The organism is Roseateles puraquae (assembly GCF_002205845.1).
GTDB classification, from domain to species: domain Bacteria; phylum Pseudomonadota; class Gammaproteobacteria; order Burkholderiales; family Burkholderiaceae_C; genus Pelomonas; species Pelomonas puraquae.
This window is the reverse complement of record NZ_NISI01000009.1, coordinates 1-109,425: the sequence shown is the minus strand read 5'-3', so window position 1 is coordinate 109,425 and position 109,425 is coordinate 1. Positions and strand designations below refer to the sequence as shown.

At 68.8% G+C, this 109,425-nt stretch carries 111 protein-coding genes and 2 tRNA genes; 49 read left to right on the top strand and 64 right to left on the bottom strand.

Annotated features, from left to right (window positions below):
• Positions 1 to 50: 50 nt before the first annotated feature.
• The 5 genes from kynB (at position 51) to CDO81_RS19705 (ending at position 5,830) form a co-directional block, all read left to right on the top strand.
• The gene (gene kynB, locus CDO81_RS19725) at positions 51 to 686 is read left to right on the top strand and encodes an arylformamidase (protein ID WP_088485037.1); all 636 of its coding nucleotides are present in this window, start codon (positions 51 to 53) and stop codon (positions 684 to 686) included.
• A complete protein-coding gene (kynU, locus tag CDO81_RS19720) occupies positions 683 to 1,936 on the top strand; it encodes a kynureninase (protein WP_088484940.1) in 1,254 nt (417 codons plus the stop codon). Before kynB ends, kynU begins: the two co-directional genes overlap by 4 nt.
• Before the next feature lie 3 nt (positions 1,937 to 1,939).
• Positions 1,940 to 2,770: a tryptophan 2,3-dioxygenase gene (kynA, locus tag CDO81_RS19715; RefSeq protein ID WP_088484939.1), complete on the top strand. Its 831-nt coding sequence runs from the start codon at positions 1,940 to 1,942 to the stop codon at positions 2,768 to 2,770.
• Positions 2,771 to 2,865: 95 nt separating this feature from the next.
• Complete coding sequence (locus tag CDO81_RS19710; RefSeq protein WP_088484938.1) at positions 2,866 to 4,677, top strand: aminopeptidase P family protein; 1,812 nt, start codon at positions 2,866 to 2,868, stop codon at positions 4,675 to 4,677.
• Positions 4,678 to 4,735: 58 nt separating this feature from the next.
• Positions 4,736 to 5,830 carry an NAD(P)/FAD-dependent oxidoreductase gene (locus CDO81_RS19705; protein ID WP_088484937.1) on the top strand — a complete coding sequence of 365 codons (1,095 nt, stop codon included), beginning with the start codon at positions 4,736 to 4,738 and terminating at the stop codon, positions 5,828 to 5,830.
• A 10-nt stretch (positions 5,831 to 5,840) separates the two neighbouring features.
• Here CDO81_RS19705 and xopAW read toward each other — a convergent pair whose 3' ends face one another.
• On the bottom strand, positions 5,841 to 6,572 hold the full coding sequence (xopAW, locus tag CDO81_RS19700) for an EF-hand domain-containing protein (RefSeq protein ID WP_088484936.1): 732 nt from the start codon (positions 6,570 to 6,572) through the stop codon (positions 5,841 to 5,843).
• A gap of 164 nt (positions 6,573 to 6,736) precedes the next feature.
• On the bottom strand, positions 6,737 to 8,977 hold the full coding sequence (locus CDO81_RS19695; protein WP_088484935.1) for an aminotransferase class V-fold PLP-dependent enzyme: 2,241 nt from the start codon (positions 8,975 to 8,977) through the stop codon (positions 6,737 to 6,739).
• Between the two features lie 120 nt (positions 8,978 to 9,097).
• Here CDO81_RS19695 and CDO81_RS19690 point away from each other — a divergent pair, with 120 nt between their 5' ends.
• Together CDO81_RS19690 and CDO81_RS19685 are read left to right on the top strand one after the other, a co-directional pair.
• Positions 9,098 to 9,565, top strand: a complete 468-nt coding sequence (locus CDO81_RS19690) for an Lrp/AsnC family transcriptional regulator (protein WP_420893082.1) — start codon at positions 9,098 to 9,100, stop codon at positions 9,563 to 9,565.
• 136 nt (positions 9,566 to 9,701) lie between these two features.
• Entirely contained in the window at positions 9,702 to 9,947 is a 246-nt protein-coding gene (locus tag CDO81_RS19685; protein ID WP_088484933.1) for a hypothetical protein, read from the top strand.
• A 314-nt stretch (positions 9,948 to 10,261) separates the two neighbouring features.
• Here CDO81_RS19685 and CDO81_RS28200 read toward each other — a convergent pair whose 3' ends face one another.
• Together CDO81_RS28200 and CDO81_RS28195 are read right to left on the bottom strand one after the other, a co-directional pair.
• A complete protein-coding gene (locus tag CDO81_RS28200) occupies positions 10,262 to 10,603 on the bottom strand; it encodes a helix-turn-helix domain-containing protein (RefSeq protein WP_158218354.1) in 342 nt (113 codons plus the stop codon).
• 2 nt (positions 10,604 to 10,605) lie between these two features.
• The gene (locus CDO81_RS28195; protein ID WP_158218353.1) at positions 10,606 to 10,797 is read right to left on the bottom strand and encodes a hypothetical protein; all 192 of its coding nucleotides are present in this window, start codon (positions 10,795 to 10,797) and stop codon (positions 10,606 to 10,608) included.
• A 340-nt stretch (positions 10,798 to 11,137) separates the two neighbouring features.
• Here CDO81_RS28195 and CDO81_RS19675 point away from each other — a divergent pair, with 340 nt between their 5' ends.
• The gene (locus tag CDO81_RS19675; RefSeq protein ID WP_088484931.1) at positions 11,138 to 11,575 is read left to right on the top strand and encodes a hypothetical protein; all 438 of its coding nucleotides are present in this window, start codon (positions 11,138 to 11,140) and stop codon (positions 11,573 to 11,575) included.
• A gap of 1 nt (position 11,576) precedes the next feature.
• On the opposite strand, the gene CDO81_RS19670 is transcribed toward CDO81_RS19675, so the two are convergent.
• From CDO81_RS19670 to uvrC, 26 genes are all read right to left on the bottom strand, one after another.
• Entirely contained in the window at positions 11,577 to 11,921 is a 345-nt protein-coding gene (locus tag CDO81_RS19670) for a hypothetical protein (RefSeq protein WP_144397316.1), read from the bottom strand.
• Positions 11,899 to 12,183: a hypothetical protein gene (locus tag CDO81_RS19665; protein WP_088484929.1), complete on the bottom strand. Its 285-nt coding sequence runs from the start codon at positions 12,181 to 12,183 to the stop codon at positions 11,899 to 11,901. The genes CDO81_RS19670 and CDO81_RS19665 overlap by 23 nt, the downstream gene beginning before the upstream one ends.
• 5 nt (positions 12,184 to 12,188) lie before the next feature.
• A complete protein-coding gene (locus tag CDO81_RS19660; protein WP_088484928.1) occupies positions 12,189 to 12,491 on the bottom strand; it encodes a DUF2786 domain-containing protein in 303 nt (100 codons plus the stop codon).
• On the bottom strand, positions 12,488 to 14,980 hold the full coding sequence (locus CDO81_RS19655; protein WP_088484927.1) for a hypothetical protein: 2,493 nt from the start codon (positions 14,978 to 14,980) through the stop codon (positions 12,488 to 12,490). The genes CDO81_RS19660 and CDO81_RS19655 overlap by 4 nt, the downstream gene beginning before the upstream one ends.
• 14 nt (positions 14,981 to 14,994) lie before the next feature.
• Positions 14,995 to 16,398 carry a hypothetical protein gene (locus CDO81_RS19650; protein WP_088484926.1) on the bottom strand — a complete coding sequence of 468 codons (1,404 nt, stop codon included), beginning with the start codon at positions 16,396 to 16,398 and terminating at the stop codon, positions 14,995 to 14,997.
• A 1-nt stretch (position 16,399) separates the two neighbouring features.
• Positions 16,400 to 18,445, bottom strand: coding sequence for a hypothetical protein (locus tag CDO81_RS19645; RefSeq protein ID WP_088484925.1), 2,046 nt, complete (start codon positions 18,443 to 18,445; stop codon positions 16,400 to 16,402).
• A 14-nt stretch (positions 18,446 to 18,459) separates the two neighbouring features.
• Positions 18,460 to 18,822 (bottom strand): hypothetical protein, encoded by a 363-nt coding sequence (locus CDO81_RS19640; RefSeq protein ID WP_088484924.1) that lies wholly within the window; start codon positions 18,820 to 18,822, stop codon positions 18,460 to 18,462.
• A gap of 37 nt (positions 18,823 to 18,859) precedes the next feature.
• A complete protein-coding gene (locus CDO81_RS19635) occupies positions 18,860 to 19,180 on the bottom strand; it encodes a hypothetical protein (RefSeq protein WP_088484923.1) in 321 nt (106 codons plus the stop codon).
• Positions 19,181 to 19,189: 9 nt separating this feature from the next.
• Positions 19,190 to 19,414: a hypothetical protein gene (locus tag CDO81_RS27725; protein WP_144397314.1), complete on the bottom strand. Its 225-nt coding sequence runs from the start codon at positions 19,412 to 19,414 to the stop codon at positions 19,190 to 19,192.
• A gap of 181 nt (positions 19,415 to 19,595) precedes the next feature.
• Positions 19,596 to 20,705 (bottom strand): AAA family ATPase, encoded by a 1,110-nt coding sequence (locus tag CDO81_RS19630; RefSeq protein ID WP_088484922.1) that lies wholly within the window; start codon positions 20,703 to 20,705, stop codon positions 19,596 to 19,598.
• Entirely contained in the window at positions 20,702 to 21,145 is a 444-nt protein-coding gene (locus CDO81_RS19625; protein ID WP_088484921.1) for a hypothetical protein, read from the bottom strand. The genes CDO81_RS19630 and CDO81_RS19625 overlap by 4 nt, the downstream gene beginning before the upstream one ends.
• Positions 21,142 to 21,339 carry a hypothetical protein gene (locus tag CDO81_RS19620; RefSeq protein WP_088484920.1) on the bottom strand — a complete coding sequence of 66 codons (198 nt, stop codon included), beginning with the start codon at positions 21,337 to 21,339 and terminating at the stop codon, positions 21,142 to 21,144. Before CDO81_RS19620 ends, CDO81_RS19625 begins: the two co-directional genes overlap by 4 nt.
• Entirely contained in the window at positions 21,336 to 21,500 is a 165-nt protein-coding gene (locus CDO81_RS28190) for a hypothetical protein (protein WP_158218352.1), read from the bottom strand. Before CDO81_RS28190 ends, CDO81_RS19620 begins: the two co-directional genes overlap by 4 nt.
• A complete protein-coding gene (locus tag CDO81_RS19615) occupies positions 21,497 to 21,967 on the bottom strand; it encodes a hypothetical protein (RefSeq protein WP_088484919.1) in 471 nt (156 codons plus the stop codon). The genes CDO81_RS28190 and CDO81_RS19615 overlap by 4 nt, the downstream gene beginning before the upstream one ends.
• Positions 21,964 to 22,245: a hypothetical protein gene (locus CDO81_RS19610; RefSeq protein ID WP_088484918.1), complete on the bottom strand. Its 282-nt coding sequence runs from the start codon at positions 22,243 to 22,245 to the stop codon at positions 21,964 to 21,966. Before CDO81_RS19610 ends, CDO81_RS19615 begins: the two co-directional genes overlap by 4 nt.
• A gap of 159 nt (positions 22,246 to 22,404) precedes the next feature.
• Positions 22,405 to 22,704: a hypothetical protein gene (locus CDO81_RS19605; protein ID WP_088484917.1), complete on the bottom strand. Its 300-nt coding sequence runs from the start codon at positions 22,702 to 22,704 to the stop codon at positions 22,405 to 22,407.
• Positions 22,697 to 23,020, bottom strand: a complete 324-nt coding sequence (locus CDO81_RS19600) for a hypothetical protein (protein ID WP_144397313.1) — start codon at positions 23,018 to 23,020, stop codon at positions 22,697 to 22,699. The genes CDO81_RS19605 and CDO81_RS19600 overlap by 8 nt, the downstream gene beginning before the upstream one ends.
• A 79-nt stretch (positions 23,021 to 23,099) precedes the next feature.
• Positions 23,100 to 23,348, bottom strand: coding sequence for a hypothetical protein (locus CDO81_RS19595; protein ID WP_088484915.1), 249 nt, complete (start codon positions 23,346 to 23,348; stop codon positions 23,100 to 23,102).
• Between the two features lie 2 nt (positions 23,349 to 23,350).
• Positions 23,351 to 24,592, bottom strand: coding sequence for a tyrosine-type recombinase/integrase (locus tag CDO81_RS19590; protein ID WP_088484914.1), 1,242 nt, complete (start codon positions 24,590 to 24,592; stop codon positions 23,351 to 23,353).
• A gap of 173 nt (positions 24,593 to 24,765) precedes the next feature.
• Positions 24,766 to 24,841 (bottom strand) — tRNA-His (locus CDO81_RS19585).
• 28 nt (positions 24,842 to 24,869) lie between these two features.
• On the bottom strand, positions 24,870 to 26,783 hold the full coding sequence (locus CDO81_RS19580; protein WP_088484913.1) for a SurA N-terminal domain-containing protein: 1,914 nt from the start codon (positions 26,781 to 26,783) through the stop codon (positions 24,870 to 24,872).
• Between the two features lie 120 nt (positions 26,784 to 26,903).
• Positions 26,904 to 26,979 (bottom strand) — tRNA-Val (locus CDO81_RS19575).
• 25 nt (positions 26,980 to 27,004) lie between these two features.
• A complete protein-coding gene (locus tag CDO81_RS19570) occupies positions 27,005 to 27,277 on the bottom strand; it encodes an HU family DNA-binding protein (RefSeq protein ID WP_056201680.1) in 273 nt (90 codons plus the stop codon).
• Positions 27,278 to 27,494: 217 nt separating this feature from the next.
• Positions 27,495 to 28,061: a CDP-diacylglycerol--glycerol-3-phosphate 3-phosphatidyltransferase gene (pgsA, locus tag CDO81_RS19565; protein ID WP_088484912.1), complete on the bottom strand. Its 567-nt coding sequence runs from the start codon at positions 28,059 to 28,061 to the stop codon at positions 27,495 to 27,497.
• A gap of 75 nt (positions 28,062 to 28,136) precedes the next feature.
• Positions 28,137 to 28,658 carry a hypothetical protein gene (locus CDO81_RS19560; protein ID WP_088484911.1) on the bottom strand — a complete coding sequence of 174 codons (522 nt, stop codon included), beginning with the start codon at positions 28,656 to 28,658 and terminating at the stop codon, positions 28,137 to 28,139.
• A gap of 17 nt (positions 28,659 to 28,675) precedes the next feature.
• Complete coding sequence (uvrC, locus tag CDO81_RS19555; RefSeq protein WP_420893083.1) at positions 28,676 to 30,640, bottom strand: excinuclease ABC subunit UvrC; 1,965 nt, start codon at positions 30,638 to 30,640, stop codon at positions 28,676 to 28,678.
• 34 nt (positions 30,641 to 30,674) lie between these two features.
• Here uvrC and earP point away from each other — a divergent pair, with 34 nt between their 5' ends.
• Positions 30,675 to 31,694, top strand: coding sequence for an elongation factor P maturation arginine rhamnosyltransferase EarP (gene earP / locus CDO81_RS19550; RefSeq protein WP_088484910.1), 1,020 nt, complete (start codon positions 30,675 to 30,677; stop codon positions 31,692 to 31,694).
• 132 nt (positions 31,695 to 31,826) lie between these two features.
• Complete coding sequence (gene efp, locus CDO81_RS19545) at positions 31,827 to 32,381, top strand: elongation factor P (RefSeq protein ID WP_088484909.1); 555 nt, start codon at positions 31,827 to 31,829, stop codon at positions 32,379 to 32,381.
• A gap of 56 nt (positions 32,382 to 32,437) precedes the next feature.
• On the opposite strand, the gene CDO81_RS19540 is transcribed toward efp, so the two are convergent.
• The 7 genes from CDO81_RS19540 to mltG form a co-directional block, all read right to left on the bottom strand.
• Positions 32,438 to 32,656: a hypothetical protein gene (locus tag CDO81_RS19540; RefSeq protein ID WP_088484908.1), complete on the bottom strand. Its 219-nt coding sequence runs from the start codon at positions 32,654 to 32,656 to the stop codon at positions 32,438 to 32,440.
• Between the two features lie 118 nt (positions 32,657 to 32,774).
• Positions 32,775 to 33,386, bottom strand: a complete 612-nt coding sequence (locus tag CDO81_RS19535; protein ID WP_158218351.1) for an ankyrin repeat domain-containing protein — start codon at positions 33,384 to 33,386, stop codon at positions 32,775 to 32,777.
• 68 nt (positions 33,387 to 33,454) lie between these two features.
• Positions 33,455 to 34,243, bottom strand: a complete 789-nt coding sequence (locus tag CDO81_RS19530) for a TatD family hydrolase (protein WP_088484906.1) — start codon at positions 34,241 to 34,243, stop codon at positions 33,455 to 33,457.
• Positions 34,243 to 34,623, bottom strand: a complete 381-nt coding sequence (locus CDO81_RS19525) for a PilZ domain-containing protein (RefSeq protein ID WP_088485035.1) — start codon at positions 34,621 to 34,623, stop codon at positions 34,243 to 34,245. The genes CDO81_RS19530 and CDO81_RS19525 overlap by 1 nt, the downstream gene beginning before the upstream one ends.
• A gap of 79 nt (positions 34,624 to 34,702) precedes the next feature.
• Positions 34,703 to 35,710 carry a DNA polymerase III subunit delta' gene (locus tag CDO81_RS19520; RefSeq protein ID WP_088484905.1) on the bottom strand — a complete coding sequence of 336 codons (1,008 nt, stop codon included), beginning with the start codon at positions 35,708 to 35,710 and terminating at the stop codon, positions 34,703 to 34,705.
• Complete coding sequence (gene tmk, locus CDO81_RS19515; protein WP_088484904.1) at positions 35,704 to 36,321, bottom strand: dTMP kinase; 618 nt, start codon at positions 36,319 to 36,321, stop codon at positions 35,704 to 35,706. The genes CDO81_RS19520 and tmk overlap by 7 nt, the downstream gene beginning before the upstream one ends.
• Entirely contained in the window at positions 36,318 to 37,313 is a 996-nt protein-coding gene (gene mltG / locus CDO81_RS19510) for an endolytic transglycosylase MltG (protein ID WP_088484903.1), read from the bottom strand. Before mltG ends, tmk begins: the two co-directional genes overlap by 4 nt.
• Before the next feature lie 60 nt (positions 37,314 to 37,373).
• On the opposite strand from mltG, the gene ygfZ reads away from it, so the two are divergent.
• Both ygfZ and CDO81_RS19500 read left to right on the top strand, forming a co-directional pair.
• Entirely contained in the window at positions 37,374 to 38,252 is an 879-nt protein-coding gene (ygfZ, locus tag CDO81_RS19505; RefSeq protein ID WP_088484902.1) for a CAF17-like 4Fe-4S cluster assembly/insertion protein YgfZ, read from the top strand.
• 2 nt (positions 38,253 to 38,254) lie between these two features.
• A complete protein-coding gene (locus CDO81_RS19500) occupies positions 38,255 to 38,503 on the top strand; it encodes a DUF4936 family protein (protein ID WP_088484901.1) in 249 nt (82 codons plus the stop codon).
• Between the two features lie 30 nt (positions 38,504 to 38,533).
• Here CDO81_RS19500 and CDO81_RS19495 read toward each other — a convergent pair whose 3' ends face one another.
• Positions 38,534 to 39,391 carry a YbgC/FadM family acyl-CoA thioesterase gene (locus tag CDO81_RS19495; RefSeq protein WP_088484900.1) on the bottom strand — a complete coding sequence of 286 codons (858 nt, stop codon included), beginning with the start codon at positions 39,389 to 39,391 and terminating at the stop codon, positions 38,534 to 38,536.
• The gene (locus CDO81_RS19490) at positions 39,388 to 40,284 is read right to left on the bottom strand and encodes an alpha/beta hydrolase (RefSeq protein ID WP_088485034.1); all 897 of its coding nucleotides are present in this window, start codon (positions 40,282 to 40,284) and stop codon (positions 39,388 to 39,390) included. Before CDO81_RS19490 ends, CDO81_RS19495 begins: the two co-directional genes overlap by 4 nt.
• A gap of 139 nt (positions 40,285 to 40,423) precedes the next feature.
• On the opposite strand from CDO81_RS19490, the gene CDO81_RS19485 reads away from it, so the two are divergent.
• Both CDO81_RS19485 and CDO81_RS19480 read left to right on the top strand, forming a co-directional pair.
• Positions 40,424 to 41,563: an iron-containing alcohol dehydrogenase gene (locus CDO81_RS19485; protein ID WP_088484899.1), complete on the top strand. Its 1,140-nt coding sequence runs from the start codon at positions 40,424 to 40,426 to the stop codon at positions 41,561 to 41,563.
• A 152-nt stretch (positions 41,564 to 41,715) separates the two neighbouring features.
• Positions 41,716 to 43,266 carry a methyl-accepting chemotaxis protein gene (locus tag CDO81_RS19480; protein WP_088484898.1) on the top strand — a complete coding sequence of 517 codons (1,551 nt, stop codon included), beginning with the start codon at positions 41,716 to 41,718 and terminating at the stop codon, positions 43,264 to 43,266.
• Positions 43,267 to 43,306: 40 nt separating this feature from the next.
• Here the strand turns inward: CDO81_RS19480 and CDO81_RS28185 are convergent, their stop codons facing one another.
• Together CDO81_RS28185 and aceA are read right to left on the bottom strand one after the other, a co-directional pair.
• Positions 43,307 to 44,134, bottom strand: coding sequence for a hypothetical protein (locus CDO81_RS28185; RefSeq protein WP_158218350.1), 828 nt, complete (start codon positions 44,132 to 44,134; stop codon positions 43,307 to 43,309).
• Between the two features lie 116 nt (positions 44,135 to 44,250).
• Positions 44,251 to 45,549, bottom strand: coding sequence for an isocitrate lyase (gene aceA, locus CDO81_RS19470; RefSeq protein WP_088484896.1), 1,299 nt, complete (start codon positions 45,547 to 45,549; stop codon positions 44,251 to 44,253).
• A gap of 279 nt (positions 45,550 to 45,828) precedes the next feature.
• Here aceA and CDO81_RS19465 point away from each other — a divergent pair, with 279 nt between their 5' ends.
• The gene (locus CDO81_RS19465; protein WP_088484895.1) at positions 45,829 to 46,380 is read left to right on the top strand and encodes a GNAT family N-acetyltransferase; all 552 of its coding nucleotides are present in this window, start codon (positions 45,829 to 45,831) and stop codon (positions 46,378 to 46,380) included.
• Between the two features lie 38 nt (positions 46,381 to 46,418).
• Complete coding sequence (locus CDO81_RS28380) at positions 46,419 to 46,565, top strand: hypothetical protein (protein ID WP_168928271.1); 147 nt, start codon at positions 46,419 to 46,421, stop codon at positions 46,563 to 46,565.
• A 40-nt stretch (positions 46,566 to 46,605) separates the two neighbouring features.
• On the opposite strand, the gene CDO81_RS19460 is transcribed toward CDO81_RS28380, so the two are convergent.
• The 6 genes from CDO81_RS19460 to queG all read right to left on the bottom strand — a co-directional run bounded on the left by CDO81_RS19460 (position 46,606) and on the right by queG (position 53,506).
• Entirely contained in the window at positions 46,606 to 47,208 is a 603-nt protein-coding gene (locus CDO81_RS19460; RefSeq protein WP_088484894.1) for a MarC family protein, read from the bottom strand.
• A gap of 24 nt (positions 47,209 to 47,232) precedes the next feature.
• Complete coding sequence (locus CDO81_RS19455; RefSeq protein WP_088484893.1) at positions 47,233 to 49,593, bottom strand: TonB-dependent receptor plug domain-containing protein; 2,361 nt, start codon at positions 49,591 to 49,593, stop codon at positions 47,233 to 47,235.
• Positions 49,594 to 49,728: 135 nt separating this feature from the next.
• A complete protein-coding gene (xerD, locus tag CDO81_RS19450) occupies positions 49,729 to 50,616 on the bottom strand; it encodes a site-specific tyrosine recombinase XerD (protein WP_088484892.1) in 888 nt (295 codons plus the stop codon).
• Between the two features lie 130 nt (positions 50,617 to 50,746).
• A complete protein-coding gene (locus CDO81_RS19445) occupies positions 50,747 to 51,712 on the bottom strand; it encodes a tripartite tricarboxylate transporter substrate binding protein BugE (RefSeq protein WP_088484891.1) in 966 nt (321 codons plus the stop codon).
• A 48-nt stretch (positions 51,713 to 51,760) separates the two neighbouring features.
• Positions 51,761 to 52,372 carry a chalcone isomerase family protein gene (locus tag CDO81_RS19440; protein ID WP_088484890.1) on the bottom strand — a complete coding sequence of 204 codons (612 nt, stop codon included), beginning with the start codon at positions 52,370 to 52,372 and terminating at the stop codon, positions 51,761 to 51,763.
• Positions 52,373 to 53,506: a tRNA epoxyqueuosine(34) reductase QueG gene (queG, locus tag CDO81_RS19435; RefSeq protein ID WP_193466521.1), complete on the bottom strand. Its 1,134-nt coding sequence runs from the start codon at positions 53,504 to 53,506 to the stop codon at positions 52,373 to 52,375.
• Between queG and tsaE the strand changes: the two genes are divergently transcribed.
• The 4 genes from tsaE to CDO81_RS19415 all read left to right on the top strand — a co-directional run bounded on the left by tsaE (position 53,501) and on the right by CDO81_RS19415 (position 56,934).
• Entirely contained in the window at positions 53,501 to 53,974 is a 474-nt protein-coding gene (gene tsaE, locus CDO81_RS19430) for a tRNA (adenosine(37)-N6)-threonylcarbamoyltransferase complex ATPase subunit type 1 TsaE (protein ID WP_241517073.1), read from the top strand. The genes queG and tsaE overlap by 6 nt on opposite strands.
• Complete coding sequence (locus CDO81_RS19425; RefSeq protein WP_088484887.1) at positions 53,971 to 55,359, top strand: N-acetylmuramoyl-L-alanine amidase; 1,389 nt, start codon at positions 53,971 to 53,973, stop codon at positions 55,357 to 55,359. Before tsaE ends, CDO81_RS19425 begins: the two co-directional genes overlap by 4 nt.
• 110 nt (positions 55,360 to 55,469) lie before the next feature.
• Positions 55,470 to 56,408, top strand: coding sequence for a hypothetical protein (locus tag CDO81_RS19420; protein WP_144397311.1), 939 nt, complete (start codon positions 55,470 to 55,472; stop codon positions 56,406 to 56,408).
• 16 nt (positions 56,409 to 56,424) lie between these two features.
• Positions 56,425 to 56,934, top strand: coding sequence for a helix-turn-helix domain-containing protein (locus tag CDO81_RS19415; protein WP_088484885.1), 510 nt, complete (start codon positions 56,425 to 56,427; stop codon positions 56,932 to 56,934).
• Between the two features lie 34 nt (positions 56,935 to 56,968).
• Here CDO81_RS19415 and CDO81_RS19410 read toward each other — a convergent pair whose 3' ends face one another.
• From CDO81_RS19410 to CDO81_RS19400, 3 genes are all read right to left on the bottom strand, one after another.
• On the bottom strand, positions 56,969 to 58,531 hold the full coding sequence (locus CDO81_RS19410; RefSeq protein WP_088484884.1) for a methyl-accepting chemotaxis protein: 1,563 nt from the start codon (positions 58,529 to 58,531) through the stop codon (positions 56,969 to 56,971).
• A 214-nt stretch (positions 58,532 to 58,745) separates the two neighbouring features.
• On the bottom strand, positions 58,746 to 58,958 hold the full coding sequence (locus CDO81_RS19405; RefSeq protein ID WP_088484883.1) for a YbdD/YjiX family protein: 213 nt from the start codon (positions 58,956 to 58,958) through the stop codon (positions 58,746 to 58,748).
• Positions 58,951 to 61,014, bottom strand: coding sequence for a carbon starvation CstA family protein (locus CDO81_RS19400; protein ID WP_144397310.1), 2,064 nt, complete (start codon positions 61,012 to 61,014; stop codon positions 58,951 to 58,953). The genes CDO81_RS19405 and CDO81_RS19400 overlap by 8 nt, the downstream gene beginning before the upstream one ends.
• 233 nt (positions 61,015 to 61,247) lie before the next feature.
• Here CDO81_RS19400 and CDO81_RS19395 point away from each other — a divergent pair, with 233 nt between their 5' ends.
• Positions 61,248 to 61,625 carry a hypothetical protein gene (locus CDO81_RS19395; protein WP_193466520.1) on the top strand — a complete coding sequence of 126 codons (378 nt, stop codon included), beginning with the start codon at positions 61,248 to 61,250 and terminating at the stop codon, positions 61,623 to 61,625.
• Positions 61,626 to 61,646: 21 nt separating this feature from the next.
• Here the strand turns inward: CDO81_RS19395 and CDO81_RS19390 are convergent, their stop codons facing one another.
• The 5 genes from CDO81_RS19390 to CDO81_RS19370 form a co-directional block, all read right to left on the bottom strand.
• The gene (locus CDO81_RS19390; protein WP_241517072.1) at positions 61,647 to 62,039 is read right to left on the bottom strand and encodes a response regulator; all 393 of its coding nucleotides are present in this window, start codon (positions 62,037 to 62,039) and stop codon (positions 61,647 to 61,649) included.
• Between the two features lie 81 nt (positions 62,040 to 62,120).
• A complete protein-coding gene (locus CDO81_RS19385; RefSeq protein WP_088484882.1) occupies positions 62,121 to 62,753 on the bottom strand; it encodes a response regulator transcription factor in 633 nt (210 codons plus the stop codon).
• On the bottom strand, positions 62,750 to 64,123 hold the full coding sequence (locus CDO81_RS19380; protein WP_088484881.1) for a cache domain-containing protein: 1,374 nt from the start codon (positions 64,121 to 64,123) through the stop codon (positions 62,750 to 62,752). Before CDO81_RS19380 ends, CDO81_RS19385 begins: the two co-directional genes overlap by 4 nt.
• Positions 64,123 to 67,461: a S41 family peptidase gene (locus tag CDO81_RS19375; protein WP_206602135.1), complete on the bottom strand. Its 3,339-nt coding sequence runs from the start codon at positions 67,459 to 67,461 to the stop codon at positions 64,123 to 64,125. Before CDO81_RS19375 ends, CDO81_RS19380 begins: the two co-directional genes overlap by 1 nt.
• 63 nt (positions 67,462 to 67,524) lie before the next feature.
• Positions 67,525 to 68,175, bottom strand: coding sequence for a DedA family protein (locus CDO81_RS19370; protein ID WP_088484880.1), 651 nt, complete (start codon positions 68,173 to 68,175; stop codon positions 67,525 to 67,527).
• Positions 68,176 to 68,226: 51 nt separating this feature from the next.
• Here CDO81_RS19370 and mutL point away from each other — a divergent pair, with 51 nt between their 5' ends.
• The 10 genes from mutL (at position 68,227) to CDO81_RS19320 (ending at position 80,198) form a co-directional block, all read left to right on the top strand.
• Entirely contained in the window at positions 68,227 to 70,146 is a 1,920-nt protein-coding gene (mutL, locus tag CDO81_RS19365; protein WP_088484879.1) for a DNA mismatch repair endonuclease MutL, read from the top strand.
• 1 nt (position 70,147) lies between these two features.
• Positions 70,148 to 71,383, top strand: coding sequence for a pseudouridine synthase (locus tag CDO81_RS29310; protein WP_088484878.1), 1,236 nt, complete (start codon positions 70,148 to 70,150; stop codon positions 71,381 to 71,383).
• Positions 71,350 to 72,294: a tRNA (adenosine(37)-N6)-dimethylallyltransferase MiaA gene (gene miaA, locus CDO81_RS19355; protein ID WP_088484877.1), complete on the top strand. Its 945-nt coding sequence runs from the start codon at positions 71,350 to 71,352 to the stop codon at positions 72,292 to 72,294. The genes CDO81_RS29310 and miaA overlap by 34 nt, the downstream gene beginning before the upstream one ends.
• 74 nt (positions 72,295 to 72,368) lie before the next feature.
• The gene (locus CDO81_RS19350; protein WP_088484876.1) at positions 72,369 to 73,256 is read left to right on the top strand and encodes an SPFH domain-containing protein; all 888 of its coding nucleotides are present in this window, start codon (positions 72,369 to 72,371) and stop codon (positions 73,254 to 73,256) included.
• 10 nt (positions 73,257 to 73,266) lie between these two features.
• On the top strand, positions 73,267 to 73,791 hold the full coding sequence (locus tag CDO81_RS19345) for a hypothetical protein (protein ID WP_088484875.1): 525 nt from the start codon (positions 73,267 to 73,269) through the stop codon (positions 73,789 to 73,791).
• Positions 73,791 to 74,000 carry a type II toxin-antitoxin system antitoxin gene (locus CDO81_RS19340; RefSeq protein ID WP_088484874.1) on the top strand — a complete coding sequence of 70 codons (210 nt, stop codon included), beginning with the start codon at positions 73,791 to 73,793 and terminating at the stop codon, positions 73,998 to 74,000. The genes CDO81_RS19345 and CDO81_RS19340 overlap by 1 nt, the downstream gene beginning before the upstream one ends.
• The gene (locus CDO81_RS19335; protein WP_088484873.1) at positions 73,997 to 74,650 is read left to right on the top strand and encodes an ABC transporter ATP-binding protein; all 654 of its coding nucleotides are present in this window, start codon (positions 73,997 to 73,999) and stop codon (positions 74,648 to 74,650) included. Before CDO81_RS19340 ends, CDO81_RS19335 begins: the two co-directional genes overlap by 4 nt.
• Positions 74,640 to 77,246: an FtsX-like permease family protein gene (locus CDO81_RS19330; RefSeq protein WP_088484872.1), complete on the top strand. Its 2,607-nt coding sequence runs from the start codon at positions 74,640 to 74,642 to the stop codon at positions 77,244 to 77,246. The genes CDO81_RS19335 and CDO81_RS19330 overlap by 11 nt, the downstream gene beginning before the upstream one ends.
• Positions 77,246 to 78,295 (top strand): lipocalin-like domain-containing protein, encoded by a 1,050-nt coding sequence (locus CDO81_RS19325; RefSeq protein WP_241517069.1) that lies wholly within the window; start codon positions 77,246 to 77,248, stop codon positions 78,293 to 78,295. Before CDO81_RS19330 ends, CDO81_RS19325 begins: the two co-directional genes overlap by 1 nt.
• Before the next feature lie 76 nt (positions 78,296 to 78,371).
• Positions 78,372 to 80,198: an ABC transporter transmembrane domain-containing protein gene (locus tag CDO81_RS19320; protein WP_088484871.1), complete on the top strand. Its 1,827-nt coding sequence runs from the start codon at positions 78,372 to 78,374 to the stop codon at positions 80,196 to 80,198.
• A gap of 51 nt (positions 80,199 to 80,249) precedes the next feature.
• Here CDO81_RS19320 and CDO81_RS28525 read toward each other — a convergent pair whose 3' ends face one another.
• Complete coding sequence (locus tag CDO81_RS28525) at positions 80,250 to 81,017, bottom strand: PEP-CTERM sorting domain-containing protein (RefSeq protein WP_088484870.1); 768 nt, start codon at positions 81,015 to 81,017, stop codon at positions 80,250 to 80,252.
• Between the two features lie 416 nt (positions 81,018 to 81,433).
• Between CDO81_RS28525 and CDO81_RS19310 the strand changes: the two genes are divergently transcribed.
• The 18 genes from CDO81_RS19310 to CDO81_RS19225 all read left to right on the top strand — a co-directional run bounded on the left by CDO81_RS19310 (position 81,434) and on the right by CDO81_RS19225 (position 99,829).
• The gene (locus tag CDO81_RS19310) at positions 81,434 to 82,633 is read left to right on the top strand and encodes an efflux RND transporter periplasmic adaptor subunit (RefSeq protein ID WP_088484869.1); all 1,200 of its coding nucleotides are present in this window, start codon (positions 81,434 to 81,436) and stop codon (positions 82,631 to 82,633) included.
• An 18-nt stretch (positions 82,634 to 82,651) separates the two neighbouring features.
• Positions 82,652 to 85,813: an efflux RND transporter permease subunit gene (locus tag CDO81_RS19305; protein ID WP_088484868.1), complete on the top strand. Its 3,162-nt coding sequence runs from the start codon at positions 82,652 to 82,654 to the stop codon at positions 85,811 to 85,813.
• 1 nt (position 85,814) lies between these two features.
• Positions 85,815 to 87,275, top strand: coding sequence for an efflux transporter outer membrane subunit (locus CDO81_RS19300; RefSeq protein WP_088484867.1), 1,461 nt, complete (start codon positions 85,815 to 85,817; stop codon positions 87,273 to 87,275).
• A gap of 14 nt (positions 87,276 to 87,289) precedes the next feature.
• Complete coding sequence (locus tag CDO81_RS19295) at positions 87,290 to 87,892, top strand: TetR/AcrR family transcriptional regulator (protein ID WP_144397309.1); 603 nt, start codon at positions 87,290 to 87,292, stop codon at positions 87,890 to 87,892.
• 38 nt (positions 87,893 to 87,930) lie between these two features.
• Entirely contained in the window at positions 87,931 to 88,746 is an 816-nt protein-coding gene (locus CDO81_RS19290; protein ID WP_193466519.1) for a thymidylate synthase, read from the top strand.
• Positions 88,743 to 89,237 carry a dihydrofolate reductase gene (locus tag CDO81_RS19285; protein WP_088484864.1) on the top strand — a complete coding sequence of 165 codons (495 nt, stop codon included), beginning with the start codon at positions 88,743 to 88,745 and terminating at the stop codon, positions 89,235 to 89,237. Before CDO81_RS19290 ends, CDO81_RS19285 begins: the two co-directional genes overlap by 4 nt.
• Positions 89,238 to 89,240: 3 nt before the next feature.
• Entirely contained in the window at positions 89,241 to 89,819 is a 579-nt protein-coding gene (locus tag CDO81_RS19280) for a DUF4337 domain-containing protein (protein WP_088484863.1), read from the top strand.
• A gap of 34 nt (positions 89,820 to 89,853) precedes the next feature.
• Positions 89,854 to 90,780 carry a LysR substrate-binding domain-containing protein gene (locus CDO81_RS19275; protein WP_088484862.1) on the top strand — a complete coding sequence of 309 codons (927 nt, stop codon included), beginning with the start codon at positions 89,854 to 89,856 and terminating at the stop codon, positions 90,778 to 90,780.
• Between the two features lie 117 nt (positions 90,781 to 90,897).
• The gene (gene dctP, locus CDO81_RS19270) at positions 90,898 to 91,914 is read left to right on the top strand and encodes a TRAP transporter substrate-binding protein DctP (protein WP_088484861.1); all 1,017 of its coding nucleotides are present in this window, start codon (positions 90,898 to 90,900) and stop codon (positions 91,912 to 91,914) included.
• 7 nt (positions 91,915 to 91,921) lie between these two features.
• Positions 91,922 to 92,494 carry a TRAP transporter small permease gene (locus CDO81_RS19265; protein ID WP_088484860.1) on the top strand — a complete coding sequence of 191 codons (573 nt, stop codon included), beginning with the start codon at positions 91,922 to 91,924 and terminating at the stop codon, positions 92,492 to 92,494.
• Entirely contained in the window at positions 92,491 to 93,849 is a 1,359-nt protein-coding gene (locus CDO81_RS19260) for a TRAP transporter large permease (protein ID WP_088484859.1), read from the top strand. Before CDO81_RS19265 ends, CDO81_RS19260 begins: the two co-directional genes overlap by 4 nt.
• Before the next feature lie 10 nt (positions 93,850 to 93,859).
• A complete protein-coding gene (gene mdcA, locus CDO81_RS19255; protein ID WP_088484858.1) occupies positions 93,860 to 95,530 on the top strand; it encodes a malonate decarboxylase subunit alpha in 1,671 nt (556 codons plus the stop codon).
• An 8-nt stretch (positions 95,531 to 95,538) separates the two neighbouring features.
• Positions 95,539 to 95,853, top strand: a complete 315-nt coding sequence (gene mdcC / locus CDO81_RS19250; protein WP_088484857.1) for a malonate decarboxylase acyl carrier protein — start codon at positions 95,539 to 95,541, stop codon at positions 95,851 to 95,853.
• Positions 95,850 to 96,710 (top strand): biotin-independent malonate decarboxylase subunit beta, encoded by an 861-nt coding sequence (locus tag CDO81_RS19245; protein ID WP_088484856.1) that lies wholly within the window; start codon positions 95,850 to 95,852, stop codon positions 96,708 to 96,710. The genes mdcC and CDO81_RS19245 overlap by 4 nt, the downstream gene beginning before the upstream one ends.
• Entirely contained in the window at positions 96,710 to 97,411 is a 702-nt protein-coding gene (gene mdcE, locus CDO81_RS19240) for a biotin-independent malonate decarboxylase subunit gamma (RefSeq protein WP_088484855.1), read from the top strand. The genes CDO81_RS19245 and mdcE overlap by 1 nt, the downstream gene beginning before the upstream one ends.
• Before the next feature lie 5 nt (positions 97,412 to 97,416).
• Positions 97,417 to 98,085 (top strand): malonate decarboxylase holo-[acyl-carrier-protein] synthase, encoded by a 669-nt coding sequence (gene mdcG / locus CDO81_RS19235; RefSeq protein ID WP_088485029.1) that lies wholly within the window; start codon positions 97,417 to 97,419, stop codon positions 98,083 to 98,085.
• Entirely contained in the window at positions 98,082 to 98,921 is an 840-nt protein-coding gene (locus tag CDO81_RS19230) for a triphosphoribosyl-dephospho-CoA synthase (RefSeq protein WP_088484854.1), read from the top strand. The genes mdcG and CDO81_RS19230 overlap by 4 nt, the downstream gene beginning before the upstream one ends.
• Positions 98,918 to 99,829: an acyltransferase domain-containing protein gene (locus CDO81_RS19225; protein WP_088484853.1), complete on the top strand. Its 912-nt coding sequence runs from the start codon at positions 98,918 to 98,920 to the stop codon at positions 99,827 to 99,829. Before CDO81_RS19230 ends, CDO81_RS19225 begins: the two co-directional genes overlap by 4 nt.
• Here CDO81_RS19225 and CDO81_RS19220 read toward each other — a convergent pair.
• From CDO81_RS19220 to CDO81_RS19185, 8 genes are all read right to left on the bottom strand, one after another.
• On the bottom strand, positions 99,814 to 101,025 hold the full coding sequence (locus CDO81_RS19220) for a hybrid sensor histidine kinase/response regulator (protein WP_088484852.1): 1,212 nt from the start codon (positions 101,023 to 101,025) through the stop codon (positions 99,814 to 99,816). The genes CDO81_RS19225 and CDO81_RS19220 overlap by 16 nt on opposite strands.
• Positions 101,022 to 101,639, bottom strand: coding sequence for a chemotaxis protein CheB (locus tag CDO81_RS19215; RefSeq protein WP_088484851.1), 618 nt, complete (start codon positions 101,637 to 101,639; stop codon positions 101,022 to 101,024). The genes CDO81_RS19220 and CDO81_RS19215 overlap by 4 nt, the downstream gene beginning before the upstream one ends.
• Positions 101,640 to 101,641: 2 nt before the next feature.
• On the bottom strand, positions 101,642 to 102,484 hold the full coding sequence (locus tag CDO81_RS19210; protein ID WP_277596072.1) for a CheR family methyltransferase: 843 nt from the start codon (positions 102,482 to 102,484) through the stop codon (positions 101,642 to 101,644).
• Positions 102,485 to 102,499: 15 nt separating this feature from the next.
• Positions 102,500 to 105,964 (bottom strand): response regulator, encoded by a 3,465-nt coding sequence (locus tag CDO81_RS19205; protein WP_088484849.1) that lies wholly within the window; start codon positions 105,962 to 105,964, stop codon positions 102,500 to 102,502.
• An 82-nt stretch (positions 105,965 to 106,046) separates the two neighbouring features.
• A complete protein-coding gene (locus CDO81_RS19200) occupies positions 106,047 to 106,418 on the bottom strand; it encodes a response regulator (RefSeq protein WP_088484848.1) in 372 nt (123 codons plus the stop codon).
• A 90-nt stretch (positions 106,419 to 106,508) separates the two neighbouring features.
• Positions 106,509 to 107,624: an FAD-binding domain-containing protein gene (locus CDO81_RS19195; RefSeq protein WP_088484847.1), complete on the bottom strand. Its 1,116-nt coding sequence runs from the start codon at positions 107,622 to 107,624 to the stop codon at positions 106,509 to 106,511.
• Positions 107,621 to 109,165, bottom strand: coding sequence for a cryptochrome/photolyase family protein (locus CDO81_RS19190; RefSeq protein WP_088484846.1), 1,545 nt, complete (start codon positions 109,163 to 109,165; stop codon positions 107,621 to 107,623). Before CDO81_RS19190 ends, CDO81_RS19195 begins: the two co-directional genes overlap by 4 nt.
• Positions 109,158 to 109,337 (bottom strand): DUF2256 domain-containing protein, encoded by a 180-nt coding sequence (locus tag CDO81_RS19185; RefSeq protein WP_088484845.1) that lies wholly within the window; start codon positions 109,335 to 109,337, stop codon positions 109,158 to 109,160. The genes CDO81_RS19190 and CDO81_RS19185 overlap by 8 nt, the downstream gene beginning before the upstream one ends.
• Positions 109,338 to 109,425: the final 88 nt, after the last annotated feature.

Genomic DNA, 109,425 nt, shown 5'->3' with positions numbered 1-109,425 from the left:
GAATAAACCGACACCACGACCCCGCCGGCAACGCTATGGTGCCGCCCGCCATGCCTCGCTCACTCCGCCTCTGGGACATCTCGCCCACCGTTTCGCCCGACGCCCCGATCTTTCCGGGTGACGAGCCCTACCAACTGCGCTGGACCGCGCAGCTGTCACCGGGCTGCCCGGTCAACCTCAGCGCCATCACGATGTCGCCCCATGTGGGCGCCCATGCCGATGCGCCGCTGCATTACGCCAACGACGCGCCGGCCATCGCCGATGTGCCGCTGGACACTTACCTGGGCCGTTGCCGCGTCATCCACGCCGTCGGCGCCGCCCCCCTGATCACGGTCGACCACCTTCGCCACGCGGAGCATGACCTGCCGCCGCGGGTGCTGGTGCGGGCCTGTGAGCGTGCCGACACACAGTGGAACCCCCACTTCACCGCCTACGCACCCGACGCCGTGCAATGGCTGGCCGAGCGCGGCGTGCGCCTGATCGGCATCGACACGCCCAGCGTCGACCCGGCCGACTCCAAGGTGCTCGACAGCCACCAGCAACTGCGCCGCCACGACCTGCGCGTGCTGGAGAACCTCGTGCTGGACGACGTGCCGGCCGGTGACTATGAATTGATCGCCCTGCCACTCAAACTCCAAGGCGCCTGTGCCAGCCCGGTGCGCGCCATCCTGAGGGAACTGCCATGAATCTCGAAGACGCCCAGCGGCTCGATGCCGCCGATCCCCTGCGCAGCCTGCGCGAGTTCTTCCAGCTGCCTGATGGCATCACCTACCTCGATGGCAACTCACTTGGCGCGCTGCCCAAGGCCACGCCGGAGCGCATCCAGAGCGCCGTCACCCAGGAGTGGGGCCAGGGCCTCATCAAGAGTTGGAACACCGCCGGCTGGATCGACCTGCCGCGTCGCCTCGGTGACCGGCTCGCCCCCTGGCTCGGCGCCCGGCCGGGCGAAGTGCTCGTGGCCGACTCGACCTCGGTCAACCTCTACAAGGTGCTGCATGCCGCGCTGCAGCTGCAGCAGGGCCAGCGCCGTGTGATCGTCAGCGAGCGCAGCAATTTCCCGACCGACAACTACATCGCCCAAAGCGTGGCCCGCGCCCACGGCGGCGAGCTGGTGCTGGCGGAAACGCCGGAAGAAATCGCCGGCCTGATGGACGAGCGCTGCGCCGTGCTGATGCTGACCCACGTCAACTACCGCACCGGCCGCATGCACGACATGGGGCTGCTGACCCGCTGGGCCCACCAGGCCGGCGCGCTGGCCGTGTGGGACCTGGCCCACAGCGCCGGTGCGGTGCCCATCGACCTGCTCGGCTGCGCGGCCGACTTCGCCATCGGCTGCGGCTACAAATACCTCAACGGCGGCCCGGGCGCACCGGCCTTCGTCTGGATGCACCCGCGCCACGAAGGTCAGGTCTGGCAGCCGCTCACCGGCTGGCTGGGCCATGCCCATCCGTTCGACTTCGACAGCGAATACCTGCCCGCGCCGGGCATCCAGCAGTACCAGTGCGGCACGCCGCCGGTGTTGTCCATGACCGCGCTCGATACGGCACTCGACGTCTTCGACGCGGCCCAGAAGCTCGGCGGCATGAAGGCCCTGCGCGCCAAGTCACTTGCCCTGACCGAAGCCTTCATCGACAGCGTGGAAGCCCGCGTGCCGGGTGCCATCATCGCCACGCCGCGCGAGGCCGCCCTGCGCGGCTCGCAGGCGTCGTTCTCGCTGCCCAAGGGTGTGGACGGCTACGCCGTGATGCAGGCGCTGATCGCACGCGGCGTCATCGGTGACTTCCGTGCCGGCACGCCGGAGCTGCTGCGCTTCGGCTTTGCGCCGCTGTACAACGGCTTTGCCGACGTGGCCCGCGCGGTGGACGTGCTGGCCGACATCGTGGCAAGTGGCTCGTGGAACGCGCCTCAGTTCACCTCCCGCGCCAAGGTGACCTGACCCATGGCGCAGACGATCGAACACCACGGCGCGCAGCTCGATTTCTCGCGCGACATGAGCTACGGGGACTACCTCCAGCTCGACGCCATCCTGAACGCCCAGCACCCGCTCTCGCCCGACCACAACGAGATGCTCTTCATCGTGCAGCACCAGACCTCGGAGCTGTGGATGAAGCTGATGCTGCACGAGTTGCAGGCGGCCGTCGCCAACGTCGCCCAGGACCGTCTGCCCGAGGCCTTCAAGATGCTGGCGCGGGTGTCGCGCATCATGGAGCAGCTCGTGCACGCCTGGGATGTGCTGGCCACCATGACGCCGCCCGAGTACAGCGCCATCCGGCCCTACCTGGCCAAGAGCAGCGGCTTCCAGAGTGCGCAGTACCGGCGCATCGAGTTCATGCTGGGCAACAAGAACCCAGCCATGCTCAAGCCCCACGAGCACCGACCCGAGTTGCTCGCCCAGGTGCAGGCCGCCTTCGAGGCGCCGTCTCTTTACGACGAAGTGCTGCGCCTGATGGCCCGCCACGGCATCGCCGTGCCGGCCGAGAACCTCGCGCGTGACTGGACCCAGCCGCATGTCGCCAGCGACGGCGTGAAGGACGCCTGGCTGACCGTCTACCGCGCCCCGCAGGCGCACTGGGACCTCTACCAGATGGGCGAGGAACTCGTGGACCTCGAAGATGCCTTCCGGCTCTGGCGCTTCCGCCACTTGACGACGGTGGAGCGCGTCATCGGCTTCAAGCGGGGCACGGGCGGCACTGGCGGTGTGAGCTATCTGCGCAAGATGCTGGACGTGGTGCTTTTTCCCGAACTGTGGACGCTGCGCACCGATCTCTAGTTCAAGTTGGGGGTCTTCTGCCCCCGAGGCGGCAAGGCGAAACGGGGTGAAACCTAAAATCGGCAGTCCAACTCAGCCGAGACAAGGTCCGCCCGATGGACACCCGCACCTCCGAAACCCGCCTGCGCATCGACCGCCTGCGCGACGCCATGACCGCGCAGGGCGCGCACGCCGTGTTCGTGCCGTCCAGCGACCCGCACCTCTCTGAATACCTGCCCGACCGCTGGCAAGGCCGCCAGTACCTGTCGGGCTTCACCGGCTCGGTCGGCAGCCTGGTCGTCACCCAAGACCGCGCCGCCCTCTTCGCCGACAGCCGCTACTGGACGCAGGCCGAGGCGCAGATCGCCGGCAGCGGCATCCAGCTTGAGAAGATGGCCAGCGGCGCTTCGACGAACTACATCGACTGGATCGCGCAGCAGCTGCAGCCGGGTCAGGTGCTGGCGGTGGACGGGCAGGTGCTCGGACTGTCGCTGGCCAACACCCTGAGGGCGGCGATGAAGCGGGCGGGCGTTGAATTGCGCACCGACCTGGACCTGCTGCAGACCGCCTGGACCGACCGCCCGGGCCTGCCGACCGAACCGGTCTACGAGCACGCCGCGCCCCATGCCGTGGTGACACGCGCCGACAAGCTGGCCCGCGTGCGCAAGGCCATGGCCAGCGTCGGGGCCACGCATCACCTGGTCTCGACGGTCGACGACATCGCCTGGCTGCTGAACCTGCGCGGCAGCGATGTCGAATGCAACCCGGTCTTCATCGCCCACCTGCTGCTGGACGCCAGCGCCGGCCGCCTGTTCATCGGCGAAGGCAAGGTGCCGCCCGACCTGGCCGCGCGCCTGGCCGCCGACGGCATCACGCTGGTGCCCTATGCCCAGGCCGCCGTGGCGCTGCAGGCGCTGCCCGCAACAGCCAAGCTGCTGATCGACCCGCGCCGCGTGACGCTCGGCCTGCGGGAGGCGGTGCCCGCGGCGGTGACGGTGGTCGAGCAGATCAACCCGAGCACGCTGCTGAAGAGCCGCAAGACGCCCGAAGAAGCCCGCTTCATCCGCGAAGCCATGGCCGAGGACGGTGCGGCCATGTGCGAGTTCTATGCCGAATTCGAGGCCTCCATCGCCCGCGGCGACACCTGGACCGAGCTCGACATCGACACCCGGCTCACCGCCGCCCGGCGCAAGCGGGCCGGCTTCGTGGGGCTGTCGTTCTCGACGATTGCGGGCTGGATGGCCAACGGCGCCCTGCCCCACTACCGGGCCACGCCCGAGTCGTTTGCCCGGATCGAAGGCAACGGCCTGCTGCTGATCGACTCCGGTGGCCAGTACCCGGGCGGCACCACCGACATCACCCGCGTCTGGCCCATCGGCCAGGTGAGCGCCGAACAGAGGCGCGACTACACCCTGGTCCTGAAGGGCACGCTGGCCCTGTCTCGCACCCGCTTCCCGCGCGGCACGCTCAGCCCCATGCTGGACGCCATCGCCCGCGCGCCGCTGTGGGCCCATGGCCTGGACTACGGCCACGGCACGGGCCACGGCGTGGGCTACTTCCTGAACGTTCATGAGGGCCCGCAAAGCATCAGCAAGGCCATCCCGGAGCCGTCCATGGCCATGGAGCCGGGCATGATCACGTCGATCGAACCCGGCCTCTACCGCCCGGGCCTCTGGGGCGTGCGCATCGAGAACCTGGTGCTCAACGTGGCTGTCGAAACGCCTGAGAAGAACGCCTTTGGCGAGATGCTCGAGTTCGAGACCCTCACGCTTTGCCCCATCGACACCCGCTGCATCGACAAGGGTCTGCTGCAGGCCGACGAGGTGGCCTGGCTCAACGACTACCACGCCACGGTGCGCGAACGCCTAGCGCCCAAGGTGTCCGGCGCGGCGCTGGCCTGGCTGAACGAGCGCACCCAGCCGATCTGACCCGCGAAGGTGCCCGGGGGGCGCGGGGCTCAGCGTTCCGCGCAGGCACACTCCGGCCATGGAAGAGATCGAGATCGCCGTCATCGGCGCCGGCGTGGTGGGGCTGGCCATTGCACGCGCCTTGGCCCAGCAGGGCCGTGAAGTCATCCTCATCGAAAGCGCGGGCGCCTTCGGCACCGGGACGTCCTCGCGCAACAGCGAGGTCATCCATGCCGGGCTGTACTACCCGGCGGGCAGCCTCAAGGCGCGGCTGTGCGTGCGGGGCAAGGGCCTGCTCTATGGCTACTGCGCTGCCCGCAACCTTGGGCACCGTCGCTGTGGCAAGTTGGTGGTGGCCACGCGCGAGGCCGATCTGCCCCGCCTGGCTCAGTTGGCAGCCAACGGTGCCGCCAATGGCGTGAACGACCTGCAGCTGCTGACCCGCGAGGAGGTCAGCGCGCTGGAGCCTGAGCTGAGCGCGGTGGGTGCGCTGCTGTCACCGTCCAGCGGCATCGTCGACAGCCATGGGCTGATGACGTCGCTGCTGGGCGACGCCGAGCGCCACGGTGCGACGCTGGCCCTGGCCAGCCCGGTCACCGCGGGCGAGCGCCTGGACCAGGGCTGGCGCCTGCGCATCGCCGATGACTTCGACCTTGTCGCCCGGCATGTCATCAACGCGGCCGGCCTGCACGCCGCGCAGGTCGCCCAGGCCCTGGGTGCGCCCGCGCCCGAACTACGCTACGCCCGCGGGCACTACTTCGCCCTGCCCGGGCGCGCGCCCTTCCAGCATCTGATCTACCCGCTGCCGGTCGACGGCGGCCTGGGCGTGCACCTGACGCTGGACCTTGGCGGCCAGGCGCGTTTCGGGCCTGACGTGCAATGGCTCGACGACACCGATCCCGCCGCGCTGAACTACTCGGTCGACCCGGCTCTCGGGCCGCAGTTCGAGGCCGAGGTGCGCCATTACTGGCCGGGTCTGGCGCCTGGGGCCCTGCAGCCGGCCTACAGTGGCGTACGCCCCAAGCTCAGCGGCCCGGGCGAGCCGGCCGCCGACTTTCTGATCGACAGCAGCCAGCCTGGCCTGATCAACCTGTTCGGCATCGAGTCGCCCGGGCTGACGGCGGCGCTGGCCCTCGCTGAACACGTAGCACTCGAGCTCAGACCGCGCGGTTGAGCGACGCGGATCAGGCCGTGGTGCTCAGGCTCGTCGTGTCTGACGCAGGCTGCAGCCAGTTCTTGCTGATCTGGTCGTAGAGCTTTTGCGCGAGCGCTGCGATCTCGGCGTTGGCGCCCTGGCTGGCCTCGCTGCCCGCGCCGGCCTTGGCCAGTTCTTTCAGTTCGCCCGCCAGGCGCTCGATTTGCGACACCGTGCCATCCTGGTTGACGTCCAACGGGTCATAGCTCGTGGCCGAGGTGGATGACGTGCTGCTGCTTGCCGTGCCTGACGCAGTCGTCGGCGGCGGCCCGCCTGCACCCGGGGGCGGGCCACCCATGCGGCCGGAACCTTGCGCCTGCTCCGGTCGGCCAGCCTCGAACTCGGCCCGGGAGAGTTGACCGTCGCCATCGGTATCGAGCGAGGCGAACACGTCTTCATCATCGTTGGCCGCGCCGCGCTGCTGGGCGAACGCCACCGTCGAAGACGGTGGCGGCATGAGCTCGCGCATGCCCTGGCTGAGCTCGTCGCTCGACAGACTGCCATCGCCGTCACTGTCCATCTTCTTCAGCAGCTCGGCACTGTCGCCGGACTGGCCGGTGTGCTCCAGCATGCTGGCCAGCTCGGTAGCGTCGACGCTGCCGCTGCCGTCGCTGTCCACCTTGGCGAACATGCGCGCTTCGTGCTCAGCCTTGCGGGCGGCACCGCTTTGTGAGGTGTCCCAGGCTCGGTTCACACCGCCCAGGCCGCTGATCGTGCTCATGGCGACTCCTTCATGGATTGAGAGACCCCGGCGCCGGGCTGGCAGCGGGTGACCTCATCTTTGAAGGGAGCCGTCAAGGCTTCTTATCGGCTGTGTGTCGAGGCAGACATAAAGCGGTTTTCAATCGCGGAGACTGGCAGGCCATGCCGGCGCTGTTCGTGCGATCAGATCGCCAGGGCTGCATCGGCCGCTGCCGCACGCGGCAGCAAGGCCAGGCCACCCCGCAGGCTCCAGGCCTGCGCATGCCCCAGCCGGCGCAGCGCCCGCGCGGCCTGCGCACTGCGGTTGCCACTGCGGCAGAAGCAGACCATGGGCGTGTCGGGAGGCAGCGACTGCCACTGCACGAGCGCCTCCGGCAAGCCTGACAAAGCCACCGCCTGCCGGCGCACCTGAGTGCCGAGTTGCGGTGCCTGGCCGAGGCGTTGTTCGTAGGGCTCGCGCACATCGATGAGCAGCAGGTCGGGGTGGCGCGCCACCAGCGCTTGCAGGTCGGCCAGGCCGATCTCGCTGGCGGCCAGCGAGCAGCTGCTGTCGACCCGGGCACCACAAGCCACTGTCTGGTAGGCGGTCATCGCCAAGTCTTGCTCCAGCGCCGCCTTGGCCGCGGCAAAGCCGGCGGCGTCGATGCGTCCGGCCAGCACGTCAGCCAGCAGCGGCTGCGCCTCGCGCTCCACGGCCAGCGTGCTCGCAAAGCGATCGTCGTAGTCGTGCCCGGGCAGCAGCAGCGTCTGCTCGCCCACCACCTCGCGCAAGCGCAGCAGCGAGTCGGCATAGGCCAGCGGTGCGCTCTGCTCGAAGTCGCTGCGCCCGAGCGCGCCGGGCATGACGGTGTCTCCAACGAACGCCCAGCGCAGTCCGCGGGCGTCGTGCAGCAGGTAGGCGGTCGAATCCTGCGTGTGGCCGGGCAGGGCCAACCGCGTGAGCCAGCGGTCGCCCAGATCCAGGCGCTTGATATCACGCGGCCAACCGAGTGCATCCACCGAACCCGCCTCGTGTTGGATGGCCTGCCACAGGTCACCGGCCGAGGAGGCGTGGTCGCCGTGGCTATGCGTGTCAAGCACCGCGGCCAGCGCATAGCCCTGGCAGCGCAGCCACTGGGCCAGCCGCTCGGTCAACTCGGGCAGCGGGTCGACCACCACCGCACGGCGGCTGCTGGCATCTGCCAGCAGGTAGCAGCAGGCACCATCCACCACGAAGCGTGTGAGGCCGTCGGCAGGCAAGGCCTGGCCCGGCGCACTCGGGTCCAGGCAACTCTCGCGCAGGGACTCTCCGCAGACGCGGATGCGGGCGCAGGCCTCGTCGATGAAGCTGCGGTCCACCACAGGCCCGAACGACAGGCGCACGCTGGCCGCCGTCTGCCACGCCGGCAGACCCATCGCCTCCAGCACATAGCTCGGTTGCGCCTTGGCCGCGCTGCAGGCCGAGCCCCCGCTCACGCGCAGCTCGGCGGCATCGAACAGATCCAGCAAGAGCTTGGAGCTCAAGCCCGGCACGGCAAAGTTGAGGGTCGTGGGCAGGCAGAGCTCGGTAGGAGCATTGAAGAGCAGCCCGGGAAACGCCTCCTGCAGCGCCGCCGCCAGGCGATCACGGTGCGCCTGCAGCGTGGCCGCGTCGCAAAACGTGCCGCCCGCCTCCAGCGCTGCCAGTACCGCGCCCAGCGCCGCGATGCCTGACATGTTCTCAGTCCCCGAGCGCCAGGCGCCTTCCTGCCCACCTCCCGCCAGCAAGGGCGTGAACGGCGCCCCCTCGCGCACGTAGAGCAACCCAATGCCCTTGGGCGCGTAGAGCTTGTGGCCCGAGAACGGCGCGTAGTCAATGCGCCGTTCTTCCAGCTTCAGCGGCAGCTTGCCCAGGGCCTGCACGCCGTCGACCATCCAGCGCGCCGGGCTGCCCGCCAGCGCGGCGGCAATGCCGTCCAGGTCGCTGATGACGCCGGTCTCGTTGTTGGCGGCCATGGTGCACACCAGGCCCGCCCGCGCGGCATGCGCGCGCAGCCAGGCGAGGTCGTGCCGGCCGTCACGGCCGACCGGAATGGGCAGGACGGTCAGGTTCAGGCCCAGCAGCGCATTCCAGTGCTTGAGGGCCTCAGGCACGGCCTTGTGCTCGGTCGCGCCGTAGAGCAGGAGTTCGGGCCGATGATCCGCATCGCGCAGCGCGCTCAGGGCGGACAGCACGGCGGTCTGGATGCCCTCGGTGGCGCCGCTCAGAAACAGCAGCCGCCCCTGCCCGGCACCCAGCACGCGGCGGGCGCGCGCCCGCACGCCATCCATCAACGCGCGAGCCTTCAGCCCGGTGCTGTGCACACTGCTGGGGTTGCCGAAGTCTTCCGCCATGGCTGCCATCGCCGCCTCGCGGGCCTGCGGCAGGACGGGGGTGGTGGCGTTGGCATCGAGATAGATTTCCATGGGGGCGCCTCTGCGCAAAAGGATTGGGGCGATTGTTCCTACGCCGCCGAGGTACGCGATTTCACCGGCGCATGATTTTTCAGCCATTTCTGGCAATGCATGCCACGTATGATCGGCGCCATGAAATTGGATTCCATCGACCTGCGCATCCTCGACATCCTGCAGCAAGACGCCACCCAGCAGGTGGCTGACATCGCCGCGCAGGTGGGCCTGTCCACCACGCCCTGCTGGCGCCGCATCCAGCGGCTGAAGGAGGCTGGCGTGATCACCCGTCAGGTGGCCCTGCTGGATGCACAGAAGGTGAACGTGGGGGTGACCGTCTTCGTGTCGGTGCGCACCAACCAGCACAGCCAGGCCTGGTTCGACACGTTCAAGGCGACGGTGCAGGCCATCCCCGAGGTCGTCGAGTTCTACCGGATGAGCGGCGATGTTGACTATCTGCTGCGGGTCGTGGTGCCCGACATCGCCGCCTACGACCGTGTCTACAAGCGGCTGATCGCGGGCACGCAATTGCACGATGTCAGTTCCAGCTTCGCTATGGAAGAACTCAAGCTGACCACCGCCCTGCCCTTGAGCTACGTTCGCTGACGGCGCCGTCACAGGCACTCATCCTCGCCAGCCGCAGTTCGTCCGGCCGCGCCGGCATTCCGTCGCCGGGCCCTCGCCGCGACCCAGCCGCGCGGCGACATTCATGCTCACGCCTAGCTCGATGCCACGCCCGACCATGAACACCGCCGCCCAAACCTTCGCACTCGCCTTCGGCTCCGTGCTGGCCGCCGCCGGGATCGGCATGGCCCTGGCCAATCACATGGCGGACGATGGCGCTACCGCCACGCGCTCGAGCCTGGCAAGCCAGGCCGGGCCTGCCGCCGCCTCGCAGGTGGCCCGCTTGCCGCGCGTCGTCATCGAGAAACGCCAAAGTGCTGAAGGCATGCGGCTCGCCCAGGCGCCGGGCCGGCAGGCGATGTGAGACAGCCTGCACCCGGCGTGTGCGGTCTTGTCCCCGCCCCTCGTGGGCAACTCTGTTGATAACCGCTGCACCCCACGCCTAAGCCCTTGTCGGCCAAGGCCGCCAGGTCCACTGCTTCAAAAAAAGGCACATCGGACCTTCGGATGCGCTGGCCCGTCGAGGGCGTGCCGCGCTCATCAAAGCGCTTCGATTCCCAAAAGCAAAACGGCCCAGCGGTTTGAATCGCTGGGCCGTTGATTGGCTTAATGTTTTTTGGGGCTGATGGAGATTGAACAAATCGATGTAGGCCGCGCCAGTGCTCGCGCTGCGACGTTTCAGCGGCCAGCGTTCCCCTTCTTGTTCCCCTTCGCCGCCGTTACCGGTGCAGCCCGAACCCTCACCCCCCGACTCTCGAAGAAGCGCATCAGATCAGTGTGCGGATCAGCAAGCAGGCCGCTCAGGTTGACACCCGCGCGGCTTGACCGCGGCGGCGTCGGGTGTCGGGCGTCAACGCGGCACGACTGCTTGAAAGCCTCCACGTCCACCGGGTCAAAGCGCACAGCGCCTCCGATGCGGTAGCAGGTCAGGCGGCCTGAATAGGCGAGGTCATAGACCGTGCGAGCTTTGATACCCAGCAGCCGCGCGACCTCGGCAGCAGTGATGAGAGCTGCTCCCATAGCTACTGCAGCAGCTTGAAGATCCAGTAAACCGGCCAGATGGTCGCGAGGAAGATGTCGATGGGGATGATGATCATCCAGTTCCACCAGTTGTAGCGCGTGCCATCGAAGAACACGAGATACACCAGCGTGGCAGCATCGATTGCAAACCAGGCGTAGATGCCAAGCGCCTTGAGCCCGTCGATTGGCCTCATACCGCCTCCCTTTCGGCGTTCGTAGTGGTCGCATGGTACTGACGGCGGGGAGCTCACGCCATGAGCCACGCGCGGCTGAGACTCGCCGGCATGAAGGCGACAGAATTCTGGTTCTGGAAGATGCGCGACGACTGGGGCCGGGTGCGGCGCAGCGTCTGCAGGTTCACCGAAGCCGAGGCGCTGAAGCGCGACCCGCATGCGGAGCGCGTCGAAGGCACGTGCGAGGTGCGAATGTGTCCCGAGACGGTCGAGGAGCTAGCACGGGCAGCGCCGAAGACGCCCCCGAGTGGAATGCCGAGGCACCAACAGAACCCAACGTCTGCCGCCTATGCTTGGCCCTATGAACGTGACCAAACGGCAGGTGGCCGATCACCTCTTGGACGCGGCGGCGGTCGCCCTACTTGACCAGTCCGACCCCATCACGGCCATCGTGCTGGGCGGATCCGCGGAGGATATCTATTGGGGGCTCTTGGAGCGCGAGCGGCCAGGCGCTGAGCCTGCACGCGAAGAGATCGCGCGACACGTCATCGAAGTTACAGCGGCCCTCTTTCCAAACGATCAACGGATGACGCTGAAGGCAGCCCGCAACGCTATTCGCTCAACGTTCAACTGGCTCCGACACAACGATGACCCAGACGAGGCCCAGTCTCGCGAGTGGGATGCCCAGCAGGAAGCAGCGGCCATCGTTGAACGCGCGATGGAGAACCTGTTCCGCCTGACCGGCAGTGATCACCCGCGGTATCAGGAACTGCTGACCCATTCGCTCGGCCGCGGCTGACTTATGCCGCCCGCACCGCCTCAATCAGCGCCTCCAGCGCTGCCAGGCGCCGCGGCGTGTCGCGCTCTGACGACGTTCGCCGGATCCCCGCCCGGGCCTCATCGAACAGCACCGGCCACTCGGCGCGCGGGAATGAGTGCAGCTTCGTGAAGCCGGCTGCTGTATCCGACACATCGAAACCGCATGCGCTCACGAGACAGGCCGAGGCGCCTAACTCACCCGCTGCGATTTCGCGTTCGACAGCCCGCGCGCTCTCGCTGTCTTCCGCAGCCGCCACAGGCCTGCCGACGTTCAGCAGGTGATCTTTGATCTTCCGCAGGCGGTTACGCCTTGTGTTCCAGCCCATTGGGGGCTCCTTTCCTGAGTGCATCCTCCATCTCGCACATCTCGGCTTCGACGGTCGCCTGATCTGTCACGCGCGCCAGGTGAACGAGGATGTAAGTGAGCTTCGTGGCATCCTCCATCGGCAGCCGGCGCGCACGCGCATCGCGGTAGACCCGGGCAAGCTCGGCCCGAATCTCGTGCAGGCTGCCGAGCCGAATGCGCTGAGTCGCCTTCGGGGGGATGGGGGCGCCCAAATCTTCAACGTCGACAAGAGCTTGCGTCATTCTTGTCAGCCACCTACGAACCAGCCGTCGCGGCACAGGACCGGCGTGTGCATCCCTGCGGCCATCGCCTCTGCCGTCGTGCGCGTGGCCCAATACGGCGCCCACTCCGCCGAGTGCAGATGCGGCGGCCCGGCTGGCTCAGCAGGCGCCGCAGCCTCGAACCGTTCCAGCTGCAGCCCGTGCTTCGCGATGAGGCTCTGCGCCTGCCTCCATGCCGTCTCGCGCTCGGTGCGGTTGCCGCGGACGTCGGCCGCGAAGTCCAGGCATCGGCGAACCTTGGCCAGCGCGCGGGTCTGCTCGGGCGTCATGGCTGGCCCCCTGCGACGCTGGCGAAGCTCGGGGCACGCTCTGGGCCGGCCATGTCACCGGTGAGCAGCCCGCGGTCTTCTGGCGCCCACCACCAGGTGCTGCCGTAGTTGCGTTGCATGCGGGCCTGCGTCTTCGCCAAGTAGCCGGGCGACAAAAACTCTTGCACCTGGTTGGCGAAGCTCTGGTCAATGGCCAACTTCAGATACCAGAGGTTCACGCCTGGCGTGTGCCCGCGCACCCAGCGGAAGGCCTCGGCGGCTGCGTGCGAGTCCTTGCCCTGGGCGGCCTCCATGGCGTTGTTCAGGCCGACGTCATAGACGAGTTCAAAGGCCGAGCCCACCAGCGGGCCAGCGATGCCGCCGACGGCTGCCGAGGCGCCAGACTGGCCATGCGAGCCCATACCGGTCAGCAGCATGTCGCCGAGGAAGCCCAAGCCGCCGCCCTTGGTGAGCGCAGCGCCCCAGAAGCGCGCCAGCTTCTCCGGGCTGTCGCCCTGATCGCCGGTCATGTCGCGCGGGTCGCGGCCCGCGGCCAGGTCGGCAAGTTGCAGGGAAATGCCGCCCAGCAGCGTGGCAGCCAGCAGGTTGGACGTCGCATAGGTCATGCGCTGCGCCGGCGTCAGGTCGGCGTTCAGCACGCGGTCCCAGTGGCGCAGCAGAATCGACAGGCTGAAGCCCTTGAAGAGCATCACCGAGCGGTGAAGCTCGCCCAGGCCCGTGCCTTTCTCGTGACCGCCGCTCTGCAGCACGCGCACCTTCAGATTCGGGTCAGGGCTGGCGAACTTCGATTCGTCATCGATGGTGCCCAGCAGCCGCGAGATCAATCGGTCACGCATGGCCGGCTCGATGCCCTCGGCCTTCATGACGGCGGCCGGCGTCAGCATGTCGGTCTGGCGCCAGCGCTCCAGCGGCACCCGCTGCAAGGCTGCCCACTCGTCACGGGTCCAGCCCAGGCCCTCCAGCCGCGAGCGGTCGGCGCTGTGCAGTGCGTCCCAGGCCGTGCGCGAGATCTTCGCCATGCCGCCCATCATCGAGATGGAGAACGCGCGGCGCACGCCGTCGGTCCAGGCCGTGAGCAGCGATGCCTTCATGGTGGCGTTCGCGGCCATGTCGGGCCAGTCGCGGCCGAGGTTGTTCTCGCCCCAACGCCCCATGTCCGAGATCATGCTGTCAGCCATGAGGCCGGCGCGGTCGGCATAGGCGCGCGTCTCCGACCCGAAGGCCTGCACCACCCGCATGGGGCCTTGCCACCACGGCAGCTTGTGAAAGGCCATGGTCTGCATCAACCAGTGCATGTCGCTGATCGAACCCAGCACCGCGGCGCCGAGCTTGCCGGCCACCTGCAGCGAGCGCAGGGCCTGGCCGATGCGGGCCGCCGATGGGTTGTGCACGGCGTCGAACTTGCCCAGCAGCGTGTCCCACAGCTGCTGAGTCGTGGCCAGCAGCGCCACGCGGTCTTTCCCGCCGCCCAGCTGCGCCGCGTCGTGCAGGGTGCGGAAGGTCGCGCCCGGGTTCGGGCCGAACTCCTCCACCAGCGCGATATTGCGGGACATCGAGCGAACGTGCCCCTGCATCGCGTCGTACACGGTGCCTGCGCCGTAGGCCTGCATGTAGCTCAGATACCCGTCCCCGTCCTTGAAGTGCAGCACCCGGGCTTGGCTGTTCGCGTTCGCCAGCATGCCCGGCGCGCGGTACTCGCCCAACGGCCGATTCGCCAGGCCATCGGTCGTGATGTCGCGCCATGCCTGCTCCAGCACGGCGGCGAGCTCGGTGTCGTTGAGCGTCCGGCCGGCCTCGTCGGTGTAGCGGCTGCGGTCGACCACCTGGCGCACATCGTTGACCCAGCGGTCAATGCCAGCCTTCACCAGGGCCTGCACGTCGTGCGGCTGCGGCAAGTAGCCGTAGGCCAGCTTTCGGACGTCGCCGCCGGCACGGTTGAAGCGCTCTCGCATGGCGTCAACCATCTTCACCCACGCGCCGGCTGCGGCCTTCGCGCCAGCATCGCCCGACGTCGTGCCGAACACCTCACGCACGAACGCGGCCACGTTGCCGGCATCCTCCAGCCCAGCGATCCAGCGCACGCCGCGAGCAGCCAGCGAGCCGGTCGTCTGGCGGGTGGCGTGGTCGAGCACGTCCAGGGCCTGCGTCCAGTACTGGCGCGCCACGCCGCGCACGTAGCTGTCGGCCTTCAGCAGCTTGCGCTGCAGCACGTCGAAGCCCTGGGCGCCCGCTTTCTCGATGTCGGGCAGGTGGCGGGCGTGGGCCTCGATCTGCAGGGCCGCGCGCAGCTCGCGAACCTCGGCTGCGTGCTTCAGGTCGTCGGCGATGACGCGGCTGGCCTCGGCCATTCGCTCGGCCAGCGGCATGGTGCGCCAGCGCTCGGGCTCACGCGATGCCAGGCGGCGCATCGTGCTGCGCACCCGTTCCTCGATCCCTGCGGCCTCAGCCTGGTTGATTCGTCGGCCGATAGCCGTCTCTACGGCGTTCATGCACTCGACTCGCATCAGTTCACTCCCAGTTTCAGGAAACACTCGATGGCGGCCTGCGTTGCTGTGATGGCTTCGCGGGCCTCCTGACTGGCTCGCTGGGCCTCGGTGCGCACCAGGTCGCTGGCGGGCGTGGCCGGGCTGCCGTCGTCTTCCAGCCGCACCGGCAGGTCGGGCCGCTCGCGGGCGACGTCGAGCGCCCGCTGCATCGGTGCCCGGGCTTGGGCGGTGGCGTCCGCGACCATCGCAGGCGCGGCCATGCGTTCAGCCTCGGTGATGGGCGTGGGCTCTGCACCGAGCAGCGGCTCGTCGGCGCGGGCTTCGTCAGCCAGGCGCGGCACGTTGGCTGCGCGCAGCTGCTCGTCCATGTGGGCCATGACCGGCGCGGCGCGGGCGTCATCCGCAACGCGCATGGGAAGCTCGACGCTTCGGCCTTCGTCCAGCGCGGCGCGGGCTTCGTCCAGGGCTTGCAGGTGCACCACGCCCGCGGCGGGATCGTCCACGCGGCCTAGATTGCCGGCGTCCACTAGGTCGCGCTGCAGCTGCACAAGCGCGGCCTCGACCATCTCGGGCGGGACCGGTGGGCGCGCGGCTGGCGGCTCCACGCGAGCCGCTGCCCGGGCGCGGGCTGCGTGTACGCCCGTGGCCACTGCGGCGCCCGGCACCAGGGACAGGGCCAGGCCCAGGGAGTCGAAGGGGTCGAAGGTCGCGGCCAGCTGCGGGTAGTCGGCGCTCTGCAGGATCTCACGCGACAGCGCAGACTCGGCCATGAATGCGCCGGGGCCGCTCACGCCCACCAGGATGGCCGAGCGCAGCGGCGTCGCAGCGACCGGCGCAATGCCAGCGGTCAGAGCCGTGACCCCACCATGCACGGCACCAACCTTGGTGGCCGTGGCGACGTCGACACCCTGATCCCGCAGCTTGAGGTACGACGTGGCGCCCTCATCGAGGCCAGTGCCAATCACGGCGGCGGGCGCGCCACCGAGCAGCGAGTAGCCACTGAACTTCGTCACCACGCGGCCGGCGTCGTGCAGGAAGTTTGTCACCCAGCCGGCCGTCATCGGGTCCGGGCGCCAGTACTCGGCACCGCGGCGCAGAGCTGCGTCGGATTCCAGGAACGCGGCAGCACCGCCAGGGCGTGAGGCCTCGCGAGCCCGGGTCAGGGCCTCGGGCGCATCCATGCCGGGCAGCAGGCCCGCGCGGGGCGCGGTGGCGGCCTGGGTGGCCCGAGCGTTGCCCAGGCGGCCCAGCACCCGCAGGGACTCGTTCAAGCCCTGGGCGCTGCCGGTGAAAGGCGCGGCCAGCACGTCGCCCAGTTCGGCCCAGCTGCTGCGCTTCGGGGCGGGCGGTGCCACCGGGTTGGCGGCACGGTCCGCAAGGGCGGCGGCGGTCTCGCCCGGGAACATCTCGGCGAAGCTCATGTCAGTCCCCCAGGGTGAAGGCGAAGGGCTGGCGGCCGGTGCCCAGCACGATGCCGCCCAGGTCGAGCGCATAGCGTGACGGGCCGAGCGGCACCAGGCGGGCCGAGGGCAGCGCCTTGACCAGCGCGTCAGGCGTCAGTGCCTGGCCGTTCAGCGTCAGGCCGCCTGGGGCTTGCCGGGCGATGTCCTCGGCCGTGACCTTGCGCATGGCGGCGTGGAACCGGTGTTCGGTCCAGCCGGGCGGGGCAACGGTCTTGCCGTCGCCGTGATCGACGATCTCGCCGCCCAGCGCCAGCAGCATGGCCTTCTTGCGGTCACTGCTCGATGCGGTGCCGTTCGAGCGCTGATCGCGCAGGCCGTCCATGATGATGCTTGCGGCGTCGATGGCGGCATCCCGCGCCTTCGGCGTCGCCCAGGGCACCGCGTCCAGTTCGCGCGACAGCTTCATGCGCTCGCCGCGCGTCAGCTCGTCATCCTTCTTGATGCGGCCACTGGCCACGGCGTCGTGCCCCCGCAGGATCAAGTCCATGGGGTCGCCGTTCGCGGTCTTGGGCAGGCTGCCGGCGTGCATGGCCAGCGCCAATGCGCCGTCTTGATCCTTCAGCTGGCCGGCCAGGGCACGCTGCTGGTCGGGCGGCAGCACGCCGGCCAGCCCGCGCAGCCACGTCTTCTTCTGGTCGGCGGGCAGGCGGCCGAGCGATTCGCCCAGCAGTTGCGCCTCGGATGCCAGCAGGGGCGAGACGGGCCGCTGCAGCTGTGCGCTGACGGTCGCGGCCTGGCTCGTGCGCTGGGTGAGCCCCTGCACCAGGTCGGGCAAGCTGGTCATGGGCAGCGGGGCCACCTCGGGCAGCAGGCGCGACTGCACACCCCACGCCAGCGGGTCTCGGTCGACCTGTTCGCGCGTGCGGGTGCGGATGCTCTCCAGCTGCTGCAGCTGCTTCATCTGGTGCGGGTTCGCGCCGGTCTGGTTGAGCTTGGCCCGCAGCTGCAGCAGCGCCCGGTCTTGCTGCATGGGGCTCAGCGAACCGAACGCCGACCGGCTGGCAGCCTGCTGCACCGTCGACTTGAGCACGTCGGCCCAGGGCGTGCCCATGGCGGCTGTCTGGGCCTTGGCGAGCGTGGCGTCGTCAGCGATGCCGCCCCCGTCGACGATGGACTCGACAGCGCGCACGGCGTGCTCGGCCTCGGTCAGCCGACGGGCGCGGGCTGCTTCGAGCCGGCGCTGCGCGACTTCGGCCGCATGCTGCAGGGCCGCGCGCTTGTTCTCGATGCGGACCTCGAAGCGCTCACGGATGTGCGGGCTCAGGTCGTTGAAGTCCTCGCCGCGCAGCTGCTGTTCGAAGGCGTCGAGCTTGGCCGGGTCTCGGCTGCTCGCCAGCAGGCGCTGCTCGGCCATGTTCGCGGCGGTGGTCTCCCGGAAGCCCTGCAGCAGCTTCTGCTGATCGTCGGGGCCGTAGCCGGCCGAGGCGCCCAGCGTGGAGATCGCGGCACCGGCCAGCGTCATGGCTTTGCCGCGGTCGGTCAAGGCATCACGCTCGAAGCCCTCCAGCGAGGTGTTCAAGTCGGCGCGCGTGACCTCGCGTTGCCGGGTCTCTACGGCGCGGCCGATGCCGGTGCTGGCCAGCTCGCTGGCGTCCAGCTTGATCTGCGCGCCCACCCGCTCAGCGATGTGGCCGGGTAGTTCCTTGGTCAGGTCGCTGGTGATCTGCGTGCGCGCGTTGTCCCACTCGCCGAGGGCGGCGACACCGTCGACATCGCCCCGCAGGATGCGGTCGGATAGCGAACGCATGGTGTCATGCAGCCTGATCTTCGCTTCGCCGGTCGCGGCCAGGCCGCGGGCCTTGTTGGCGTCCTCGGCCAGCTGTTCGAGTCGGCGCTGCTCGGCGGTCTGCTGCGTGATCGCGTCCAGGGCGGCGCCCTCCACGACTTGACCCATGCGGCCGAAGGCCTCGGCGGTGGCATTGGAGACACCAGGCCCCGTGATGGGCACGGCTTGGCCGGCGGTGGGGCGACGCACGGCGCCGCCATTGGGGAGGAACTGGGGCATGGTGGTGCTCCTGGTCAGAGGCCAATGAGGCGCAGCTCGTAGATCGGCTGTGTCTGGCCGGTGTGGATCAGCCGCAGGCGGGCCATTGCAGGGAGCTGGCCAGCCTCCAGCGGCTCGGCGGGGGTGGGCACTGCGACGTCGACGATGCGCTCGCCGAACTGCGGAACAACCTCCGACGAGGCGACTTCCTCGAAGTCACCGTCACGCGTCGCTCGGACGTCGACGGCAAGCTGCAGCGTGTGGGGCTCACGCGGCATCGGGCCGGCGGGCATGCTGGGCAGCAGGATCAGCCGAGCGGTCACAAGCCGGCCGCCGGGGACGGCGAACGGCATGCTGACGAGTTCCTGCCGAGCGCGGGTGAGTTGGGTCATGTTCATGGGTGAGGCTCCGGTGAGGTGGGCGAACGCGAGGCGCTCAGATGGCGGCGAGCTGCGCCTCGTGCGAGTTCAGCAACACCTGCAGCCAGTTGCCAAAGGCCAGGCGCTCGGTCGGGCCGAGCTTGCGAACGGTCGGGATCTGGTCGCGGATGCGGCGCAGCTCGGCCACAACCTGCGTATGCGCAGACAGGCGTTCGGAACGGGGGGCGCTGGCCGGTGCCAGCCGGGTGAGTTCGGCCAGGACCGGCGCCCAGGTGGTCGCGCTGGTGCCGCTGGCGGCGTCGGCGGGGGTGGTATGGGTCCAAGCGTCGGTGCTTTGGAACACCTGGGCGATTTGTCTTGCAATGATGGTGCTCATGGGGTTCTCCTACTTCGGTCGGTTGTTGCGGGCCAGCTCGGCCAGTTCAGCGGCTGCCGAGGCCAGGTGACGGCGGTATTCCTCGATCTGCGAGGGCGTGAAGTCGTTCGGTACATGCGGCGACCAGTCGATGACCATGTTCATGACTCCGGTCTCGGTAGGCCCTGCAGTGAGCTCAGCCGTGTACCTGCCGACCGTCCACGTACGCATCAGCGTGGGGGTTTCGCCGCTCATCGCCTGTCTCCGGGGTGGGCTGTCACCTTGTCTCCTCCCCTAAAGGGAGAGGAGACAGTTGGTGACACCAGAAGCCGTGTCACCAAATCCATGTTGGTGACAAGTCGGCGACTGTTGGCGACAGCCTCGAAAGCCGCGTCAGTGCTGGCTTTGTGGTGATTGGCAAGTTGGTGACACACGCTCATTTCGCCGCTCCCGGCGCGCCTGGAAGTGCGACGATCCCGGTGGACTCGATCAGTAGGCCGGCATCAAGCATCTTGTTGATCTCGCGGTACACCGACTGGCGTGCATAGGTGTCCTTGAAATGGGCGGCCAGGGCGCCTCGTAGGCATCCAGCACCACGCACCCGCAGGAACTCGGTGATTGCCCCAGCGATCTCGCTCTGACGCTTCCCGCGCATGGTCTTCGCGGGCGCGTCAGCAGCCATGACGACGCAAGAGCTGCGCTCGGTGCCCCAGCGATTGACGCCCAGGCGAACCGGGGCGAGCGTGAAGCCGATGCGGTCACCCTTGCCGGGCAGGTCGCGCTGCTTCGTGATCTCGGCAGTCCGCAGGCCCGAGGCCTCGTCAGACGTCACCTCGATTTCTGTGTCGGTCGCGGCCCGCAAGCCAGACCAGCCGCGCATGCCGCGCGCCGCGTCCTTGCCCGTGTGGTGGATGACGACGAAAGCCGCGCCCGTGGCGTTGCGGATGGCGTCGATGTTCCGCACCACAACGCCCATGTCCTCGCCCGCGTTTTCATTGGCGCCCACCGCGAGACGGGCCAGCGTGTCGCCAATGATCAGCGCAGCCTTCAAGCCGTAGTCGCGCTCAAGCTGATCGATCAGGGCGATGACTGCCGTCGTGTCTGCATTCCCGTCGAACAGGTTGATGGGAGAGCGAACGATTACAAAGCCAGGGACGCGGCACTGATGGTGGCGCTGGTAAGCCTTCAGGCGCATCTCGACCGATGCGGGCGACTCGGTGGCAAGGTAGACCACGAGGCCAGCGTCTGTTGGGCGTCCAAGCCATTCCTCGCCCATGGCCACCGCGGCGCCCATGTCGATGGCGCAGAACGTCTTGCCGCTGTTGCTGTCACCGTACAGCACCCCCATCGCGCCACGGCCGAGCGTGCCCTCGATCAGCTCATCGTCGAACTCGTCGTCGTCATCGCTGAGTGCGTCGGCCATCACGTAGTCGAGACGGCGCACAGTCGGCGCTTCTTCTTCGGCCCAGCGCCGCAAGTCACGCACGACAACAGCGGCAGATCCGCCAGCCGCCTCGATGGCATCGTCAAGAGCCTGCACGGTCATGCGTGGGCCTCGTCTTTCAGCATGGAGACCCGGGCCGCGGCTTGCAGCAGCCGGGCGCGTGTCGATTCATCAAGGGGCCGGCCTGCCGCCATGTCGGAAGCGCAGACAACCGCGAGCGTCATCTCTCCGTCGAGCAGATCCAGCGCCTGGCCAGCAGACAGCAGCCGGCGTCGCGCGGGCTTGCCGCTGGTGTGGAACTGCGGCGGCTTCGCGGGGAACAGGTCCGACAGCTCCAGACCGAGCGCGTGCGCCACCTGCTCGACCTCGCAGCCGTGCCAGCAGCGCAGCAGCACCAGGTCTTCGGCGCCCACGCCGACCGACAGCGCCGACGGGTTGCTGCCGCCATGGGCGGGGCAGCACGCGCGCCAGCGGTCGCGGCCGGCCTGGCGAAGCCGGAAAGGCTCCAGCCGGGCGAGAACCAGGTCGATGGGGCTGCTCACGACTTGCGGCCTCCAAAGCGCTGCAGCCAGGCGTCGACGGCTTCGAGGCTGTCGAAACTGCAGGTCAGTGCGCGCCAGGTGATGACGTACAGCGGCAGGCCGCCGTCACCCTCCAGCGCATGAAGCATGGCGCCCAGCAGGGCGGCCTCGGCTTTGGCCGTCGCGAGCCGCTTTTCGTAGCTGGCTGCGTTCACTGCAGGGCCTCCTGCGACTGCGGCTGCGCCTTCTCGGCCGCGAGCAACTGGTCGAGCTCGACCTGTTCCTCGGGCGTCAACGGGCGGATAAACGCCAGGCGCGAGAGGAAGATCACGCGGGCGTCGACCGGATCGACGTCGATGCCGTCGAGCGCGCTCATACGCCCTCCCCCGCGTCCATCGCGTACAGAGACTTTGCATCGGCCACCATCGCGGCATGGTCGGGATGCGCCTGGTCGCGATACCCGGGCTGGCGCAGCAGCATTTGCCGCAGCGCGATGCGCTCGGAGGCGGTGAAGCTCTCCAGCGGTGCGCGGGCATTCCAGCGCTGCACCAGCTGGGCCGGTGGCGTGGCCGTCGCTGGCTTCAGCTGCGGGTCTCCCAGCCCCGAGATCGCCCGGCCGTTGACGTGTAGGACGTCGCCTGCGGGCTCGTTCGGCACGTGCGTGTCATACAAGGCCTTGATGTCACGCGTCACGATCCCGTGCCGGGCGTCCTTGCGATCAGCGTAGGCAGCGTGCCCCCGCAGCAACTTGGCCAGCGTCATGGCCTCATCTCGGCTCTGCGCGGCCTCGGTGCCGTGCTGCTCGTAGGCGAGCCACAGCTCGTGTTCGTTGCGAGCACTCATGCTGCACCCCTGGCGAAGCGAGCCAGATAGTCGCGGGCGTTCTCGCTGGTGACACGAGTGCAGCGGGCGCCGCGCTTGGTCAGCACCAAGTCGCCGCGCTTGGCGGCCCGATACAGCGTGCAGATGGATTCGCCCGAGAGGCGCGCCAGCGTGTCGAGCTTCAGCAACGCACCGGGGACGTTGATCACGTCCGCGGGTTGATCAACCCGCTGGTACTTGCCGCGCTGGCGGGCGCGTGGCAGGAGTGGAATCGAGGGTGAAGTCGGCAGTGCGTCCATTCGGGCTCCAGTCGAGTCATGAGATGGCATGACTTCACTGTCCCGCTCAAGACCGGTCGGAATCCCGACCACTTTGTCGTCGCTCGGAGGCTTGAGCGACAAACGAAAGCGCTGGCAAGGAAAAGGCGCCCGAAGGCGCCCCGCATGGTGAGTTGAGCTCTACGCCGCGCGCCGCTGTCGCACCAGCGCCTGCCCGGCCTGCGCCATCTCTGCAGTCATACCGGCGATTAGGGTTTGCAGCTCCTGCATGCCCGCGGACTGGTCCTCTGACCAATTCAAGGCATACCGAACATCGGCCGCATTCAGTTGCTCGCGAAAGCGCGGACGGATCTGCGCTTGAATGTCAATGCGGTCCACGAGGTAACGCGCATCTTCGACCCAGGCCAGCAGTGCCAGCATCCACCGGATGCGATTGGCATAGTCCTCGAAGCAGTCGAAGTCAGTGATCGGCTCAGCCATGGGCCACCTCCACGGGCTCGCCCAGCAGCATCTGCAGCTTTTCGCCGTACACAGCCTGGTAGCTCTCAGCGACGTCCTTGCGCGTGATCTCGGAGCGAAGCCCGAAGGTGATCGCCTCAGCGAGCGCCTCGACGCGCAGGACAGCCCCGCGCAGCAGGTGTTCAAGCTCTCCGGCTTCGTCAGTCTTGCCACGCAGCATGTCGGCAATGTCTGCAATTTCCTTTGCAGCATCGCGGCAGATGGTGTCGCTCACCTTCTTGAGCTCGTGGCATTCAGCCGTTCTCCAGGCCGAAGCCTTAACATCGTTGGTAGCCATGGTGCACGTCCTTCCAGGTTGTGTGCGTCTTTGGTCAGGCCGGGCGCAGGGCTCCACCCCTACGCTCGGCCGCTTTGCCTCAGGGCCGCTGAGGCGCCGGGTTCTGTCGTTCAGGTTCCTTCCGGCGGTCTTCCAAATACTGCGCAACGTCGGCCACGTCAGCGCAAAGCTGGCGACCGTCAGACCTGAGCCACAGGAACTCGCCGCGCGTGCGGCGGTTGCGGATCGTGGCCGGCGCCAGGCCGATCTGCTCGGCGACCTCTTCAAGCGTGAGCGTCATCCGGCCATAGTGCTCTGCCAGAAACACGACTCGCCAGAGCGTGCCCATGCTCAAGCCGCCTTGAAGGGCAGCACTTCCCCACCCTGGGCGAGTCGGTGCAGGTACTCGGCCCAGGTGTTCATCATCTGCCGGCGCTGCTCCATGAACTCAGCGCGGTCGTAGGCCATGCCCAGCGGGCCAGACTTGCCATGCGCGAGCTGGGCCTCGATGACGTCGGGGTGCACGTTCAAGCGCTCAACCATCAGCGTGCGCGCCATCGCGCGGAACCCGTGCGGGGTCATGGCGTCGTTGTCGAAACCCATCCGGCGCAGGGCCGTCCGTAGTGTGTTCTCGCTCATGCAGCGCTCACCCGTGAGCAAGCTGGGGAAGACGAACCGCCCGTGGCCTGTGAGGGGGTGCAGGTCGCGCAGCAGCTCGACAGCGCGCGGCGCCAGCGGGACGAAGTGCGGCCGGCCGTTGACCTTGGCCGACTTGACCCGCTTCATGGACTCGGCCGGGATCGTCAGCATGCCGGCGTCAAGGTCGACCCACGCCCACTCCATCGCGCGGACGTTGCCGGGGCGCTGAAAGATCAGCGCCGACAGCTCCAGGGCCGTGCGGGTGGCTGGCTGCCCTTCATAGGCCAGGATGGCGCGCATCAGGTCGCCTGCGGCCTTCGGCTCAAGTACCGCGGCCATGTGCTTGGTGGCCACGGGGCGCAGCGCGCTACTGAGCGTCGCGGCCGGGTTGTGCTCGCAAGCGCCGAGGGTGGCGCCGTGCTTGAAGACCTGACCGCAGGCCTCGCGCAGAGAGTGCGCCAGCTCACGCACGCCCCGGGCTTCCACCCGGCGCAGCGTGGCGAGCAGCAGGGGCGCCTTCACATCGGTGATCGGCAGCTTGCCGATCCAGGGGAACACGTCCTTCTCCAGCCGGGCGAGCCAGCGGGCGGCGTAGTGCTCGCTCCACCCGGGCGCCTTGAGCTGGTGGAAGTCGCGCGCCACCGCTTCGAAAGTGTTCACTGCTGCGGCCTTGCGCTGCAACTTGGCAACGGTGCGAGCCTGCGCCGGGTCTGTGCCGGACTGCTGAAGCAGCCGCGCCTCGTCCCGCTTCAGGCGTGCCGCTTTCGGGGCCGTCTCGGGGTAGGACCCGAGCGCGAGGCGCTTTTCCTTGCCGTTGAAGTAGTACTTCCAGAACCAGCGCTTGGAGCCGTTTGGCGCAACTTCCAGGTAAAGACCCTGCCCGTCTGCCAGGCGGATGCGCTTCTGTTCAGCTGGGCAAGTGGCGTTCTTGCACTCGACGTCGGTGAGGGGCATGGGGGAACAATCCTCGCTGCAGGGGTTCCATCGCCCCGCGTTCCCCGAAATGTGCCCCTTGTTCCCCTGCGCTGCAACGACTCAACGTGAGCCGTCCAGACATGAAAAAAGCCCTAAGCTGTTGTTTTGCTTAGGGCTTTTGCGGCTTCATGACACGTCATGAAATGTTCTGATGGGGTGGCTGATGGGACTCGAACCCACGACAACAGGAATCACAATCCTGGACTCTACCAACTGAGCTACAGCCACCGCAGAGCCAAAAAGTATAACCTAAAAATCAGGGTGCGCTTGCGGCCGACGCGGGGGCTGCAACTTTAATCACCGCCTTGTACTGGCTCTTCAGTGCCGCCAGATAGGCCTGCCCCTCGGCACGCGCCCAGGCTCCGGCGTACTGCTGAGCGGCACGCTTGTCGTCGATCACGGTGGCGTCACGCGGCTGCAACTGGTTGATGCGGACCACGACGTAGCCGCCATCGTCCGAGGCAACGCCAACGACGGCCGGCAGCTTGGTGGCATCAGCGCCGAGAACGGCTTCGAGCTGCGCACGGCTCAGCGCCTGGGGCTTGGCGCGCGAGACCGTCACGGCGGCTTCGAGGCCAGCGGTATCCGTCGGGTTGGCCTTCAGCGCGGCCAGACGTGCCTCACCAGCCTTCTTGGCCTGCTCGGCGGCAAGCTTGCGCACCAGCTGCCCGCGGACCTGATCCTTCACATCAGCCAGCGGCGGCACGCGAGCCGGGTTGTACTGCGTGACGCGCGCCGACACGAGCTGGCTCGGGCCGGTCTCAACGGCTTCGGTGTTGCGCTTGTTGCGCAGCGCGTCGGCGCCGAAGATGGCATCCAGCAGCTTGGTCGAGGCCAGCGGGCCGGCGGCGCCAGGCAGCGGCTGACGGCCGACCGTGGCGGTCTGCACCTGCAGCTTCAGCTTGTCAGCTGCGGGCTGCAGGCTGTCGGACTGCTCGTAGACCAGGTTGCCGAACTGTTCCGCTGCCTCGGAGTAGCGGCGCTGGGCCAGTTGCTTGCGCACTTCGGACTCGACTTCAGCGCGCACGGCCTCGAAAGGCTTCTTGTCGCCACCGCGCGTGCCGGTCAGCTGGATGATGTGATAGCCGAAATCGGTCTCCACCAGGTTGCTGATCTCGCCCGGCTTCATCGCGTACACGGCGGCGTCAAACTCCTTCACCATGGCGCCGCGACCGAAGAAGTCGAGGTCGCCCCCGTTGGCGGCGGAGCCTTCATCCTGAGAGTTCTTCTTGGCCAGCGCAGCAAACTCGCCAGGGTTCTTGCGCACTTGCGCCAGGATCTCTTCGGCCTTGGCCTTGGCCTTGGCCCGCTCTTCCGCCGGCGCGTTGCGATCAGCCTTGATGAGGATGTGGCTGGCGCGACGCTCTTCGGGCACACCGAAACGTGCGGCATTTTCCTTGTAGTAGGTCTGCAGGTCGTCCTCGGTGAACTTGACGTCCTTCTTGAGGGCGTCGATGTCGAGCACGACGTACTGGACCTGGGCCGACTCAGGCAGCTGGAACTTGGCGGCGTTTGCGGGCTCTCTGTAGAAGGCTTCGATCTCAGCCTCGGTCGGCGCGACCTTGGCAGCAAAGTCCTTGATGTCGAACCGCTGCAGTTGCACCTCGCGCTGCTGCAGCAGCGCATCGAATGCCAGCTTCGGCGAAGCCGTGCCAACCGTCGGCGAAGACTCGATCGGACCCGTGACCTGGCGCAGCGCGTAGTCCTGACGCAGACGCTCCAGGAAGATCGACGGCGTCACGCCCTGGGCCGCGAGCAAGGCCTTGTTGACCGTGCCGTCAGCGTTGCGCAGGAAGGCGAACTGCGGGTCCGCCCAGAAACGCGCCGCAACGGACTCGGGACTGGGCGTGAAATGCTGCTGGTCAGCCGCCACCTTGAGCGTGCGCTCGGTCACCAGGCCTTCGAGCGCCTGACGCTTGGCCTCGGGGCTGTCGAGCAGCTTGGCGTCGATGGTGGGGTTCTGGCGGCGCACGCGCTCGGCCTGGTCACGCTGCGCCGCGTCCCATTCCGCCTGGGTGATCTTGCGGCCGTTCACGCTGGCCACGCCGGCGTTGGCGCCGTCCATCATGCTCGTGTAGCCCTGCATGCCGACGAAGGCGAAGGACGGCAGGATCAGCACCAGCAGGATGAACTGGAACAGGCGGGTGTGCTTGCGGACGAAATCGAACATCTCGGGGAGCCTTGGCGGTCAAGCGCGAAGAATCAAACGCGACGAAGGCGAACCAAGGTTCGCCTTCGAGGGGAGCCGCATTCTAGATGCGAGCCGGCGGCGGTTGCCGCGCGGAAGGGATGGTGGGCGCTGACGGGCTCGAACCGCCGACAATCTCCGTGTAAGGGAGGTGCTCTACCAACTGAGCTAAGCGCCCGGCTGTGCCGGGAGGACCGGACCAGTCAGTTGACCGCGTCCTTCAGGGCCTTGCCCGGCTTGAACTTGGGCACTTTGGCCGACTTGATCTTGATGGTGTCGCCAGTCCGGGGGTTGCGGCCGGCACGAGCCGCCCGCTTGGTGATGCTGAATGTGCCGAAGCCCACGAGGGACACGGTGCCGTTCTTCTTCAGCGTCGTCTTCACGCCGCCGATGACGGCTTCGAGCGCACGGCCAGCAGCGGCCTTGGAAATGTCGGCCTGCTTCGCGATGTGCTCGATCAATTCGGACTTGTTCACTCGTGCCCCCTCATGACAATTCAGCGGACTGTGGAGCCCTGCACCCACGCATGGCGTGCAAGGCTGCGATGAGACGTCAGACCCGCGAACTGCATGACCGGATGCCACTGGACGGCGACGGGGTCACACGCGGGGAAGCGGATTCTAGACGCGCGCCTCGGATCGCGCGGGGCGGGAAAAGTCCCGATACAACTCGATGTCCGGCTCGCCGCGGAGCTCAGCGGGCTTTCGCGCGGATCTCGGGCACGGCCTTCTGCAGGTAGTAGACCATCGACCAGATCGTCAGCACCACGGCCGCATAAATGAGCCAGGTGCCCCACAGCCGCGTGGGGATCAGTCCGAACAGGCGGCCGTCGTAGAGCAGGAACGGAATCGCCACCATCTGCACCGTGGTCTTGAGCTTGCCCACCATGTGCACGGCAACGCTGCGCGACGCGCCGATCTGCGCCATCCATTCCCGCAGTGCCGAGATCGCAATCTCACGCCCCACGATGACCAGGGCCACGAATGCATTCACGCGGCCCAGCTCCAGCAGGATCAGCAGCGCAGAGCACACCAGGAACTTGTCGGCCACCGGGTCCAGGAAGGCGCCGAAGGACGAGGTCTGGTTGAGCTTGCGCGCGAGGTAGCCATCGAGCCAGTCGGTCAGCGCGACAACGATGAAGAGCGCCGTGGCAAACAAGTTCTGATGGGCAGGCGCCAGGTCCAGGTAGAACACCCCGACGATCAGCGGGATGGCCACGATGCGGGCCCAGGTCAGCAGAGTCGGCAGGGTCAGGAACATGGCGGCGATTGTGCCCAAGCCGGCGCCCTGCCCCGGAACAGTGCGGCGTGACTGTGGCTAGAAGGTTGCACCCCCTCAGTTCAGTGTCAACGGCTTGAAGCGCATGTCTTCTTCAAAGAGGAAGGTTTCCGTGAACCGCCAGGGCTCGGGCATGCGGCGCACATCACCGAAAGGCGCGGCGCGGTGCACTGCGTCGATGGCCATCTGCAACGTCTCCGGCGCATAGCGCGGCTTGCGTACGACGTTCACGCGCTTGACGCTGCCATCGGCCTTCACCTCAACCTCCAGCACCACCAAGGTCAGCAGATGCGTCGGCGCGGTCGTCATGTAGGTGCGGTCCGGGTTGGCCATCACGAGGCGCTCGGCGGCCTGGCGGCGCAGTTCGTCGTGTGAACGCACCGCCTTGGGCGCTGGCAACGCGGCAGGCTTGGGCGCCGCCGCCGCGGCCGGTGATGCCTGCGGACCGGGTGCAGCCGCGGGCGGTGGCACCGGGACAGCCCGCGGTGCAGGCGCAGGAGGCGGCGTGGTGGCGCAGCCGGCCAGCACGGGCCCGATGAGCCATCGTGCCGTGCGCTTGAGGCCTTGGATGATCTTCATGTCTTCTCCTCGGCGCCTCAGTGAAGGGCGCGGTAGATGTCTTCAGCCAGGTCGCGTGAGATGCCCTTGACGCTGCACAACTCGTCCACGCTGGCGCCCGCCACGCCCCGCACGCCACCGAAGCGCTGCAGCAGCTGTGCCCGCTTCTTGGGGCCGACACCCGGCACGTCTTCAAGCCGAGAGCCGCCGGTACGGGTGGCGGCGCGCTTGGCCCGCATGCCCGTGATGGCAAAGCGGTGCGCCTCGTCGCGGATCTGCGCAATGAGCATCAGCGCCGCCGAGTCTCTGCCGAGGTAGACCTTCTCCCGGCCGTCGGCGAACACCAGTTCCTCCAGGCCGACCTTGCGGCCCTCGCCCTTTTCCACGCCAGCGATCAGGCTCAGGTCCAGCCCCAGTTCCTCGAACACCTCGCGCGCCATCGAGACCTGGCCGCGCCCCCCGTCCACCAGTACGAGATCAGGCAGACGCCCGGTGCCGAGCTGGGCGGCTTCAGCCATCTTGCTGTAGCGCCGCGTCAGCACCTGCCGCATGGCTGCATAGTCGTCGCCGCCGGTGATGCCTTCGATGGTGTAGCGCCGGTACTGGCTGCTCTGCATCTGATGCCCTTCGAACACCACGCAGCTTGCCATCGTCGCCTCGCCAGCGGTGTGGCTGATGTCGAAACACTCCACGCGGAACTTGTCGATCTCCGGCGGCGCCAGGTCCAGCGCATCCACCAGCGCCCGGGTACGCGCCTGCTGCGAGCCTTCTTCTGCCAACAACCGGGCCAGCGCCAATTCGGCCCCCTTCACACACATCTCCAGCCAGATACGCCGCTGCCCCCGCGGCTGGGCCTGCACCGTGACGCGGCTGCCGGCCTGGCCCGCCAGCGCCTCCGCCAAGCCTCCATCCACGGCTTCACTGACGATGATCAGGCCCGGCACCGGCGACGCCAGGTAATGCTGCGCAATGAAGGCCTCCAGCACCTGGCGCTCAGGCGACAGCGCCTCGTCGCCTTCCATCTGCATGGCGGTGGCATCGTCCACATGCTTTGGGAAGAAGGCGCGATCGCCCAGATGACGGCCGCCGCGCACCATCGCCAGGTTCACGCAGGCGCGGCCGCCCTGCACCTTCACGGCCAGGATGTCGACATCACGATCGCGCCCGGTGGCGCTGCTTTCCTCAATCACCTGCTGCTGCAGCACCTTTGACAGCGCCTGGATCTGGTTGCGCACCTCGGCCGCCAGTTCGTAGTGCTGCGCTTCGGCGTAGGCCATCATCTGTGCCTGCAGCATGGCCATGACTTCATCCGTCTCGCCGCGCAGAAACCGCTCGGCGCTCTGCACATTGCGCGCATAGTCACCCGTCTGCCCGGCCGGCACGCAAGGCCCGGAGCAGCGCTTGATCTGGTGCAACAAGCAGGGCCGGCTGCGGTTGTTGAAGACGCTGTCCTCACAGGTGCGCAGCCGGAAGACCTTCTGCATCAGCTGGATGGACTCCTTCACCGCCCAGGCACTTGGAAACGGCCCGAAGTACTGGTGCCTTTTGTCCACCGCGCCGCGGTAGTAGGCCATGCGCGGGTAGGCGTGGGACGTGATCTTCAGGTAGGGGTAGCTCTTGTCGTCCCGGAACAGGATGTTGAACCGCGGGTTCAACGTCTTGATCAGGTTGTTTTCCAGCAGCAGGGCCTCGGCCTCGGTGCGCACCACCGTCGTCTCAAGCCGCGCGATGCGCGCCACCATCATGCCGATGCGCGTGCCACCGTGGTTCTTCTGGAAGTAGCTGCTGACGCGCCGCTTCAGGTCTTTAGCCTTGCCGACGTAAAGCACCTCGCCCTTTGCATCGAAGTAGCGGTAGACCCCGGGCAGCGCCGGCAAGGCATTGACCTCGGTCACCAGCTTCTCGCGGGCCTCGCGGGCCGCGGCTTCCATGTCGGCCACGCTCTTCTTCTCGGCGGCTTCGATGGCGGAGGGGTCGGATTCAGGACGGGGCGCAGACGACATGGCACCGGATTTTGGCCTGGGACAATCCCACCGCATGATCTGGGACCTCTTTTGCCGCGTCATCGACAACCACGGCGACCTCGGCGTGTGCTGGCGCCTGGCGCGCGACCTTGCCGCCAGGGGTCGGCGCGTACGCCTGTGGGTGGACGATGCGTCGGCGCTGCGCTGGATGGCGCCCGAGCGACCGAGTGGCATCGAGGTGCATGACTGGCCGACGGCCGATGTCGACGTCACGCCCGGCGATGTGGTCATCGAAGCCTTTGGCTGCGAGCCGCCTGCGGCCTTCGTCATGCGCATGGCGGCCCGCACGCCCGCACCGCGCTGGGTGAACCTGGAATACCTCAGCGCCGAGGATTACGTCGAACGCAGCCACGGCCTAGCCTCGCCAATCTTCCACGGGCCGGGCGCCGGCTTGACCCGTCACTTCTTCTACCCGGGCTTCACCGAGCGCACCGGCGGGCTGCTGCGCGAGCCGGGCTTGCTCGACGAGGTGCAGGCTTTCGACGCCCAGGCCTGGCTCACCCAACGCGGCTGGGCACCACATCCGGGCGAGCGCGTGGTGAGCCTGTTCGCCTATGACAACCCGGCCCTTCCTCACCTGCTGGCCGCGCTGGCCGAGCAACCCACCCTGCTGCTGGTCTGCCCGGGCCCGCTGCAGTCACGGGTCGCCGAGCAGCCCGGGCTGCGCTGCATCACTCTGCCCTACCTGGCCCAGCCGGATTTCGACCGCCTGCTCTGGGCCAGCGACCTGAACCTCGTGCGCGGCGAGGACTCCTTCGTGCGCGCTCAATGGGCTGGCCGCCCCTTCATCTGGCAGATCTACCCGCAGCATGACGACGCGCACCATGCCAAGCTGGAGGCCTTCATGCACCGCGCGCAACTACCGCCCGCCTGGCAGGCGGTGTGGCGTGGCTGGAACGGCCTGGCCCGGCTGTCCGCACCATTGCCGCCCCTGGCGCCGCTGCAGGCACACGCGCAGGCCTGGCGTGCGCAGTTGGCGGCCCAAGCGGACCTCGTCACGCAATTGGAGGGCTTCTTAGGGGTTTCCAGCTAGAATGACGGGCTTTGCCGCGCCAAGCCGGGAGTTTTCGGAGTCTGGTGGGCAGTACACGACTCGGGTCCCGCGGCTCAATCTCGCCGGGACACGTCCGAGATAACTTCCGAGATAACTTCCGAGATAAGCACCATGAAGCTCGCTCAAGAAATCCGCGCCGGCAATGTGATCATGCAGGGCAAGGACCCGATGGTCGTCCTGAAGACCGAATACAGCCGTGGCGGCCGTGGTGCTGCCACCGTGCGCATGAAGATGAAGAACCTGCTCAACGGCGCCGGCGCCGAGCTGGTCTTCAAGGCCGACGACAAGATGGAGCAGATCATCCTCGACAAGAAGGAGTGCACCTACTCCTACTTCGCCGACCCGATGTATGTCTTCATGGACACCGAGTACAACCAGTACGAAGTCGAAGCCGAAAACATGGGCGACGCCATCTCCTACCTGGAAGACGGCATGGGCGTGGAAGTGACCTTCTACGACGGCAAGGCCATCTCGGTCGAAATGCCCACCAGCGTCGTGCGCGAAATCGAGACCGAGCCGGCCGTCAAGGGCGACACCTCGGGCAAGGTCATGAAGCCTGCTCGCCTGAAGGGCACCGGCTTCGAGATCGCCGTGCCGCTGTTCGTCGAAAACGGCGACAAGATCGAAATCGACACCCGCACGCACGAGTACCGCAAGCGCGTCTAAGACGACCGCGACCTCGTGATGAGAAAACGCCCGCTGTTCAGCGGGCGTTTTGCATTTCAGAGGGTGTCGTCGCCCAGGTCAGGCACATCCAGTTCGGCATCGATCTGGCTGTCGAAATCGGCACTGGCCTTCAGCGGAATCCAGGGCCGGTCCAGCGGCCGGTAGACGCGCCGCTGCAGGCGCTGCAGGCGGTCGGAGCGCTCGATGGCGTGCATCACCTCGTCGGGCGAAATCAGCATCGCAAACGGGTCGGCCAGATTCGGGGTGGTCAGCATGGTGAGCCTCGGGGGTGAGTCGATGGCTTCACTGTAGGGAGACGCGCCCGGCGGCGACAGTCGGCACAGCGCTCTGGGCCCTGTAGGAGTTTTTCCTACACGCGGTCTGTGGCGAGAACTAGTTCGCGCTGGAGGCCGCTTCCGCCGCCCGGGCCGCCTCAGCTGCGCGTTGCTGCCGCTGTTGGCTGATGCGGCGCAGCTCCTTTGCGAGCACGTCACGCCCGCCCCGAGCGGCAAAGTCAGCCGCAGTCAGCTCCTGCTCGTTGGCGGCCCGGGGCTCCGCGCCGGCCTTCAACAGCAGCGGGATGACGTCGGTGTTGCCATACCGGGCGGCCATCATCAGCGGCGTGGTGCCGTTTTCCGAGCGAGCGTTCGGCTCTGCGCCCTGGGCGAGCAGGAAAGCCGCGACGCCGTTGTCCGGGCCGCTGCAGGCGTAATGCAGGGGCGTCCAGCCGGGTCGGTTGACCGCCGCGCCGCGCTTGACCAGCGCCTGCACCGCACCCAGTGAACCGCGAATGGCGGCAATCATCAGCGGCGTCTCGCCTTGCGCATTCGCTTCGTCCAGGCGGAGGTCTGGCGACGCCAGCAGGCTTTCCAGCGCGCGCTGGGACTCTTCCTTCGCCGCGATGAACAGCGCCTTGCGCCCGCGCGCATCGGCCTGGTTGGGGTCCACCCCCTGCTGGAGCAGCCGCTGCACGGTCCGACCGTCGTTCATCTCGGCGGCGATCACCAGATCATCGACCGGCGCCGCCTGGGCCCAGCCCGCCGCTGCCAACGCTGCGACTGCCCACCAGGCCTTCATGCCACGGTCTCCGGCAGACGGAACAGCCGCCGGGTGTTGGCCGTCGTCTGCGCCGCGAGCGCCGCGACGGGCAGGCCCACCGCGTCGGCCACGGCCTGCGCCACGTGGGGCACATAGGCCGGCGTGTTGGTCTTGCCCCGGTAAGGCACGGGCGCCAGGTAGGGGCTGTCGGTCTCGATCAGCACGCGATCGAGCGGCAGCAGCTTGAGCAGGTCGCGCAGATCCTGCGCGTTCTTGAAACTGACAATGCCTGAGAACGAGATGTAGTAGCCCCGTTCGACCGCGGCCAGCGCGACCTCGGCAGTTTCGGTGAAGCAATGGAACACGCCGCCCGCCGCTTCGCCGCCTTCTTCGTCGAGCACCCGCAGCGTGTCGGCTGCGCTGGCACGGGTGTGGATCACGAGCGGCTTGCCGGCTGACTTCGCCGCGCGGATATGCACCCGAAAGCGCTCTCGCTGCCACTCCATTTCGGCGATGCTGCGGCCGTTCAGGCGGTAGTAGTCCAGCCCGGTCTCGCCGATGGCCACGACGCGCGGCAGCGCCGCCAGCCGCACCAGCTCGGCCACGTCGGGCTCGCGCATGTCCTCCGTGTCCGGGTGCACGCCCACCGTGGACCACAGCACGTCGTGCTGCATCGCCAACGCATGCACGGCCTCGAACTCTTCCATCTGGGTGCAGATGCAGATGGCCTGGTCGACCTGGGCCGCCTTCATGTCGGCCAGGATGGCCGGCAGGTTCTCCTTCAGCCCCGGAAAGCTGAGGTGGCAATGGGAATCAATGAACATCAGAGGGTTTGGGTCGGCTTGCTGGACGACACGGCCGTGCCGAGGATCTCCTCGATGCGCGCGCGGATGAGCCGCGTCTTTTCGTCCCCCGGAAACCGCACACCCACACCCTGCGTACGGCCGCCGGACGCATTGGCCGGGGTCAGCCAGGCCACCTTGCCGGCAACGGGATAACGCTGGTTGTCTTCTGGCAGTGCGAGCAGCAGGTAGATGTCTTCACCCAGCTTGTAGTCGCGCGTGGTGGGCACGAAGAGCCCGCCGTCAGTGAAGGCCGGGATGTAGGCGGCATACAGCGCCGACTTCTCTCGGAACACCAGCTGGATCACGCTGGGCCGCGCACCGGAGCTGGCGCCCTGCCCGCCCACCGTGGGCAACGGCATCGCCCCACCGATCTGGCTGGGCTGGAATTGCGTGGAGGGGCCGGACTTGGGATTGGCGTCGCTCATGGCCGGAGTGTATTCAGCGCGCGGCAGCCGTGATGGCCGATCTTGCCTGAGCCACCAGCGCCTCGATCCACAGGCCGGCGTTCAGCGGATGCTCGGCATGCCGGGCCGCCCGACGCAGCTCAGCCTCCCAGCTCAGCAGAGGGCCCGGCCGCTTGGGAGACGGCAGGGAGGCCGCCGCGAAGAACTGCCCCGGCTGGCCATGGGCCCGGCGCACCAGGTCGTGGCACAGCCGCTGCAGCGCGTCGATGACCCGTGCTGGCGCCCAGTCCGACAACGCCGCCACCTCGCCGCGCGCCACGCGCTTGGGCAGGGCCTGCCAGGCGGCGTCCGTCAGGCCGTCGTTGAACCATTGCAGCGCCTGCTGGGGGCGGCCGCCGGTCGCGTCCAGCAAGCCGCCGGCATCGGCCACGCCCTTGGCCGACAACCACGCCAAAGCCGCGCTGCGCTCCGGCAGGGCCAACGGCAGCGGCTGGCAGCGGCTGCGAATGGTGGGCAGCAGGCCGGCGCTGTCATGGCTGGCCAGCACGAAGCGCAACAAACCGGCAGGCTCCTCCAGCGTCTTCAGCAGCGCGTTGGCCGCCACGCCATTGAGCGCCTCGGCCGGGAAGATGACCACCACCTTGGCCTTGCCACGTGCCGAGGTGGCCTGGGCAAACGACAGCAGGTTGCGCACAGCCTCGACCTTGATCTCGCGGCTGGGCTTGGCCTTGCCGGCCTTGGGCGCCTCGGCCTCTTCGAACGGCAGGCCGAGCGATTCACGGGCCGAGGCGTCGAGCGCCTCGGGCAGCAGCAGCTGGAAGTCAGGATGGGTCCCGCTGGCAAACAGCCGGCAGCTCGCGCAGTGCCCGCAAGCGGGCTGGCCCTCGGCCCGGTCTTCGCACAGCCAGCTCTGCGCGAGCTTGACCGCCAACTCCAGCTGCCCCACACCCGCCGGCCCCTGCACCAGCAGCGCATGGGATCGCGCCCGCGCCAGCGCCTGTGCCAGCGGCGCCTGCAGCCAGGGCAGATCAGCGTTCAGCATGCCGGATACCGCTGGGCCAGCACGGCCAGCACCTGCGCCCCCACCGCCTCGACCGTGCCGCTCGCGTCGATGCGCACGATGCGGCCCGGCGCCTTGGCGGCCCGCGCCGCATAGGCGGCGCGCACCCGCTCGAAGAAGTCGAGGTCCTGCTGCTCGATGCGATCAGCCTCGCGCGCACCGGCCCGCCGGGCTGCGGCCTGCTCGCTGGGCAGGTCGAACCAAAGCGTCAGCTCGGGTTCAGTGCCCTGCTGCACCCAGTCGGCCAGCGGCTCCAGCACCGACAGCGGCAGCCCGCGCCCGCCGCCCTGGTAAGCAAAGCTCGCATCGGTGAAGCGGTCGCAGAGCAGCGTCTTGCCCGCAGCCAGCGCGGGCTTGACGACCGTCTCGACGTGGTCGCAGCGGCCGGCAAAGATCATCAACACTTCGGTCATCGGCCCCATGGGCCGGCTGAGCACCAGGTCGCGCAAGGTCTCGGCCAGCGGCGTGCCCCCGGGCTCGCGGCTGAGCTGGACGTCGGCCCCCCGGGCGCGGAACCAGTCGGCCACGGCCTGGATATGGGTGGATTTGCCGGCACCGTCGATGCCTTCGAAGGAAATGAATCGTCCGGTCACTTGCCGCCGCGTTGGTATTTGTTCACCGCGCGATTGTGCGCGGCGAGGTCTTCACTGAATTCGCTGCTCCCGTCTCCGCGCGCGACGAAGTACAGGTCACGCGTGGCCGCCGGGTTGAGCGCCGCCTGCAGCGAGGCCGCACCGGGCATGGCGATCGGCGTGGGCGGCAGGCCGCCGCGGGTGTAGGTGTTGAAGGGGGTGTCGGAGAGCAGATCGCGCTTGCGCAGGTTGCCGTCGAAGGTCTCGCCCAGGCCGTAGATGACGGTCGGGTCGGTCTGCAGCGGCATGCCCACGCGCAGCCGGTTGATGAACACCGCGGCCACCTTCTTGCGGTCGGCCGGGGCACCGGTTTCCTTCTCGACGATGGAGGCCAGGATCAAAGCCTCGTCGGGCGACTTGAGTGGCAGACCCGTGGCTCGCTGGCCCCAGGCGGCGGCCAGGCGCTGCTGCATGGCGGCATGGGCGCGCTTGAGGACCGTCAGGTCGCTCACGCCGCGGCTGTAAGCGTAGGTGTCGGGGAAGAAGCGCCCCTCGGGCGCCACGTCCGGCTGGCCCAGGGCCGCCATGATTTCGGCGTCGCTCATGGTCGCGGTGCGAGACTTCAGCGCCGGCGCTGCCGCCAGGGCCGCCCTCACCTGCCGCCAGTTCCAGCCTTCGATGAGGCGCAACTGCTCCATGACCTGGTCTCCGCGCACCATCTTGTCGAGCAGCTCGCGCGGGGTGATGCCGGCATGCACCTCGTAACTGCCGGCGCGGATCTGCTTGGCCTGGCCCGACCACTTGAACCACTGGTACAGCCAGCGGGCATCTGTCTGAACGCCGGCATTCACCCAGGCGCGCGCCACCTCGGCCGGGTTGGTGCCGGGCTCAATGGAGAGCTCGACCGAGGGAGCGGCCAGCGCCAGCGGGCTGCGCAACCACTGCCACACCCCAGCCGCAGCGATGCCGGCGATCAACAACAACGCGAGCAACGCCCGCAACAACCATTTCATGCCCTGAGCTTTGCCTGGTGAATCAGGCCCGGAGAAAGGGCGCCGATGATAATTCCCACCATGCCCGAGACCACTCAACTGCGACTCTCCGATTGGGGCGTCATCCGCGCACAAGGCGCCGATGCCGCCAGCTTCCTGCATGGACAGCTCACACAAGACTTCGCCCTGCTGGACCGCGACCACGCACGTCTGGCGGGCTTTTGCACCGCCAAGGGCCGGCTGCTGGCCACGATGGTGGGCTGGCGCGGCGGCGACGACGAGATTCTGCTCGCCCTGCCCGCCGACACCCTGGCCGCCACGCTGAAGCGCCTGTCGATGTTCGTGCTGCGTGCCAAATGCAAGCTCAGTGACGCCAGCGCCGAGTTCGCCGTCTATGGCCTGCTAGGCACCGCTCCCGCCGAGCCGTGGACGCTGCAGCGCGACGGCGCCGCGGTCCAGGTCAGCCTGCCTGGCCCTGGTCGCGCACTGCGCATCCAAGCCGCCGCCGAGGTGCCCCCCGCAGCCGCCACGATGTCCGCCGAAGACTGGGCCTGGGCTGAAGCCGACGCTGGCCAGGCGTGGGTGCGCGCTGCCACCGTCGAAGCCTTCGTGCCGCAGATGATCAATTTCGAAGTACTGGGCGGCGTGAACTTCAAGAAGGGCTGCTACCCCGGCCAGGAGATCGTCGCGCGCAGCCAGTACCGCGGCACGCTCAAGCGCCGGTTGCAGGTGTTCGAGACCGACGCCACAGCCAGCATCGGTCAGGAGATCTTCCACGGCGCCGACCCCGAGCAGCCGGCAGGTGTCGTGGCCGGCTCGGGCAGTCGCGGCGGCGTGACACGGCTCACCGCCGAGATCAAGCTCGCTGCGCTCGACGGCGGCAGCCTGCACCTGGGCAGCGCCAGCGGCCCCGCCCTGCGGCTGCGCCCCCTGCCCTACGAGATCCCGCCGCAGGACTGAGCATGCAGCTCTATGTGTACTACCGCGTCGCCGCTGACCAGGCGGAGCCGGCGTTGACCGCTTTCCGCAAGGCCCGTGTCGAGGCCCCGATCGAGTTGTTGCAGCGCCCGGAGCCCGATGCCGAAGGCCGCTGGACCTGGATGGAGATCTACCCTGAGGGCTGGACGCACCGTGAGCCGCAGGTGGCGGCAGCGATGGCAGGCTTCATCGCGACCGAGCGCCGGGTGGAACGCTTCGAGATGCTGGGCTGATCCGCCCGGCGGCGCGCGTGCCGCGGGGGCTCAGAGCGCCCGCACCATCTCCACGTGGCCGATGCCCGCCTCCTCGAAGGGCTCGCCACGACGCTGGAAGCCAGCGCGCAGGTAGAAGTTCTCGGCCGACAACTGCGCGTGCAGCAGCACCTCGCGGTAGCCCTGGCGACGCGCCTCGGCCATCAGCGCATCCAGCACCTGGCGGCCAATGCGGGTGCCGCGCATCGCGCGCGACACCGCCATGCGGCCGATCTTGGCCACGCCCGGCACATGTTCCAGCAGCCGGCCGGTGGCCAACGGCACACCGAAATGGTTGCGCGCCAGCGCGTGCAGGCAGGCGGCGTCGGCGCTGTCCCACTCCAGGTCGGCCGGGATGTGCTGCTCCTCGACGAAGACCTGGCGGCGAATGGCGGTCGCCGCTTCGCCCAAGTCGGCCCAGGAACCGAGCGCCACCTCGACCACCGGTTTGCCGGCTTCGAAGTCGTGGATGACCTGCCGCAGCGCATCCGGCAGACGCAGCGGCGTCTGCGTGGCAGGGTCGGCGAAGACATAGATCATCTCGGCCTTCACCAGCATCTGCTCGCCGTGGAAGACGGCCGCGTCCACCATCATGGAGCTGTTGCCGAACTCGCGCACCCGGATGCCGATGTCCAGCCGGTCGTCATAACGGGCCGAGCCACGGTAGTCGAGCGTGGCGCGGCGCACGTAGAGGTCGCCGCCCAGGCTCTTCATGGTGTCGTGGTATGGCATGGCCAGGGCCCGCCAGTAGCCGCTGATGGCGGTGTCGAGGTAGGTCAGGTAGTGCCCGTTGAAGACGATGCCCTGGGCATCGATCTCGGCCCAGCGCACGCGCAGGGATTCGAGGTGGCGGAAGTCGGTGCGTTTCATGGCAGCAGATGGTTCTTGAGCGCCTCGGCGCAGGCATTGAGCGCGGTCAAGGCTTCGGGCAGCTGACGGCCCATCTTGATGAAGTCGTGCGTTACGCCACGATACAGCTCCAGCTGCACGTTGACACCCGCAGCCCTGAGGGTGTCCGCGTAGGCGAGGCCTTCGTCCACCAGCGGGTCGCACTCGGCCAGCACCACGCAGGCCGGCGCCAGGCCGCTGTGATCATCGGCCTCAAGCGGCGCAAAGCGCCAGTCATGTCGCTGGCCGGCGTCGATGTAGTGATCGAAGAACCAGGCAATGCTGGCGGCATCCAACAAGAAGCCATTGGCAAAGAACCGGTGCGACACCGTGTTGGGCGCACTGGCGGTGCCGGGCGTGATCAGAAGCTGCAGCGCCAACGGCAGGCCCTGGTCCCGCGCATGGAAGGCCGCTGTGGCGGCCAGCGTGCCGCCGGCACTGTCACCGCCAACAGCCAGCCGGCTGCCGTCGAGCCCCAGGCTGGCGGCCCGCTCATGCAGCCAGCCCAGCGCCGCCCACGCATCATCGACCGCAGCCGGGAAGCGATGCTCGGGCGCCAGGCGGTAGTCCAGCGCCAGCACCGCCACGCCGCTGCGCAGCGCCAGCTGGCGGCACAGGCTGTCATGGGTCTCCAGGTCACCGATGGTGAAGCCGCCCCCGTGCAGGTAGAGCATCACTGGCAAGCGCTCCGTACTCGGTGCGTAGAGCCGCGCCGGACGCCCGCCGGCGGTCAGGTCCTCGACACGCGGGAGAGGCGCGCGCGGCAAGTCCAGGATCTCGGCGCCCATGCGGTAGGCGATGCGGGCCTCGCGCGGCGTGAGGCTGTGAAACGGCGGCCGCTTGGCGCGGTGGATGCGTTCAAGCACGCCCGCCATGCGCGGGGTCAGGAGCTGGGTGGGAGGAGTCATCGGGGGCGGATTGTCGGCGCTTGCGCGTCACGTGCACGACGCCTGGCCCGGCCCTCGCGCACTACGATGGCCCGAGACGCTGACCGACCTTGCCGGAGCATTGCCCATGGCCCAGATCCTGTACCTGACCCGCATCGAACTCGACTTCGGCGCCAGCCGGCTGCTGCCGGCGGAATGTGAGCGCATCGGCATCCGCCGCCCGCTCGTCGTCACGGATGCCGGGGTCCGCGCAGCGGGCGTGCTTGACGAAGCGCTGGCCGCATTCACCGAGAAGCCGCCGGTCTTCGACCAGACGCCCGCCAATCCGACGGAAGCCGCGGTGCGGCTGGCGGTGCAGGCTTGCCAGGCGCAGGGCTGCGACGGCCTGATCGCCATCGGCGGAGGATCCAGCATGGACCTGGCCAAGGGCGTCGCGATTGCCGCCACCCATGAGGGCCCGCTCAAGCGCTGGGCCACCATCGAGGGCGGCGCGGTGAACATCACGTCGCGCGTGCTGCCGCTGATCGCGGTGCCCACCACCGCTGGCACTGGCAGCGAAGTGGCGCGCGGCGCCATCATCATCGTGGACGATGGCCGCAAGCTGGGCTTTCACAACTGGGAGCTGCTGCCCAAGGCCGCCATCTGCGACCCGGCATTGACGCTCAAACTGCCGCCGGCCCTGACCGCTGCCACGGGCATGGACGCGATTGCGCATTGCATCGAGACCTTCCTCGCGCCGGCCTTCAACCCGCCCGCCGATGGCATTGCGCTGGAGGGCCTGCGGCGCGGTTGGGGTGCCATCGAGCGCGCCACGCGCGACGGCCAGGACCGCGAGGCCCGCATGGACATGATGTGCGCCAGCGTGCATGGGGCGATGGCCTTCCAGAAAGGCCTGGGCGCCGTGCACTCGCTGAGCCATGCGCTCGGCGGCTTGAACCCCTGGCTTCACCACGGCACCCTGAATGCCGTCTTCCTGCCCGCGGTCATCCGCTTCAACGCCGAGGCCGACAGCGTGCGTCGCGAGCGGCGCATCGAGCGACTCGCCCAGGCAATGGATCTGCCCGGCCGTGATGCCGATGCGGTCGCCGATGCGCTGGCCGCGATGAACGCGCGCCTGGGCCTGCCGGCGGGCCTGGCCGCGATGGGCGTCGGCCCTGAGCTCGATGACGCCATCATCGAACGCGCCCTGCTGGACCACTGCCACAAGACCAATCCACGCCTGGCCAGCGCCGACGACTACCGTGCGCTGCTGGCCGCCGCGCGCTGAAGCGGCCGACCTCCTCCTCATTGCGCATCGTTTGTAACCGGGCAGAGCGTGACCGAAGTCCCGCTCTGAACCCCGCCGCCGCGCGGGCCGCGCACTAGCATCGTGCGTTGACGTGGGCGCCTTGGTGCCGCCCCTGAGAACAGGAGAAGAAGATGATCAAGCTGTCCATCGGGAAACGACTTGCGGCGGGCTTCGCGTTGGTGCTCGTGCTGGCGGGGTTCGTGATTGCGCTGGCGGTCTGGCGGCTCGACGCCACCGCCGCGGCCACCCGGCAGATGATGGCCGAGCCTCTGGCCAAGGAGCGCCTCATTTCAGACTGGAGCCGCAACATCAATGCCGGGGTGCGCCGGACAATGGCGATCGCGAAGAGCTCGGACGCGTCGCTGGTGGAGTTGTTCAAGGAAGACCAGGCCCAGTCCACCAAGAGCTCCGGAGAAATGCAGGAGAAGCTCAAGGGCCTGATCCGCTCCCCCGAGGAACAGGCGCTGTTTGACGCGGTCGGCAAGGCGCGCAAGGTCTACATCGACTCGCGCGACCAGATCGTCAAGCTCAAGAAGGATGGCCAGGCCGAGGAGGCCGACAAGGTCTTCAACGACGTCTTCGCGCCGGGCGCCAAGGTGTACCTGGAGCGCATGCAGGAGTTCCTGGATCACCAACGCAAGGAGATTGACGAGACGGCTGCCGGCATCAATTCCAGCAATAGCAGTGGCCGTACCGTTCTGCTCAGCCTGGGTGTCTTGATCCTCGCACTGGGCGCCGGCGCCGCATGGCACACCACGCGCAGCATCACGGTGCCGCTGGCGGCTGCGAACGAGCTGGCCGAACGCGTGGCCGATGGCAACTTGATGCGGTCGGGCCAGGGCATGGCCGCGCGGGCCGACGAGATCGGCCAGCTGCAGACCACGCTGCGCCGCATGCGCGAGACGCTGGCACAGACGATCGGCAGCATCCGCGACTCTGCCGAATCGATCGGCACGGCCTCCAGTGAAATCGCCAGCGGCAACCACGACCTGAGTGGGCGCACCGAGAAGGCAGCCTCCAGCCTGGAAGAAACCGCCAGCGCGATGGAAGAGCTGACCAGCACCGTGCAGCACTCAGCGGCTGCGGCCGGTCAGGCCAACCAACTCGCCGTGTCGGCCGCCAGCGTGGCCCAGCGCGGGGGTGAGGTGGTGGCCCAGGTGGTGCACACCATGGACGAGATCAACACCAGCTCGCGCAAGATCGCCGACATCATCGGCGTGATCGATGGCATTGCCTTCCAGACCAACATCCTGGCGCTGAACGCCGCCGTGGAAGCCGCCCGTGCCGGCGAACAGGGTCGCGGCTTTGCGGTGGTGGCCGGCGAAGTGCGCTCCCTGGCCGGCCGCTCGGCCGATGCAGCCAAAGAGATCAAGAGCCTGATCGGCAGCAGCGTGGAGCGGGTGGAAGCCGGCGCGCGCCTGGTGGCCGAGGCGGGCAAGACGATGGATGAGCTCGTGGGCGCAGTCCAGCGCGTGAAGGACATCATGGGCGAGATCACGACCGCAACCGCAGAGCAGTCGGACGGCATCGCGCAGGTGAACATCGCGATCGCTCAGCTGGATCAGGTCACGCAGCAGAATGCGGCGCTGGTGGAGCAGTCCACCGCGGCGGCTGAGAGCCTGCGCGAACAGGCCATTGCCCTGAACGGTGTCGTCGGCACCTTCCAGGTGGCGCGCCGGTAGTCAGGCGCTGGCCGGGGCAGTGCTGCGGGCGTGTGGCTCCTCAGTCACCGCCGCAGCCACCACCGCAACTGCTGCCCCCACTGCAATCGCCGGAGCCGCCATCGCTGCACGCATCACCGCTGCTGCCATCGGCCATCCAGCCGCCACAGCTGCTGCCTGAGGCGCCAGCCTGGCGACGCAGGGCCTGCAACTCCGCTTCGGTGAGCAGCCCCAGGCCCACCAAACCAGCGCCTGTGGCAGCCGCGTGCAACACCGGGCTGCCATGGGCGCGCCCCCAGGCATCGATCGGCCGATGCACGAGGCCCTGGCGCCCAAAGCCATAGGCCCAGCCGCTGGGCAAGCCCAGCTGCGCATCGAGCCCGAAGACCACCGGCAGCCGCGGCCCCAGCGGGCTCAGGCCCTCGCTGCGGCAGGCCCCCATCCAGGCTCGCGCGATGCTGTCGTCCAGCGAAGGCCCGAGCGCCGCGGCCTCATGATGAGCCACCGTCTGGCCGAAGTAGCGCGCCTGCCAGGCGGCCAGGCCGGGCGCATCCACCGCCAGCCAGACATGCCAGACCGAGTCGGCCGCCCTGCTGGGCAGCGCGCAGGGGCCGTGCCCGCGCTGCAGCCGGCAGGCCTCGAAGAACTGAGCCAGGGCCACGGCCGATTGCCGCCAGGCGACGGTGTCGACCCGCAGCCCTGGAAACTCTTGTGGCGCCAGTCGCACCCAGGCGGCATGCACTTCGGGCGGAATCTGTGCCGCCGCCAGCGCCGCCGCCGGGCATCGGCGCTGCAGCACGGCCTGTGCGCGGCTGTCTTGCCGCTGTTGCCACCACGCTCCCAGACGCGCAGAGAGCTTGAACTTTGTTGTTGTCGTTCTTGTGTTCATGCGCGCAGTTTGTGACCCGCACGTGACGACTGCATGACAGCGCAGCCGAGAAACAAAAAGACCCGCCGAAGCGGGTCGTAAAAGTCAGGAGTTGACGCTGACTGTGATTGCTCGGATCAGCCGTGCTTGGCGTCGAAGAACTGCTCGTCTTCGGTCGAGCCCTTGAGCGCGGCGGTGGAGGCATTGGCCTCGATGGTGGTGGTGACGGCGTCGAAGTAGCCGGTGCCGACTTCACGCTGGTGCTTGACCGCGGTGAAGCCCTTCTCGGCGGCCGCGAACTCGGCTTCCTGCAGCTCGACGAAGGCGCTCATCTGGTTGCGGGCATAGCCGTGAGCCAGGTTGAACATCGAGTAGTTCAGGCTGTGGAAGCCCGCCAGCGTGATGAACTGGAACTTGTAGCCCATGGCGCCGAGCTCGCGCTGGAACTTGGCGATGGTGGCGTCGTCCAGGTTCTTCTTCCAGTTGAAAGACGGCGAGCAGTTGTAGGCCAGCAGCTTGCCCGGGAACTTGGCGTGGATGGCCTCGGCGAAGGCCTTGGCGTAGGCCAGGTCAGGCTTGCCAGTCTCGCACCAGATCAGGTCGGCGTACGGTGCGTAGGCCAGGCCGCGGCTGACGGCCTGATCCAGGCCGTTGCGGGTGCGATAGAAGCCTTCGACCGTGCGCTCGCCGGTGCAGAACGGCTTGTCGTTGTCGTCGATGTCGCTGGTGACCAGGTCGCCGGCTTCCGCGTCGGTGCGGGCCACCAGCACGGTCGGCACACCCATGGTGTCGGCCGCAAGACGGGCCGCCACGAGCTTGGCCACGGCTTCACGGGTGGGCACAAGCACCTTGCCGCCCATGTGGCCGCACTTCTTGGCGCTGGCCAACTGGTCTTCGAAGTGCACGCCGGCGGCACCCGCCTCGATCATGGCCTTCATCAGCTCGAAGGCGTTCAGCACGCCGCCGAAGCCGGCCTCGGCATCGGCCACGATGGGCGCGAAGAAGTCGATGTCGTCCTTGCCTTCGCTCCACTGGATCTCGTCTGCGCGCTTGAAGGTGGCGTTGATCTTCTTGACGACCTTGGGCACCGAGTCCACCGAGTACAGGGACTGGTCGGGGTACATCTCGCCGTTGGAGTTGGCATCACCCGCCACCTGCCAGCCGGACAGGTAGATGGCCTTCAGGCCGGCCTTGACCTGCTGCATGGCCTGGTTGCCGGTCAGCGCGCCGAGCGCGTTGACGAAGGGTTCGGAGTTGACCAGGCCCCACAGCTTCTCAGCGCCGCGCTTGGCCAGGGTGTGCTCGATGGGCAGGCTGCCGCGCAGGCGGACGACGTCGGCCGCGGTGTAGCCGCGGCTGATGCCCTTCCAGCGCGGGTTCTCGGCCCAGTCCTTCTCGAGGGCGGCGATTTGTTGTTCACGGGTGAGGCGGGTCATGGAGAGCTCCTTGGCAAGAACGTTGAAAACCGATGGCTCAAGACTAGGCCCTCAGCGGCGCCACGGCAAGCGTAAGTCTTATAGAAGACAAAAATCTTTGTCTTTACGATTCAATGACTTAGCGCGTGCATTCCAAATCGCAAAAACGTATTCTTCATAATGAGAAATCTTGCGGCACCGCAGCATGCCGCGGTTTCACCATGTAAAAAGTGACTTTCGAATCGTGAGAATCGCGCCGCCAACAATCCACCCGTCCTTGCTACCCCGATCGACGTCGCCATGACCACCCTCTTGACCCCTCGCCTGCACCTGGAGCCGCTGGATGACAGCCACCTCGACGGCCTGGCCCGTCTCAACAGCGATCCGGTCGTCATGCGCTACATCACCGGCAAGGCTGAAACCCGCGAGGAGACCCAGGCCATGATCGAGCGCGTGAAGGCGCGCTGGGCCGAGTTCGGTTACTCGTGGTGGGCGTTCCGGCAGCGTTCGGATGGGGACGTCATCGGCATGGGCTGCATCCAGCACCTGAACCGCGACCGAGCCCAGCCCCTGGAGACCGGCTGGCGCCTGCGCCCCGACGCCTGGGGTCAGGGCTACGCCAGCGAAGCCGCCCGTCACATGGTGGGCTGGGCGTTCGCCACGCTGCAGCCCGCGCTCATCTGCGCGGTCTGCCAGCCGCCCAACACCGCCTCGGCGGCCGTCATGGAGCGCTTGGGCATGCGCTACTGCGGCACCGGGCGCTGGTACGACATGGATTGCAAGCGCTACGACATCACTGCCGCACAGTGGCAGGAAAGCCCTGCCCGGGCGCGCTACGCTGCTGAGGCATAGTCCCGGGTTCTTCTCTTATCCACTTGCACGGAGGACGTATGGCCAACACCGAACAGCGCGGCAACAAGATGACGAAAAAGCCCAAGAAGGACGCGCCCCAGGGCAAGTCCGCCGGCGCCGACCGGCCCGTGGCGCCGATGACCGCCGTCATCCCCAAGGGCAAGGAAGCCAAGAAGCAGAAGTGAGACGCTGCGCCGCCGGTCGGCGGCCTGGCCGCGCAGGCTCCTAGAGGCCGCCGACGAAGTAGCGCTTCAGGCCCGCCAGGATCATCTCCACGGCGATGGCCGTCAGCACCAGGCCCATCAGCTTCTCGATGGCCGACACCACCGAATCACCCAGCAGCTTGCGGATGCGGTCGGCCAGCACCAGCACCAGGCCCGACACCAGCATCGCCGCGCTCAGCGCACCAATCCATTCATAAATGCGGTCCGGTTGGCGTGAGGCCAGCAGCAGCACCGTCGCCATGGCCGACGGGCCGGCCAGCAGCGGCACGGCCAGCGGGAATATCAGCGGCTCCTTGCCCGGCTCCAGCCCGTAGGCCGATTCGCCCGAGCTGCCGAAGATCATGCGGATGGCGATGATCACGAGGATGACGCCGCCGGCCACCTCCAGCGACCGCTCCGACAGGTGCATCACACGCAGGAAGCTCTCGCCCACGAACATGAAGGCGAAGAGCACGCAAAACGCGATGCCCACCTCGCGGATGGCCACCCGCGTGCGGCGCTCCTTGGGCACCGCGCGCATGATGGGAATGAAGATGGGCAGGCTGCCGAGCGGGTCGAGCACCAGCAGCAGCAGGATCAGGGCGGAGAGAAAACTGTGGTCCATTCGCCCTGATTGTCCTTGAGGGACTCAGAAGCGGTAGTAGGCCCGTGCGTAGTAGGACGCGCCGTTCAGGCCGAACTGCACGCTGTCGTAGTAGAAGCCGTTGTCGGTCTCGTCCGGGTTCTGGCGGGTGGGCTTCACGTTGAACACGTTGTTGCCACCCACGCTGAGCTTCAGCGCCGGCGTGGCCTGCCAGCTCAGGCCCAGGTCCATGGAAGTCTTGGGCTTGTAGTGCAGGTTGGGCACCGGCGGGCCGGAGAACGTGCCCTGGGTCTGGCTGCCGAAGTGGATGACCTTGGCCTCGCCCGTCCAGGCGCCCTCGCTGTACTCGAAGCCCAGGGTCGCCTTGGACCGCGGGCCGCCCTGCTCGATGAACAGGCGCTCGCGCTCGGACAGCAGCACGTCTTCATAGCCCTTGAGCTTGTCGGGTGCGTTGATGTTGGTGACGCGCGTGCTGCTGACGTTCAGCGCCAGGAAAGTGTTGAGCTGCCCACCGCCGAGCTTGGTGCGGGTGGAGGCCGTCAGGTCCAGGCCGCGGGTGCGGGTGTTGATGGAGTTGACGAAGAACTGCGCCTGGCCCACGCCCAGGGACTGCAGGATCGCGCCGAGGGCGGGATAGTTGTCTTCATCGAAGCGACCCGACAGCACGATGCGGTCGCGGATGTTGATCTGGTAGAGGTCGACCGTGAACGCCGTGTCGGTGCTGGGCTTCACCGTGATGCCCAAGGTGTAGTTCTTGGACTTCTCCTGCTTGAGCGCCGGCACGCCGGCGGCCGCCGTGATCTTGCTGCCATTGGGCGCCAACACCACGTCCAGCGGCTTGCCGCTGATGAAGTCGGTGAAGGTCGACGAGAAGTACAGCTGCTGCAGGCTGGGCGCACGGAAGCCCGTGCTGGCGGCGCCGCGCAGCAGCACCTCCTTGCTGGCCTTGAAGCTGCCGGCGAGCTTGGCGGTCGTGGCGGAGCCGAAGTCGCTGTAGTGCTCGGCACGCACGGCGGCGTCCACGGTGAGGGCCGGCGTCAGGTTGGCCTCCCAGTCGACGTACAGCGCCTGGCTGTTGCGGCTCTTGTTGGTGGCGTCCGACGGCTGGAAACCCGGGAAGCCCTGGCTGCCCGCGTTGCCGCCGAAGCCGACGCCGTCAGCGTCGATGTAGGAGCCCGGCTCGCCCGCGACGATGTTGTACTTCTCCTTGCGGTACTCGGCGCCGAAAGCGATGTTGCTGCCACCGAGCAGGTCCGGGAAGAAGCGGCTGATGTCGAAGTTGGTCGTGGCCTGGCTGAAACCGAAACCGCCGGCGTCGAAGTTGGTCGGGCTGATGCCCTTGCCACCGGCCAGCAGGTCTTTGTTCGCGATGGAAGCGTTCAGCGTGTTGCTGATGTCGTAGCGCAGCTTGTTGCTGCCATAGGTCTGCGATAGGTCGGTGTCCCAGCCGGCGAACGCCGACTTCCAGCCCACGATCAGGTAGCGGTCCTCGATCTTGCCGTTGATGTAGGGCACGAAGCCGTCCGGGTACATCGCGGCCGAGTTGCGGCTCGGGATGTCGTCGGAGCCCACACCGCCGCGGGCCCAGGCGGCCGACGAGGCGTCGCGGTCCTGCGCGCCGGCGGTCACGTAGAGCTTGTCGGCACCGGCGACCGGGAACTCGCCGTTCAGGTAGAGGGTCTTGTTCTCGACCTTGGTGTCGCCGATGGTGCGCAGGCTGCCGGGGTCAGCCCGGTTGGAGCGGCCCCGGTCCTGCCACTCGCCGGTGATACCCAGGGTGCCGTCGGCGATCTTCACGCCGCAGTAGGCCGAGGCCAGCCAGTTCTTGCCGTCGCCGGCCGAGTACTGCCCGTAGCCGGCCACCGCCTCGCAGCCGGCCTTCTTTTTGAGCTGCACGTTGATGACGCCGGCAATGGCGTCCGAGCCGTACTGCGCGGCGGCGCCGTCGCGCAGCACCTGCACGTTGTCGATGGCCAGCAGCGGCAGGGAGTTCATGTCGGTGCCGGTGCTGCCGCGGTTGCGGGCGCCGAACAGGTTGACCAGGGCCACCGTATGGCGGCGCTTGCCGTTGACCAGCACGAGCGTCTGGTCAGAACCCAGGCCCCGCAGCGCGGCGGAATCGATCAGGTCGGCGCCGTCCGCACCGGTCTGGCGGGTGGAGTTGAACGACGGTGACAGGTATTGCAGCGACTGGGCCAGGTCGAACTGACCGCCGCCTTCCGCCACCTTGCCCATCGAGTAGATGTCCACGGGCACCAGGGTGTCGGTGCTGGAGGCCGCCGGCAGGGACTTGCGGGAACCGACGACGGTGACGCGCTCCAGGCTGTTGTCCTGGGCCAGCGCGGCGGTGGCGGAGAAGAGGCTCAGCGCGGCAAGCGCAGTGGGCAGCAGGCGAATGGCGTGCATGGGGCGACTCCGGGGCGTGTAGGTGATGGCGGCGGAGTTTGCCCCTGGCCGGGCCGCCTTCAGGCCTGGGTGTTGTGGCCTGCCGACAGGGATCGCCCCACCCCCTGCGACGCGGGAAAACACCGATCGAAGCGCTCAGCCCCTGGGATGGTGCTCGGCGTGCAACGCTTTGAGGCGTTCGCGCGCCACATGGGTGTAGATCTGCGTCGTCGACAGGTCTGCGTGCCCCAGAAGAAGCTGCACCGCGCGCAGGTCTGCACCATGGTTGAGCAGGTGCGTGGCGAAGGCATGGCGCAAGGTGTGAGGCGACAGCGGCGCTGTGATACCCGCGGCCAGCGCATGGCGCTTGATCAGCGTCCAGAACATCTGGCGCGTCATGCCGGCGCCGCGTGCGGTGACGAAGAGGTCGTCACTGCTGCGCCCCGCCAGGATCTGTGCGCGCGCCTCGCGCAGGTAGCGCTGCATCCAGTCGCGTGCGTGCTCCCCGAAAGGCACGAGGCGCGCCTTGCTGCCCTTGCCGGTCACATGCAGCACGGCGTCCTTGAAAGCCACATGCGCACTCTTGAGCGTGACCAACTCGCTGACCCGCAGCCCACTGGCATACATCAACTCCAGCATGGCCCGGTCGCGCAGGCCCAACGGCGTGTCGACGTCGGGCGCGGCCAGCAAGGCGCTCACCTGGGCTTCGCTCAACAGCTTGGGCACCCGCAGCGGCTGCTTGGCGGTGGTGAGCTTGAGGGTGGGGTCTACCTGGATGCGGCCCTCGCGCAGCGCCCACCGGAAATAGCGCTTGAAGACGGACAGCCGCCGGTTGGCACTCGTGGCCTTGCCGGCGGGCCGCGCGGCGGCGTACTCGAAGAGCTGCAGCTCGGTGCAAGCATCCAGCGGCTCCGGCTTCAGCCAGGCCGCCAGCGCGCTCAGGTCGCGCCGGTAGGCCGCCTGCGTGTTGGCGCTCAGGCCGTCTTCCAGCCAGAGCGCCTCGATGAAGGCTTCAATGGCGGCATCCACACCGGGCAAAGGCATTCAAACGTGCCGAGCGCCGGGCCGCTCCCAAGCCGGCACGTCTTGGCGATGTGCTGGCCGGCCAATCCGGCCAGCATCGCCGTCCCCTCGGGAGACCGACCAAGGTAAGCCTTGGGCGAGGGGCTTCATATCAATCAAGCTTGAGCTTTTGCTGAGCGACGACTTTCTTGTAGACCTCGAACTCCGCAGCAATCTGCGCCGCGAACTGCTCGGGCGTGTTGGCCACGATCAGCGAGCCGGTGTCTTCGATGCGCTTCTTCACGTCGGGGAGCTCCAGCGCCTTGCGCACTGCGGCGTTGACCTTGTCGACAATGTCGCGCGGCAGGCCCTTGGGGCCGTGGATGCCGTAATAGGCCATGCGGTTGACCGGCTCCAGGCCGACTTCCTTGAAGGTCGGCACATTGGGCAGGGCCGCCACGCGCTGCGGCGCAGCCACCACGATCGGGATGAGCCGGCCATCCTTGATGAAAGGCAGCGCCGACGGCAGGTTGTCGAAGATCATCGGCACCTGGCCGGCCACCGTGTCGTTCAGGGCCGGGCCAGCACCGCGGTAGGGGATGTGCAGCACATAGACGCCCGCCAGCGTCTTGTAGAGCTCCATCTGCAGATGGCCGATGCCGCCGGTGCCCGAGGTCGCGTAGCTGTGCTTGGCCGGGTTCTTCTTGAGCTCGGCCACGAAGGCCTTGTAGTCGCGCGCCGGGAAGCTCGGATGCACCGCGATGACGTTCGGCGTCGCGGCCATGTTGATGATGGGCGTGAAGTCGGTCAGCGGGTTGTAGGCGATCTTGGGGTTGATCGCCGGATTGGCCGCCGTCGTGGAGACCGTGGCCACACCCAGGGCGTAGCCGTCAGGGGCCACGCGGGCGATCTCCGTCGCGCCGACCGTGCCGCCGCCACCGGCCTTGTTGTCCACCACCATGGTCTGGCCCAGCAGGCCGGCCATGCGCTCCGACACGATGCGGGCAATGATGTCCGTGGTGCCACCCGGCGCAAAGGGCACGATCAGGCGAACCGGCTTGTTCGGGTAGCCCTGGGCCCAGGCAGCGGGGCTGAGCGAGGCGAGCGCGGCGGCTTGGAGGACGGTACGTCGTTGCATGAGGCGGTCTCCTGTGTTGGATGTGGCGAGGCTTGCGACGGCGCGATGCTAGCCCGGCTGGCCCAGCAATCCGGCGCGCAGCCGCGCGTCGCTGTTGTTGTCGCCCAGGAAGACCTTCAGGAAGGCGGTGTAGAAATCCTGCCCCTCGATGGGCTGGCCCCAGACCTTGCCGTTGACGGTCACGATGGTGCCGCCCTGCGCGGGCAGGTAGTCGATATGCAGCAGGTCGCCCTTCTTGACCCGCCCCACCTCGGCAATCGCCGCGTTGAACTGCTTCACCCGCTCAGCCACGGCGGCCTTCTCGGCCTCGGTGGAGTTGCGGTTCACACCCTTGTTGATGGCCTTGACGAACTCCTGGGTCGACACGTCCTTCACGAGCGGAATGACGATGCGCATCTCCAGGCGCTTGGGGCCGGTCTGGCTGTAGATGGCGTCGGGTGCGCCGGCCTTTTGCGGCAAGTACAGCGCCGCCAGATACAGCGGATAGATGGCCACCTGCCGCTTGCCGGTGCCGTTGAGCGTGAGCGTGCTACCCCCCAGCGACAGGGAATCCGGGAAGTCCTGCCCCTCATAGCGAACCGCCTGCGCGGGCAACGCAGCCACGGTGGCCGCAGCGGCCATGGCAAGAGCAACAGTGCGACGACGCAGGAAAGACGACATTCAACTGACTCCAGTGAAAGGCGGGCCGGACGATAACGCGTCAGCAGCCGCCGGGGCAGACAAGGCCCACGCGATGTGTTCCGCCACCAGGGCATCTGCGCCCTGGGCGGCACGATTCAAGGCCGCACGCAGGCCGGCGTCATCGGCCTGCCGCAACGCGTTGCCCGCGGCCACAGCCAGATTGCGACGCCAGCGGACGAAGCCGATGCGGCGAATCGCCGAGCCCTCGGTGCGGCGCAGGAACTCGGCCTCGTCCCAATCGAGCAGCGTGGCAATCGGCGTGCCCGCCATGCCGGGCCGGACATCGAAATCCGCCAGCATCGCCGGCTGGGCGAACTTGTTCCACGGGCAGGTCAGCTGGCAGTCGTCGCAGCCGTACACCCGGTTGCCCATCGCCGCGCGAAGCTCCGGTGGAATGGGGCCGTCGTGCTCGATGGTCAGGTAGGAAATGCAGCGTCGCGCATCCACCCGGTACGGGGCCGTGATGGCTGCCGTCGGGCAGGCCTGCAGGCAGGCCGTGCACTCGCCGCAGTGCGCGGTGACCGGATCGGTGAGCGGCAAGGCCAGGTCGATGAAGATCTCGCCCAGGAAGAACATCGAACCGGCCTCGCGGTGGAGGGTCAACGTGTGCTTGCCCCGCCAGCCCAAGCCGGAGCGCGTGGCCAGCTCCACCTCCAGCACGGGCGCCGAGTCCGTGAACACGCGGTAACCGAGTGGCCCGACCTCGGCCACCAGGCGGTCGGCCAACTTCTGCAGGCGCTGGCGCAGCACCTTGTGATAGTCCCGGCCTCGGGCGTATATCGAGACCTGAGCCTGGGCCGGGCGCGCCAGACCCGCCCATTCCACGGCCTGCCAGCCGGGCTGGGTGTCACGCGGCAGGTAATCCATGCGGGCCGTGATCACGCGCAAGGTGCCCGGCACCAGCTCCGCCGGGCGCGCCCGTTTCAGGCCGTGCGCGGCCATGTAGTGCATGCGTCCGTGATGCCCTGCCTCCAGCCACGCCAGCAGCCCCGGCTCCGCACTGCTGAGGTCCACATCCGCCACCGCGATCTGTGAGAATCCGAGCTCATGCGCCCAGCCGCGCAAACCTTGCAACAGCGCGGCGGCATCGACAGAGGACGGGACTTCTTGCATTTGGCCGCGATTCTAGAAACCGAGCTGCTGTGGCCCGACGAGGCTGCAGCCCAGACCAGCGCCGAGCGACTGGCGCGTGCCCTTCTCCCGCTGCCGGATGCCCTCCTGGAACTGCACGGCCCGCTGGGTGCCGGCAAAACCACCTTCGCGCGGCTGCTGCTGCGGGCGCTGGGCGTGCAGGGCCGCATCAAGAGCCCCAGCTACGCCGTCATGGAAAGCTACGAGCTGCCCGCCGGCGGTGTGGCGAGCCACTTCGACTTCTATCGCTTCGGTGACCCGCGTGAGTGGGAAGACGCGGGCTTTCGCGACGTGTTCGCCGCACCGGGCCTGAAGGTCTGCGAATGGCCCGAGAAGGCCGCCGGCCAATTGCCGCCGGCCGACCTGCAGTTCTTCATTGAGCTGCAATCCGATGACAGCCGCCGCGTGCGGGTCGTCGGCGCCCCTCGCCTGGTGGAGGCCCTGCGATGAAGCGCCGCAGCTCCCTCGGCCTGCTCGCTTTGCTGCTGAAGGCGCCCGAGTCTCTGGCTGCGCCCGCCGCCCCGGGGCAGGCCAGCATCGTGGCGGTACGGGTCTGGCCGGCACAGGAATACACCCGCGTCACGCTGGAGTCCGACAAGCCGCTGTCGACCCGCCACTTCATGGTCGAGGCCCCGCACCGGCTCGTCATCGACATCGACGGCCTGGACCTCAGCCCCGGTCTGCGCGAGCTGATCGGCAAGGTCAAGCCCGACGACCCCTACATCAGCGGTGTGCGCGTCGGGCAGAACACGCCCACCGTGGTGCGCATCGTGCTGGACCTGCGCCAGCCCGTGGCACCGCAGATCTTCACACTCGCGCCCGTGGCGGCCTACAAGCATCGCCTGGTGTTCGACCTTTATCCGCCTGTGGCCGCCGACCCGCTGCTCGCTCTGGCCCAGGAAGGCAGCAAGAAGCCCGCGGCGCCCGCGTCACCGCCCTCCCCCGCGCAGCGCGCCGAGGCAGCGGCCAGCGCCGTCAACGACGCGCTGGGTGAGCTGATCCAGAAGATCGAGCGCCCGCCCACACCGCCCCTGCCGCCCCCCGCCGCGCCGCCTACGGTCGCAGCATCCAAGCCCGCGCCGCCACCGCCGCCCGCGCCCGAACCCAAGATCGACCGTCTCATCATCATTGCGCTGGACCCGGGCCACGGCGGCGAGGACCCCGGCGCCATCGGGCCGACCGGCCTGCGCGAGAAAGACGTCGTGCTGAAGGTGGCCCACAAACTGCGCGAGCGGCTGACTGCCAACCCCAATATCCGCGTGCTGATGACGCGCGACGCCGATTTCTTCGTGCCCCTGCACGAGCGGGTGCGCAAGGCCCGCCGCGTGCAGGCCGATCTCTTCGTGTCCATCCACGCCGATGCCTTCATCACGCCCCAGGCGCGTGGCGCCTCGGTCTTCGTGCTCAGTGACGGCGCTGCCACCAGTGCCGCCGCGCGCTGGATGGCCGACCGTGAAAACGCGGCCGACATGGTCGGCGGCGTCAACGTCGGCACGGCCACCAAGGACGCCAACGTGCTGCGTGCCCTGCTCGACATGAGCACCACGGCCCAGATCAAGGACAGCCTCAAGCTCGGCGGCGAAGTGCTCGGCCAGATCGGCAAGGTCGGCAGATTGCACAAGCCCCGCGTCGAGCAGGCAGGCTTCGCGGTGCTGAAGGCCCCGGACATCCCGAGCATCCTGGTCGAGACCGCCTTCATCTCCAACCCCGAAGAAGAGAAGAAGCTCCGCGACCCCGACTACCAGGACCAACTCGTCGACGCGCTGGCCACCGGCATCGCCCGCTACTTCGCCAAGAGCCCGCCGATGGCGCGCAAGCGCAGCACGACGCTCTAGGCCTCGCCTGTGCACGGCCGCGCCAGCAGGCGGCACACGCGGGCCGTGCGCCAGGCGCGGCACTCCCAAACGACGCAGCACAATCCCAACCAACGAACGGGAGGGAGAGGATGAAGCAGCACGGTCGAGCGAGCGCCGGCGTCGTACGGGTTCCGCGATGGATGTCGACCTTTTCGGTCACCAAGCATCGCCACGTGCCGGCCCGTCTGCGGCCCGCACTCCTTTCGGCCAACGAATGGGTGGGGCGGCGGGTCATTGCCCTGCCTGAAGGCTTCTCGCACAGTGGGTCGGCCTGGTTCAAGCGGCTCAACACCCGTGACCGCGTCATCCAACAGCAACGTCTGGCCGCGCTCGGGGCAGTCCGTGCGCGGCAGCCCGCAACGTGGGAGGCCCTGGGTTACGGCTTCCCGACGCCAGTTGCGGTTCGTGTTCACCTGGGCCCCGCGCAGCGCGGGCGATTCTGGATGATGCTGGCAGACGCCAAAGGTCCCCTGGCCTACCTTTCTCGTGCGGTGGACTTCAAGCGGGGCGTCGTCGAGCATGCGTTCATGACCCGCCATCCGAAGCGGGCCGGCGACGGCGCGGGGCTGAGCGATCAGGCCATGGCGAATGCCTCGGTCGTCTACCCGGCCCTGGGTGTCAAGGCGATCGAGCTGACCGCCGGGCTGACCTTGGGGAGCGTCTTGTGGCCACGCACGGGTTTCTGCCCGGTCGATCTCGATGAGTGGACGACATTGAGAGGCGTGATCCGGCAGAACTTCTTGAAGTTGCACGCCGATGTGGTGACCACATTCGCGCTGGTGCACGGCCGGCCACTGTCTGCCGCCGTCCTCGGCATCCTTGCCAACGACGACCCGGCAGGCGTGTTTGAAGTCGTGGACATCGACCCAGGGGCCAAGGTCAAAAATGCACTCGGCCTGCAGCATGGACTGAGCGCGCTGCTGCTCAAGGGCGGCCATTGGCGTGGACATCTCGAACTGAACGGCCTGGGCGGCCAGCGGCTGCGGGCGTTCATCAAGGCCAAGCGCTTGACCTTGCCGGTTTTGTGAGGAGTAGACTGACGCCATGAAGCGCCTGAGCAGCCATCGCAGCCGCCCCGGGTGGGTGAGCGCCGAAGCCGACTTGGCCCAGTCCATCCATGCTCTGGACCGGGACGCCCCAGGCTGGGACGATGACGTCAGGCTGCTCGGACTGTTGCGCCGCCTGGAGCGAGATGCAACACCGGGCGGGATCCAGGCGGCTGTCGATGTGTATGGCGAGGCATCCCTGCGGGCCGTACTGCCTTGCGCGGGCTTGAGGTTGTCGGGTGATGAGGTTGTCGGGGCTGACGGTGATGTCCGCTTCCAGTTCCGCGAGACGCACCACACCGACCCGGAGACCGTGTCCATAGAGGTGACTGCAGCCGAGGCCTCGCCGATGGCCGCCCAGGTGATTCACGCCCTGATGAGTGGCATGACGATCATGGAAGTCGCGCGTGCGCTGTCGCTCAGCGCAGCGACCGTCAGGCTTGTGCGCGAAGAATGGCTTCGATCCGAACGCGAAGCCGCCCTGCTCAAGCGCGAGGCAGCGGCCTGATCTTTTGTCAGCGTGCCGGCCACCTGCCGTCGCTCTAGACCCTGAACACCGCCACCGCCTGAACCAGCTGCTCCGCCTGGCGCTTCAGGCTTTCCGCGGCGGCGGCGCTTTCCTCGACGAGGGCGGCGTTCTGCTGGGTGACCTGGTCCATCTGCGTCACGGCCTCGCCCACCTGCTGGATGCCACGCCCTTGCTCGGCCGCTGCCGCGCTGATCTCGCCCACCAGCGCACTGACCCGCTGGATGGACGTGACGATGCCCTGCATGGTCTGACCCGCGCGCTCGGCCTGCGCCACGCCGCGCTCGACCTGCGTCAGGTTGTGGGCGATCAGGCTCTTGATCTCACGGGCCGCGTCGGCACTGCGCTGGGCCAGGCCACGGACCTCGCTCGCCACCACCGCGAAGCCACGCCCTTGTTCACCGGCACGCGCTGCCTCGACAGCCGCGTTCAGGGCCAGGATGTTGGTCTGGAATGCGATGCTGTCGATGACGCCGAGGATGTCGCTCACCCGGCGGCTGGAATCGCTGATGCCCTCCATGGTGGTGACCACATCGCCCACGGCACTGCCGCCTTCTTCGGCCACCTGGGCGGCCGTTTGGGCCAACTCGCTGGCCTGGCGTGCGCCTTCGGTCGTGCTGCTGACCGCGCCGCCGAGCTCTTCCATCGTCGCGGCCGTCTGCTCGAGCGCACTGGCCTGTTCTTCGGTGCGGCCCGACAGATCCTGGTTGCCTTGCGCAATTTGGGCCGAGGCGGTGGCGACCGATTCGCTGCCGCGCCGCACACCGTTGACGGTATCAACCAGCGCCCGCTGCATGGCAGACATCGCCGCGATCAGCGAGGTCTCGTCACCGGCGCGCACGGGTACGGCGCCCGTGAGGTCACCGGCGGCAATGCGTCGCGCCGTGGAGCGTGCCAGCGCCGGCTCGCCGCCCAGCTCACCGAGCAGTGACCGGGTGATGGCCCAGGCGAAGGCAAGCGACAGCAGCAGCACCGCCGCGGCCGTGACGAGCGTCCAGGTGACGGTTTGCGCCACCCGCCCCTTGGCCTGAGCCGTGCTGTCGACCATCAGGCCCTGCTGGAACTTGACCATCTTCTCCAGCGCCTCCAGATGGGCGCGCTGGACCGGGCGGAAAGCCCCGAGGGAATGAGCGCCGGCTTCATCAGCCTTGCCTTCACGCAGCAGACGCAGATTGGTCTCGCGGGCCTCGTTGTAGGCCACGCCGGTGCTCTGCATCAGCTGGAAGAGCTCGGCACCGCGCGGCGTGTTGACGAGACGCTCCAGCCGCGCCATGCGTGCCAAATTGTCCTGGGCCGCCGTTTGCACCAGGCCGACGTACTCATCGACTTGCGCGCCCGGCCCGCGACCGGCCGCGATGATGGCGCTGCGCAGGTTGCGCGTCTGCTGATTGACGCCATCGGCCAAGTCCCGCGCCAACGTGATCTTCGGGTAGCGGTCATCCACCACCTCTTCCAGCGCCGCCTCGATGCGCTGCAACTGCACCCAGGCCAGCACCGCGAACAGCGCGATCAGTACCGTCACCAGGCCGAACCCCAGCCCCAGCCGCCGCGCGACCGGCAGCTTGCTCAGCATCCTCATGCTCACTCCCCGACAAGTTAGATTTCTGCCGGAATGGTGACATGACGTAACCCCGCCATTGGTCGCACGGTCTCCCGTGCACCACCGCGGAAGCCTCGGGCGTGACGGGCTGCACAGCCTGCCCCAGGGATGGGACGTCCGCTCGCCCGCGTGCACCAGCTTGGGTGCACCGCGGTGGCCCTCAAGTGGCCCTCAAGTGGGGCTCAGGTGGGGCTCAGCAGCACTTGCCAACGCGGGCGCTGTAGCGCGCCGCCTGGCGCTCGCGGAAGAACGCTTCGTAGCTCATCGGCTCGCGCTCGGGGTGCGTGGCGCGATGGTGGGCAAGATAGCTGCCGTAGTCCGGCACGCCCACCATCAGGCGCAAGCTTTGCGTGAGATACCGCCCGGCGCGGGCGGCATCCCGGGCGAGGTCACCCAACTCACGCATGCTGCCCCGCCGGCAGCGGCACGAAGGCGGTTTCCTGCGCGGTCGGACGGCCGCTGCGGCGCGCGGCCAGGATGGCCTTGATGCTGTAGATCAACACGCTGATCACGACACCCATGAAGAGCGCGCACAGCGCGGCGTCCAGCCGGTCGTTGAAGACCACGCGCTCCATGGCGGCCAAGGTCTTGGCCGGCGCCAGCACCTTGCCTTCGGCGATCGCTGCCGAGTACTTGTCGGCATGGGCCAGGAAGCCGAGCTTGGGGTCGCTCGAGAAGATCTTCAGCCAGCCCGCCGTCATCGTGCAGCACAGCAGCCAGGCGGCCGGCACGGCCGTCACCCAGGCGAAGCGGTCCTTCTTCATCTTGAAGATCACCACCGTGCCCAGCAGCAGCGCCACCGCGGCCAGCATCTGGTTGGCGATGCCGAACAGAGGCCACAAGGTGTTGATGCCGCCCAGCGGATCGACCACACCCTGGTAGAGGAAGTAGCCCCAGGCCGCCACGCAAAGGCCCGTGGCGATCAGGTTGGCCACCCAGCTCTCGGTGCGCTTGAGCGACGGCACGAAGCTCCCGAGCAGGTCCTGCAGCATGAAGCGGCCCGCGCGGGTGCCCGCATCCACGGCCGTCAGAATGAACAGCGCTTCGAACAGGATGGCGAAGTGGTACCAGAACGCCATCATGGCCTTGCCGCCGATCACCTGGTGCAGGATCTCGGCCATGCCCACCGCCAGCGTCGGCGCGCCGCCAGCACGAGCCAGGATGGTCTTCTCACCCACGTCGCTCGCGGCCTGCGTGAGCATCTCCGGCGTGATGACGAAGCCCCACGTCGACAGGGTTTGCGCCACGGTCGCCGCATCCTTGCCGACCACTGCGGCGGGGCTGTTCATCGCGAAGTACACGCCCGGCTCGATGCACGAGGCCGCCACCAGCGCCATCACGGCCACGAAGCTCTCGGCCAGCATGCCGCCGTAGCCGATGTAGCGGGCGTGCGTCTCGTTCTCCAGCAGCTTCGGTGTCGTGCCCGACGAGATCAGCGCATGGAAGCCCGACACCGCGCCGCAGGCGATGGTGATGAACAGGAAGGGGAAGAGATTGCCGGCCCAGACCGGACCGTTGCCGGCCGAGAACTGCGTCAGCGCGGGCATCTTCAGGGGCGGCGCCACGATGATGATGCCGATGGCGAGCGCGACGATGGTGCCGATCTTCAGGAAGGTCGACAGGTAGTCACGCGGCGCCAGCAGCAGCCACACCGGGATGCAGGCCGCCACAAAGCCGTAGCCGATGAGCGCCCACACCAATTGCACGGGCGTGAACGTGAAGGCATGAGCCAGCGTCGGATGCTCGCTGACCCATTGCCCGCCAAAGATGGCGGCCATCAGCAGCACAAAGCCGATGACCGACACCTCACCGATGCGGCCCGGGCGGATGAAGCGCAGGTAGACGCCCATGAAGAGCGCCACAGGAATGGTCGCAGCCACCGTGAAGGTGCCCCAGGGCGAATCAGCGAGCGCCTTCACCACGATCAGGGCCAGCACCGCGAGGATGATGATCATGATCATGAAGGCGCCGAACAGCGCGATCAGGCCGGGCACCGTGCCCATCTCCTGCTTGACGAGGTCACCGAGGGACCGGCCGTCCCGGCGGGTGGAGATGAAGAGGACGATGAAGTCCTGCACCGCCCCAGCAAACACCACGCCGGCCAGGATCCACAGCAGGCCCGGCAGATAACCCATCTGCGCGGCCAGTACCGGGCCGACCAGGGGGCCGGCGCCGGCGATGGCGGCGAAGTGGTGGCCGTAGAGCACGTGCTTGTTGGTGGGCACGTAGTCCAGGCCGTCGTTGTATCTCCAGGCGGGCGTCTGCCGCTTGGCGTCCAGCCCCAGCACCTTGTCGGCAATGAAGAGGCTGTAGTAGCGGTAGGCGATGAGGTAGGTGCACAGGGCGGCGGCCACGACCCACAGTGCGCTGATCGTCTCGCCGCGGCTCAGGGCCACGGTGGCGAGGGATGCAGCACCCAGGATGGCAACGCCCGCCCACGCGAGGTGGCGGCGCAAATTCATGAGGTTTGTCTCCGATGCGGCCGCGCCTCGACGAGGGCACATGGCCGTGACGGCAGTCTCGGCAAACCTCGCCCGCGGCACATCGTCCATGCCACGCAGGACGGCCGCGCGGCATCACCTAAGGGTCAACCCGGAATCACAGGCGCTTACGAATGCAACAGCTGTCCCGTCAACGCGGCTTCGGTCCGGACGTTGTCAGATCATCCCTGACCCGCTTCATGCAGGAGGTTCACATGATCCGCCCCATCCTCGCCGCAGCCCTCGCCACCACCGCCTTGCTCGGCGCAGGCGCCGCCCAGGCCGGTACGCATTGGTCCATCGGCATCAGCCTGCCGCCGGTGGGCGTGGTGGTGGCCGATGCGCCCCGCTACGTGGTGCGTGAGGCCGCGCCGGTGTACTACGCGCCGCCGCCGGTCTACTACGCCCCGCCCCCGCGCTACGTGGAGCGGGAGGTCTACTACGCGCCCCCGCCGCCCCCGCGCATCGTCTATGAGACGACGTACCGTGAACGCCGCTGGGACGATCGATGGGACCGGCGCCATGACCGCTGGCATGAGCGGCACGACCGTTGGGATGGCGACCGGGGCTACGGCCCTTACCGCGGCCGTTGAACGCAGCGCCTGATCGGCTGATCAGGCTCGCAACGAGCAAGAGGCCCTGACCGCTTCCACCAGGGCCTGCAGTTGCTCCAGCTCAAAGGGCTTGAGCAAGGCTCTCACATGCGGCCCGAAGCTGGACAGGTTCTCGCCGAGCGCGTAGCCCGACAGGAACACCACCCAGGCGCCGGGCTGCGCCCGCAAGATGGCCCGTGCCAAGTCGATGCCGGACATCTGCGGCAGGCTCACGTCGGTGATGACCAGGTCAAACCGCTGCGTCGTATAAAGCCGCAGCGCATCCTCCGCGCAATCGCAGTCGACCACGGCCAGCCCCTCTTCAGCCAGCAGTTCCCCGATCTGCTCGCGAAGTTCGGCGTTGTCTTCCACAAAAAGGGTGCGCAGCACGGGGCGCGCGTCGATGTCAGTCATGCAGCCACTCTTGCATGCGCGCGTTGTCGCATCAAGCACTGTTGCGCAGTCATTTCATGGGCGGCGGCACAAGCGTCACCGTCAGGCGGCGCCCGCCTCGCGGGCATGCTCCACGGCGTAACGAATGAGCTCGGCCTGGCCATCGAGTTCGAGCTTGCGCTTGATGCTCTGGCGGTGGGCCTCCACCGTGCGCACCGACAGATCGAGCTCGCGCGCGATCTGCTTGCTGGACGCCCCGCGGCCCAGGGCCGACAGGATCTCGCTCTCACGCGGCGTCAGCACCGGCTTGGGCGCCTGCCCACGGAAGAGCCTTCCCGAGACCGCCGCGCTCAGAAAGGTGCCGCCTGCGGCGACGGCATCGATGGCGGTGACGATCTCCTGCGCGGGCGCATCCTTCAGTACGTAGCCGCGCGCCCCGGCGGTCAGCGCACGCTGCACGTACTCGGGGTTGTCATACATGCTGAACATCAGCAGCTTGATGGCCGGCTGGGCCGCCAGCATCTCCGCGCCCAGGCTGATGCCATTGCCGTCCTTCAGGCCGACGTCCATCAGCACCACATCAGGCGCCGACGTGGACAGCAGCGCGAGCGCCTCGACCCGCCCACCCGCTTCGCCCACCACCTCAAAACGCGGCACGGCCTGCAGGCGCGCGACCAGGCCTTCGCGCACCATGGGGTGGTCGTCAACGAGCAGGATGCGGATCGGGGACGTCATGCAAGCGAGGCGCGGGCGATATCGGCAGCCGAGAGTTTGACCGCAAGCCGGCAACCCACGCCGGCCGAGGTCATCAGCGACAGCCGCGCCCCCAGCGCATCGGCTCGCTCGCGCATGCTGCGCAGCCCCAGCCCCCGGTCGGCCACGGCCTGCGCCGCCTCGGCGTCAAAGCCGCGGCCATCGTCATGAACCTCCAGCATCAAGCCACCCGAAGGCTCGAAGCGCAAGGTCAGCGTCACCACCGTGGCCTGCGCATGCCGCGCGGCATTGTTCAGCGCCTCCTGGGCAATGCGAAACAGCGCCGTGTTGACGGCATCGGGCAGGCCGAATTCCTCGCCCGCTACCACCGCCTTGAAATGCGTGCCGCCCGCCGCATCGAACTCACCGGCCAGATGCTGCAGGGCCGCGGGCAGGCCGAGGGTGTCCAGCAGGGCCGGCCGCAGCGCATGCGACAGATGGCGCACCTCGGACAGCGTGCTGTTCAGCCGTTTCAGCGCCAGGGCCTGCAGCCGCGCGGCCGACGCCGGCTCGGACTGTGCAGACTCGATCAGCAGCTTGGTTGCCACCAAGGCCTGGCTCACGCCGTCGTGCAACTCCCGGGCCAGTCGGGCCCGCTCGTCCTCCTGGCTGTGGACCACCTCGCGCGCCAGCGCACGCAGTTTGGCCTCGGCACTGCGATGCTCGCTGAGATTCAGCGCCAACGCGCCCGCGCTGATGAGCGCAACCCCGAACACGGCGACCGCTCCCACCCAGAGCATGGTGGCCGTGATGTTCTGCCGCGCGCCCTGCTCCAGCTCGGCCATCGTGGCCTCGATGCCGTCCAGGTAGAGGCCGGTGCCGAGCATCCAGTCCCACTCAGGCACGGCCACAACATAGCCAAGCTTGGGGGCGAGCTGACTGCTGGAAGGCTTGCGCCACGAGTACTCAACGTAGCCGCCCCCCGCCTTGGCCTGCCCGATGAGCTGCTGGATGGTGGGTCGCCCCTGCGGGTCGCGCAGTTCCCAGAGGTTCTGCCCGATCAGCTCCGGCTGACGCGAATGCATCAGCACCCGCCCCTGCAGGTCGTAGACGAAGAAGTAACCGTCGCGCCCATAGTCCAGCGATTGCAGGATGGACAGCGCCCGGTCCTGCCCGCCGGCCTGCCCGAGCAGCGGCTTGATGGTGCTGACGGCGAGGTCCACGTAATGCTTCAGCTCGGTCCGCCGCGCTTCCATGTAGCTGGCGCGCACGAGCGCATGCTCGCGGGCGGCCAGCTCGCTCTCCTGCTGGCGCACCGCCAGCGCGATGAGCGCCAGCGACGCCAGCAGCGGCAGGAGGGCCAGCAGGAACAGCCGCCCCCGCAGGGAGAGCCGGGACCACGCTGCGCCCATCAGCGGCCCAGCGTCGCCGGGGCCGGCGCCGTCTTGCGCTGGATCGGCTTCCAGGTCTGCAGCCGCTTCATCACGTCGGCAATCGCCGCGTCGAGCTGGGTGTCCTCGCCGCGGTTGACGGCGGCGGGGTCGAGTTCGACGTCGACATCCGGCGCCACGCCTTCGTTCTCCACGCGCCACTCGCCCTCCGGCGTGTAGAAGCGGAAGTACGGCACGGTCAGGAAGCCGCCGTCGATCAGCGGCGGGTTGGCCGAGATACCGATCAGGCCACCCCAGGTGCGCTTGCCGATCAGCGGGCCCAGGCCCACGCGCTTGAAAGCGTAGGGCATGAAGTCACCACCTGAGCCGGCGTCCTGGTCGATGAGCATCGCCTTGGGGCCGTAGATCGCACCGCCCGGGGTCTCGAACACCAGCCCGTCGCGGTCCTTCCAGCCCGACAGATAGGGGCGCGACAACAGCTCGGTCACATAGTTGGCCGCCTGGCCTCCGCCGTTGCGGCGGTCGTCGACGATCAGGGCCTGCTTGTCGATCTGGGCGAAGAACATGCGGTTGAAGTGTTCATAGCCCTGGTCCGCGGTGTCGGGCATGTAGACGTAGGCGACCTTGCCGCCGGTCTTCTGCTCGACCTTCTTCCGGTTGCCCTCGATCCATGCCCAGCGGCGCAGCAGTGCCTCGTTGGCGATGGGTTCGACCGTGATGTCGCGCCGGCCCTTGCCCGCGGCATCGTCGGCCACGGTGACCACGACCTGCTTGCCAACCGTGTTCTCCAGCAGTGCATAGAGGTTGAGCTTGTCGTCCAGTTCATGGCCGTTGATGGCCAGGATGAAGTCACCCTCCTTCACACCCAGCCCGGCCACGGCCAGCGGCGAGCGCTGCTTGGGGTCATGGCGGTCGCCCGGGTAGAGCCTGGCGATGCGGTAGCGGCCCTTGTCGATGGCGAAGTCCGCCCCCAGAAGCCCCACGGCGACAGGCGCCTCCTGGACCACGTCGCCGGCACCCGCGCGGTTGTGCCCGACCTGCAGCTCGCCAATCATCTCCACGATCAGGTCGTTGAGGTCCTCGCGGCGCTGCACATGCGCCAGGCGAGGCAGGTAGCGCTGGTAGACGGCCTGCCAGTCCAGCCCGTGCAGGGCAGGGTCGTAGAAGAACTCCTTCTCCATCCACCAGGCCTCGTCGAAGATCTGCTTCCACTCCGCCTTGGGGTCGATGCGGGCGCGCAGGCCCGAGAGGTCCAGCGCCTTGGTGTCGGCCTTGTCGTTGGCATCGCCTACTTCGAGCTTGCCACCGGCCAGCGTCAGCAGCAGCTTCTTGCCGTCCTCGCTCAGCGAGAACTCGGCCACGCCGGTACGCAGCATCTTGGGCTTGCGCTCCTCGGCATCGAAGCGCCACAGCTCGGCCGTGGCCCGCCGCTCGGCCTGCGCGGGCTCGCTGCTTGCACCCGGCTGGGGGCGTTGCAGATAGAACAGCGACCCATCGTGCGCGACGGCCAGGTTGTCGTAGTTGCGCTCGGCCAGTGGCAGTGCCACCACGCGATCGGCCAGGCCTGCGAGGTCGATCCGCACCGGCTTCACGGCCTCCTCCTTGGGCGCAGCCACGTCCTTCCTCCCGTCGGCGGGCTTGGGGTCCTTGGCAGCCGCATCCTGCCTGCCTTCCTTGCGGGCCTCTTCGTCACCCGCCTTCGGCGCCAGTGGTGACTTGCCATCGGCCGCCAGCACCAGCGCGTAGAGGCCCGAGCGGTTGGGCCGCTCCTGCGACGACAGGTCCAGCCGCACGCGGCTCGGCCCGGCATTGATGGACGCCGTGAAGTACAGGACATCGCCCTTGGGCGAGAACACCGGGTTGCCGGCATGGGTCAGGCCGTCGGTCACGACGTGGTTCTTGCCGGTGGCCAGCTCATGCAACACGATGCGGCCGAGGTAGTTCTCTCCCGACATCGTGAACGCCAGCCAGCGGCTGTCCCGCGAAAACGACACCGTGAAGCCGTCGGAGCCGAAGCGCCGCACGTCGGTCGCGATCTTGATGAGCTGCCCGCGTTGCGGCCCGGCCCCCAGGGCCAGCCGGTAGAGGTTCAGGTGGTTGTCGCGGATGACGAGTTGCTGGCCGTCAGGCGACCAGTCCATCAGCGTGAAATAACCCTCCTTGGGCAGCAGGAAGCGCTCCTTGGCGCCCAGGCCGGTCTGCGCCTGCAACACGACCTCGTGGCGCATGCCGGGCGCATCCGAGATGCAGGCCACGTGCTGGCCGTCCGGGCTCCACAGGGCATCGGACTCGCGCACGCCCGCGGTCTCGGTCAGGTTGCGCACCGAGCCGTCCTTGACCGGCACGGTGAAGACCTCGCCCCGGGCCGTCACCACCACACGCTTGCCGGTGGCCGACAGGCGCGCCTGCGTCAAGGTCTTGCCCGCATCCTTCCATTGCGGCCGGGCCTGGGGCGCGGTGCCGTCCAGGCGAATGTCCAGCACACGCGGCGTGCCGCCGGCCAGGTCGATCTGCTTGATCACGCCGCCGGCTTCGTACACCAGCGTGCTGCCCCAGGCATCCACGCTGCGCACGTCCCACTGTGTCTCGCGGGTGAGCTGACGCAGCGCCCGGGTCGCCGGGTTGAAGGCAAACAGGTTGGCAGCACCGTCGGCCCGGTCGGAGATGAAGACCACCTCACCCGCCGCCCACACCGGCGCGTGGTCGGTCGCATTGACATGAGGGATCTGCTGCCAGGCCTGGCTGGCCATGTCCATGATCCAGACAGGCGGTGTCGAGCCCCCCCGGCTCTGGCGCCAGCCACTGACGCCGACGTACGCGGCGTTGTAGGGCCGGTAGGCCAGCTGCCGGCCGTCGGCTGACCAGGCGCCTTCGAAGGCAACGGCCTTCATCACCTGGCGTTCGTAGCCGCCCTCGGTGCTGACCTCGTAGAGCTGGTTGCTGCGGTTGTTCAGCACCTCGCGCGGCGAGGCGAAGAGCACGCGCTTGCCGTCGGGGCTCCAGCCGTTGACGACATCCGGGCTCGGGTGCCAGGTGAGGCGGCGCGGGGAGCCGCCTTCCAGGCCGATGACGTAGACGTCGGTGTTGCCGTCATAACTGGCCGAGTAAGCGATCTGCCGGCCGTCTGGCGAGAAGCGCGGCGCGAACTCGCTGGCCGCATGGCTGGTGAGCCGGCGCGCGTGGGCGCCGTCGCGGTCGGCCAGCCAGAGGTCGCCGGCGTAGACGAAGGCCAGGTGGTCTTTGGAGAGCGCGGGCTGACGCAGCATCTGCGTCGGCTCTGCGGCGTGGGCTGCAGGCCCCACGGCAGCCAGGCCGGAGGTCATCCAGGCCAGGGCCAGGGCAAGGCGGGACGGGGTCATCGGGATCTCCGATCGAGTCGCAAAACACGCGACTCTAGGGCCAGCCGCTCCCGGTCGCGAAAGTCAGGCGCTGGGCTGGCCCTTGAAGCGGCTCTTCACCGCACCGCCGATGACGATCAGGCCCGGGATGAGGATCATCGCCCAGATGATCTTGCTCAGGTTGGCCTGCACCCAGGGCAGGTTGCCGAAGAGATAGCCCACCACGGTCAGGCCCACGACCCAGATCACCGCGCCAACCACGTTGAACATCGTGAACTTGGTGCGGCTCATCTCGGCCACGCCCGCCACGAAGGGCGCGAAGGTGCGCACGAACGGCATGAAGCGGGCCAGGATGATGGTGATGCCGCCATGCTTCTCGTAGAAGGCATGGGCGGCGTCGAAGGCGCGCTTGTTGAAGAAGCGTGACTGCTCCCACTGGAACACCCGCGGCCCGATACGCCGGCCGATCAGGTAGTTGGTCTGGTCGCCCAGGATGGCCGCCAGCAGCAGCACCGCGATCGCCAGCGGCAGGCTCATCAAGCCGGCGCCGCACAGGGCGCCCACGACGAAGAGCAGGGAATCGCCCGGCAGGAACGGCATGACCACCACCCCCGTCTCGACGAAGATGATCAGGAAGAGCAGCGCATACACCCAGGCGCCATAGGCTTGCACGAACTCCGCCAGATGGGCGTCCACGTGCAGGATGAAGTCGATCAGGAAGTGCATCAGGTCCATGGCGCGGCATTATCCAGGCGCCCTCATGACAGCCCGCCGATAATCCAGGGGATGGAGTCCCCCCTGCCCGCCGACCCGCGCGACTTGCCAGCGCCCCGTCCCATCCGCGAACTGCCCGACGAGCTGATCAGCCAGATCGCCGCGGGCGAGGTCGTCGAGCGGCCGGCCTCGGTCGTGCGCGAGCTGGTGGACAACGCGCTGGACGCCGGCGCCCGCAACATCCAGGTCAAGCTGATGGCTGGCGGCGTGCGCGCCATCGTGGTGGAAGACGACGGCTGCGGCATTCCGGTGCAACAGCTGCCCATGGCGCTGAAGCGGCATGCCACGAGCAAGATCGGCAGCCTGCATGACCTGGAGTCGGTCGCCACCATGGGCTTTCGGGGTGAAGCGCTGGCCGCCATCGCGTCGGTGTCCGACATGGCCATCGCATCGCGCACCGCAGCCGACGCGCACGCCCACCGGCTGGACGCCCGCAGCGGCGAACTCCAGCCCGCCGCCCGCTCGCGCGGTACGAGCGTGGAAGTGCGCGAGCTGTTCTTCGCCACGCCCGCGCGCCGCAAGTTCCTGAAGACCGACGCCACCGAGCTCGCCCATTGCGTGGAGGCCGTGCGCCGCCACGCGCTGGCTCGGCCGGATGTCGGCTTCGCGATCTGGCACGAAGGCAAGCTCGTGGACCAATGGCGCGCCGCTTCGGTCGAGCAGCGCATTGCCGACGTGCTCGGCGAAGACTTCGTGGCCGACAGCCGGCCGTTCGAGCACAGCGCTGGCCCGCTGGCCCTGACCGGCCGTGCCGGCCTGCCGGAGGCAGCACGTTCGCGAGCCGACCAGCAGTACGTCTGGGTCAACGGCCGCTACGTGCGCGACAAGCTCATCAGCCACGCCATCCGCTCCGCTTACGAAGACGTGCTGCACGGCCAGCGCCAGCCGAGCTATGTGCTGTTCATCGAGATTGCGCCGGAGCTGGTGGACGTGAACGTGCACCCCACCAAGATCGAGGTCCGCTTCCGAGACGGGCGCGCCATTCACCAGAGCGTGCGCCGCGCCTTCATCGACGCACTGGCGCAGTCGCGCAGCGCCGACACGGCGGGCGTCGAGTCGGCCATGGCGCCGCTAGGCTTCGCGCCCACCCTGCCCGCCACGCTCTACGTGGCCGAGCCGCGCCCGGCGTACACCGCGGCCAGCCCGTCGAGCTACTCTCCCGCCGTGCCGCCAACCGCCGAACAGGTGCGGCTGTCGCTGGTCCAGCACGAAGCGCTGTGGCAACCCTCCTCGGCCGGGCTGCCTGGCGCCGGCCTGGCTGCGCCTGACGCCGTGCCCGAGGTGACGCGCGCGGCGGCGCCGTCAGCCCTGGCCCCAGCGGTGCCTCTGCCGCGCCTGCCTGACGACGACTGGCCGCTGGGCCGGGCGGTGGCGCAGATCCAGGGCGTCTACATCCTGGCCGAGAACCGCCAGGGCCTGGTCATCGTGGACATGCACGCTGCGCACGAGCGCGTGGTCTATGAACGGTTGAAGGCGCGCCTGGGTTCGGCTCAGATCGAGAGCCAGCCCCTGCTGATCCCGGTGAGCTTTGCCGCCACCGCGGAAGAAGTGGCTGCGGCGGAGCAGCATGCCGACACGCTCGCCCAGCTCGGCCTGGACGTGGCGCCGCTGTCCACCCGCACCCTGGCGGTGCGCTCGCGCCCGGCCCTGCTTGCTGCCAGCGACCTCGTGGCCCTGACGCGCGAGCTGCTGGCCGAGATGGCGCAGTTCGACGCCAGCTCGGTGCTGGAGCGCGCCCAGCATGAGATCCTGGCCACCATGGCCTGCCACGGCGCAGTGCGCGCCAACCGGCAGCTGACCCTGGACGAGATGAACGCCCTGCTGCGCGACATGGAGGCCACCGAACGCGCTGACCAGTGCAACCACGGCCGCCCCACCTGGCGCCAGCTCGACATGCGCGACCTGGACGCCCTTTTCCTGCGAGGCCGATGAGATGGCTACCCTGACCCTGAAGAACAAGAAGCCCGCCGCCAAGACCCGCACGGCCGACGGTGAGAAGCGCGGCCCCTTGCGTGGCAAGGGTGTCTCCAAGCCCCGCACGACGCTCGCCAAGGCCCAGGCGGAGCGAGCGGAGCGCCAGGCGCAATTCGAGCAACGCAACAGCGAACGCAGCGCCCCCGCGCGCGACAAGCCGCCGCGGCCTGAGCGTGGGGAACGTTTCGACCGTGCCGACCGGCCGGGTCGCCCGGCCAGCCCGAAGGCCAGCGGCTTTCGCCCCGAAAGCCCGGACCGGCCGGCCCGCCCACCGCGGGGTGATCGCCCGGTGGCGCCGTATGGCGACGCCCCGCCGCGCCCTGAGCGCGGCCCGCGGGTGGACCAGCGCCGCGCGTCCAATCGGCCGCTGGACGCGGACGTGCGCCCACCCGCGCCGCGTCGCGCCCCGATGCGCGAGACCGAGAGCAGCGATGGCGAGCGCCTGTCCAAGCGCATGAGCGAGCTCAAGCTCGCCTCCCGCCGCGAGGCCGACGAATGGATTGCCGCCGGCTGGGTGCGGGTGGACGGCCAGGTCGCGGTGCTGGGCCAGCGGGTCGGCCCCGATGCCCGCATCGAGATCGACCCCGCAGCCCGCCAGGCCCAATCTCAGCTGGTGACGGTGCTGCTGCACAAGCCCATCGGCTACGTCTCCGGCCAGGCGGAAGACGGCTATGAGCCCGCCGTGGTGCTCTTCCAGCCAGAGAACCGCTGGAAGGACGACCCCTCGGGCATCAAGCCGCATCCCAACCACCACCGCCACCTCGCCCCGGCGGGCCGGCTGGACATCGACTCCACCGGGCTGCTCGTGCTGACGCAGGACGGCCGCATCGCCAAGGCCCTGATCGGCGATGACTCCGACATCGAGAAGGAATACCTCGTGCGCGTGGAGTTCGTCGGCCATGAGGTACCCGAGGGCACCCTGCCCAATGCGGCCCTCACGCCGGACAAGCTCGCCCTGCTCAACCATGGCCTGTCGCTCGACGGCGAGGCGCTGAAGCCGGCCAAGGTCAGCTGGCAGAACGAGCAGCAGCTGCGATTCGTGTTGCGCGAGGGCAAGAAGCGACAGATCCGCCGCATGTGCGAACTGGTCGGCCTGAAGGTCGTAGGCCTGAAGCGCGTGCGCATCGGCCGCATCCCGCTCGGCCACCTGCCGGCCGGCCAATGGCGCTACCTGGCCCCGTGGGAACGTTTCTGAGCCCGATCTGCCTGGCCGGGCCCACCGGCTGCGGCAAGACAGCCGCGGCCCTGGCGATCGCCGAGGTGCTGCCGGTGGAGATCATCAGCGTCGACTCGGCGCTGGTGTACCGCGGCATGGACATCGGCACCGCCAAGCCCACCGCAGCCGAGCTTGCCGCGGTGCCGCATCACCTGATCGACATCCTGGCACCGACCGACAGCTACTCGGCCGCCGAGTTCGTGCGCGACGCCAGACGCCTGGCCGCCGAAATCAGCGCCCGCGGCCGGCTGCCGCTGCTGGTGGGCGGCACGATGCTGTATTTCAAGGCGCTGTTCGATGGCCTGTCCACGCTGCCCCAGGCCGATGCCGAGCTGCGCGCTGCCCTCGACGCCGAGGCCGCCGAGCGCGGCTGGCCCGCGATGCATGCCGAACTGGCCCGTCTGGACCCGGCCACCGCCGACCGGCTCGCGCCCAACGACAGCCAGCGCATCCAGCGCGCGCTGGAGGTCATCCGCCTGACGGGCCAGCCGCTCAGCGCCCTGCATGCCGCCTCGCGTGACGAGGGGGTCGACTGGCCGCTGTTTTCGCTGGAACCCACCGACCGCGCCTGGCTGCATGAGCGGTTGGCACAACGCTTTGATGCCATGCTGAACCAGGGCCTGGTCGACGAGGTCAAAGCGCTGCGCGCGCGCGGCGACCTGAGCCTGGCGCTGCCCTCGATGCGCTGCGTCGGCTACCGGCAGGTCTGGGAGGCGCTGGACGGGAATGACTTCAGCACCCTGCGCGAGCGCGGCATCGCCGCCACCCGCCAACTGGCCAAGCGCCAGGTGACGTGGCTGCGCAGCATGCCGCGCCGCCGCGTCATCGCCTGCGACGGGCCGCAACCCATCCCCGAACTGCTGGCCGGGCTGCAGCGCCTGATGGCCTGAAAAAACCGCTTGCATCGGTGAGCACGCTCGCCTAAAGTGATATCACTTTGATTCACTTTTGAGACCAGACCGCCATGTCCTCCTCCTCTGAGAAGCGCGCCGTCATGACCGAGCACCCGGCGCGCGCCGCGAATGGCTACGCGATGGCCCTGATCGGGCTGGCGCTGGGTGGCGCCGGCGCGCTGGCCCTGACCCGGGCCCTGCCGCTGTACGGCATTCCGCTGGTCATCGCGGGCGGCCTCATCCTGGCCGGGCTCTACATGCTCAATCCCAACCAGGCCGCGGCGCTCACGCTGTTCGGCGCCTACATCGGCAGCGACCGTGGCGCCGGCCTGCGTTGGGCCAACCCTTTCGCGCTGAAGAAGCGCGTCTCGCTGCGCGACCGCAACCTGAACGCACCCGTGCTCAAGGTCAACGACCAGCGCGGCAACCCGATCGAGATCGCCGCCGTCGTCGTCTGGCGGGTGCGTGACACCGCGCAGGCCCTGTTCCAGGTCGACGACTACGAAGCCTACGTGCGCGTGCAGGCCGAGGCCGCCATCCGCCATCTCGCCGCCTGCTATGCCTACGACCACGCGAACGACGATGGCGAGACCGACACCATCACGCTGCGCGGCGGCCAGGACGCCGTCGCCCAGGCGCTGCGCGCCGAACTGCAGGCACGCTTCGCGGACGCCGGCGTGGACGTGCTGGACGCCAAGATCAGCCACCTCGCCTATGCCCCGGAAATCGCCCAGGTCATGCTGCGCCGCCAGCAGGCCGAGGCCATCATCGGCGCCCGGTCCAAGATCGTGCAGGGCGCGGTGACCATGGTCGAAACGGCGCTCCAGGGCCTGAGCGAGCGCGAGATCGTCGTGCTGGACGATGAGCGCAAGGCGGCCATGGTCAGCAACCTGCTCGTGGTGCTGTGCTCCGACCGTGAGACCCAGCCGGTCGTCAACACCGGCACGCTCTACACCTGAGGCCGCTCCCATGCGCGCAAGCCGCCTGTTCATGCTCGCCTGGGCGTTGACCGCCGGGCTGATCGTCGGCAGCCTGCCCTGGCTGCCGGAGCCCATCGTCAGTGGCAAGCAGACGATGGGGCGCGGCGCCTACCTCGCCTCCATGCTGCTGCCGCTGCTGGCTGCGGCCCTGTGCAGCAAGCCCTTCGTCCTATGGCTGGGGCGCGTGGCTCCGGGGCAGGTGAACCTGCCGCACCGGGACTACTGGATGGCCGAGCCCCGCCGACACACGAGCCTGGAGCGGCTGGGTGAGCATGTCAGCGGCATCGGTGTGATGGTCAGCCTGCTGCTCGCAGGCACGCATCTGCACACCTTGCTCGCCAGCCAGTCCACCTGGGCACAGCCACCGCAGGCCCTGTGGTGGGCCATGGGCGGGCTGCTGCTGGCCGGGCTCTTGCTGTGGTGCTGGCGGGTGAAGGCCCTCTTCCCCGCACCGCCACCGGCGCACGAAGCGCCGCCGCCACGCCGCCCGCGGCGACCTGGTGAGCAGCACTGATGGCCAGCCCGGACAAGAAATCCTTCCCGCTGCGGGTCGACCCGGCGCTCTGGGCCGAAGTGGAGCGACTGGCAGCCAGCGAACTGCGCAGTGCCAACGCGCAGGCCGAGCTGCTGCTGCGCGAGGCGCTGACCCGGCGCGGCGTCAAGCTCGATCCGCCCAAGGGCCGGGCGGGGGCATTGCGCAAGGGGCCAGAATCCGGGGCATGAGTCTTTTGCGTGCGCGCGGCCTGGCCAAGTCCTACGGCGAGGTGGCGGTGTTTTCCGGGGTCGACCTCGACCTCCAGCCCGGTGAGATCGTGGCCCTGCTGGGCGAATCGGGCAGTGGCAAATCCACCCTGTTGAACTGCCTGGCCGGCCTGGACGAAGCCGATGCCGGCGAGATTGCACTGGATGGCGCTGACCTGCGCGCCCTGGACGACGACGCACGCTCCGCGCTGCGGCGCCGGTCGCTGGGCTTCGTCTTCCAGGCGTTTCATCTGCTGCCGCACCTGAGCGTGGCTGACAACGTGGCCCTGCCGCTGCGGCTGCTGGGCCAGCGCGATGAAGGCCACGTCGCGGCCATGCTGGCGGCGGTCAACCTGCAAGACCTGGCCGCCCGCATGCCGCGGCAACTTTCTGGCGGCCAACTGCAACGCGTGGCAATTGCCCGCGCGCTGGTGCACCGGCCGCGCCTGGTGCTGGCTGACGAGCCGACCGGCAACCTCGACCCCCGCCACGCCGGTGAAGTGCTGGAGTTGCTGCGCCGCTGCACCCGTGAGGCAGGCGCCGCCTGCCTGCTGGTGACGCATTCCGAAGCCGCCGCCCAGGCGGCCGACCGCCGGTTGCGGCTCGACGAGACGGGCTTGCATGCCGTCTGAGCGCGCCCCGGCCTTGAGTGCACTGGGCCTGTGGCGCCACATCGCCTGGCCGATGTGGCGCGCCCAGCCCGCGCGCATCCTGCTGGCGTTGCTGGCGGTCATGCTGGGTGTGGCCCTGGCCTTCGGCGTGCATCTGCTCAATGGCGCGGCGCTGACTGAGTTCTCCCGGGCCGCACGCGGCGTGAACGGCCAGGCCGACCTCATCCTGCGCGCACGCGACGGCGCCCTCACCGACTCCGATCTCGCCGAGGTGCTGAATCTGCCAGGCGTGGCCAATGCCAATCCGGTGCTGGAGGCCGAGGCGCTCTGGCTCGGCCAGGGCGGCCCGGCGGGCCGCGGCGTTTCGGTGCACCTCATCGGGCTGGACCCGCTGGCGCTGTATGCGTCGGCGGCAGAGAACCGGCCCCTGGCCCCGGAGCTGACACCCCAGGTGAGCGACGGGCCGCTGGCGGCGGTCGCCGTCGCCACCCTGCACCTGAACGCAGCGGCCCGCAGCCGGCTGCCCCCTGGCGCCACGCGGCTGACACTGCGCCTGCCCCAGCCCGCCGGCGCGCCGCCCCGGGACGTGGCGTTCGCCGTGGGGGGCCGCGTGGCGGCGGGCAACTCGCCGCTCGGGGTGCTGGACATCGCCGACGCCCAGACCTTGTTCGGCCGGCTGGGCAGCCTCGACCGCATCGACCTGCAACTGCAACCGGGCACCGATGCCATCGCCTGGGCGGCGCGCCTGCCGGCGCGCTGGCAGGCCAGCCCACCGGTCGACGAGGGCGCCCGGCTGTCGGACCTGACCCGCGCCTACCGCGTCAACCTCGGCCTGCTGGCGTTGATGGCGCTGTTCACCGGCAGCTTCCTCGTGTACGCGGTGCTGTCACTGGCGACCGCGCAGCGGCTGCCGCAGTGGGCGCTGGTGGGGGTGCTGGGGGTTTCTGCCCGCCTGCGCTGGCAGCTGATCCTGCTGGAAGGCGCGGTCATCGGCGTGGTGGGCGCCCTGCTCGGCCTGGGCCTGGGTGTGGGCCTGGCCGCCGGCGCCCTGACGCTGCTGGGCAGCGACCTGGGCCTGCACGGGGGCGCCAGCTCCTCGACCGACCTGCTGTTCAACCAGCCGCTGGCCGTGCCCGCCGCGGTCTATGGCGCGCTCGGGCTTGTGGCCGCCCTGGTGGCGGCGCTGGCGCCCGCGCTGACCGTGCGCCGCATCGCGCCGGCCCTGGTGCTCAAGGGCCTGGGCCTGCCCGCCAGCCGCGCCCTGCCCGCCGCTGCCGGCGTCGGCCTCATGGCGCTCGGAACCGCCCTCGCCTGGCTGCCGCCGGTATGGGGCGACACGCCGGTGGCCGCCTACCTGTCCATGCTGCTTCTGCTGCTGGGCGGGCTGGCGCTGGTGCCGGCGCTGGTGCGCGCCATCACGGCACTGCTGGCGCGGCTGCCGGCCGGGCCGCTCTTGCTGCTGGCGCGCGAACGCAGCCGCGACCAGGCCACCGAGGCGCGGCGTTCGCTCGCGGGCGTGCTGGTCGCCCTGGCGCTGGCGGTGGCCATGACCGTGATGATCGGCAGCTTCCGGCAGTCGCTGATGCATTGGCTGGACGACGCGCTGCCGGCCGACCTCTACGTTCGCAGCGCCTTGCGCCTGCCCGACGGCACGCCGGCCCCCTTGCCGCCCGAGCTGCTGCAGACCCTGCCCGCCCTGCCGCCCATCGCGCGGGCAACGCCCCAGCGCACCACCCGCCTGCGCCTGGCACCCGGCACCGACGCCGTGGCGCTGACCGCGCGCAGTGTGCAAGCCGGCGGCCTGCCCCTGATCGAGCGCTGGTCGGGTGACCTGGCGGGTGGCGCCATCGCCGTCTGGGTGAACGAAGCCGCGCGGGACCGCGACGGGCTCACCGTCGGGCGCGTCTTCACGGCGGAGCTGCCTGACAGCGCACAGGGCGCACAGGGTGCACAGGGCGGGCGGCGCCTGACCCTGCAGGTGCAGGGCATCTGGCGCGACTATTCCCGCCAGGCCACGGCGGTGTGGATGGACCTGGACGACTACCGCCGCCTCACCGGCGATCGCAGCGCCACGGAGATGGCGCTGTGGCTCAAGCCCGGTCAATCGCTGGACCAGGCGCGGGCGGAGGTGCGGCGCCTGGGCGGCGAGAACATCGAGCTGGCCGCGGCCGGCGAGCTGCGCGAGCTGTCGCTGACGATCTTCGACCGCAGCTTTGCGATCACCGTGTGGCTTCAGGCGGTGGCGCTGGCCGTGGGCCTGTTCGGCGTGGTGGCCAGCCAGTCCGCCCAGGCGCTGGCCAGGCGGCGCGAGTTCGGGCTGCTGCGGCATCTCGGGTTGTCCCGCCGCGAACTGATGCGGCTGCTGTTGCTGGAGGCTGGCCTCACGGGGGGCGCCGGTGCGCTGGCCGGCCTGGGCCTGGGGCTGGCCTTGAGCGCGGTGCTGGTGTTCGTCGTGAACCCGCAGAGCTTTCACTGGAGCATGGACCTGCACCTGCCGCTGCCCCGGCTGGCCGCGCTGGTGGGGCTGGCCTTCCTGGCGGCGGTCGGCGCGTCGGCCTTCGCCGGCCGGCAGGCGCTGGGTGCCGATGCGGTACGCGCCGTGAGAGAGGACAGTTGATGATCCGACGCCGTACCCTGCTGCTCGCAGCTGCGCCCCTGGCCCTGCCTCGCGGCGCCCTGGCCGCGATGAACTTTCCGGCCGACTTCGGCGCCCACCCGGCCCAGGCCATCGAGTGGTGGTACCTGACCGGCCTGCTCGGCGACCGCGACGGCGCCGCGCCGCGCTACGGCTACCAGCTGACCTTCTTCCGCGTGCCCGGGCCTGCGGCTGACGACCACCCGAGCGCCCTGGCCGCCCGCCAACTCATGCTCGGCCACGTGGCCCTGTCCGACCTGTCGGCCCGGCGCCAGCGCCACACACAGCGTCTGAGCCGCGCCCTGCCCGGCGCGGTGCAGGCCGCCCTTGGCGACTGCGACGTGCGCATGCGCGACTGGTGGCTGCGCCGCGAGGGCGACGGCTACCGGGCGCATTTCAACGGGCCCGGCTTCTCGATGGAGCTGGAACTGGCCTCACCCGATGCCCCGCTGCTGCAGGGTGACGCCGGCATCTCCCGCAAGGGGCCATCCCCGGAACAGTTCTCCAACTATTACTCCCGGCCGCAGCTGCTCACGCAGGCGGCGCTGATGCTGGACGGCCGCCGCCACAGCCTGACCGGCCGCGCCTGGCTCGACCACGAATGGAGCGATCGCTACCTCGGCGAGGCCCAGGGCTGGGACTGGCTGGGCGTCAACCTGCACGACGGGCGCGCGCTGACCCTGTTCCAGCTTCGCCGCAAGGATGGCCAGCGGGACTGGGCCGGCGGCAGCCTGCGCACGCCGGGCCAGCCGGACCGCAGCTTCAGCCCCGACGAGGTGCACATGGCGCCGACGCGGCACTGGACCAGCCCCGCCACCGATGCCCGCTGGCCCGTGGCCTGGCAGCTGCTCACCCCAGCGGGCGAGATGCACATCGAGGCCTTCTTCGATGCGCAGGAGGTCGATGCGCGGCGCAGCAGCGGTCTGGTCTACTGGGAGGGCGCCGCCCGGCTGTCCGACCGCCAAAACCGGCCACTCGGCACAGGCTACCTGGAGCTCACCGGCTACATCGGCAAACCGCCCATGGCCTGAACCACAATCCGCCGCCAATGCCTTCACGTGCGATCCGGTCCGGCACCTCCCGTCTGCCGGCCCCCGACAAGAACCCATGAGTTCCACCACCGACCGCCCTGCCTCCAAACAGGCCCGCTCCCTGCGCGGCCTCGTGCCCTTCCTGCGGCCCTACCGTGGCCGCATCGCGCTGGCCGTGCTGACACTGCTGCTGGCCGCACTCGCCACCCTCGCCTTCCCGCTGGCCCTGCGCGGCCTGATCGATGCCGGCTTCGAGGCCGGCAACCCGGGCGAGCGGCTGATGGCCTTGCGCGAGCACTTCCTGGCCATGTTTGCGGTGGGGGCGGCGCTCGGCATCTTCTCGGCCTCGCGGTTCTACATGGTCACCTGGCTCGGCGAGCGGGTTACGGCCGACCTGCGCAACGCCATCTACACCCATGTGCTGAAGCAGAGCCCCGAGTTCTTCGAAACCACGCAGACCGGCGAGGTGCTGTCACGCATCACGACCGACACCACCGTCGTGCAGACCGTGGTGGGCTCCAGCCTATCGATGGGCCTGCGCAACGTGGTGATGGGCATCGGTGCGCTGACCATGTTGGTCGTCACCAACCCCTACGTGATGGGCCAGGTGCTGGGCATCCTGGTGCTGATCGTGGCGCCCGCGCTGTACTTCGGCCGCCGGGTGCGCAAGCTGTCGCGCGCCAGCCAGGACCGTGTGGCCGACACCTCCGCGATCGCAGCCGAGGTGCTGAATGCCGTCACGGTGGTGCAGAGCTACACCCAGGAAGGCGCTGAAGCCCGGCGCTTCTCGGCGGCCAGCGAGGCGGCGTTCGACACCGCCCGCAAGCGCACCAAGGTGCGCAGCTTCCTGGTGGCCTTCATCATCACCGGTGTGTTCGGCGCCATGCTGTGGGGCCTGTACCAGGGCACGCAAGCCGTGATTGCCGGCAAGATCAGCGCCGGCCACCTCGGGCAGACGGTGGTCTACGTGACGCTGCTGGTCAGCAGCGTGGCCGTGCTGGCCGAGGTCTGGGGCGATGTGCTGCGCGCCGCGGGCGCCACCGAACGGCTGATCGAGCTGATGAACGCCCGCTCGCCGGTGGGCGACCCGGCCCAGCCGCAATCTCTGCCCGCCACGCGCGGTGGCACGCGGGTCGAGTTCGACCGCATCGGCTTCCATTACCCGTCGCGCCCGCAAACCGCCGCGCTTGACCAGCTCAGCCTCACCATCGAGCCCGGCGAGACGGTCGCGCTGGTCGGCCCAAGCGGCGCCGGCAAGACAACCGTGTTCCAGCTCCTGCTGCGCTTTTACGACCCGCAAAGCGGCCAGATCCGGCTGAACGGTGTGCCGACGCAGCAGCTCAGCCTGGCTGACCTGCGCGCCAGCGTGGGCCTGGTGCCGCAGGACAGCATCATCTTCTCGACCACCGCGATGGAGAACATCCGCTATGGCCGGCCCGAGGCCACCGATGAAGAAGTGATGGCTGCCGCCCGCGCCGCCTTTGCCGACGATTTCATCCGCGCTCTGCCCGAGGGTTACCAGAGCTTCCTCGGCGAGCGCGGCGTGCGCCTGTCGGGTGGCCAGCGCCAACGCATCAGCATCGCCCGCGCGATGCTGAAGAACCCGCCGCTGCTGCTGCTGGACGAAGCCACCAGCGCACTCGACGCCGAGAGCGAACGCGTCGTTCAAGCGGCACTCGAGGCCGCCATGCTCGACCGCACGACGCTGGTCATCGCCCACCGGCTGGCCACCATCCAGAAGGCCGACCGCATCGTGGTGCTGGAAGCTGGCCGCATCGTGGACATCGGCCGGCACGATGAACTCGTCGCCCGCGGCGGGCTGTACGCCAAGCTGGCCGCGATGCAGTTCGGGCTCGAAGACGAGGCCCTGGGCCGCGCGAGGGCCGAAGCGGTCACCGCCTGACAGACACAACAAAGCCCGCGGCTCGGCGGGCTCTTGAGGCGAAGCAGCCGCTCAGGCCTTGCGCCGGCGCATCACGCCCAGGCCCGCCAGGGCCACGCCCACGAGGGCGAGCGACGCGGGCTCGGGAATGACGTTGCCTTCAAAGTTCACACTGGCCGACAAGCCGCTGACCAGCGTGATGGTCAAGCCGTCGACCTGGCCGGTGAAGCCATTGGCCCAGCCAGAGCCCGTCTGCAGGCTGAAGACGTTCACGAACTCCTCGCGGTAGTCCACCGTGGCGCCAGTCTGGCCGGCACCGTCCCAGGTCACCGCCCCGGCGAGCAGCTCGGACCAGGTCGGGTCGGTGTAGGTGCCGAAGGTGTTCGAGCGCGGCTGGTCGTAGAACTTCAGCGCCTCGCTGCCACCCGTCGTCCACTGATGCCAGGCGCCCGCCGTCGCCGTCGGGCTGGCCACGAAATAGGGCTCGGCATTCAGCCGGGTGTGGTACCAGCTCGAATCGCCCTGCTGCTTGGCCGTGTAGAGGAGCAGCGTCCAGTCCGGCGCGCCGGCGCCCTGGGCCTTGTTCGTCCAAAAGCTCATCGAGGCGATGTCGGAGATCTTGACCGCCTGACCGAACAAGGCCGTGGCGGAGATGTAGAACTCGCCCTTGTTGACGCCGTTGCCCGCGAGCGAGCTGGCGCCGAATCCCGTTGGAGCGCTGCCGCCAAGCGCCCCGTTGACGACCAGGGCACTGGTCGGATCGATCGTTACGTCAGCGCTTGCCGTCTGGGCCAGCCCGACGGCCAGCAGCGCGGCGCACAGCACCTGATTCAGTTGCATGGAAGTCTCCTTGTTGATCGGCGCCGCACGGGAGGTGCTGGCGCGATCGGTTGAAGCAACGAACGCGCCAGCGCCAAGCGTCCATCCCTAACCCGTTGTCCGGGCACACCTTTTGTTAGGGGGGCCACGCAGGTGGCGTCTTGCGTCTTCGCCGGTGTCAAAGAAGTCGACAGGTTTCGGACAGCTTTCAGGCGCCGGCTGAGGCCATCGGGCAGCCCGTGCAGTGCGGTTCGAGATCCGTGACGGATGCCACGCGCGGCGCCTGAAAGACCCCAGGTGAATGAATGGTCATTCACTTTCTCCTTGCCGCTACGGCGCCGATTCATAGAATGAACGCTCATTCACACAACACCCAAGGGTGCTCCCCGCCTGAAATAGCCGAGGCGCCCGCCGGAACACCGTCCCTGGAGCGCTCCATGCCCAAGCTGTCTGCCTCAACTCCCCAGCCCGGGGCCGCCAACCGCTGGCCCCTGATTGCCACCCTGGCCCTGTCCATCACCGCAGCGGCCGTGCTGACGGCCTGCGGCCAGGCTGACGCCCAAGGCGGACCGCCCGCTCAGGGGCCGGCACCGGTGGGCGTGATCACGCTGCAACCGCAGCGCGTGACCCTGAACACTGAGCTCGCCGGCCGTACGGTCGCCACCCAGACCGCCGAGGTGCGCCCCCAGGTCACCGGCCTGATCAAGACCCGCGCCTTCACCGAAGGCAGCGACGTCAAGCCCGGCCAGTTGCTCTACCAGATCGACCCCGCCAGCTACCAGGCCGCGCTGGACAGCGCCAAGGCGAGCCTGGCCAAGGCAGAGGCCAACGCCACCACCGCGCGCCTGAAGGCCAGTCGCTATGACGAGCTGGCCGGCATCGACGCCGTCAGCAAGCAGCTCCGCGACGACGCCCAGGCCGCCCTCAAGCAGGCCCAGGCCGACGTGGAAGCCGCCAAGGCCGCCGTGCGTACCGCCCAGATCGACCTCGACCGCACCCGCGTCACCGCGCCCGTGGCGGGCCGCATCGGCCGCTCGGCCGTCACCGCGGGCGCCCTGGTCACCGCCAACCAGGCCACGGCCCTGGCCACCGTGCAGCAGCTCGACCCCATCTATGTGGACGTGACCCAGACCAGCGCCGAACTGCTGCGCCTGCAGCGCCAGCTGGCCGACGGCACGCTGCAGCGCGACGGCAACGGCCAGGCGCGCGTGAGCCTGCTGCTGGAAGACGGCAGCACCTACCCGCTGGAAGGCAAGCTGCAGTTCTCCGAACTGCAGGTGGACCCAGCCAGCGGCAGCGTCACGCTGCGCGCGCAGTTCCCGAATCCCAAGCGCCAGCTGCTGCCGGGCATGTATGTGCGCGCCCAGGTGCAGACGGGTACGCAGGCGCAGGCGCTGCTCGTGCCGCAGGCGGCCGTCTCGCGCGACGCTCGTGGCAATGCGACCGCCATGGTCATCAAGGACGGCAAGGCCGAAGGCCGCGTGCTGCAGACGGCCGGCGTGGTGCAAGGCCAGTGGCTGGTGACCGGCGGTGTGGCCGCTGGTGAGCAGCTCATCGTGGATGGCCTGCAGCGCCTGCGCCCCGGCGCTCCGGTGCAAGGCGTGCCTGCAGCGGCTGCCTCTGCCGCCAGCCGCTGATCAAGAGGGAGCCCCACCATGTCGCGCTTCTTCATTGACCGCCCCATCTTTGCATGGGTGCTGGCCATCGTCATCATGCTGGCCGGCGCGCTGTCCATCCGCAGCCTGCCGGTCTCGCAGTACCCCAGCATTGCGCCGCCGCAGGTGAGCATCAATGCCCGCTACCCGGGTGCCTCGGCCAAGACGCTGGAAGACACCGTCACCCAGGTCATCGAGCAAAAGCTCAAGGGCCTGGACGGCATGACCTACATGTCCTCCACGTCGGACTCGCAGGGCAACGCCACCATCACCGTCACCTTCAATGCCGGCACCAACCCCGACATTGCCCAGGTGCAGGTGCAGAACAAGCTGCAGGCCGCCACGCCGCTGCTGCCGCAGGAAGTGCAGCGCCAGGGCGTGACCGTCACCAAGTCCACCATCAACTTCCTGATGGTGCTGGGCTTTGTGTCGGAAGACGGCAAGTTGTCCCAGGTCGACCTGGCCGACTATGTGTCGTCCAACGTGCTCGACCCGCTGAGCCGCGTGGACGGCGTGGGCGAGGTGCAGCTCTTCGGCGCGCAGTACGCCATGCGCATCTGGATCAACCCGACCCAACTGGCGCAATACAACCTGACGCCGGATGACGTGTCCGCCGCCATCCAGGCGCAGAACGCCCAGGTCTCGGCCGGCCAGCTCGGCGCGGCCCCGGCCAACGTCGGCCAGCAGCTCAACGCCACCATCACCGCGCAGACCCGGCTGCAGACGCCGGAGCAGTTCCGCAACATCGTGCTGAAGACCCAGGCGAGCGGCGCCACCGTCCACCTGAGCGACGTGGCCCGGGTGGAGCTGGGCGCCGAGAACTACGCCACCGTCTCCCGCTACAACGGCAAGCCGGCGGCCGGCGTGGCCGTGAAGCTGGCCACCGGCGCCAATGCCCTGGCCACGGCCAAGGCCGTCGAGGCCGAGGTCAAGCGCCTGGAGGGCTTCATGCCCGCCGGCATGAAGGCCGTGGTGCCCTACGACAGCACGCCCTTCGTGCAGGTGTCCATCGAGGAAGTGGTCAAGACCCTGGCCGAGGCCGTGGTACTGGTGTTCCTGGTGATGTACCTCTTCCTGCAGAACTTCCGCGCCACGCTGATCCCGACGATTGCTGTGCCGGTCGTGCTGCTCGGCACCTTTGGCGTGATGGCCGTGGCTGGCTTCTCGATCAACACCCTGACCATGTTCGGCCTGGTGCTGGCCATCGGCCTGCTGGTGGACGACGCCATCGTGGTGGTGGAGAACGTCGAGCGCGTGATGACCGAGGAAGGCCTGTCGCCCAAGGAGGCCACGCGCAAGTCCATGGGCCAGATCAGCGGTGCGCTGGTGGGCATCGCCATGGTGCTGTCGGCGGTGTTCGTGCCGATGGCCTTCTTCGGCGGGTCCACGGGCGTCATCTACCGCCAGTTCTCGATCACCATCGTGTCGGCCATGGTGCTGTCGGTGCTGGTGGCCATGGTGCTCACCCCGGCGCTGTGCGCCACGCTGCTCAAGCCCGGCCACGGGCCGGCCACGCGCGGCTTCTTCGGTGCCTTCAACCGCCGCTTCGAGCAGGCCACGGCCGGCTACGAAGGCGTGGTGGCCCGCATGCTGCGCCGCTGGGGCCGCCAGCTGGTGGTCTACGGCCTGATCGTCGCCGGCATGGCGGTGCTCTTCCTGCGCCTGCCCACCGCCTTCCTGCCTGAGGAAGACCAGGGCATCCTGTTCTCCCAGATCCAGCTCCCGGCCGGCGCCACGCAGGGCCGCACGCTGGAGGTGGTGAAGCGCGTGGAAGACCATTTCCTGCAGAACGAGAAGCAGGACGTCGCCTCCGTGTTCGCCGTGACCGGCTTCAGCTTTGCCGGCCAGGGCGAGAACATGGCCATTGCCTTCGTGAAGATGAAGGACTGGTCGGAGCGCAAGGGCCGCGAGCACTCGGTGCAGGCCATCGCCGGCCGCGCCATGGGCCAGTTCATGCAGTTCCGCGATGCCATGGCCTTTGCGTTCGCGCCGCCCGCCGTGCTGGAACTCGGCAATGCCAACGGCTTCGACTTCTACCTGCAAGACCAGGCCGGTGTCGGTCGCGAGACGCTGACCGCCGCGCGCAACCAGCTCCTCGGCATGGCCGCCCAGGACAAGCGCCTGATGGCCGTCCGCCCCAACGGCCTGGAAGACGCGCCCCAGCTGCGCCTGGACATCGACACCGCCAAGGCCGGCGCCCTGGGCCTGTCGGTCAGCGACATCAACAGCCTGCTCTCCACCGCCTGGGGCGGCAGCTACGTCAACGACTTCATCGACCGCGGCCGCGTGAAGAAGGTCTATCTGCAGGCCGATGCGCCCTACCGCATGCAGCCGCAGGACCTGGAGAACTGGCGCGTACGCAATGCCTCCGGGCAGATGGTGCCGTTCTCCGCCTTCGGCACCGCACGCTGGGAGCTCGGCTCGCCGCGCCTGGAGCGCTACAACGGCCTGCCTGCGGTCGAGGTGCTGGGCCAGCCCTCGCCCGGCCTGAGTTCCGGTGTCGCCATGCAGGCCGTGCAGGACATTGCTGCCAAGCTGCCGCAGGGCGTGGGCCTGAGCTGGACGGGACTGTCCTACCAGGAACGCCTGACCGGCGGCCAGGCGCCGATGCTGTACGCACTGTCTCTGCTGGTGGTCTTCCTGTGCCTGGCGGCACTGTATGAGAGCTGGTCGGTGCCGTTCGCCGTGATGCTGGTGGTGCCGCTGGGCGTCATCGGCGCGCTGCTCGCAGCAATGGGCCGCGGGCTGTCCAACGACGTGTACTTCCAGGTCGGCCTGCTGACCACCATCGGCCTGTCGGCCAAGAACGCCATCCTGATCGTGGAGTTCGCCAAGGCCCAGATGGAGGCCGGCAAGGACGCGGTGTCTGCCACGCTGGAAGCCGTGCGCCTGCGGCTGCGCCCCATCCTGATGACGTCGCTGGCCTTTGGCCTGGGCGTGCTGCCGCTGGCCTTGGCCTCGGGCGCTGGCTCGGGCAGCCAGAACGCCATCGGCACCGGCGTGCTCGGCGGCGTGGTCTCGGCCACGGTGCTCGGCCTGTTGTTCGTGCCGGTGTTCTTCGTCGTGGTGCGTCGCTTCTTCCCCAGCCGCAGCGCCACCCCCACCCCTGTTGCCACCCCGTCGCCGGCTGTCCAGCCCGCGGCTTCCCCGGAGGGCCTCTGACATGCGCCCCACACTGAACTTCTTCCTGCCCACGCTGCTGACCGTGAGCCTGGCCCTGGCCGGCTGCGCCTCCCTCGCCCCGGCGCATGAACGCCCGGTGGCGCCCGTGGCCAGCGACTGGCATGCCCCGGACGGCGCTGCCCCGGGCGCCCGTACGGCCGCCGAACTCGGCTGGCGCGAGTTCATCACCGATGCCCGCCTGCGCGAGGTCGTCGAGCTCGCACTGCAGCAGAACCGCGACCTGCGCGTGGCCCTGCTGAACGTGCAGCGCGCCCAGGCCCAGTACGGCGTGCAGCAGGCCGACCGCCTGCCGAGCCTGTCCGCCACCGGCGGCCAGACGGCGCAGCGCACACCGGGCAGCCTGACCGGCACCGGGCAGCCCGTGATCAGCCGGCAATACACCGCCGGTGTGGGCATCAGCGCCTTCGAACTGGACCTGTTCGGTCGCGTCAAGAACCTGACCGACGCGGCCCTGCAGCAGTACCTCGCCACCGACGAGGGCCGCCGCAGCACGCAGATCAGCCTGATCGCCCAGGTCGCCAGCAGCTGGCTGACCCTGGCGGCCGACCAGGAGCGGCTGCAGCTGACCGAGCAGACCTTGAAGGCCCGCGAAGACGGCCTGCGTCTGACGCAGCGCCTGCAGGCGGGCGGCATCTCCTCGACGCTGGACCTGCGCCAAGCCGAGATCGCGGTTGAGCAGGCGCGGTCCGACCTCGCCAGCCTGACCCAGTTGGTCGCCACCGACCGCAATGCGCTGGAGCTGCTGGTGGGTGCGCCGCTGCAGGCAGGCCACTGGCCGGTGGCCGGCAGTGCCGAAGCGGCCACGCTGACCGCCGAGCTGCCCGCCGGCCTGCCCTCCGAGGTGCTGCTGCAGCGGCCGGATGTGCTGCAGGCCGAGCGCAGCCTGCAGGCGGCCGAAGCCCAGATCGGCGCCGCCCGCGCCGCCTTCTTCCCGCGCATCAGCCTGACGGCCAGCGCGGGCACCGCCAGCAATGCCCTCGACGGCCTGTTCAAGGCCGGCAGCGGCAGCTGGAGCTTCATCCCGCAGATCAGCCTGCCCATCTTCGACGCCGGTCGCAACCGTGCACAGCTCAAGACGGCCCAGGTGGACCGCGATATCGCGGTGGCCCAGTACGAGAAGGCCATCCAGACCGCCTTCCGCGAAGTGGCCGACGGGCTGGCCCAGCGCGCCACCCTCGGCCAGCAGGCCCAGGCCCAGCAACGCCTGGTGGCGCAGACCACCGACGCGCTGAAACTGGCCGAGGCCCGCTTCAAGGCCGGCGTGGACGACCGTCTGGCCACCCTGGACGCCCAGCGCAGCCTCTACGCCGCGCAGCAGGCCTTGGTGCAAGTGCAGCTGTCGCAGCAGCTCAACCGGGTGACGCTCTACAAGGCCCTGGGCGGCGGCACGCTCACCGAGACCCAGGCGGCTGCCGCAACACCGCGACAATCGGGCGGGTGAACGCCGCACCGACCATGACCACCGCTCCCACCGAACGCGCCCAGGCCCGCCGACAGCAGGTGCTGGATGCGGCCTCCGACGCCTTCCGGCGCCGGGGCTTTCATGCCGCCAGCATGGCCGAGATTGCCAAGCTGGCCGGCATGAGCCCGGGCCACATCTACAACCTCTTCGAGAACAAGGACGAGATCATCGCGGCCATCGTCGAGCGGGACTGCGAGGAGATCCTGGCGCGCATCTCCGAGATCCAGCAGGAGGGCGACCTGCTGCAGAAGATGCTTGAAGGCACCGAGCAGGCGCTGGACGAGCACAGCGAGGTGGCCAAGGCCGCCCTGCAGCTCGAAGTCTTGGCCGAGGCCAGCCGCAACCCGCGGCTGGCGGCGGTGGTGCGGCGCAGCCAGGCGCTGGTCAACGAACGGGCCCAAGCCTTGATCCGGCAGAGCCTGGGGGAACAGGCGCATGCGGTGTCCGATGAAGAGATCCAGGGCCGCTCGCTGCTGCTGGGCGCGCTCTTCAACGGCCTGACGGCGCTCAGCGTCCGAGACCCCGAGGTCGCCCGGCAGATCCCGGTCATGGCGCCGGTGATGCGCCGCGTGCTGCAGGTGCTGCTCGCGCCCTGACAGCCTGGGGGCAGCCTGCCCCGGCTGGACGACGGAGAATGCGGGCCATGAGCACGCCTCCCCGCCAATACGAAGACTTCATGCGCCATGTGTTCGAGCATGGCGTGCACAAGAGCGACCGCACCGGCACCGGCACGCGCAGCGTGTTCGGCCACCAGATGCGCTTCGATCTGAACCAGGGTTTCCCGCTGGTCACGACGAAGAAGGTCCACCTCAAATCCATCATCCTGGAGCTGCTGTGGTTCCTGCGCGGTGACAGCAACGTCAAGTGGCTGCAGGAGCGCGGCGTGACCATCTGGAACGAATGGGCCCGCGAGGATGGCGACCTCGGCCCGGTCTACGGCGTGCAGTGGCGCAACTGGCCCACGCCGGACGGCGGGCACATCGACCAGATCGCCGACGTCGTCAAGACGCTGAAAGCCAACCCCGACAGCCGCCGCATCATCGTCAGTGCCTGGAACGTGGCCGACCTGCCCAAGATGGCGCTGATGCCCTGCCATGCGTTCTTCCAGTTCTACGTGGCCGACGGCAAGCTCAGCTGCCAGCTCTACCAGCGCAGCGCTGACATCTTCCTGGGCGTGCCCTTCAACATCGCCTCCTACGCGCTGCTCACCATGATGCTGGCCCAGCAGTGCGACCTGGCGCTGGGTGACTTCATCTGGACCGGCGGCGATTGCCACATCTACGACAACCACGTGGAGCAGGTGCAGACCCAGCTCGCCCGCGAGCCACGTCCCTACCCCACCATGACGATCAAGCGCCGCCCCGACTCGATCTTCGATTACGCCTACGAAGACTTCGAGCTCAGCGGCTACGACCCCCATCCCGCCATCAAGGCGCCGGTCGCGGTATGAGCCGCATCACGCTGGTGGCGGCTGTCGCCCGCGATGGCGCGATCGGGCGCGACAACGCGCTGCTGTGGCACCTGCCGGAAGACCTCGCCCGCTTCAAGGCGCTCACGCTGGGCAAGCCGGTCGTCATGGGCCGCAAGACCTGGGACTCGCTGCCGCCGCGCTTTCGCCCCCTGCCCGGCCGGCGCAACCTGGTGGTGAGCCGCAGCACGCGGGAACTGACGGGGGCCGACGTGTTCCCAAGCCTGCAAGCGGCCCTGGCCGCCTGTGCCGGCGAGGCGGAGGTGTGCGTGATCGGAGGCAGCGAAATCTATGCGCTCGCCCTGCCCCACGCCGACCGCCTGGCCCTCACCGAGGTCGACGCGGCTTTCCCCGACGCCGACCGGCACTTCCCGGCCTGGCCGCGCGAACGCTTTGCCGAATCGGGCCGCGAGGCCCACACCAGCGCCGCGGGCCTGCATTACGAGTTTGTCGACTACCTTCGCAAGGATTGATTCATGTCCGGACACGGTTTCCACGTCCACGGCCCTCACGAACACGAGCTGGAACACGCGGCCCAGCACGAGCCCAAGGGCTTCGCTGGCCAGCTCGCCGTCATCACCGCGGTGCTCGCCACCGTGGGCGCCTTCTTCTCCTACATGGGTGGCGCCACGCAGGCCAATGCCGGCATCCTGAAGAACGACGCGGCCATCAAGAAGACCGAGGCCAGCAACCAGTGGAACTACTACCAGTCCAAGAGCAGCAAGCAGAACCTCGCCGAGCTCGCACTGGAGCTGACGCCGAGCGAAGAGCAGAAGGCCAAGTACCGGGACAAGATCGCCCGCTACGAGAAGGAAAAGGCCGACATCAAGGCCAACGCCGAGAAGCTGGAAGAAGAGTCCAGGCACTTCGACGAGAAGAGCGAACAGCAGCTGCACATGCATCACCGCTGGGCGCAGGCCACCACCGCGCTGCAGGTGTCGATCGCGGTGGCCGCCATCGCCCTGCTGACGCGGCGCCGCTGGATGGAATGGGCCACGCTGGTGTTCGGCGGCATCGGCTGCGTGCTCGGCGCGCTGGCGGCGCTGCACCTCTGACGCGCTGTTCTTGCCGGCGCTAGGATGCCGGCCCATGCTCGAGCGCATCGACGAAGAGATCACCTTCCGCAAGCTGGAGATCCTGCTGGCCTTCATGGAGGCCGGCAGCCTGGCGCGTGCGGCCGAGCGGTTGGGCGTGAGTGCCGTCAGCGTGCACCGCGCGCTGCACTCGCTGGAAACCGGCACCCGCTGCAGCCTGTTCCGTCTGGAGGGCCGCAACCTGCAGCCCAACGATGCGGCGCATGCGCTGGCCGACGTGGCCCGGGAGGTGCTCCAGTCCATGGCCCAGGGCATCCGCGCCACGCGCGAGATCGCCGGTTATGCGGCCGACCGCATCCGCATCGGCTCGTTGTACTCGCTGACCAGCGGCACCGTGCCGGCCCTCATCATGGCGCTGCGCCTGCGCAAGCCCGACATCCAGACCGAGCTGGTGCTGGGCTCCAACAGCGAGCTGCTGCGCAAGCTGCGCGAGGGCGAGCTCGACGCCACCGTGATGGGCCAACCCGACGGAGCGGCCGACATTGAATCGCAGCTGCTGTTCGAAGACGAGATCTTCTTCGCCGCACCGGCCAACTCGCCCTACGCGCGGCAGGCGGTTGTCGACCTGGGCGCCTGCGCCGACGAACGTTTCGTGTCACTCAACGAGGGCTACGTCACGCACGATCGCTTCCGTGACGCCTTCCGGGTGGCGGGTTTCGAGCCCCATGTGGTCATGACCACCAACGACATCTTTTCGTTGATGAACCTCGTGGGCGGCGGCATCGGCTGTACCTTGTTACCGGGGCGCATCCGCAGCGTGCTGCCGCGCAATGTGTGCCTGGTACCCCTGCTGCCGCAGTTCCAGATGCGGCAGAAGATCAGCGTCATCTTCCTGCGCACCCGCGAGCGCGACCCCAACCTGCTGTCGCTGCTGGCAGCCTGCCGCGGCTACTCCGCCGAACTCCAGGCAAACCAGGGTTAACCCACGACCCTTGCAGTCAGCGTAACGGTCGCTGACGGAGGTTGATTGATCCCTCCAGGCGGCGCTTTGACACTGCGCCGCATACCGCCACGATCAGGCGGACCCTGGAGACAAGCCATGACCTTCACCCGCCGCCACTGGCTGGCTGCCACCGCTGCCGCCGCCTGCCTGCCTCACGCCCAGGCCCAGGCACAAGCCGGCTCACTCAAGATCTCGCACCAGTTCCCGAGCGGGACGCTCACCGAAGGCGATTTCCGTGACCGCCTGTGCCGCAAGTTCGCCGCCGAGGTGGAAACGCGCAGCAGCGGTGCGCTGAAGGCCTCGGTCTACCCGGGCTCCTCGCTGATGAAGACCAACGCCCAGTTCTCCGCGCTGCGCAAGGGCGCGTTGGACATGAGCCTGGTGCCGCTGTCCTATGCCGGCGGCGAGGTCGCCGAGACGAATGCAGGCCTGATGCCGGCCCTGGTGCCCAGCTATGAACAGGGCGCCGCCTGGAAGACCGCCGAGGTGGGCAAGCTGCTGTCCAAGGTGCTCGACGACAAGGGCGTGATCATCGTCAGCTGGGTCTGGCAGGCCGGTGGCGTGGCCAGCCGCGCGCGGCCCCTCGTCACGCCCGACGACGCCAAGGGCCTGAAGGTGCGCGGCGGCAGCCGCGAGATGGACATGATGCTCAAGACGGCGGGCGCCTCGGTCATCACGCTGCCGTCCAACGAAATCTACGCGGCCATGCAGACCGGCGCCATGGATGCCGCCATGACCTCCTCCACCAGCTTCATCTCCTTCAAGCTGGAGGAGATTGCCAAGCACCTGACCTCCGGCCGCCAGCGCACCTACTGGTTCATGCTGGAGCCGCTGATGATCTCCAAGGAGGTCTTCAACAAGCTGCCCAAGGCCCAGCAGGACCTGGTCATGGCCGTCGGCGCCGAGATGGAAGTGTTCGCCCGCGACGCCGCCAAGGCCGACGACCAGACCGCCGCGGCGCTCTATGCCAAGGCCGGCGCCAAGGTCTACGACATGGACGAGCCCACGCTCAAGAAGTGGCAGGCCATCGCCCGCGACACCGCCTGGAAGGACTTCGGCGACAAGAACGAATCCTGCGCCGCCATCCTCAAGGCCGCGCAGAAGCTGCTCTGAGGCCGCCATGAGCCACGGATTCGAACTGAAGCCCGCGGTCGCGGGCATCGACCCGCACACACCCGCCATGCTGATGCCCCTGGCCCGGCTGCTGGACTTCATCAACCGCGCCATGGTGGCCCTGGGCATGCTCGCCCTGCTGGTGGCGTCCTGCGTGCTGACCTACAGCGTGGTGTCGCGCTATGTGATGAAAGCCTCCACCGACTGGCAGGACGAAGCCGCCGTGTTCTGCCTCGTGGGCGCCACCTTTCTCTGCGGCGCCTTCGTGCAGCAGCTGCGCGGGCACGTTGGCATCGAGGCCGTCGCCGGCCTGTTGCCCCGGGCGCTGAACCAGCTGCGCCTCACGCTGGTGGACCTGCTCTGCACCGCCTTCTGCAGCTTCTTTGCCTGGAAATCGTGGACGCTGTTCCATGAAGCCTGGGCCGAGGGCCAGACCACGTCGTCTTCCTGGGCGCCGCCGCTGTGGATTCCCTACGGCCTGATGGCTGCGGGCATGACGCTGTTGAGCCTGCAACTGCTGGTGCAGCTCACCGCGCGCGCCAACCGCCTCTTCAAGCCCGTCGCGGGAGGTGCGGCATGAGCATGCTCGCCCTCGGGTCCCTGTTCGGGATCGTCACCCTGCTGTTCATGTTCTCGGGCGCGCCCATCGCGTTCGCGCTGGGAAGCGTCGCCACGCTCTTCATGGCCTTCTTCATGCCGGCCTCGGCGCTGGACACGGTCACGCAGAACGTCTACGAGGAGATGGCCAGCATCACGCTGCTCTCCATCCCGCTGTTCATCCTGAAGGGCGCGGCCATCGGCAAGTCACGCGCGGGCCAGGACCTGTACGCCGCCATGCACGTCTGGATGGGCCGCATCCCTGGCGGGCTGGGCATCGCCAACGTGTTCGCCTGCGCGCTGTTCGCAGCCATGGCCGGCTCCAGCCCCGCCACCTGCTCAGCCATCGGCAGCGCGGGCATCCCCGAGATGCGCAAGCGCGGCTACTCACCGGGTTTTGCCGCCGGCATCATCGCCGCGGGTGGCACCCTGGGCATCCTGTTGCCACCGTCGATCACGATGATCCTGTACGCGGTGGCAGCCGAGCAGTCGCTCGGGCGGCTCTTCCTGGCTGGCATCTTCCCCGGCGTGCTGCTGGTGGTGCTCTTCGCCGTGTACGCCGCGCTGCGCTACCGCAAGGAGCATGCGCTGGCCGAGGCCGAGTTCAAGCGCAGCGGCGCCGCCTCGGCCCTGCTGGAACGCGAGACCTTCACCACCCGTCAGAAGTTCGAGATGCTGCCGCGTGTGGTTCCCTTCGTGCTGCTGCTGATCGGCGTCATGGTGGCGTTGTACGGCGGGTTTGCGACACCGTCCGAAACCGCCGGCCTGGGCGCCCTGCTCGCCCTGCTGCTGATCGCCACCATCTACGGCGTCTGGCGGCCGCGCGACGTGGCGCCCATCCTGAGCGCGACGCTGAAGGAGTCGACGATGCTGATGTTCATCATCGGCATGTCGCTGCTGTTCTCCTACGTGATGAGCTATCTGCACATCAGCCAGGCTGCGGCGGAGTGGATCGTCGGCATGCAACTGTCCAAATGGGTGCTGCTGGCGGCGGTGCTGCTGATGGTCATCGGCCTGGGCTTCTTCCTGCCGCCGGTCAGCATCATCCTGATGACCGCGCCCATCATCCTGCCGCCGCTCAAGGCCGCGGGGTTCGATCTGATCTGGTTCGGCGTGCTGATGACCATCGTCATGGAGACCGGCCTCATCCACCCGCCGGTGGGCCTGAACATCTTCGTCATCAAGAACATCGCGCCCGACATCCCGCTGAGCGACATCATCTGGGGCGTGCTGCCTTTCGTCGTGCTGATGCTGCTGGCGGTGCTGCTGATCTGCATCTTCCCGGGCATCGCCACCGGCCTGCCGGACGCGGTGATGGGCGCCCTGGGCAAGCCATGAGGGCCACATCATGAACGCGCCTGTCTGGAACCTCCGCGACCGCCAGCGCCGTGATCGCCTCGCCCGTGCGGCCCAGGCGCTGGGCCCGCGGCTCACCGGCCGCCATGTCGCCACCGACGCCGCCACCGCCCTGCTGGAGGCCGTGCTGCAGCCCCGCGACCGGGTCTGCCTGGAAGGCAACAACCAGAAGCAGGCCGACTTCCTCGCCCAGGCGCTGACCCAGGTCGACGTGCAGCGGGTGCACGACTTGCACATGGTGCAGTCCGTGCTGGCGCTGCCCGAGCATCTGGACGTGTTCGAGAACGGCGTGGCCCGGCGGCTCGACTTCTCCTTCTCGGGCCCGCAGGGCGCACGGCTGGCCAAGCTGGTGAGCAGCGGCGGCCTCGAGATCGGCGCCATCCACACCTACCTTGAGCTGTTCTCGCGCTACTTCGTGGACCTCACGCCGCAGGTCGCGCTGGTGGCCGCACAGGCCGCAGACCGCCAGGGCAACCTCTACACGGGCCCCAACACCGAAGACACACCCGCCATCGTGGAGGCCACGGCCTTCTCCGGCGGCATCGTCATCGCGCAGGTCAACGAGGTGGTCGACACCCTGCCCCGCATCGACATCCCGGCCGACTGGGTGGACTTCGTCATCCCCGCGCCTCGCCCCAACCTGGTCGAGCCGCTCTTCACGCGCGACCCGGCCCAGATCAGCGAGATCCAGGTGCTGATGGCCATGATGGCCATCAAGGGCATCTACGCCGAGTACGGGGTGCAGCGCCTCAACCATGGCATCGGCTTTGACACCGCTGCCATCGAACTGCTGCTGCCGACCTACGGCGAGCAGCTCGGCCTGAAGGGCCGCATCTGCCAGCACTGGGCGCTCAACCCGCACCCGGCCTTGATCCCGGCCATCGAGGCAGGCTGGGTGAAGTCCGTGCACTCGTTCGGCTCGGAACTCGGCATGGAAGACTACATCCGCGCCCGCTCCGACGTGTTCTTCACCGGCGCCGACGGCAGCCTGCGCAGCAACCGCGCCTTCTGCCAGGCCGCGGGCCATTACGCCTGCGACCTGTTCATCGGCTCCACGCTGCAGATGGACCTGCAGGGCAACAGCTCCACCGCCACGCTGGGCCGCATCACCGGCTTCGGCGGCGCGCCCAACATGGGCGCTGATGCCCGCGGCCGGCGCCACGCCAGCCCGGCCTGGCTTAAGGCTGGGGCCGAGGCCCGCGCCGGGCGCAGCGGCGCTGCCGGCACCCCGCGCGGGCAGAAGCTCGTGGTGCAGATGGTCGAGACCTTCCGCGAGCACATGCAGCCGGCCTTCGTCGAGCGGCTGGACGCCTGGACGCTGCAGGAGCAGGCCGGCATGGCCCTGCCGCCCATCATGATCTACGGCGAAGACGTGAGCCATGTGCTGACCGAGGAAGGCATCGCCAACCTGCTGCTGTGCCGCAGCGACGAAGAGCGCGAGCAGGCCATCCGCGGCGTGGCGGGCTACACCGCCGTCGGCCTGGCCCGCGACGCCCGCATGGTGGAGAACCTGCGCGACCGCGGCGTCATCCGCCGCCCGGCCGACCTCGGCATCGACCCGCGCGAGACCACGCGCAACCTGCTGGCCGCGCGCAGCATGCGCGACCTCGTGCGCGCCTCCGGCGGCCTGTACGCCCCGCCCAAGCGCTTTCGCAACTGGTGAGCCGCCCCATGCAACCCGGACTCGAAACCCTCGACTACTGCTTCACCGGCACCCGCCCGGCTGGCTCCTTCACGCCCGTGCTGGTGGGCGTGGTGGGCTCGGGCAATCTGGAGGTGCTGCTGGAGCCCGATGCCGGCGACGCCTGTAGCATCCACATCGAAACCTCGGCCCGCGGCTTCGGCGCCATCTGGGCGGCCGTGGTGCGCGACTTCCATGCGCGCCACGGCCTGGCCGGCGTGCGCGTGTCCATCCACGACATGGGTGCCACGCCCGCTGTCGTCAGCCTGCGGCTCGACCAGGCCGCCCAGGAGCTGCAGCCATGATCTCCTATGCCGAATGCTCGGCGCGCGAGCGCCTGGCCCTGATCGTCGACGCCGGCAGCTTCCACGAATGGCTGCCGCCGGCACTCAAGCTCACCAGCCCCCACCTCGCCCAACTCGGCGTGCCCTCGTCGTTCGACGATGGCGTGGCCATCGGTCGCGCGCGGCTGGCGGGGCAGGACGTGTTTGTGGCTGCGCAAGAGGGGCAGTTCATGGGCGGTGGCGTGGGCGAAGTGCATGGCGCCAAGCTGGTGGGCCTGTTCAAACGTGCGCTGCGTGACCGGCCGCAGGCGGTGCTGCTGCTGGCCGAGTCGGGCGGGGTGCGGCTGCACGAGGCCAATGCCGGGCTGATCGCGGTGTCCGAGGTGATGCGCGCCCTGCTGGACGTGCGCGCCGCCGGCATCCCGGTCCTCGTGCTGATCGGCGGCACGGGCGGCTGCTTCGGCGGCATGGGCATCGTGGCGCGCTGCGCCGACCACATCATCATGAGCGACATCGGGCGCCTGGCCATGTCCGGCCCCGAGGTGATCGAGGCCTCCCATGGCGTGGAGGAATTCGACTCGCGCGACCGCGCCCTGGTCTGGCGCACCACCGGCGGCAAGCATCGCTGGCTGACCGGCGACTGCGATGCGCTGGTGGAGGACGACATCACCGCCTTCCGGCAAGCCACCATCGCCGCACTCGGCCAGGCACGGCCGGTGACGCTGGCGGCACTGGAGGCCGAGCATGCGCGGCTGTCCGCGCGGCTGACCTTTGACGGCAGCGAGGCCGTGTCGCTGTGGACAGCCCTGGGCGTGCCGCAGGCCGCCAAGGTGCCCGATCTCGACGTGGCGGGCGTCAGCGCCCTGGGAGTGCACTGATGGACTGGCAGACCCTCGCGACGCAGCTCTTCGGCAGCAATCACGGCATCCGCCGCGACGGCGACTTCCTGCACGGCGACGTTGTGTTCGACGGCCAGCCTCTGGCCGTCATCGGCACGACCGACCATGCGCCCATCGGCGTGCAACTTGCCCTGACCCAGGCCCGTGCGGTGCTGGACATGCTGGCGCAGCACCCGGGCCGCCCCCTGCTGCTGCTCATCGACACCCAGGGCCAGCAACTGCGGCGCCGGGACGAACTCCTCGGTATCAACCGCGCGATGGCGCATCTCGGGATGTGCCTGGACCTGGCGCGCCGGCGCGGGCACCGGGTGCTCGGCCTGGTGTACGACCAGGCACTCTCGGGCGGCTTCATCACGTCCGGCCTGATGGCCGACGCCTGCGACGCCTTGCCCGAGGCCGAGATCCGTGTGATGCGGCTGCCGGCGATGGCACGCGTGACCAAGCTGCCCGAAGCGCTGCTGGCCGAGCTGTCGGAGTCCAACCCGGTGTTCGCGCCGGGCGTGCGCAACTACGTCGCCATGGGCGGTGTGCGCCGGCTGTGGGAAGGCGACCTCGCCCAGGCGCTGCGCCAGGCCTTGGCCGACGCCCCGACGGACGACCAGCGTGCCGCGGACGGCGCCGCCCGCGGCGGGCGCAAGCTGGCCGCCCGGGTCATCCATCAGGTGCTGGCCGCGGATTGATCGCCGTGACGCCACTGCACCGCCACCAGATCGCCTGGCTGTCCCGGGACGGCTGGCACCACGTGCTGGCCCGCGACTGGGACGACGAGGCGCGCGACTGCCTGCGGCACTGGGCCTTGCAGCGCCTGCCGCTGGTGGTCACACGCCAGCCGGAGCAGCTGCGCGACGGCGAGATCGCGCTCGGCTTGAGTGCGCCGGCGCGCTGGCAGCGGCGCCGCATGGCGGTTCAGCTGCCGCGCGCCGCGGTCGCCTACTTCGATGAGTTCCCGGGCTTGGCCCGCGTGCTCGGTCAACTTCCGGCGCCAGCCCGCATGCCCCTTCGACGCCTGGCCCAGGCGCTGCAAGCCCACGGCATGGCGGCACGCCCCTACGGCAGCCATGGCTGGCAGGCCCTCACCGGGTTGGAGCATGTACGCCCGGGGTCCGACCTGGACCTCTGGGTCGGCGTCAGCAGCATCGAGCAGGCCGACGCCGCCACCGCTTTGCTGGCCGACGGCGCCGGGCCGGTGCGGCTCGACGGCGAGCTCGTCTTCCCCGGCGACGAGGCCGTGGCGTGGCGGGAATGGCAAGCCTGGCGGGGCGGCCACACGCGGCTGCTGCTGGTCAAGGGCCTCGCGGGCGCCTTCACCGTCCGGTCGCTGTCGCACTTCGAACCCCTGGCAGTCGCCGCATGAAGCCGCACCACGCCCCGGCACCGCTCGCGCTGAGCGCTCAGGACATCGGTCGCGCGGCGACGCTGTCGTTGTACGACGAGCTGGCGCTGTCGCCCAAGCCCGGCCTCGTGACGCTCACCTGCCGGGGCAGCCATGACGACATGGATGCGCACACCTTCATGCGCAGCCTGCTGGCGCTGCGGGGCTATTACGTGCGCATGGCCGAACTGGGCGCCCATCGGGCGCGCTTTGACGCCCTGGAGCGCTGCGGCATCGCGGCAGAAGCCCGCATGCTGGCGGCCACCCGCGGGATCAACACCCACCGCGGCGCGATCTTCATGCTGGGGCTGCTGTGCGCCGCGGCTGGGGCGGTCGGCCGACGCGCGTCACCCGCCGAGCTGCGCGCGACCTTGCTCGCGCTGTGGGGCCCGGCGCTGGCCGCTCGCGCGCAACGCCCGTCCACGCTGCCCGGCGGTCAGGCGGCACAGCGTTACCAACTGCGCAGCGCCTCGGCCGAGGCGGCGCTGGGCTTTCCCACGTTGTTCGAAACCACCGAACCCGCGCTGCGCCAGAGGCTGTCGGGCGGCTTGGCCCGCAGCACCGCCCGGCTGGATGCGCTCTTCGCCACCATCGCGGTGCTCGACGACAGCAACCTGGCCCACCGCGGTGGCCTGGCCGGGCTGCGGCATGCGCAGGCACAGGCGCGTGCCTTTCTGGCCGCGGGTGGCGCCGGCCGGCCCGGCGGCCTGCAAGCGGCTGCCGCCATCGGACGCGACTTCGTGCAACGCCGGCTCTCCCCCGGCGGCGCAGCCGACACGCTGGCGGCAGCCTGCTGGCTGCAGCGCATGGGCGAATGAGCCTGGCGCTGCTCTTCCCCGGCCAGGGCGCCCAGCATCCCCAAGCCCTGCCCTGGCTGGCGCACGAGCCCCGCGCGGCCGCCACACTGGCCGCCCTCGCCGGCCATCTCGGTGCCGACTGGCGCGAACGCGCAGCCGACGCGGTCTGGCTGCAGAGCAACGTCGTGGCGCAGCCCTTGCTCACCGGTCTCGGCGTGGCCACCTGGCAGGCCCTGGCGGGCGACCTGCCGGCGCCGGTGGCCGTGGCCGGGTACAGCGTCGGCGAACTACCGGCCTTCAGCGCCGCCGGCGTATTCGACGGCGAGACGGCGCTGGCGCTGGCCGCCTTTCGCGCCGCCGCCATGGATGCGGCCGCCATCGGCCAGCCCGGCGGCCTGATGGCGCTGCAGGGCCCGGCGGCTGCCGAGCGGGCGCAAGACGTGGCCGGCGTCACGACGGCCATCCGCATCGGCCCCGAGCGGGTGCTGGTGGGCGGGCCGATCGACCTGCTCGCGGCCGCCGCCGAGGCGTGGAGTCGCGCCGGCCTGCGCTGCACCCGGCTGCCCATCGGCGTGGCCTCGCACACGCCGGCCATGGCCCCGGCGGCGCGCGCGGTCGCTGCCTGGCTGTCTGCGCAGGCGCTGCGCCCGCCACGCGCGGCCGTGGTGTGCAACTGGACGGGCACCGCCACTCGCAGCCCCGCCGCACTCGCCACGGCACTGGCTGCCCAGGTGGCCGCCACCGTGCGCTGGGACGACTGCATGGACAGCCTGGCCGAACGGGGCGCGCGCTGCGTGCTGGAGGTGGGGCCGGGTGGCACGCTGGCCGCGATGTGGCGTGAGCGCCATCCCGGCATTGCCGTGCGGTCCTGCGACGAATTCCGCAGCCGCGAGGGTGTGATCGACTGGGTGCGTCAGCAGCTCGACTGAGGCTGGCCCGACATCGGCAGCAGCACCTCGAAGCAGGCCCCTCGGCCCGGCTCGCTGCACAAGCGGATGTCACCGCCATGCGCCCGCACGAAATGCCGGCTGATGAACAGCCCCAGGCCCAAGCCCGGCGAGTTGCCGGCTGCAGCCCCGCGCTCGAACTGCTCGAAGATGCGGGCCTGGTCGTGCGCCGAGATGCCGCGGCCCTGGTCGGTGACCGCCAGCCGCGCCTGCCCGTCTGCCGTGGCGCCCACCTCGACCGTCACCGGCCGGCCCTCGCCGTAGCGCAGCGCATTGCTCAGCAGGTTGACCAGCACCTGGCTGATGCGACTGTCGTCCCAGTCGCCCACGACGCCAGCCTCGATGCGGCTGTGCAGCGGCACCTGGCCGAAATGAACGGTGTAGTCGTCGACGATGTGCTGCGCGAGTTCGCCAAGGTCGGTGCGGCTGGGGCGGATGGAGAGCTTGCCGTGCTGGATGCGTGACACGTCCAGCATGTCGTCGATCAGCCGCGTCATGCTGCGCAGCTGGCGTGCATCCCGCGCAACCATGGCCCGCAGGCGCTCCTCGCTGAAATAGGCCAGGTCACCACGCTCCAGGCGGTCACGGCGCACGCTCTGGTCGAGTGTCATCACGCCCAGCGGCGTGCGCAGCTCGTGGGACACCATCGACATGAACTCATCCCGCATGCGCAGGGCTCGCTGCAGCTCCGCCTGGGTCTGCTTCAGCTCGGCCAGCAGTTGCTCCTGGCGGGCGTGCGCCGCCTCGACCTCGATCAGCTGCCGCCGCAGCTCGCGCCGCTTGAGGTAGAGCTCGGTGAACACGCGCACCTTGCTCTTGACGGCCAGTGCATCCAACGGCTTGAACAGGAAATCCACCGCCCCGTTCTCGTAACCACGGAAGGTGTAGGACGGCTCATGGTCTGCGGCGCTGACGAAGACGATGGGCAGATGCGCCGTGCGCGAACTGCCGCGGATGAGCTCCGCCAGCTCGAAGCCTGACATCTCCGGCATCTGCACATCCAGCAGCGCCAGCGCGAACTCATGCTCCAGCAGCAGCGACAGTGCCGCCTCCCCTGACTGGGCCGCGTGGATCTCCAGGCCGTCGTCGCGCAGCAGGGCCTCCAGCGCCAGCAGGTTCTCGGGCAGGTCGTCCACGATGAGCAGCTTGGCCAGCTCCTGCGTGCGGGCCTCGGTCATCGCGCGCCTCCGGTCCGGGCAAGTTGCAGCAGCATCTGGGGCATGTCGTTCAAGGGCAGGATGTGATCAGGGCGGCAGCGGGCAATCGCCGCCTCGGGCATGGTCGGTACTTCAGCATCGGCAGGATCCTGGACCAGCGTGATCCCGCCACGGGCGCGAATGGCGGCCATGCCTTCGGCCCCGTCCGCGTTGGCGCCGGTCAGCAGCACACCGACCGCGGCAGGCCCGTAGGCATCGGCGGCCGAGGTCATCAGCACATCGATGGAGGGGCGCGCAAAGCTCACGGGGGGCTCGCCGCTGTAGGAAAAACTGCGGTCCAGTTCGACCAGCAGATGGTAGTCGGGGCTGCCCACATAGACACACCCGGGCTGGATGGCCTCCTTGTCCACCGGCTCGCGCACCGGCAGGGTCAGCGCATGGCTCAGCACGCTGCAAAGCCGGCTCTCGCGCCGCGGCAGCAAGTGCAGCAAGGCGACGATGGGCAGCCGAAATCCCGCCGGCAACGGCGACAGCAGCGTGAGCAGCGCCGACACGCCACCGGCCGACGCACCAATGACGACCAGCTCGACCGGCGGACGGGCGGCGGGCCTGGGCGGAGCGCGTCGCGAACCCATGGTCAGCGCTTGCGGAACAGCCGTTCTCGTGCCACGACCGGCTCGAAGTCCTGGCTGTGGGCGGAAAAGTCCAGGCTCTCCTTGCTGCCCAGCCCCAGGAAGCCGCGGTGGCACAGCGACTCGGAGAACAGGCCGATCGCCCGGTCCTGCAGCTTGCGGTTGAAGTAGATCAGCACGTTGCGGCAGCAGATCAGGTGCATCTCCGAGAACACGTGGTCGGTGGCCAGGCTGTGATCGGCGAAGGTGACGTGGCGGCACAGTTCACGGTCGAAGCGGGCGGCTTCGTAGGCAGCGGTGTAGTAGTCGGAGAAGCCGCGCCGGCCGCCGGCCGCCTGGTAATTGCGCGTGTACTGCGGCAGGTCACCAATCGGGAAGATGCCCTGGCGCGCCTTCTCCAGCGCCACCGGGTTGATGTCGGTCGCGTAGATGAGGCTGCGCTCCAGCAGGCCTTCCTCGTGCAGCAGGATGGCCAGCGAGTACACCTCTTCGCCCGTGGCACAGCCGGCCACCCAGATCTTGAGCGACGGGTAGGTGGCCAGCACGGGCAACACATGCTCGCGCAGCGCGACGAAGAAGGCGGGCTCCCGGAACATCTCCGTGAACGGGATGGTCAGCATGCCGAGCAGCTGCGCGAAGGCCTGCTCATCGCGCAGCACCAGGCCCTGCAGCGCCGAGACCGAGTCGCAACCCATCTGCTCCATGGCGTACTGCACGCGCCGCTTCTGCGAGGCACCCGAGTACTCACGGAAGTCGTGGTTGTAGCGGTTGTAGATGGCCTCCATCAGGAGGCGCAACTCCAGGTCGAACAGCGCCTGCGGCATGTCAGGCCCGCCTTTCTTCAACATCGCGAGGCACCGTCCTCACGTCGTCGGCAACCACACGCGCAGCAGCGACACCAGCCGATCGACCTCGATGGGCTTGGCCAGGTAGTCGTTCGCGCCAGCGCGGCGGCACTGCTCCTGGTCGTCTCGCATCGCCTTGGCGGTGATGGCGATGATGGGCAGCTTCTGCCAGCGGCTTTCCGCCCGGATGCGCCGCGTGGCCTCCAGCCCGTCCATCACCGGCATCATCACGTCCATCAGCACGATGTCGATGTCGTCCTGCGCCTGCAGCTTCTCCAATGCCTCGACACCGTTGCGGGCGGGCTCCACCGTCAGGCCGCGCTGCTCCAGCACGCTGGTCAGCGCAAAGATGTTGCGGGCGTCGTCATCCACCAGCAGCACCTTGCGGCCCTCGAACACCTGGTCGCGGTTGCGCGCGGTGCGCAGCAAGGCCTGGCGCTCGCCGGACAGGCGGGACTCGACCTTGTGCAGGAACAGCGTCACTTCATCCAGCAGGCGCTCCGGCGAGCGGGCGCCCTTGATGATGATGGAGCGGGAGTAGCGGTTCAACTGCGCCTCTTCCTCGCGGCTGAGGCTGCGGCCGGTGTAGACGATGACCGGCGGTGGTGTCTTCTCGACCGAGCGCTCGGCCATGCGCGCCAGCAACTCGGTGCCATCCATGTCGGGCAGCTTGAGGTCGATGATCATGCAGTCGAAATGCTGCTGGTCGAGCTGGGCCAGCGCTTCTTCGCCGTGCGAGACGGCCACCACCTCGATGTCGTCGTCGCCGATCAGGTGGGCAATGCTCTCGCGCTGGCGCTGGTCGTCTTCGACCAGCAGCAGCCGGCGGATCTCGTCGGCACCATGGCGCTCGAGCTTGCGGAAGATCTCCACCAGCTCGTCCCGCGTGGTGGGCTTGATGGCCGTGCCCACCGCCCCGAGCGGCAGCGCCACGTCGCGGAAGTCCTCGCCCGCGATGATGTGCACCGGAATGTGACGGGTGCGGGGGTCCTCCTTCAGCCGCTGCAGCACGGCCAGGCCCGAGCCGTCCGGCAGGCGCACATCCAGCAGGATGGCCTGCGGCAGATGCTCCGACGCCAACGCCAGCGCCTCGCGCGCCTCGTTGGCCACCAGGCAGCGGTACTGCATCTCATGGGCCAGGTCGTACAGGATGCCGGCGAAGTTGGGATCGTCCTCCACCACGAGCGCCAGGCGCCGTGGCGCGGCATCGGGCACCAGCTCCTCGCGGTCATCGGCGAAGGCCGGCGCCGACCTCAGCGGTGCTTGCTGTTCAGGCGCCACGGCCGGTTGGTGGTGGCGCGCCGCCACGGGCGGCAAGGCGGGCGCGGCTTGCGGTGGTTCCTGCGCGGGCATGGGCATGTGCACCGGCAGCGTCAGCGTGAAGACACTGCCCTGACTTTCGACGCTGCTCAGCCCCAGATCGCCCCCCAGCAGCGCGGCCAGTTGCCGCGAGATCGACAGGCCCAGCCCGGTGCCGCCGTAGCGCCGGTTCAAGGCGCCGTCGCCCTGGTGGAAGGCCTCGAAGACACGCTGCTGATGGGCGGCCGGAATGCCGATGCCGGTGTCGGCGGCGACAAAGGCCACATGGTCGCCCCGCGGCTCGATGCTGAGCGTCACCGAGCCCTTCTCGGTGAACTTGATCGCGTTGGACAGCAGGTTGCGCAGGATCTGCTCGATGCGCTGGCTGTCGGTGACGATGGCAGCGGGCAGGCCGGCCGCGAGCTTCACCTCGAAGCGCAGCTGCTTGTCGTGCGCCAGCGGCTGGAAGAGGCGCTGCATGCTGTCGGCCAGCGCACGCAGGTCCAGCGAGCGAGGCGCGATGTCGAGCTTGCCGGCCTCGACCTTGGACAGGTCGAGGATGTCGTTGATGAGGTTGAGCAGGTCCTGCCCTGCGGAGTGGATGGTGCCGGCGAACTTGAGCTGTTCCGCATTCAGGTTGCCCGGCTTGTTCTCCATCAACAGCTTGGACAGGATGAGCGCGCTGTTCAGCGGCGTGCGCAGCTCATGCGACATGTTGGCCAAGAACTCCGACTTGTAGCGGCTGGCCCGCTGCAGCTCGAAAGCCCGCGCCTTCAGCTCCGCCTGCGCCTCGGCCAGCGCGGCATTGCGCACGGTCAGCGCCTCGGCCTGTTCGGCGAGCTGGACATTGGTCTGCTCCAGCTCCGCGCGCTGCTCTTCGAGGTTGAGCTGCGATTCGCTGAGCACGCGCGACTGCTCGCCCAACTCCTCGTTGGCGGTGCGCAGCTCTTCCTGCTGCACCTGCAGCTCCTCGTTGAGCTGGCGGGTTTCCTCGACCGACGCCTGCAGACGCTGGCGGGCCAGGGCTGCCTCGAACACAGCACCCAGCATCTCCTGCAGCGCCTCCAACAGCGCCCGGGCGCGCTCGTCGGGCGGCTGCATGAAGCCGAGTTCGAACACCGCATTGACCCGGCCTTCGTGCAGGGCCGGCACCAGCAGGATGTCCTGCGGCAGGGTGTCGCCGAGCGTGGTGCGTACCTTCAGGAAGTCATCGGCCACGCCGGCCAGGCGCACGGTCTTGCCGTCGCGCCAGACCTGGGCGAGCAGGCCGCTGTCGGCATCTCTGGCGTCGGCGTCGGCAGGCGCCAGGCCTTGCGCCGCCACACAGCGCAGGCGCCCGTCCTCACCCCGCAGAAACGCAGCCGACACGACGGCGCCGATGCGCTCGCCCAGGAAGGCCAGCGTGCGCGTGGCCAGGCCGGCCTGTGCCCGCTCGCCCATCAGCTGGGCACTGAGTTCGGCCTGCGCGCCGCGCAGCCACGCCCTCGCCTCGTTGTCGCGCGCCGTGTCAGCGAGGCTCGACAAGGCATTCGTGTATTCGCTGGACAAGGCCTTGATGTCGCGCCGACCAGCCCAGGCGATCAGGCCGCTGACGATCAAGAGCAGCCCGATGTAGCTGCCGACCGAGGCCCAGGTGCCCACCTGCGCGTCTTCATTGCGGTCGCGCAGCAGGCGCAGTTCCATCTCATTGAAGCTGCGCAGTTCGCGCCGCATCTCGTCGATGAGCTGCTTGCCCTGCTGCGTGCGGATGATCCCCTCGACCGATTCGCCCCGGCGACGCATGGCGATCGTGGTCTCGGCGAAGACCGTCCAGCGCTTCGCCAAGGCTGCCACGCGGCGAAGCTTGTCCACCTGTGCTGGGTTGTCGGCCATCATGCGCTCGGCGCCTTCGAGCTCGGCAAGGAACTTGGCCTGACCGAGTAGATACGGCGTCAGAAAGCTGTCATCGCCGCTGAGCAGAAAGCCGCGCAGGCCGCTCTCCTGGTCAGCACTCAACGTGGCCAGCTCATGCCCCTTGGCCACTGCCCGGTGCGTGTGGTCCACCCAGTTGAGCAGGCCGATGAGGTGCCACAGCAAGCCGACGAAGACCACGATGCTGCCCAGGCCCATGGCCAGGGGCAGCACGAGGTTGCGGTTGAGGATGCGGCGGAACTGGGCGGAGTCGCCAGACCGAGGGTCCGTCATGAGGGGAATCCTGTGAATTGACGCGCGCCGGCCGCCTGGAAGGCGTCAGGCCGGCAAGCCATCGGTAAAACTTGCCGACAAATCAGCCGCGAGGCGGGAAAAACGACCTCAGTCGCTCCAGGGACAACGGCTTGCTCAGCACGTGGTCGATGCCGCACGCCATGGCCTTGTCATGCTCCTGCGCGCCGCTGCGGCCCGTCACCGCGATCAGCACGAGGTCGGGGCCGTAGCGCTCGCGCAGGCGCCGGGACAGCTCGCAGCCGTCCAGGTCCGGCAGGCCCAGATCCACCAGGGCACAGATGGGTTGGTACTCCTCCACTGCGGTCATGGCTTCCTGCGCGGTCATGGCGAACCGCACGCTGTAGCCGTCGAACTGCAGCACCTCGCTCAGGCTCTCGCAAGCGTCACGGTCGTCGTCGACCAGGACGATGCGGATGTCTTCTTTTGGGCTCATGGTGGCTTGTCAGTCAGGGGTTGAGCGTTTCAATTGAAACGCTTTGACAAGCCCTCCATAGCAATCGGAATGCCAGCCGATCCCCCCAACTCAAGTGCGCCGCTGAACCCGCTCCCACCACCGGGAGAACGAACCGCAGACCGGCGACACCGATTTGAAATGACGCGCCTCGGGCAGGAGCTCCGCCCCCTTCGGCAGCCAGGGGTCGACGTGCGGATTCGCAAGGGTCAGCACGCGGGGCACGCCCGCGAGCGCGGCGGCCACCTCGGCGGCGGAGCCCACCCACAGCTCGTCCGACAACCCCGCCAGCCGCGCCGTCACCCACTGCCACCGCCTCTCGCTCCACGGCCGCTGGCGGTGAGCCTCCGTGATGACCACGCCCACGACCTGCACGCCAGGCGGCGGCTCCCCGAGCGCCCAGGGGTGAGCCAGCCAGACCTCGGCCGCTTGGAAGGCTTCAGGTCTGACGCCCGTGGTTGGTCGATGCAGCAGCGCAGGCTCATCCAGGCCGCCCCCGCCTTGACCTGCGGGCAGTCGGTCGGATCGACGGGCCAGCGCGTCCCAGGCCTCGTAGCTCAGGTCGATGGCACTGCCCCAGCTGTGCCAGTCCCGCGGCGCGAAGCGGGCCACGTTGGCCGCATCGAAGAGATACGGCTTGTGGCTGCCGGTGCCCGCCACCCATTGCCAGCTGAGGTGGTTGCTCGCAAGGTCACCGTCCAGCAGGTGGGCATACAGCCAGTCGGCGCCCGCCCGCCAGTGCACCTTGCGGCCGTGCACCACGTAGCTCGCAAGCCACATGCGGGCGTGGTTGTGCAGCGTGCCCGTGGCATAGAGGGTGCGCACCGCCTGGTCGACGACCGGCACGCCAGTCGCACCCTGGCGGATGTCCTGCGGCAGTTCGCGCAGGTAAGCCGCGTCTGGCAACGGGCCCTCGTGCAGGCTGCGGAAGATGGCCTCGCCGCGGTGATCCCACACATGGCGGAAGAACTCGCGCCAGCCGAATTCATAGACCAGCTTGTGCTGCGGCGGCAGGCCCAGCGCGGCCAGGCACTCGGGCACCGTCAACAGCCCATGCGTCAGATAGGGTGACAGGCCCGTGACCGCACCTTGCAAATGATTGCGGCTGCGCGCATAGGCCGCGGCGTCGACCGCTGCCAGCCGCGCCAGGGCGGCTTCCCGGGTGGGGGCCAGGTCTTGCGGGATCATGTCGCGGTGCTCCGCAGCGCGGCTGCCTGGGCGCGAATGCGGTCGCGCTCGGCCTCGGCAATGCGGCCGACGCCGCGCACTTGCAACGCAAGCCGCGGATGATCGGCAAAACGGGTCTCGTGGCGGAGCAGGAAGTCCCAATAGAGCGTCGTGAACGGGCAGGCCTGGGGCCCGACGCGCTCATCGGGCCGATAGCGGCATCGACCGCAAAGCGGGCTCTGGCGCGAGATGTACTTGCCACTCGCGATGTAGGGCTTGCTGGCCATGAGGCCCCCATCAGCGTATTGGCTCATGCCGATGGTGTTGGGCAACTCCACCCATTCCACCGCGTCCACGTACACGCTCAGGTACCAGGCGTGCACCTGCGCCGGCTCCACCCCGTAGAGCAGCGCAAACAGGCCGGTCACCATCAGGCGCTGGATGTGATGCGCGTAGCCATGCGCCAGGGTCTGCGTGATGGCGTCCCGCAGGCAGGCCATGTCGGTGTCGCCGGTCCAGTACCAGTCCGGCAGGTCATGCCGGGCGTCCAGCGCATTGCCCTCGGCATAGGCCGGCATGCGGGTCCAGTAGATGCCGCGCACGTACTCCCGCCAGCCGAGGATCTGCCGGATGAAGCCCTCGCCGCTGGCGATCGACACCCGTCCGGCGCGCACTTCGGCCTCGGCCGCAGTCACCACCTCCTGCGGCGTGAGCAACTTGAGATTCAAGGCCGCGGACAACTGCGCGTGGTAGAGCCACGGCTCGCCTGGCCAGATCGCGTCCTGGTAAGGCCCGAAGAGCGGCAGACGCTCACGCACAAAGGCCTGCAGCGCCTGCAGCGACTGCGCGCGGGTCAGCGGCCAGGCAAAACTATCCAGCCGGCCGGGATGGCCTGCGAAGCGCTCGCGCACGAGGGTGATGACCTCGCGCGTGATGGCATCCGGCTCGAAGCGCGGCGGCTGCGGCAGGTCAAAACCTGGCCCCTCCGGGCCGAAGGCCTCGCGGTTCTCGACGTCGTAGTTCCATTCGCCGCCGAGCGGCTTGCCGCCATCCATCAGCACGCCGAAGCGCTTGCGCTGCTCGCGGTAGAAGTACTCCATGCGCAGGCCCTTGCGGCCTTTGGCATGGGCCGCGAAATCCTGTGGGGTGGTGAAGAAGTGACGGTCCTCGCGCAATTCCAGTGCCACGCCGGCGTCGGCCGCTGCCGCCTGCAAGGCCGTGAGAACGCGCCAGTCGCCCGGGCGCGTCAGGATGAGCCGCTGCGGCCGCAGGGCCGCCAGGTCTGCTGCCAACTGGGCCGAGAGGCTGGCACGGGTCTCGGGTTCGTCCAGCCGCCGGTAGTGCAGCGGCCGGCCCGCTTCACGCAGGGCCACCGCGAAGTGCCGCATCGCTGCCAGGAAGACCGCAATGCGTGGCTGGCTGCTCCAGACGTGGGTCGACTCCTCGGCGACCTCGGCCATCCAGACGGCATCGTGCGCCGCATCGAAACCGTCGAAGGCCGCCCCCTCGAGATCGAGTTGATCACCCAGCACCAGCACGAGATGCCGCAGGGATTCAGCCATGAGCGGTGCTCCGGGTGGATTTGTCGCGGCGGCAGCGTTCGCTGCAGTACTTCACGTCGTCCCAGTTGCGTGCCCAGGCCTTGCGCCAGGTCATCGGGCGGCCGCAGGCCTGACAAGGCTTGCTGGGCAGGCTGGACTTGTTGCCCTTGAAGGCGTCGTGCGGAGGAGGCATGCGAATGCGGACCGTGTGAGGCGGGCGCGATCATCCCGGGCCTCATGGCCCATTGCAGGCGCCCAGCAAAAAGCCCCTGCGGGTCGCT

Bases quoted from the DNA above. Each gene is read 5' to 3' on its own strand.
- kynB (WP_088485037.1), top strand. From the start codon at position 51: ATGCCTCGCTCACTCCGCCTCTGGGACATCTCGCCCACCGTTTCGCCC.
- kynU (WP_088484940.1), top strand. From the start codon at position 683: ATGAATCTCGAAGACGCCCAGCGGCTCGATGCCGCCGATCCCCTGCGC.
- kynA (WP_088484939.1), top strand. From the start codon at position 1,940: ATGGCGCAGACGATCGAACACCACGGCGCGCAGCTCGATTTCTCGCGC.
- CDO81_RS19710 (WP_088484938.1), top strand. From the start codon at position 2,866: ATGGACACCCGCACCTCCGAAACCCGCCTGCGCATCGACCGCCTGCGC.
- CDO81_RS19705 (WP_088484937.1), top strand. From the start codon at position 4,736: ATGGAAGAGATCGAGATCGCCGTCATCGGCGCCGGCGTGGTGGGGCTG.
- xopAW (WP_088484936.1), bottom strand. From the start codon at position 6,572: ATGAGCACGATCAGCGGCCTGGGCGGTGTGAACCGAGCCTGGGACACC.
- CDO81_RS19695 (WP_088484935.1), bottom strand. From the start codon at position 8,977: ATGGAAATCTATCTCGATGCCAACGCCACCACCCCCGTCCTGCCGCAG.
- CDO81_RS19690 (WP_420893082.1), top strand. From the start codon at position 9,098: ATGAAATTGGATTCCATCGACCTGCGCATCCTCGACATCCTGCAGCAA.
- CDO81_RS19685 (WP_088484933.1), top strand. From the start codon at position 9,702: ATGAACACCGCCGCCCAAACCTTCGCACTCGCCTTCGGCTCCGTGCTG.
- CDO81_RS28200 (WP_158218354.1), bottom strand. From the start codon at position 10,603: ATGGGAGCAGCTCTCATCACTGCTGCCGAGGTCGCGCGGCTGCTGGGT.
- CDO81_RS28195 (WP_158218353.1), bottom strand. From the start codon at position 10,797: ATGAGGCCAATCGACGGGCTCAAGGCGCTTGGCATCTACGCCTGGTTT.
- CDO81_RS19675 (WP_088484931.1), top strand. From the start codon at position 11,138: ATGAACGTGACCAAACGGCAGGTGGCCGATCACCTCTTGGACGCGGCG.
- CDO81_RS19670 (WP_144397316.1), bottom strand. From the start codon at position 11,921: ATGGGCTGGAACACAAGGCGTAACCGCCTGCGGAAGATCAAAGATCAC.
- CDO81_RS19665 (WP_088484929.1), bottom strand. From the start codon at position 12,183: ATGACGCAAGCTCTTGTCGACGTTGAAGATTTGGGCGCCCCCATCCCC.
- CDO81_RS19660 (WP_088484928.1), bottom strand. From the start codon at position 12,491: ATGACGCCCGAGCAGACCCGCGCGCTGGCCAAGGTTCGCCGATGCCTG.
- CDO81_RS19655 (WP_088484927.1), bottom strand. From the start codon at position 14,980: ATGAACGCCGTAGAGACGGCTATCGGCCGACGAATCAACCAGGCTGAG.
- CDO81_RS19650 (WP_088484926.1), bottom strand. From the start codon at position 16,398: ATGAGCTTCGCCGAGATGTTCCCGGGCGAGACCGCCGCCGCCCTTGCG.
- CDO81_RS19645 (WP_088484925.1), bottom strand. From the start codon at position 18,445: ATGCCCCAGTTCCTCCCCAATGGCGGCGCCGTGCGTCGCCCCACCGCC.
- CDO81_RS19640 (WP_088484924.1), bottom strand. From the start codon at position 18,822: ATGAACATGACCCAACTCACCCGCGCTCGGCAGGAACTCGTCAGCATG.
- CDO81_RS19635 (WP_088484923.1), bottom strand. From the start codon at position 19,180: ATGAGCACCATCATTGCAAGACAAATCGCCCAGGTGTTCCAAAGCACC.
- CDO81_RS27725 (WP_144397314.1), bottom strand. From the start codon at position 19,414: ATGAGCGGCGAAACCCCCACGCTGATGCGTACGTGGACGGTCGGCAGG.
- CDO81_RS19630 (WP_088484922.1), bottom strand. From the start codon at position 20,705: ATGACCGTGCAGGCTCTTGACGATGCCATCGAGGCGGCTGGCGGATCT.
- CDO81_RS28190 (WP_158218352.1), bottom strand. From the start codon at position 21,500: ATGAGCGCGCTCGACGGCATCGACGTCGATCCGGTCGACGCCCGCGTG.
- CDO81_RS19615 (WP_088484919.1), bottom strand. From the start codon at position 21,967: ATGAGTGCTCGCAACGAACACGAGCTGTGGCTCGCCTACGAGCAGCAC.
- CDO81_RS19610 (WP_088484918.1), bottom strand. From the start codon at position 22,245: ATGGACGCACTGCCGACTTCACCCTCGATTCCACTCCTGCCACGCGCC.
- CDO81_RS19605 (WP_088484917.1), bottom strand. From the start codon at position 22,704: ATGGCTGAGCCGATCACTGACTTCGACTGCTTCGAGGACTATGCCAAT.
- CDO81_RS19600 (WP_144397313.1), bottom strand. From the start codon at position 23,020: ATGGCTACCAACGATGTTAAGGCTTCGGCCTGGAGAACGGCTGAATGC.
- CDO81_RS19595 (WP_088484915.1), bottom strand. From the start codon at position 23,348: ATGGGCACGCTCTGGCGAGTCGTGTTTCTGGCAGAGCACTATGGCCGG.
- CDO81_RS19590 (WP_088484914.1), bottom strand. From the start codon at position 24,592: ATGCCCCTCACCGACGTCGAGTGCAAGAACGCCACTTGCCCAGCTGAA.
- CDO81_RS19580 (WP_088484913.1), bottom strand. From the start codon at position 26,783: ATGTTCGATTTCGTCCGCAAGCACACCCGCCTGTTCCAGTTCATCCTG.
- pgsA (WP_088484912.1), bottom strand. From the start codon at position 28,061: ATGTTCCTGACCCTGCCGACTCTGCTGACCTGGGCCCGCATCGTGGCC.
- CDO81_RS19560 (WP_088484911.1), bottom strand. From the start codon at position 28,658: ATGAAGATCATCCAAGGCCTCAAGCGCACGGCACGATGGCTCATCGGG.
- uvrC (WP_420893083.1), bottom strand. From the start codon at position 30,640: ATGTCGTCTGCGCCCCGTCCTGAATCCGACCCCTCCGCCATCGAAGCC.
- earP (WP_088484910.1), top strand. From the start codon at position 30,675: ATGATCTGGGACCTCTTTTGCCGCGTCATCGACAACCACGGCGACCTC.
- efp (WP_088484909.1), top strand. From the start codon at position 31,827: ATGAAGCTCGCTCAAGAAATCCGCGCCGGCAATGTGATCATGCAGGGC.
- CDO81_RS19540 (WP_088484908.1), bottom strand. From the start codon at position 32,656: ATGCTGACCACCCCGAATCTGGCCGACCCGTTTGCGATGCTGATTTCG.
- CDO81_RS19530 (WP_088484906.1), bottom strand. From the start codon at position 34,243: ATGTTCATTGATTCCCATTGCCACCTCAGCTTTCCGGGGCTGAAGGAG.
- CDO81_RS19525 (WP_088485035.1), bottom strand. From the start codon at position 34,623: ATGCCGTTGCCCACGGTGGGCGGGCAGGGCGCCAGCTCCGGTGCGCGG.
- CDO81_RS19520 (WP_088484905.1), bottom strand. From the start codon at position 35,710: ATGCTGAACGCTGATCTGCCCTGGCTGCAGGCGCCGCTGGCACAGGCG.
- mltG (WP_088484903.1), bottom strand. From the start codon at position 37,313: ATGAAATGGTTGTTGCGGGCGTTGCTCGCGTTGTTGTTGATCGCCGGC.
- ygfZ (WP_088484902.1), top strand. From the start codon at position 37,374: ATGCCCGAGACCACTCAACTGCGACTCTCCGATTGGGGCGTCATCCGC.
- CDO81_RS19500 (WP_088484901.1), top strand. From the start codon at position 38,255: ATGCAGCTCTATGTGTACTACCGCGTCGCCGCTGACCAGGCGGAGCCG.
- CDO81_RS19495 (WP_088484900.1), bottom strand. From the start codon at position 39,391: ATGAAACGCACCGACTTCCGCCACCTCGAATCCCTGCGCGTGCGCTGG.
- CDO81_RS19490 (WP_088485034.1), bottom strand. From the start codon at position 40,284: ATGGCGGGCGTGCTTGAACGCATCCACCGCGCCAAGCGGCCGCCGTTT.
- CDO81_RS19485 (WP_088484899.1), top strand. From the start codon at position 40,424: ATGGCCCAGATCCTGTACCTGACCCGCATCGAACTCGACTTCGGCGCC.
- CDO81_RS19480 (WP_088484898.1), top strand. From the start codon at position 41,716: ATGATCAAGCTGTCCATCGGGAAACGACTTGCGGCGGGCTTCGCGTTG.
- CDO81_RS28185 (WP_158218350.1), bottom strand. From the start codon at position 44,134: ATGAACACAAGAACGACAACAACAAAGTTCAAGCTCTCTGCGCGTCTG.
- aceA (WP_088484896.1), bottom strand. From the start codon at position 45,549: ATGACCCGCCTCACCCGTGAACAACAAATCGCCGCCCTCGAGAAGGAC.
- CDO81_RS19465 (WP_088484895.1), top strand. From the start codon at position 45,829: ATGACCACCCTCTTGACCCCTCGCCTGCACCTGGAGCCGCTGGATGAC.
- CDO81_RS28380 (WP_168928271.1), top strand. From the start codon at position 46,419: ATGGCCAACACCGAACAGCGCGGCAACAAGATGACGAAAAAGCCCAAG.
- CDO81_RS19460 (WP_088484894.1), bottom strand. From the start codon at position 47,208: ATGGACCACAGTTTTCTCTCCGCCCTGATCCTGCTGCTGCTGGTGCTC.
- CDO81_RS19455 (WP_088484893.1), bottom strand. From the start codon at position 49,593: ATGCACGCCATTCGCCTGCTGCCCACTGCGCTTGCCGCGCTGAGCCTC.
- xerD (WP_088484892.1), bottom strand. From the start codon at position 50,616: ATGCCTTTGCCCGGTGTGGATGCCGCCATTGAAGCCTTCATCGAGGCG.
- CDO81_RS19445 (WP_088484891.1), bottom strand. From the start codon at position 51,712: ATGCAACGACGTACCGTCCTCCAAGCCGCCGCGCTCGCCTCGCTCAGC.
- CDO81_RS19440 (WP_088484890.1), bottom strand. From the start codon at position 52,372: ATGTCGTCTTTCCTGCGTCGTCGCACTGTTGCTCTTGCCATGGCCGCT.
- queG (WP_193466521.1), bottom strand. From the start codon at position 53,506: ATGCAAGAAGTCCCGTCCTCTGTCGATGCCGCCGCGCTGTTGCAAGGT.
- CDO81_RS19425 (WP_088484887.1), top strand. From the start codon at position 53,971: ATGAAGCGCCGCAGCTCCCTCGGCCTGCTCGCTTTGCTGCTGAAGGCG.
- CDO81_RS19420 (WP_144397311.1), top strand. From the start codon at position 55,470: ATGAAGCAGCACGGTCGAGCGAGCGCCGGCGTCGTACGGGTTCCGCGA.
- CDO81_RS19415 (WP_088484885.1), top strand. From the start codon at position 56,425: ATGAAGCGCCTGAGCAGCCATCGCAGCCGCCCCGGGTGGGTGAGCGCC.
- CDO81_RS19410 (WP_088484884.1), bottom strand. From the start codon at position 58,531: ATGAGGATGCTGAGCAAGCTGCCGGTCGCGCGGCGGCTGGGGCTGGGG.
- CDO81_RS19405 (WP_088484883.1), bottom strand. From the start codon at position 58,958: ATGCGTGAGTTGGGTGACCTCGCCCGGGATGCCGCCCGCGCCGGGCGG.
- CDO81_RS19400 (WP_144397310.1), bottom strand. From the start codon at position 61,014: ATGAATTTGCGCCGCCACCTCGCGTGGGCGGGCGTTGCCATCCTGGGT.
- CDO81_RS19395 (WP_193466520.1), top strand. From the start codon at position 61,248: ATGATCCGCCCCATCCTCGCCGCAGCCCTCGCCACCACCGCCTTGCTC.
- CDO81_RS19390 (WP_241517072.1), bottom strand. From the start codon at position 62,039: ATGACTGACATCGACGCGCGCCCCGTGCTGCGCACCCTTTTTGTGGAA.
- CDO81_RS19385 (WP_088484882.1), bottom strand. From the start codon at position 62,753: ATGACGTCCCCGATCCGCATCCTGCTCGTTGACGACCACCCCATGGTG.
- CDO81_RS19380 (WP_088484881.1), bottom strand. From the start codon at position 64,123: ATGGGCGCAGCGTGGTCCCGGCTCTCCCTGCGGGGGCGGCTGTTCCTG.
- CDO81_RS19375 (WP_206602135.1), bottom strand. From the start codon at position 67,461: ATGACCCCGTCCCGCCTTGCCCTGGCCCTGGCCTGGATGACCTCCGGC.
- CDO81_RS19370 (WP_088484880.1), bottom strand. From the start codon at position 68,175: ATGGACCTGATGCACTTCCTGATCGACTTCATCCTGCACGTGGACGCC.
- mutL (WP_088484879.1), top strand. From the start codon at position 68,227: ATGGAGTCCCCCCTGCCCGCCGACCCGCGCGACTTGCCAGCGCCCCGT.
- CDO81_RS29310 (WP_088484878.1), top strand. From the start codon at position 70,148: ATGGCTACCCTGACCCTGAAGAACAAGAAGCCCGCCGCCAAGACCCGC.
- miaA (WP_088484877.1), top strand. From the start codon at position 71,350: ATGGCGCTACCTGGCCCCGTGGGAACGTTTCTGAGCCCGATCTGCCTG.
- CDO81_RS19350 (WP_088484876.1), top strand. From the start codon at position 72,369: ATGTCCTCCTCCTCTGAGAAGCGCGCCGTCATGACCGAGCACCCGGCG.
- CDO81_RS19345 (WP_088484875.1), top strand. From the start codon at position 73,267: ATGCGCGCAAGCCGCCTGTTCATGCTCGCCTGGGCGTTGACCGCCGGG.
- CDO81_RS19340 (WP_088484874.1), top strand. From the start codon at position 73,791: ATGGCCAGCCCGGACAAGAAATCCTTCCCGCTGCGGGTCGACCCGGCG.
- CDO81_RS19335 (WP_088484873.1), top strand. From the start codon at position 73,997: ATGAGTCTTTTGCGTGCGCGCGGCCTGGCCAAGTCCTACGGCGAGGTG.
- CDO81_RS19330 (WP_088484872.1), top strand. From the start codon at position 74,640: ATGCCGTCTGAGCGCGCCCCGGCCTTGAGTGCACTGGGCCTGTGGCGC.
- CDO81_RS19325 (WP_241517069.1), top strand. From the start codon at position 77,246: ATGATCCGACGCCGTACCCTGCTGCTCGCAGCTGCGCCCCTGGCCCTG.
- CDO81_RS19320 (WP_088484871.1), top strand. From the start codon at position 78,372: ATGAGTTCCACCACCGACCGCCCTGCCTCCAAACAGGCCCGCTCCCTG.
- CDO81_RS28525 (WP_088484870.1), bottom strand. From the start codon at position 81,017: ATGCAACTGAATCAGGTGCTGTGCGCCGCGCTGCTGGCCGTCGGGCTG.
- CDO81_RS19310 (WP_088484869.1), top strand. From the start codon at position 81,434: ATGCCCAAGCTGTCTGCCTCAACTCCCCAGCCCGGGGCCGCCAACCGC.
- CDO81_RS19305 (WP_088484868.1), top strand. From the start codon at position 82,652: ATGTCGCGCTTCTTCATTGACCGCCCCATCTTTGCATGGGTGCTGGCC.
- CDO81_RS19300 (WP_088484867.1), top strand. From the start codon at position 85,815: ATGCGCCCCACACTGAACTTCTTCCTGCCCACGCTGCTGACCGTGAGC.
- CDO81_RS19295 (WP_144397309.1), top strand. From the start codon at position 87,290: ATGACCACCGCTCCCACCGAACGCGCCCAGGCCCGCCGACAGCAGGTG.
- CDO81_RS19290 (WP_193466519.1), top strand. From the start codon at position 87,931: ATGCGGGCCATGAGCACGCCTCCCCGCCAATACGAAGACTTCATGCGC.
- CDO81_RS19285 (WP_088484864.1), top strand. From the start codon at position 88,743: ATGAGCCGCATCACGCTGGTGGCGGCTGTCGCCCGCGATGGCGCGATC.
- CDO81_RS19280 (WP_088484863.1), top strand. From the start codon at position 89,241: ATGTCCGGACACGGTTTCCACGTCCACGGCCCTCACGAACACGAGCTG.
- CDO81_RS19275 (WP_088484862.1), top strand. From the start codon at position 89,854: ATGCTCGAGCGCATCGACGAAGAGATCACCTTCCGCAAGCTGGAGATC.
- dctP (WP_088484861.1), top strand. From the start codon at position 90,898: ATGACCTTCACCCGCCGCCACTGGCTGGCTGCCACCGCTGCCGCCGCC.
- CDO81_RS19265 (WP_088484860.1), top strand. From the start codon at position 91,922: ATGAGCCACGGATTCGAACTGAAGCCCGCGGTCGCGGGCATCGACCCG.
- CDO81_RS19260 (WP_088484859.1), top strand. From the start codon at position 92,491: ATGAGCATGCTCGCCCTCGGGTCCCTGTTCGGGATCGTCACCCTGCTG.
- mdcA (WP_088484858.1), top strand. From the start codon at position 93,860: ATGAACGCGCCTGTCTGGAACCTCCGCGACCGCCAGCGCCGTGATCGC.
- mdcC (WP_088484857.1), top strand. From the start codon at position 95,539: ATGCAACCCGGACTCGAAACCCTCGACTACTGCTTCACCGGCACCCGC.
- CDO81_RS19245 (WP_088484856.1), top strand. From the start codon at position 95,850: ATGATCTCCTATGCCGAATGCTCGGCGCGCGAGCGCCTGGCCCTGATC.
- mdcE (WP_088484855.1), top strand. From the start codon at position 96,710: ATGGACTGGCAGACCCTCGCGACGCAGCTCTTCGGCAGCAATCACGGC.
- CDO81_RS19230 (WP_088484854.1), top strand. From the start codon at position 98,082: ATGAAGCCGCACCACGCCCCGGCACCGCTCGCGCTGAGCGCTCAGGAC.
- CDO81_RS19225 (WP_088484853.1), top strand. From the start codon at position 98,918: ATGAGCCTGGCGCTGCTCTTCCCCGGCCAGGGCGCCCAGCATCCCCAA.
- CDO81_RS19220 (WP_088484852.1), bottom strand. From the start codon at position 101,025: ATGACCGAGGCCCGCACGCAGGAGCTGGCCAAGCTGCTCATCGTGGAC.
- CDO81_RS19215 (WP_088484851.1), bottom strand. From the start codon at position 101,639: ATGGGTTCGCGACGCGCTCCGCCCAGGCCCGCCGCCCGTCCGCCGGTC.
- CDO81_RS19210 (WP_277596072.1), bottom strand. From the start codon at position 102,484: ATGTTGAAGAAAGGCGGGCCTGACATGCCGCAGGCGCTGTTCGACCTG.
- CDO81_RS19205 (WP_088484849.1), bottom strand. From the start codon at position 105,964: ATGACGGACCCTCGGTCTGGCGACTCCGCCCAGTTCCGCCGCATCCTC.
- CDO81_RS19200 (WP_088484848.1), bottom strand. From the start codon at position 106,418: ATGAGCCCAAAAGAAGACATCCGCATCGTCCTGGTCGACGACGACCGT.
- CDO81_RS19195 (WP_088484847.1), bottom strand. From the start codon at position 107,624: ATGATCCCGCAAGACCTGGCCCCCACCCGGGAAGCCGCCCTGGCGCGG.
- CDO81_RS19190 (WP_088484846.1), bottom strand. From the start codon at position 109,165: ATGGCTGAATCCCTGCGGCATCTCGTGCTGGTGCTGGGTGATCAACTC.
- CDO81_RS19185 (WP_088484845.1), bottom strand. From the start codon at position 109,337: ATGCCTCCTCCGCACGACGCCTTCAAGGGCAACAAGTCCAGCCTGCCC.